At 54.0% G+C, this 115,343-nt stretch carries 104 protein-coding genes, 2 tRNA genes, 1 rRNA gene, 1 other RNA gene and 2 pseudogenes (1 of these 110 running past the window's edge); 57 read left to right on the top strand and 53 right to left on the bottom strand.

What is annotated here, in order from left to right:
* Nucleotides 1–62 carry the 3' portion of a GNAT family N-acetyltransferase gene (locus tag BM258_RS14145; protein WP_090073340.1) on the top strand. Its footprint begins 355 nt before the window's first position, so 62 of the gene's 417 nt are visible here — the last part of the coding sequence; the start codon falls outside the window, past its left edge; it ends in the stop codon at nucleotides 60–62.
* Between the two features lie 16 nt (nucleotides 63–78).
* Here BM258_RS14145 and ybaK read toward each other — a convergent pair whose 3' ends face one another.
* The 4 genes from ybaK to BM258_RS14125 all read right to left on the bottom strand — a co-directional run bounded on the left by ybaK (nucleotide 79) and on the right by BM258_RS14125 (nucleotide 1,972).
* Entirely contained in the window at nucleotides 79–552 is a 474-nt protein-coding gene (ybaK, locus tag BM258_RS14140) for a Cys-tRNA(Pro) deacylase (protein WP_090073338.1), read from the bottom strand.
* 145 nt (nucleotides 553–697) lie between these two features.
* Nucleotides 698–1,129 (bottom strand): deoxycytidylate deaminase, encoded by a 432-nt coding sequence (locus BM258_RS14135; protein ID WP_090073336.1) that lies wholly within the window; start codon nucleotides 1,127–1,129, stop codon nucleotides 698–700.
* Between the two features lie 173 nt (nucleotides 1,130–1,302).
* Nucleotides 1,303–1,378, bottom strand: a tRNA-Glu gene (locus BM258_RS14130).
* A gap of 294 nt (nucleotides 1,379–1,672) precedes the next feature.
* Nucleotides 1,673–1,972: a hypothetical protein gene (locus BM258_RS14125; protein WP_090073334.1), complete on the bottom strand. Its 300-nt coding sequence runs from the start codon at nucleotides 1,970–1,972 to the stop codon at nucleotides 1,673–1,675.
* A gap of 576 nt (nucleotides 1,973–2,548) precedes the next feature.
* Here BM258_RS14125 and BM258_RS14120 point away from each other — a divergent pair.
* From BM258_RS14120 to BM258_RS14055, 15 genes and pseudogenes are all read left to right on the top strand, one after another.
* Nucleotides 2,549–3,880, top strand: coding sequence for a cytochrome P450 (locus BM258_RS14120; RefSeq protein WP_210186753.1), 1,332 nt, complete (start codon nucleotides 2,549–2,551; stop codon nucleotides 3,878–3,880).
* A 13-nt stretch (nucleotides 3,881–3,893) separates the two neighbouring features.
* Complete coding sequence (locus BM258_RS14115) at nucleotides 3,894–4,892, top strand: lysophospholipid acyltransferase family protein (RefSeq protein ID WP_090073331.1); 999 nt, start codon at nucleotides 3,894–3,896, stop codon at nucleotides 4,890–4,892.
* Nucleotides 4,893–5,354: 462 nt separating this feature from the next.
* Nucleotides 5,355–6,425: a dipeptidase gene (locus tag BM258_RS14110; protein WP_090073329.1), complete on the top strand. Its 1,071-nt coding sequence runs from the start codon at nucleotides 5,355–5,357 to the stop codon at nucleotides 6,423–6,425.
* A 109-nt stretch (nucleotides 6,426–6,534) separates the two neighbouring features.
* The gene (locus BM258_RS14105) at nucleotides 6,535–8,133 is read left to right on the top strand and encodes an ABC transporter substrate-binding protein (protein ID WP_090073327.1); all 1,599 of its coding nucleotides are present in this window, start codon (nucleotides 6,535–6,537) and stop codon (nucleotides 8,131–8,133) included.
* Between the two features lie 21 nt (nucleotides 8,134–8,154).
* A complete protein-coding gene (locus BM258_RS14100; RefSeq protein ID WP_090073325.1) occupies nucleotides 8,155–9,207 on the top strand; it encodes an ABC transporter permease in 1,053 nt (350 codons plus the stop codon).
* Nucleotides 9,208–9,217: 10 nt separating this feature from the next.
* Nucleotides 9,218–10,147 carry a nickel transporter permease gene (nikC, locus tag BM258_RS14095; protein ID WP_090073323.1) on the top strand — a complete coding sequence of 310 codons (930 nt, stop codon included), beginning with the start codon at nucleotides 9,218–9,220 and terminating at the stop codon, nucleotides 10,145–10,147.
* 80 nt (nucleotides 10,148–10,227) lie between these two features.
* A pseudogene (locus BM258_RS14090) lies at nucleotides 10,228–11,001 on the top strand (ABC transporter ATP-binding protein); the annotation flags it as partial.
* On the top strand, nucleotides 10,998–11,753 hold the full coding sequence (locus BM258_RS14085) for an ABC transporter ATP-binding protein (RefSeq protein ID WP_090073319.1): 756 nt from the start codon (nucleotides 10,998–11,000) through the stop codon (nucleotides 11,751–11,753). The pseudogene BM258_RS14090 and the gene BM258_RS14085, both read left to right, overlap by 4 nt.
* Nucleotides 11,708–12,022: pseudogene (locus BM258_RS24785) on the top strand (helix-turn-helix transcriptional regulator); the annotation flags it as partial. The gene BM258_RS14085 and the pseudogene BM258_RS24785, both read left to right, overlap by 46 nt.
* A 23-nt stretch (nucleotides 12,023–12,045) precedes the next feature.
* Nucleotides 12,046–12,144, top strand: coding sequence for a hypothetical protein (locus BM258_RS25180; RefSeq protein ID WP_455423303.1), 99 nt, complete (start codon nucleotides 12,046–12,048; stop codon nucleotides 12,142–12,144).
* 192 nt (nucleotides 12,145–12,336) lie between these two features.
* Nucleotides 12,337–13,086, top strand: a complete 750-nt coding sequence (glnH, locus tag BM258_RS14075; protein WP_090073503.1) for a glutamine ABC transporter substrate-binding protein GlnH — start codon at nucleotides 12,337–12,339, stop codon at nucleotides 13,084–13,086.
* A 69-nt stretch (nucleotides 13,087–13,155) separates the two neighbouring features.
* Entirely contained in the window at nucleotides 13,156–13,812 is a 657-nt protein-coding gene (gene glnP / locus BM258_RS14070; RefSeq protein WP_090073315.1) for a glutamine ABC transporter permease GlnP, read from the top strand.
* On the top strand, nucleotides 13,809–14,537 hold the full coding sequence (glnQ, locus tag BM258_RS14065) for a glutamine ABC transporter ATP-binding protein GlnQ (protein WP_090073313.1): 729 nt from the start codon (nucleotides 13,809–13,811) through the stop codon (nucleotides 14,535–14,537). Before glnP ends, glnQ begins: the two co-directional genes overlap by 4 nt.
* Nucleotides 14,527–15,543, top strand: a complete 1,017-nt coding sequence (locus BM258_RS14060) for a C45 family autoproteolytic acyltransferase/hydrolase (RefSeq protein WP_090073311.1) — start codon at nucleotides 14,527–14,529, stop codon at nucleotides 15,541–15,543. The genes glnQ and BM258_RS14060 overlap by 11 nt, the downstream gene beginning before the upstream one ends.
* Complete coding sequence (locus BM258_RS14055) at nucleotides 15,503–16,438, top strand: MurR/RpiR family transcriptional regulator (RefSeq protein ID WP_090073309.1); 936 nt, start codon at nucleotides 15,503–15,505, stop codon at nucleotides 16,436–16,438. The genes BM258_RS14060 and BM258_RS14055 overlap by 41 nt, the downstream gene beginning before the upstream one ends.
* A 128-nt stretch (nucleotides 16,439–16,566) precedes the next feature.
* Here the strand turns inward: BM258_RS14055 and BM258_RS14050 are convergent.
* Both BM258_RS14050 and BM258_RS14045 read right to left on the bottom strand, forming a co-directional pair.
* Nucleotides 16,567–16,641, bottom strand: a tRNA-Glu gene (locus BM258_RS14050).
* Between the two features lie 76 nt (nucleotides 16,642–16,717).
* Entirely contained in the window at nucleotides 16,718–17,092 is a 375-nt protein-coding gene (locus tag BM258_RS14045) for a hypothetical protein (RefSeq protein ID WP_090073308.1), read from the bottom strand.
* Here BM258_RS14045 and BM258_RS14040 point away from each other — a divergent pair.
* Both BM258_RS14040 and rpoH read left to right on the top strand, forming a co-directional pair.
* On the top strand, nucleotides 17,091–18,125 hold the full coding sequence (locus BM258_RS14040) for an RluA family pseudouridine synthase (protein ID WP_090073306.1): 1,035 nt from the start codon (nucleotides 17,091–17,093) through the stop codon (nucleotides 18,123–18,125). The genes BM258_RS14045 and BM258_RS14040 overlap by 2 nt on opposite strands.
* 109 nt (nucleotides 18,126–18,234) lie before the next feature.
* Entirely contained in the window at nucleotides 18,235–19,131 is an 897-nt protein-coding gene (rpoH, locus tag BM258_RS14035) for an RNA polymerase sigma factor RpoH (protein WP_090073304.1), read from the top strand.
* Nucleotides 19,132–19,327: 196 nt separating this feature from the next.
* Here rpoH and BM258_RS14030 read toward each other — a convergent pair whose 3' ends face one another.
* From BM258_RS14030 to BM258_RS14010, 5 genes are all read right to left on the bottom strand, one after another.
* Nucleotides 19,328–20,965 (bottom strand): hypothetical protein, encoded by a 1,638-nt coding sequence (locus BM258_RS14030; protein ID WP_090073303.1) that lies wholly within the window; start codon nucleotides 20,963–20,965, stop codon nucleotides 19,328–19,330.
* A 79-nt stretch (nucleotides 20,966–21,044) separates the two neighbouring features.
* Nucleotides 21,045–22,340 (bottom strand): adenylosuccinate synthase, encoded by a 1,296-nt coding sequence (locus tag BM258_RS14025; protein WP_090073301.1) that lies wholly within the window; start codon nucleotides 22,338–22,340, stop codon nucleotides 21,045–21,047.
* Nucleotides 22,341–22,823: 483 nt separating this feature from the next.
* Nucleotides 22,824–24,413, bottom strand: a complete 1,590-nt coding sequence (gene serA, locus BM258_RS14020) for a phosphoglycerate dehydrogenase (RefSeq protein ID WP_090073299.1) — start codon at nucleotides 24,411–24,413, stop codon at nucleotides 22,824–22,826.
* 135 nt (nucleotides 24,414–24,548) lie between these two features.
* Nucleotides 24,549–25,712: a phosphoserine transaminase gene (locus tag BM258_RS14015; protein ID WP_090073298.1), complete on the bottom strand. Its 1,164-nt coding sequence runs from the start codon at nucleotides 25,710–25,712 to the stop codon at nucleotides 24,549–24,551.
* A 355-nt stretch (nucleotides 25,713–26,067) separates the two neighbouring features.
* The gene (locus BM258_RS14010; RefSeq protein WP_175528076.1) at nucleotides 26,068–26,763 is read right to left on the bottom strand and encodes an outer membrane protein; all 696 of its coding nucleotides are present in this window, start codon (nucleotides 26,761–26,763) and stop codon (nucleotides 26,068–26,070) included.
* A gap of 389 nt (nucleotides 26,764–27,152) precedes the next feature.
* On the opposite strand from BM258_RS14010, the gene BM258_RS14005 reads away from it, so the two are divergent.
* Nucleotides 27,153–28,055 (top strand): DMT family transporter, encoded by a 903-nt coding sequence (locus BM258_RS14005; RefSeq protein WP_090073294.1) that lies wholly within the window; start codon nucleotides 27,153–27,155, stop codon nucleotides 28,053–28,055.
* Nucleotides 28,056–28,124: 69 nt separating this feature from the next.
* Here BM258_RS14005 and glmM read toward each other — a convergent pair whose 3' ends face one another.
* From glmM to ruvC, 13 genes are all read right to left on the bottom strand, one after another.
* A complete protein-coding gene (gene glmM / locus BM258_RS14000; protein ID WP_090073501.1) occupies nucleotides 28,125–29,471 on the bottom strand; it encodes a phosphoglucosamine mutase in 1,347 nt (448 codons plus the stop codon).
* A 345-nt stretch (nucleotides 29,472–29,816) separates the two neighbouring features.
* Nucleotides 29,817–31,739, bottom strand: coding sequence for an ATP-dependent zinc metalloprotease FtsH (gene ftsH / locus BM258_RS13995; protein WP_090073292.1), 1,923 nt, complete (start codon nucleotides 31,737–31,739; stop codon nucleotides 29,817–29,819).
* Between the two features lie 252 nt (nucleotides 31,740–31,991).
* Nucleotides 31,992–33,446: a tRNA lysidine(34) synthetase TilS gene (gene tilS, locus BM258_RS13990; RefSeq protein WP_175528074.1), complete on the bottom strand. Its 1,455-nt coding sequence runs from the start codon at nucleotides 33,444–33,446 to the stop codon at nucleotides 31,992–31,994.
* Entirely contained in the window at nucleotides 33,433–34,446 is a 1,014-nt protein-coding gene (gene ybgF, locus BM258_RS13985) for a tol-pal system protein YbgF (protein WP_175528073.1), read from the bottom strand. The genes tilS and ybgF overlap by 14 nt, the downstream gene beginning before the upstream one ends.
* Nucleotides 34,447–34,776: 330 nt before the next feature.
* Complete coding sequence (gene pal / locus BM258_RS13980; RefSeq protein ID WP_090073286.1) at nucleotides 34,777–35,256, bottom strand: peptidoglycan-associated lipoprotein Pal; 480 nt, start codon at nucleotides 35,254–35,256, stop codon at nucleotides 34,777–34,779.
* 371 nt (nucleotides 35,257–35,627) lie between these two features.
* A complete protein-coding gene (gene tolB, locus BM258_RS13975) occupies nucleotides 35,628–36,884 on the bottom strand; it encodes a Tol-Pal system beta propeller repeat protein TolB (protein ID WP_244544708.1) in 1,257 nt (418 codons plus the stop codon).
* Between the two features lie 207 nt (nucleotides 36,885–37,091).
* The gene (locus BM258_RS24490) at nucleotides 37,092–37,958 is read right to left on the bottom strand and encodes a cell envelope biogenesis protein TolA (protein WP_175528072.1); all 867 of its coding nucleotides are present in this window, start codon (nucleotides 37,956–37,958) and stop codon (nucleotides 37,092–37,094) included.
* 95 nt (nucleotides 37,959–38,053) lie between these two features.
* Entirely contained in the window at nucleotides 38,054–38,506 is a 453-nt protein-coding gene (tolR, locus tag BM258_RS13960) for a protein TolR (RefSeq protein WP_090073282.1), read from the bottom strand.
* A gap of 3 nt (nucleotides 38,507–38,509) precedes the next feature.
* Complete coding sequence (tolQ, locus tag BM258_RS13955) at nucleotides 38,510–39,220, bottom strand: protein TolQ (protein ID WP_090073280.1); 711 nt, start codon at nucleotides 39,218–39,220, stop codon at nucleotides 38,510–38,512.
* Nucleotides 39,221–39,560: 340 nt separating this feature from the next.
* Nucleotides 39,561–40,022: a tol-pal system-associated acyl-CoA thioesterase gene (gene ybgC / locus BM258_RS13950; RefSeq protein ID WP_342029356.1), complete on the bottom strand. Its 462-nt coding sequence runs from the start codon at nucleotides 40,020–40,022 to the stop codon at nucleotides 39,561–39,563.
* Nucleotides 40,012–41,064: a Holliday junction branch migration DNA helicase RuvB gene (gene ruvB, locus BM258_RS13945; protein WP_090073278.1), complete on the bottom strand. Its 1,053-nt coding sequence runs from the start codon at nucleotides 41,062–41,064 to the stop codon at nucleotides 40,012–40,014. Before ruvB ends, ybgC begins: the two co-directional genes overlap by 11 nt.
* Nucleotides 41,061–41,678 carry a Holliday junction branch migration protein RuvA gene (ruvA, locus tag BM258_RS13940; RefSeq protein ID WP_090073276.1) on the bottom strand — a complete coding sequence of 206 codons (618 nt, stop codon included), beginning with the start codon at nucleotides 41,676–41,678 and terminating at the stop codon, nucleotides 41,061–41,063. The genes ruvB and ruvA overlap by 4 nt, the downstream gene beginning before the upstream one ends.
* Before the next feature lie 22 nt (nucleotides 41,679–41,700).
* On the bottom strand, nucleotides 41,701–42,204 hold the full coding sequence (gene ruvC, locus BM258_RS13935; protein WP_090073274.1) for a crossover junction endodeoxyribonuclease RuvC: 504 nt from the start codon (nucleotides 42,202–42,204) through the stop codon (nucleotides 41,701–41,703).
* Between the two features lie 145 nt (nucleotides 42,205–42,349).
* Between ruvC and BM258_RS13930 the strand changes: the two genes are divergently transcribed.
* The gene (locus BM258_RS13930) at nucleotides 42,350–42,982 is read left to right on the top strand and encodes a LysE family translocator (RefSeq protein ID WP_090073272.1); all 633 of its coding nucleotides are present in this window, start codon (nucleotides 42,350–42,352) and stop codon (nucleotides 42,980–42,982) included.
* 91 nt (nucleotides 42,983–43,073) lie between these two features.
* Here the strand turns inward: BM258_RS13930 and BM258_RS13925 are convergent, their stop codons facing one another.
* The 6 genes from BM258_RS13925 to BM258_RS13900 all read right to left on the bottom strand — a co-directional run bounded on the left by BM258_RS13925 (nucleotide 43,074) and on the right by BM258_RS13900 (nucleotide 46,360).
* Nucleotides 43,074–43,823 (bottom strand): YebC/PmpR family DNA-binding transcriptional regulator, encoded by a 750-nt coding sequence (locus BM258_RS13925; protein WP_090073270.1) that lies wholly within the window; start codon nucleotides 43,821–43,823, stop codon nucleotides 43,074–43,076.
* Between the two features lie 120 nt (nucleotides 43,824–43,943).
* Entirely contained in the window at nucleotides 43,944–44,777 is an 834-nt protein-coding gene (locus tag BM258_RS13920; RefSeq protein WP_090073268.1) for a TIGR00282 family metallophosphoesterase, read from the bottom strand.
* A gap of 36 nt (nucleotides 44,778–44,813) precedes the next feature.
* Complete coding sequence (locus tag BM258_RS13915) at nucleotides 44,814–45,407, bottom strand: 5-formyltetrahydrofolate cyclo-ligase (protein WP_090073266.1); 594 nt, start codon at nucleotides 45,405–45,407, stop codon at nucleotides 44,814–44,816.
* A 61-nt stretch (nucleotides 45,408–45,468) separates the two neighbouring features.
* Nucleotides 45,469–45,629, bottom strand: a non-coding RNA gene (gene ssrS / locus BM258_RS13910) — 6S RNA.
* A 51-nt stretch (nucleotides 45,630–45,680) separates the two neighbouring features.
* Nucleotides 45,681–46,040 carry a cell division protein ZapA gene (locus BM258_RS13905; RefSeq protein WP_090073264.1) on the bottom strand — a complete coding sequence of 120 codons (360 nt, stop codon included), beginning with the start codon at nucleotides 46,038–46,040 and terminating at the stop codon, nucleotides 45,681–45,683.
* A 38-nt stretch (nucleotides 46,041–46,078) separates the two neighbouring features.
* On the bottom strand, nucleotides 46,079–46,360 hold the full coding sequence (locus BM258_RS13900) for a DUF4164 family protein (RefSeq protein WP_090073262.1): 282 nt from the start codon (nucleotides 46,358–46,360) through the stop codon (nucleotides 46,079–46,081).
* A gap of 613 nt (nucleotides 46,361–46,973) precedes the next feature.
* Between BM258_RS13900 and tkt the strand changes: the two genes are divergently transcribed.
* The 11 genes from tkt to BM258_RS13845 all read left to right on the top strand — a co-directional run bounded on the left by tkt (nucleotide 46,974) and on the right by BM258_RS13845 (nucleotide 58,971).
* Nucleotides 46,974–48,959, top strand: coding sequence for a transketolase (gene tkt, locus BM258_RS13895; RefSeq protein ID WP_090073260.1), 1,986 nt, complete (start codon nucleotides 46,974–46,976; stop codon nucleotides 48,957–48,959).
* Between the two features lie 228 nt (nucleotides 48,960–49,187).
* The gene (gene gap, locus BM258_RS13890; RefSeq protein ID WP_090073258.1) at nucleotides 49,188–50,198 is read left to right on the top strand and encodes a type I glyceraldehyde-3-phosphate dehydrogenase; all 1,011 of its coding nucleotides are present in this window, start codon (nucleotides 49,188–49,190) and stop codon (nucleotides 50,196–50,198) included.
* Between the two features lie 259 nt (nucleotides 50,199–50,457).
* A complete protein-coding gene (locus BM258_RS13885) occupies nucleotides 50,458–51,651 on the top strand; it encodes a phosphoglycerate kinase (RefSeq protein ID WP_090073256.1) in 1,194 nt (397 codons plus the stop codon).
* Between the two features lie 163 nt (nucleotides 51,652–51,814).
* A complete protein-coding gene (locus BM258_RS13880) occupies nucleotides 51,815–52,453 on the top strand; it encodes a thiamine phosphate synthase (protein ID WP_090073255.1) in 639 nt (212 codons plus the stop codon).
* A 117-nt stretch (nucleotides 52,454–52,570) separates the two neighbouring features.
* A complete protein-coding gene (locus tag BM258_RS13875; RefSeq protein WP_175528071.1) occupies nucleotides 52,571–53,686 on the top strand; it encodes a tetratricopeptide repeat protein in 1,116 nt (371 codons plus the stop codon).
* Between the two features lie 243 nt (nucleotides 53,687–53,929).
* The gene (gene efp / locus BM258_RS13870) at nucleotides 53,930–54,493 is read left to right on the top strand and encodes an elongation factor P (RefSeq protein ID WP_090073251.1); all 564 of its coding nucleotides are present in this window, start codon (nucleotides 53,930–53,932) and stop codon (nucleotides 54,491–54,493) included.
* A gap of 166 nt (nucleotides 54,494–54,659) precedes the next feature.
* Complete coding sequence (locus tag BM258_RS13865; RefSeq protein ID WP_090073249.1) at nucleotides 54,660–55,445, top strand: inositol monophosphatase family protein; 786 nt, start codon at nucleotides 54,660–54,662, stop codon at nucleotides 55,443–55,445.
* 328 nt (nucleotides 55,446–55,773) lie between these two features.
* The gene (locus BM258_RS13860) at nucleotides 55,774–56,190 is read left to right on the top strand and encodes a YeeE/YedE family protein (protein ID WP_090073247.1); all 417 of its coding nucleotides are present in this window, start codon (nucleotides 55,774–55,776) and stop codon (nucleotides 56,188–56,190) included.
* Nucleotides 56,191–56,201: 11 nt separating this feature from the next.
* Entirely contained in the window at nucleotides 56,202–56,693 is a 492-nt protein-coding gene (locus BM258_RS13855; RefSeq protein WP_139229278.1) for a DUF6691 family protein, read from the top strand.
* Between the two features lie 151 nt (nucleotides 56,694–56,844).
* The gene (locus tag BM258_RS13850) at nucleotides 56,845–57,879 is read left to right on the top strand and encodes a flagellar motor protein MotA (RefSeq protein WP_090073496.1); all 1,035 of its coding nucleotides are present in this window, start codon (nucleotides 56,845–56,847) and stop codon (nucleotides 57,877–57,879) included.
* 63 nt (nucleotides 57,880–57,942) lie between these two features.
* Nucleotides 57,943–58,971: a peptidoglycan -binding protein gene (locus BM258_RS13845; RefSeq protein WP_090073246.1), complete on the top strand. Its 1,029-nt coding sequence runs from the start codon at nucleotides 57,943–57,945 to the stop codon at nucleotides 58,969–58,971.
* Between the two features lie 17 nt (nucleotides 58,972–58,988).
* Here BM258_RS13845 and BM258_RS13840 read toward each other — a convergent pair whose 3' ends face one another.
* On the bottom strand, nucleotides 58,989–60,782 hold the full coding sequence (locus BM258_RS13840) for an ABC transporter transmembrane domain-containing protein (protein ID WP_090073244.1): 1,794 nt from the start codon (nucleotides 60,780–60,782) through the stop codon (nucleotides 58,989–58,991).
* Between the two features lie 332 nt (nucleotides 60,783–61,114).
* Here BM258_RS13840 and rpmE point away from each other — a divergent pair, with 332 nt between their 5' ends.
* Nucleotides 61,115–61,339, top strand: coding sequence for a 50S ribosomal protein L31 (gene rpmE / locus BM258_RS13835; protein ID WP_090073243.1), 225 nt, complete (start codon nucleotides 61,115–61,117; stop codon nucleotides 61,337–61,339).
* A gap of 189 nt (nucleotides 61,340–61,528) precedes the next feature.
* On the opposite strand, the gene rcdA is transcribed toward rpmE, so the two are convergent.
* Nucleotides 61,529–62,077 (bottom strand): protease adaptor protein RcdA, encoded by a 549-nt coding sequence (rcdA, locus tag BM258_RS13830; protein WP_090073241.1) that lies wholly within the window; start codon nucleotides 62,075–62,077, stop codon nucleotides 61,529–61,531.
* A gap of 805 nt (nucleotides 62,078–62,882) precedes the next feature.
* On the opposite strand from rcdA, the gene BM258_RS13825 reads away from it, so the two are divergent.
* The 3 genes from BM258_RS13825 to BM258_RS13815 all read left to right on the top strand — a co-directional run bounded on the left by BM258_RS13825 (nucleotide 62,883) and on the right by BM258_RS13815 (nucleotide 66,650).
* Entirely contained in the window at nucleotides 62,883–63,911 is a 1,029-nt protein-coding gene (locus BM258_RS13825) for an NAD(P)H-quinone oxidoreductase (RefSeq protein WP_407062727.1), read from the top strand.
* A 219-nt stretch (nucleotides 63,912–64,130) separates the two neighbouring features.
* On the top strand, nucleotides 64,131–65,753 hold the full coding sequence (locus tag BM258_RS13820) for a TadE/TadG family type IV pilus assembly protein (protein WP_090073239.1): 1,623 nt from the start codon (nucleotides 64,131–64,133) through the stop codon (nucleotides 65,751–65,753).
* Nucleotides 65,754–65,933: 180 nt separating this feature from the next.
* On the top strand, nucleotides 65,934–66,650 hold the full coding sequence (locus BM258_RS13815) for a DUF1013 domain-containing protein (protein WP_090073237.1): 717 nt from the start codon (nucleotides 65,934–65,936) through the stop codon (nucleotides 66,648–66,650).
* Between the two features lie 114 nt (nucleotides 66,651–66,764).
* Here the strand turns inward: BM258_RS13815 and BM258_RS13810 are convergent, their stop codons facing one another.
* Nucleotides 66,765–68,663, bottom strand: coding sequence for a propionyl-CoA synthetase (locus BM258_RS13810; protein ID WP_090073236.1), 1,899 nt, complete (start codon nucleotides 68,661–68,663; stop codon nucleotides 66,765–66,767).
* Between the two features lie 161 nt (nucleotides 68,664–68,824).
* Between BM258_RS13810 and BM258_RS13805 the strand changes: the two genes are divergently transcribed.
* Entirely contained in the window at nucleotides 68,825–69,580 is a 756-nt protein-coding gene (locus tag BM258_RS13805) for a sulfite exporter TauE/SafE family protein (protein ID WP_090073492.1), read from the top strand.
* Between the two features lie 212 nt (nucleotides 69,581–69,792).
* On the top strand, nucleotides 69,793–71,421 hold the full coding sequence (locus BM258_RS13800) for an acyl-CoA synthetase (RefSeq protein ID WP_090073234.1): 1,629 nt from the start codon (nucleotides 69,793–69,795) through the stop codon (nucleotides 71,419–71,421).
* 190 nt (nucleotides 71,422–71,611) lie between these two features.
* On the opposite strand, the gene BM258_RS13795 is transcribed toward BM258_RS13800, so the two are convergent.
* On the bottom strand, nucleotides 71,612–71,782 hold the full coding sequence (locus tag BM258_RS13795) for a YdcH family protein (RefSeq protein WP_090073490.1): 171 nt from the start codon (nucleotides 71,780–71,782) through the stop codon (nucleotides 71,612–71,614).
* 202 nt (nucleotides 71,783–71,984) lie between these two features.
* Between BM258_RS13795 and BM258_RS13790 the strand changes: the two genes are divergently transcribed.
* The 5 genes from BM258_RS13790 to BM258_RS13765 all read left to right on the top strand — a co-directional run bounded on the left by BM258_RS13790 (nucleotide 71,985) and on the right by BM258_RS13765 (nucleotide 75,670).
* Entirely contained in the window at nucleotides 71,985–72,191 is a 207-nt protein-coding gene (locus BM258_RS13790; protein WP_090073232.1) for a YdcH family protein, read from the top strand.
* Nucleotides 72,192–72,458: 267 nt separating this feature from the next.
* Nucleotides 72,459–72,959 carry a 5-(carboxyamino)imidazole ribonucleotide mutase gene (gene purE / locus BM258_RS13785; RefSeq protein ID WP_090073230.1) on the top strand — a complete coding sequence of 167 codons (501 nt, stop codon included), beginning with the start codon at nucleotides 72,459–72,461 and terminating at the stop codon, nucleotides 72,957–72,959.
* A 27-nt stretch (nucleotides 72,960–72,986) separates the two neighbouring features.
* Nucleotides 72,987–74,069 carry a 5-(carboxyamino)imidazole ribonucleotide synthase gene (locus BM258_RS13780; RefSeq protein WP_090073228.1) on the top strand — a complete coding sequence of 361 codons (1,083 nt, stop codon included), beginning with the start codon at nucleotides 72,987–72,989 and terminating at the stop codon, nucleotides 74,067–74,069.
* A gap of 156 nt (nucleotides 74,070–74,225) precedes the next feature.
* The gene (rpsU, locus tag BM258_RS13775) at nucleotides 74,226–74,453 is read left to right on the top strand and encodes a 30S ribosomal protein S21 (protein ID WP_090073227.1); all 228 of its coding nucleotides are present in this window, start codon (nucleotides 74,226–74,228) and stop codon (nucleotides 74,451–74,453) included.
* 377 nt (nucleotides 74,454–74,830) lie between these two features.
* Complete coding sequence (locus BM258_RS13765) at nucleotides 74,831–75,670, top strand: tetratricopeptide repeat protein (RefSeq protein WP_090073223.1); 840 nt, start codon at nucleotides 74,831–74,833, stop codon at nucleotides 75,668–75,670.
* Nucleotides 75,671–75,809: 139 nt separating this feature from the next.
* Here BM258_RS13765 and BM258_RS13760 read toward each other — a convergent pair whose 3' ends face one another.
* From BM258_RS13760 to BM258_RS13750, 3 genes are all read right to left on the bottom strand, one after another.
* A complete protein-coding gene (locus BM258_RS13760) occupies nucleotides 75,810–75,944 on the bottom strand; it encodes an aa3-type cytochrome c oxidase subunit IV (protein WP_090073222.1) in 135 nt (44 codons plus the stop codon).
* A gap of 153 nt (nucleotides 75,945–76,097) precedes the next feature.
* Nucleotides 76,098–77,516, bottom strand: coding sequence for an ABC1 kinase family protein (locus BM258_RS13755; protein ID WP_090073220.1), 1,419 nt, complete (start codon nucleotides 77,514–77,516; stop codon nucleotides 76,098–76,100).
* Between the two features lie 36 nt (nucleotides 77,517–77,552).
* Entirely contained in the window at nucleotides 77,553–79,418 is a 1,866-nt protein-coding gene (locus tag BM258_RS13750) for a M3 family oligoendopeptidase (RefSeq protein ID WP_407062728.1), read from the bottom strand.
* A 414-nt stretch (nucleotides 79,419–79,832) separates the two neighbouring features.
* On the opposite strand from BM258_RS13750, the gene BM258_RS13745 reads away from it, so the two are divergent.
* The 3 genes from BM258_RS13745 (at nucleotide 79,833) to BM258_RS13735 (ending at nucleotide 85,693) form a co-directional block, all read left to right on the top strand.
* Nucleotides 79,833–81,452: a sigma-54-dependent transcriptional regulator gene (locus BM258_RS13745; protein WP_090073218.1), complete on the top strand. Its 1,620-nt coding sequence runs from the start codon at nucleotides 79,833–79,835 to the stop codon at nucleotides 81,450–81,452.
* A 148-nt stretch (nucleotides 81,453–81,600) separates the two neighbouring features.
* On the top strand, nucleotides 81,601–83,346 hold the full coding sequence (locus BM258_RS13740) for a L,D-transpeptidase family protein (protein WP_175528070.1): 1,746 nt from the start codon (nucleotides 81,601–81,603) through the stop codon (nucleotides 83,344–83,346).
* Between the two features lie 361 nt (nucleotides 83,347–83,707).
* Complete coding sequence (locus tag BM258_RS13735) at nucleotides 83,708–85,693, top strand: peptidoglycan L,D-endopeptidase MepK (protein ID WP_244544703.1); 1,986 nt, start codon at nucleotides 83,708–83,710, stop codon at nucleotides 85,691–85,693.
* A gap of 22 nt (nucleotides 85,694–85,715) precedes the next feature.
* On the opposite strand, the gene BM258_RS13730 is transcribed toward BM258_RS13735, so the two are convergent.
* Nucleotides 85,716–87,065, bottom strand: coding sequence for an outer membrane beta-barrel protein (locus BM258_RS13730; protein WP_090073214.1), 1,350 nt, complete (start codon nucleotides 87,063–87,065; stop codon nucleotides 85,716–85,718).
* 289 nt (nucleotides 87,066–87,354) lie between these two features.
* On the opposite strand from BM258_RS13730, the gene BM258_RS13725 reads away from it, so the two are divergent.
* From BM258_RS13725 to BM258_RS13710, 4 genes are all read left to right on the top strand, one after another.
* Nucleotides 87,355–88,344, top strand: a complete 990-nt coding sequence (locus tag BM258_RS13725; RefSeq protein ID WP_090073212.1) for a KpsF/GutQ family sugar-phosphate isomerase — start codon at nucleotides 87,355–87,357, stop codon at nucleotides 88,342–88,344.
* Between the two features lie 224 nt (nucleotides 88,345–88,568).
* Nucleotides 88,569–89,339 (top strand): MotA/TolQ/ExbB proton channel family protein, encoded by a 771-nt coding sequence (locus BM258_RS13720; RefSeq protein ID WP_090073210.1) that lies wholly within the window; start codon nucleotides 88,569–88,571, stop codon nucleotides 89,337–89,339.
* 60 nt (nucleotides 89,340–89,399) lie between these two features.
* Nucleotides 89,400–90,254, top strand: coding sequence for an OmpA/MotB family protein (locus BM258_RS13715; protein ID WP_090073209.1), 855 nt, complete (start codon nucleotides 89,400–89,402; stop codon nucleotides 90,252–90,254).
* An 87-nt stretch (nucleotides 90,255–90,341) separates the two neighbouring features.
* Nucleotides 90,342–91,424 (top strand): cation diffusion facilitator family transporter, encoded by a 1,083-nt coding sequence (locus BM258_RS13710; protein WP_090073208.1) that lies wholly within the window; start codon nucleotides 90,342–90,344, stop codon nucleotides 91,422–91,424.
* Nucleotides 91,425–91,529: 105 nt separating this feature from the next.
* On the opposite strand, the gene BM258_RS13705 is transcribed toward BM258_RS13710, so the two are convergent.
* Together BM258_RS13705 and BM258_RS13700 are read right to left on the bottom strand one after the other, a co-directional pair.
* Nucleotides 91,530–91,997, bottom strand: coding sequence for an NfeD family protein (locus BM258_RS13705; RefSeq protein ID WP_090073206.1), 468 nt, complete (start codon nucleotides 91,995–91,997; stop codon nucleotides 91,530–91,532).
* A 51-nt stretch (nucleotides 91,998–92,048) separates the two neighbouring features.
* Nucleotides 92,049–93,020, bottom strand: a complete 972-nt coding sequence (locus BM258_RS13700; protein ID WP_090073204.1) for an SPFH domain-containing protein — start codon at nucleotides 93,018–93,020, stop codon at nucleotides 92,049–92,051.
* A gap of 397 nt (nucleotides 93,021–93,417) precedes the next feature.
* Here BM258_RS13700 and BM258_RS13695 point away from each other — a divergent pair, with 397 nt between their 5' ends.
* The 4 genes from BM258_RS13695 (at nucleotide 93,418) to arsH (ending at nucleotide 95,729) form a co-directional block, all read left to right on the top strand.
* Complete coding sequence (locus BM258_RS13695) at nucleotides 93,418–94,062, top strand: PleD family two-component system response regulator (RefSeq protein ID WP_090073202.1); 645 nt, start codon at nucleotides 93,418–93,420, stop codon at nucleotides 94,060–94,062.
* Nucleotides 94,063–94,184: 122 nt separating this feature from the next.
* Nucleotides 94,185–94,562 carry an ArsR/SmtB family transcription factor gene (locus BM258_RS13690; protein ID WP_090073200.1) on the top strand — a complete coding sequence of 126 codons (378 nt, stop codon included), beginning with the start codon at nucleotides 94,185–94,187 and terminating at the stop codon, nucleotides 94,560–94,562.
* The gene (gene arsC, locus BM258_RS13685) at nucleotides 94,562–94,969 is read left to right on the top strand and encodes an arsenate reductase (glutaredoxin) (protein ID WP_090073199.1); all 408 of its coding nucleotides are present in this window, start codon (nucleotides 94,562–94,564) and stop codon (nucleotides 94,967–94,969) included. Before BM258_RS13690 ends, arsC begins: the two co-directional genes overlap by 1 nt.
* A 10-nt stretch (nucleotides 94,970–94,979) precedes the next feature.
* The gene (arsH, locus tag BM258_RS13680) at nucleotides 94,980–95,729 is read left to right on the top strand and encodes an arsenical resistance protein ArsH (protein WP_090073197.1); all 750 of its coding nucleotides are present in this window, start codon (nucleotides 94,980–94,982) and stop codon (nucleotides 95,727–95,729) included.
* A gap of 114 nt (nucleotides 95,730–95,843) precedes the next feature.
* Here the strand turns inward: arsH and BM258_RS13675 are convergent, their stop codons facing one another.
* The 3 genes from BM258_RS13675 to BM258_RS13665 form a co-directional block, all read right to left on the bottom strand.
* A complete protein-coding gene (locus BM258_RS13675; protein ID WP_090073195.1) occupies nucleotides 95,844–97,430 on the bottom strand; it encodes a TRAP transporter large permease in 1,587 nt (528 codons plus the stop codon).
* Nucleotides 97,430–97,966, bottom strand: a complete 537-nt coding sequence (locus BM258_RS13670; RefSeq protein WP_090073192.1) for a TRAP transporter small permease subunit — start codon at nucleotides 97,964–97,966, stop codon at nucleotides 97,430–97,432. The genes BM258_RS13675 and BM258_RS13670 overlap by 1 nt, the downstream gene beginning before the upstream one ends.
* Nucleotides 97,967–98,211: 245 nt before the next feature.
* Nucleotides 98,212–99,300 (bottom strand): TRAP transporter substrate-binding protein, encoded by a 1,089-nt coding sequence (locus tag BM258_RS13665; protein ID WP_090073191.1) that lies wholly within the window; start codon nucleotides 99,298–99,300, stop codon nucleotides 98,212–98,214.
* Between the two features lie 263 nt (nucleotides 99,301–99,563).
* Between BM258_RS13665 and BM258_RS13660 the strand changes: the two genes are divergently transcribed.
* Nucleotides 99,564–100,853, top strand: coding sequence for a cache domain-containing protein (locus BM258_RS13660; RefSeq protein WP_175528069.1), 1,290 nt, complete (start codon nucleotides 99,564–99,566; stop codon nucleotides 100,851–100,853).
* A 146-nt stretch (nucleotides 100,854–100,999) separates the two neighbouring features.
* Nucleotides 101,000–101,662, top strand: coding sequence for a response regulator transcription factor (locus tag BM258_RS13655; RefSeq protein WP_090073188.1), 663 nt, complete (start codon nucleotides 101,000–101,002; stop codon nucleotides 101,660–101,662).
* 50 nt (nucleotides 101,663–101,712) lie between these two features.
* On the opposite strand, the gene BM258_RS13650 is transcribed toward BM258_RS13655, so the two are convergent.
* From BM258_RS13650 to BM258_RS13635, 4 genes are all read right to left on the bottom strand, one after another.
* Nucleotides 101,713–102,786 carry a nickel/cobalt transporter gene (locus tag BM258_RS13650; RefSeq protein ID WP_090073186.1) on the bottom strand — a complete coding sequence of 358 codons (1,074 nt, stop codon included), beginning with the start codon at nucleotides 102,784–102,786 and terminating at the stop codon, nucleotides 101,713–101,715.
* Entirely contained in the window at nucleotides 102,777–103,442 is a 666-nt protein-coding gene (locus BM258_RS13645; protein ID WP_175528068.1) for a DUF1007 family protein, read from the bottom strand. Before BM258_RS13645 ends, BM258_RS13650 begins: the two co-directional genes overlap by 10 nt.
* A gap of 218 nt (nucleotides 103,443–103,660) precedes the next feature.
* Nucleotides 103,661–105,904, bottom strand: coding sequence for a heavy metal translocating P-type ATPase (locus BM258_RS13640; RefSeq protein WP_090073182.1), 2,244 nt, complete (start codon nucleotides 105,902–105,904; stop codon nucleotides 103,661–103,663).
* A 72-nt stretch (nucleotides 105,905–105,976) separates the two neighbouring features.
* Nucleotides 105,977–106,762, bottom strand: a complete 786-nt coding sequence (locus tag BM258_RS13635) for a creatininase family protein (protein WP_210186751.1) — start codon at nucleotides 106,760–106,762, stop codon at nucleotides 105,977–105,979.
* A 153-nt stretch (nucleotides 106,763–106,915) separates the two neighbouring features.
* Between BM258_RS13635 and BM258_RS13630 the strand changes: the two genes are divergently transcribed.
* Nucleotides 106,916–108,094, top strand: a complete 1,179-nt coding sequence (locus BM258_RS13630) for a pyridoxal phosphate-dependent aminotransferase (protein ID WP_090073178.1) — start codon at nucleotides 106,916–106,918, stop codon at nucleotides 108,092–108,094.
* 109 nt (nucleotides 108,095–108,203) lie between these two features.
* On the opposite strand, the gene BM258_RS24950 is transcribed toward BM258_RS13630, so the two are convergent.
* Nucleotides 108,204–108,338 carry a hypothetical protein gene (locus BM258_RS24950; RefSeq protein ID WP_280141771.1) on the bottom strand — a complete coding sequence of 45 codons (135 nt, stop codon included), beginning with the start codon at nucleotides 108,336–108,338 and terminating at the stop codon, nucleotides 108,204–108,206.
* A 112-nt stretch (nucleotides 108,339–108,450) separates the two neighbouring features.
* Between BM258_RS24950 and BM258_RS13620 the strand changes: the two genes are divergently transcribed.
* The gene (locus BM258_RS13620; protein WP_090073174.1) at nucleotides 108,451–109,386 is read left to right on the top strand and encodes a LysR family transcriptional regulator; all 936 of its coding nucleotides are present in this window, start codon (nucleotides 108,451–108,453) and stop codon (nucleotides 109,384–109,386) included.
* A gap of 70 nt (nucleotides 109,387–109,456) precedes the next feature.
* On the opposite strand, the gene BM258_RS13615 is transcribed toward BM258_RS13620, so the two are convergent.
* The 5 genes from BM258_RS13615 to rrf all read right to left on the bottom strand — a co-directional run bounded on the left by BM258_RS13615 (nucleotide 109,457) and on the right by rrf (nucleotide 115,165).
* Entirely contained in the window at nucleotides 109,457–110,737 is a 1,281-nt protein-coding gene (locus BM258_RS13615) for a uracil-xanthine permease family protein (RefSeq protein WP_090073172.1), read from the bottom strand.
* A gap of 342 nt (nucleotides 110,738–111,079) precedes the next feature.
* Nucleotides 111,080–111,913 (bottom strand): S-formylglutathione hydrolase, encoded by an 834-nt coding sequence (fghA, locus tag BM258_RS13610; protein ID WP_090073170.1) that lies wholly within the window; start codon nucleotides 111,911–111,913, stop codon nucleotides 111,080–111,082.
* Nucleotides 111,914–112,036: 123 nt separating this feature from the next.
* A complete protein-coding gene (locus BM258_RS13605) occupies nucleotides 112,037–112,819 on the bottom strand; it encodes a hypothetical protein (RefSeq protein WP_090073168.1) in 783 nt (260 codons plus the stop codon).
* Between the two features lie 320 nt (nucleotides 112,820–113,139).
* Nucleotides 113,140–114,498: a short-chain fatty acid transporter gene (locus BM258_RS13600; RefSeq protein ID WP_090073166.1), complete on the bottom strand. Its 1,359-nt coding sequence runs from the start codon at nucleotides 114,496–114,498 to the stop codon at nucleotides 113,140–113,142.
* A 552-nt stretch (nucleotides 114,499–115,050) separates the two neighbouring features.
* Nucleotides 115,051–115,165: ribosomal RNA gene (gene rrf / locus BM258_RS13595) — 5S ribosomal RNA — on the bottom strand.
* Between the last annotated feature and the right edge of the window lie 178 nt (nucleotides 115,166–115,343).

Here is a 115,343-nt window from a genome sequence, read left to right as displayed (position 1 = left end):
AACAATTCGGCTTTGAAGCAACAGCGCCCGACTCCATCGGCATGGCCTATAGAGTGCCTTGAAGCCCGTAATGATAAATCACCGCACCAGATCGGCAACCACGCAGCGCATGAAATCCACCAGCCCCTTGGGGGCAACCTTGATCTGCAATCCTCTTTGCCCGCCGTTGATGTGAATGAGCGCCTTGTCCATGGCGCTGATATCAAGGGCCGTCGGCACGCGCTTGCGCTGGCCAAGCGGGCTGATACCGCCAACCTTGTAGCCCGTCGTACGCTCTGCATCAGCTGGCTGCATCATGGCCGCACGCTTGCCACCAAGCGCTTTGGCAAGCTTCTTCATATTGACTTCGCAATCAGAAGGCACCACGGCACAAACCGGCTTGCCATCAAGCTCCACCATCAATGACTTGAAGACCTCTGCCGGATCTGCCCCGATGGCTTCCGCCGCTTGCAGCCCGACCCGATCCGCCTCATGATCATATTCATAATGCAACAGGGAAAAGTCGACCTTCCCCTTTTTGAGGGCCTGTGTTGCGGGCGTACTATCGGACATGGGAGTACCTTGGAAACGTCTTGTAAAGATGAAAAGGGCAAACCGAACGGCTCTCCCTTTTCTATGCCCCCAGATCAAGGGAGGCAAGAGGTGAAAGTCGAGCAAGCATCAGCTCAGGCAAAGTCACCGAGTAAGGCCCCGCCCCTCAGCCGATAACCTTATATTCGATACCGCAATCCTTGAAAATTTCTTCACTGCGCGTGGTATCAAACCGGCCTTGAATGCCCTCATTATGGCGCCAGACCACTTTGCCCACCTGATGAGCGGCCAGAAATTTCGTGCATTCCTTGCAAGGCGGATGGGTCACATAGACGATACAGCCCTTGGCAGGTTCTTTCATGGCAGCCAGAGCATTCATTTCCGCATGGATTACGCGATCATATTTCTCCTCGCGCGTCTCATACCATTCCGGCTTGTCTTCCATGGAGCGTGGGAAGCCATTATAGCCCACCGCAGCAAAGCTTTTGTCGGGCCGAACAATGACGCATCCCACCTTGGTGGACGGATCACGGCTCCGTTTGGCAACAGCATCGGCGCAATCAAGCACCCACTCATCAAATCCGGGCCTGCTGGTCATTTTCCCTCACCACAACACCTACAGAAAGCAACGAAACTGGCCAAAATTTGCGATGCTCATCTAAAAATTGCAAGAGAAATTAGAAGACTAAGGGCTAAACGCCAACAAATGCGCCCAAAAGAGTACCATGATTGGCCAGGCATGCAGATCAACAGCAGGTTTGATAAGAAGTTTGGCACGCCCTACGGGGTTCGAACCCGTGTTGCCGCCGTGAGAGGGCGGCGTCCTAGACCACTAGACGAAGGGCGCTTGGTATGAGCAAAGCGAGATCACAGAAAGTGACCGCCAACCTCACTTCGGTGCACACTAGACCTCTCCCCTCTTGGTTTCAAACAAAAAAAGCAAGAAGGTCCAGATAATTAAACGCAAAATAGCAAAGCGCGGCGTAAAAAAGCACTTGCACCGGCCGGGGTAAGACGCGCAGCGCAGCTCCAAACAAAAAACCGCCGCGGCAGCTGCAATCATGGATGCAGCGCCGCGACGGACATGAACTGACTTTATGAAGATCAAAAGCGCGAGAAAGCCAATTTGACTGGATTAGGCTTAGCTGTTGCTTTGAATTGCTTCGCAGGTATAGCCCACGAGGCTGGCATCAGAGTTGGCTGTCGGAATATATGCAGGCTGTGCATCGCTTCCAACGCCGCAATAAGAACCGTTGGCAACATAGCGGTCAAACTGGTTTGCACCGGTAGAAATCAGAACGCTGCCTTGTTCCTGAACAAGCTGCCTTGCCTGGCTGGCGGTCAGGTCACGGCTATCAACCTGAGCTGCAGCAAATACGGAAGACGTGGAAGCAATTGCCGCAATGGCAAGAACGGAAAGAGCAGTAGCTGGTTTTTTCATCGATTTATTCCTTTTCTTTGTTATCGATGCGACACCTTTTTTCCTGCGACACTCATGAGATAGAAATCGGAATGCCGTTGTTCAAGACACCGACAAAACTTTCATCAGTCAACAAAAAGTGACTGAAATAAACGATAAAAATCATAGAGTTATCCTTGAACACCCACGTCTGGTTACATACATAAAAGAAGGATTACATCCTTTAAAAACGGCCTTTATAAAGTACGCCATTATCGTTATCTGTTGCCTATGGCTTACCAATTTAGGCTCGACGCCTACCACCCCATGAGTACGCCAACGACAGAAGCTTAATGTTTGCCCCTTCAGCCCCCCAATAAGCCCTGAAGCGCAGATGCAGCCGAGGCAACAGGGGGCCTGTCGACGACTTAATACGAAAAACTGCGAATGAAGGCTGGTGACATTGCCGATATTCGGCAATAGTGTCCCTTTAAAGATTCACATAGCAGACATTTTTTCTAGCAGGGCGCCATAGTGTCAAACGAACCAAGCATTGCAAATTATTCTGGCGAAGATTTCCGCCCTCCCTTTCCCACCCGAGATCCGGGAAGAGTCAAAGTGCTTCGCCTTTTAAAGCAGGCGAGAAAGAATTATCTGGCGATTTGGTCCCTGAAAGATTTTGACACGCGGCTCATCGATTTCAAAATCCTGAACCGTCAATTGATGGTCTGCAACGCACCGGACGTGGTGAAAGAAGCCTTCCAGACCAACCATGAAGCCTTGCAGCGCAAAACGCCGCAAATGCGCAACGCCCTCAGTCCTCTCATCGGCGATGGCTTGTTCATCAGTGATGGCGATATCTGGGCGGCTCGGCGCAAAATGGTCGCACCCATCATTCACGGCTCCAGAGTGCCCGGTTTTGCGCCCATCATGATCGAGACCATCGAAGAGAAGAAAAAGGAATGGCTGGATCTTCCCGAGGGAGGTGAGATTGACGCCTTGGCGGAGATGGCCCACCTGACGGCAGAAATCATCTGCCGCACGATTTTCGGTCAAGATTTGGGGCGCCAGTTCGCCACAGAAGTGGTGGAAGCCTTTTCCGATTATCAACGCCAGATCGACCAGATCGACCTTGTGTCTCTTTTGGGGCTACCCGAATGGCTGCCACGCTTCGTCAAACCGTCTATCAGAAAGTCTGTTAAACGCATCCACACCGTTCTCGACCAGATCATCGATCAGTATGCGGTCTCCAAATCCAAGGGCAATGTCTCCGTGCTTGGCGGCCTGCTGGAAGCGTGTGATGAAGATGGCGTTCCGCTGAGCCGCGAGGCAATCCGCAATGAAGCGGCGGTGATTTTCATGGCCGGACATGAAACCACGGCTAATACGCTTGCATGGGCATGGTATCTTCTGTCCCAATCCCCTCAGGTATCCAGCCGATTGACCCAAGAGATCGATCACATTCTAGGAGATAGAAGTCCGACTTTCGCCGATGTCAGAAATCTGCCCTATACAAAGGCCGTGGTGGAAGAAACCCTGCGCTTGTACCCGCCAGTGCCCATTCTGGGCCGTGAAGCAATAGAGGCCACGAGCATTGATGGCCGTCCCGTCGGCAAGGGAACCCTGCTGCTGGTGGTGCCATGGCTCTTGCAGCGCAATTCCAAGCTATGGAATGATCCGCATATCTTCCGGCCTGAGCGCCATGTGGAAGCTGATGGCGACAAGCGCTCCAAATACAGCTATGTCCCCTTCAGCATTGGCCCGCGCATTTGCCCCGGTCTCGCCTTCGGCATGACGGAATCCGTATTGAGCCTTGCTATTTTGGCCCGCGATGTGGAGCTTCGCTTGAAACAGGGCGAAGATGTACAGCCGATCTGTCGCTTGACTGTCCGTCCAGGAGATCATCTGCCGATGACGGTCCATCGCCGTCAGAGAACAGCACAAGCTTAGGCGATTTGACCCGATGCGCCTGCACGACATCCCGTTTGAAGAAACGAAATCCCCTGAACCTGAAGGCCCACCCCTTTCTTGGGCCTTTTCAGCCGACAGCAAGAAGCGGTCTGACTGGCGCCTTTTCTGGCTGCTCGAACCGACCATGGGCGCGCTAAACTATTTCACTCACCATGCCCTGCGCCCCTTGCCGCTTTCAGCCTGTTCCCGCTTCGGTGCCCTGATTGCGCCTTTGGCGCAGGCGCGGTTCGCGAAAGCCAAGTTCGCGCAACGCCTGTTAAAAAACATCAAATTGCTACGCCCTGACAAAGCCGATTCCGAACAGGGAGCAAACGAACTGCTCTCTGGTTGGTGGACCAATACCGGTCGTGTCTTCGCAGAATTTTCCAAGACAAGCCGCCATCATCCGGATGGAAAAATCGAACTGGTCGGAGCGGAGCATTTCCATACAGTCCAAGCGCAAGGCAAACGGGTCATCTTCCTATCGGTTCATGTGGGACACTGGGAGGCTCAAGTATCCGCCTTGCACCAGACACTGGATATCGAGGTTACAGGCCCTTTCCAACCAGAACCGAGCCGCTTCACAAATCGCTTGATCCACAATCTGCGCAAACGGCGGGGGCAATATCTATTTCCACCCGGCAGGAAGTCCGGAATAAGGCTGCACCGGATTCTTGCGGCCAATGAGGCTTGCGGCTTGTTCTATGTCGATGATGTCAGGGAAAACCAGATCCACCTGCCTCTCTTCGGCCGCCCTACGCCAACCAAAGGCAATGCCGTTGCTGCCATCAAGCTGGCAAAGGCAACGGGCGCCACGCTCATCCCGGTTTTCATGATCCGGACACAGGGAGCCAACTATCAATTGACGTTTCTCCCCCCGATCGAGCAGGCCAATAGCGGCGATCGCGCGGCCGACATAGAGACAACCATCAAGAGGATCAACGGTGCGATAGAGCCCATTATACTGGAACATATCGATCAGTGGTACATGCTGGCAGAACTAAGATTATAATCTCGGGATTTCGAGAGACCCCTCTGGGTACCACACTCGCTTGCCACCCAATTGTGCACATATCCAAAGATTTCATCACCTGACCAAAAAACAGTCAAAAGAGCACAATTTGCCAAATTTTTCGCCACTCAACGCAACCACTGCTTTTCTAGTCAGAATGATTAATCGCTATTAGAAGGCCTTACCGGCGATCTTTCAATTCTATCAAATGAAAGATGATGCCAAAATAAACGGCACATTTAAGAACAGACAATCATCGTGCCTGTCGTTTTCGCATGAGTTCTTGACTTTGTATTTGCGAACATATTGAGTTCATTCATACTCATTTCCATAAGCAAGAAGAAAGAGCTTTTCTAACACCCCCCAAAAATCCAAGATATTTTTCTTTCTGATCAGGCACTTATGAAACATACCGCCTCAGAAACGAAGTAGCAACAAACACAATAAAAACGCAGATTTTTCATGACATATACTACCAGCCCAATCATTTTCGACGGTCACAACGACTTTTTGCTACGGTTTTATCGGAAAAGCTTGACAATCACTGACGCACTTAAAGGTACAGACACAGGTCAAATGGATCTTCCAAGGGCGAAAGCCGGTGGCTTTGGCGGAGGATTCTATGCGCTTTATGTTCCCAGCGACTTAGGGACCGCATCCCGCGCCAGCTACGAAGACAAGATGAATGAGCCCAGCTACGACCTACCGCTGCCCGAAGAGGTCAAGTGGAATGACGCCATCAAGGTGGTCCTGTCAGAGGTTGCCACCTTCAAAAAGCTGGAAAAGGCAGGATTCCTCAAAGGCTGTACCTCCACCCGAGACATCCTCACCGCCTTCGAAAATGACACAATCGCTGGCGTCCTTCATATGGAAGGAGCCGAAGCCATTGATGAAGAATTCGAAACTCTGGAAGTGCTGTATGCCGCCGGTCTACGATCCATCGGGCCGGTCTGGAGCCGCCCGACCAAATTCGGCCACGGCGTTCCCTTCCGTTATCCGTCAACGGGCGACACAGGACCGGGCTTGACCGATCTTGGCAAGAAACTTGTCACCGAGTGCAACCGCCTCGGCATCATGCTTGACGTATCGCACCTCAACGAGAAGGGATTTGACGATCTGGCGGCTATGACAGACGCCCCGATTGTCGCAACCCACTCCAATGCCTACGCCATCTGCCCCCATGCCCGCAACTTGACCGACCGTCAACTAGCGGTCATCGCTGAAAGCGACGGCATGGTTGGACTGAACTTCGCCGTGGCCTTCCTGCGTCCAGATGGTCAGCAGAATGTGGACACGGACATCGAGCTCATGCTGCGCCATCTCGACTATTTGATGGAGAAGCTCGGTGAAGACCGCGTCGGGCTCGGGTCCGACTTTGACGGTGCAGATATCCCCCAGAACATCAAAGATCTTTCCGGCTTGACCCGATTGCGCGAAGCCATGCGGGAGCATGGATATGGCGAGGAGTTGATGGCCAAACTATGCCACAGCAACTGGATGCGCGCACTCCAGAAAACCTGGAAAGAACAATAAAGAAATCAATCACCTAAGGAAGGTCTCAAGCAAGAGGCATAAGCCCGCGAGACCGGATAATTTGCATACCAAAACCATAAACACGAGATCAATCCAGAGGAACAGAGCTATGAAACATTTCAAGATTTCTCTTTTGGCTGCAGCAGCAGTCGTCACGGTCACGGCGATGCCGACGCTCGCCGAAACACCAAAGAGCATGCTTGTTGTCGCAGAACGCATCGACGATATCATTTCACTTGACCCGGCACAGTCTTTTGAATTCACCGGCAACGAAATCGACAGAAACCTCTATTCTTTCCTGATCAACACCAATCCATTGGATCTGGATGCAGGCTACGGTCCGGATCTCGCCTCCAGCTGGGAAGTGTCCGAAGATGGCAAGACCATCACCTTCAAAATCGCTGAAGGCCGCACATTCGCATCCGGCAACCCGATTACCGCTCAGGATGCCGCCTTTTCCCTGCAGCGCGTGATTCTGCTCAACAAGACACCAAGCTTCATTCTCAGCCAGTTTGGCTTCACCCCTGAGAATGTGAAGGAAAAGATTGTCGCAACGGATGACTATACCCTGTCCATCACGACCGACAAGCCATATGCCGTTTCCTTCGTGCTCAACTGCCTGACGGCAAACGTCGCCGCCATCGTTGACAGCAAATTGACCATGGAAAATGAAGTCGATGGCGATATGGGCAATGCATGGCTGCGCAACCATAGCGCTGGTTCTGGTGCCTACACGCTGAAGAGCCTGAAGCCGAACGAAAGCGTTGTTCTGGTCGCCAACCCGAAATGGTGGGGCGAAACGCCTGCCATGAAGCAGATCTTCATCCGTCAAGTTGCAGAAAGCGCCTCCCAGCGCCTGCTGCTAGAAAAGGGCGATGTTGACGTTGCACGCAACCTCTCCACTGAAGACGTGGCCGCGGTGAGCGAAAGCGACGACATCACTATCCACTCCGAGCTGCGTGGCCGTATCATGTATTGGGCGGCAAACCAGAAGAACGAGATCCTGACCAATCCGAAGGTCCTGGAAGCGCTAAAATATCTCACTGACTATAAGGGCATGGCAGACAGCTTCCTCAAGGGTCAGTATTCGGTGCACCAGTCCTTCCTGCCGCTGACCTATCTTGGCGCACTGGAAGATACCCCCTATTCCCTCGACGTTGAAAAGGGCAAGGCTCTGCTTGCAGAAGCCGGATATCCAGATGGCTTTGAAATCAATGCCATTGTGCGCGAAGCCCAAGAGCGCATCGACATCGCCCAGTCGCTTCAGAACACCTGGGGCCAGGCAGGCGTCAAGCTGAACATCACCGTCGGTACCGGCGCCCAGACACTGGACAAATACCGTGCCCGCGAACATGACATCTATGTTGGCGCATGGGGTCCGGATTATCCCGATCCGAACACCAACGCAGGCACCTTCGCCCTCAACCCGGGCAATGCCGATGATGCAGGCAACACCGGTTATCTCGCATGGCGTAACGCCTGGGATATTCCTGAATATTCCGAACGAACCCTTGCTGCAGTCGTTGAAAACGACGTTGAAAAGCGTAAGCAGATGTATATCGATCTGCAGAAGGAGTTCCAGAAGTCCAGTCCATTCGGCATCATGTTCCAGAAGACCGAACAGGCTGCTCTCCGCTCCAACGTAGCCAACTTCTCACTCGGCGGGGCCATAACAACCACGTCTTACTGGCAGGTCACCAAAGACTAAGTTCGAGTTGGAACAATTATCATGAAAAATCTGGATGGACAGCGTAAGTGGCTGTCCATTCCGCCCATCGTGCGCAAGCCGATCTCGACCCTGTCGACGATCGTCGTTACTATGGTCGGATTGCTGTTTATCACCTTTATCATCGGGCGCGTCATGCCGGTTGATCCGGTATTGGCCATTGTCGGGGAACGCGCCTCCCAGGAACAATATGATGCGACCTACATCGCGCTTGGACTGGATAGACCGCTGCTGGTGCAGTTCTTCTACTATCTCGTCGATGTATTCCACGGCAATCTTGGCGTTTCCATTCGCACGGGCCTGCCTGTGTTCGAGGACATCAAGCGCTTCTTTCCAGCAACCATGGAACTGGCAACCATTGGGACCATTATCGGCATCATTGTCGGCATTCCATTGGGGGTCTTGGCGGCCGTCAAGCGCGGCACATGGATCGATCAGATTGCCCGTTTCATTGCACTAATCGGCTATTCCATTCCCGTATTCTGGATCGGACTTGTTGGCCTTCTCATCTTCTATGGCATTCTGGGCTGGGTCGGCGGCCCGGGCCGTCTCGACATCTTTTATGAAGACCTCGTCCCGCAGGTAACAGGGATGATCCTGATCGACAGCCTGCTGGCCGGTGATCTTGATGTATTCTCGAACGCCTTCTCCCATATCGTGCTGCCTGCGAGCATTTTGGGTTATTATTCGTTGGCCTATATCAGCCGCATGACGCGTTCCTTCATGCTTGAGCAGCTGAATTCGGAATATATTACAGCCGCTCGCGTCAAGGGCCTCTCGGAAGCCCGCGTTATCTGGAAACACGCCTTCCGCAACATCGGTGTTCAGCTGATCACCGTGGTCGCTCTTTCCTATGCCGGGCTGCTGGAAGGGTCAGTGCTGACAGAAATCATTTTCTCGTGGCCAGGCATTGGCAGCTACATCACAACCTCGTTGCTTTCTGCCGATATGGCTGCCGTTCTTGGCGGCACCGTGGTTGTCGGGCTGGTCTTTGTCTGCCTGAACGTCCTGTCCGATATTCTTTATCGTTTACTCGACCCTCGCGCCAAACAGTAGAGACCATGTGATGAGCTTAGTAAAAGAAACAGAAAAGCAAAGCTTGCGTGCCTGGTTGCTGGCCGAGGTACCAACGTCACGCAACCATGCGCGCATGGCAGCCTGGTATCAGAACTGGCTGGCCCTCAAACGCAACACTCTCGCAATGGCGGGACTGGGTATTCTTGTTGCCGTCGTCTTCATCGCGGTCTTCGCCCCCCTGCTCGCACCACACGATCCGTTCAGTCAGGATCTAGCCAATCGCCTTCAGCCGCTCGGCTTTGAGGGGCACCCACTGGGAACGGATTCGCTGGGGCGCGATATTCTTAGCCGCCTGCTCTATGGCTCCCGCATCACGCTCTATATCGTGACGCTGGTGGCCATCATCGCCCCCATCATGGGCCTCATCGTCGGAACCATCTCCGGTTATGCCGGCGGCTGGGTGGACGTTGTGCTCATGCGGATCACCGACATCTTCCTTGCCTTTCCAAAGCTCGTGCTTGCTTTGGCCTTTGTGGCCGCATTGGGCGCCGGCATTGAAAATGCGGTTCTGGCCATCTCGCTAACAGCCTGGCCGCCTTATGCCCGCATCGCCCGGGCAGAGACGCTGACAATCCGCAAATCCGATTTCATTCAGGCGGTCAAACTGCAGGGTGCCGGTCCCATCAGGATCATCACCAAACATATCTGGCCGCTTTGCATCTCCTCGCTGGTTATCCGTGTCACGCTCGATATGGCAGGCGTCATTCTCACGGCAGCCGGGCTTGGCTTCCTTGGCCTCGGCGCTCAGCCTCCTTCACCCGAATGGGGCGCCATGATCTCTGAAGGGCGCAAGTTCATTCTGGACCACTGGTGGGTCGCCACAATGCCCGGCCTTGCCATCTTCATGGTAAGTCTTGCCTTCAACCTGTTGGGTGATGGCTTGCGCGATGTTCTGGACCCCAAGGAGAATGGCCGATGAGCAATCTGGTTGATGTAGAAAATCTCTGGGTCCGGTTCCCCACCCGCACGGGCCTGTTTGATGCGGTGCGCGGCGTCAGCTTTTCCTTGGGAAAGGAACGGCTCGGCATCGTTGGAGAGAGCGGGTCTGGCAAATCCATGACCGGACGGGCTCTTCTGCGCCTCATCCGAAAACCCGGTATCGTCGAAGCAGACCGTATGCAAATCCTCGGGCATGACGTGATGTCTCTGCCTGAAAAAGAGATGCGCAAATTGCGTGGCCGAGATATTTCCATGGTCATGCAGGACCCGAAATATTCGCTCAATCCGGTCATGCGCGTTGGTGAGCAGATCGTCGAAACCCTATCGATTCACGAGAAGGTCGACAAAAAGCTTGCGCGCCAAAAGGCGCTGGAAATGCTCGAGGCCGTGGTTATCCGTGATCCGGAAAGGGTCTATGACGCCTACCCACACGAACTTTCCGGCGGCATGGGACAGAGGGTCATGATCGCCATGATGCTGATCGCCAACCCGAAAATCCTGATCGCCGACGAGCCAACCTCTGCCCTTGACGTATCCGTTCAGATTCAGGTGTTGGAAATCATGGACAAACTTGTCCGCGAGCGTGGCATGGGGCTGATCTTCATCAGCCACGATTTGCGTCTGGTGTCCAATTTCTGCGACCGAATCCTGATCATGTATGGCGGGCGCATTGTCGAGATCTGCGAATCCGGCAAACTGGATCAAGCCACCCACCCCTATACCCGAGGCCTGCTGAATTCCATGCCTCAGCTTGATCATAAGAATGAAAGACTGGAAGTGCTGAACCGTGATCCGGCATGGCGTGACCAAGAAAGTGTAAGTGGGCTGCTATGAAAAAAGCGCTGGAAATTCTCAATCTCAATGTCTGGTTCGGTGAAGAGCCCAATCGTGTCGACGCCGTCAAATCCGTCTCCTTTGCCATCAAGCAGGGAGACAGTTTCGGCTTGGTGGGAGAAAGCGGATCAGGCAAGTCAACAGTGCTGCGCGCGATCACCGGTTTGGTGCCAAACTGGAGTGGTGACATTCTCGTCGACCAGAAACAGCTCGGCGCCAAACGGGATAGAGCCTTCTACAAGACGGTGCAGATGGTCTTTCAGGACCCCTATGCCTCTCTCCACCCGCGCCACACGGTCGATCGGGTTTTAAGCGAAACCCTGCAGCTTCACGGCTTTGGCGATATCGATACCAAAATTCCGAAGCTGCTGGATGACGTCGGGCTCAGTGCCGCCTTTCGCTTCCGTTACCCCCATCAGCTCTCGGGTGGCCAGCGCCAGAGGGTGGCCATTGCCCGCGCACTGGCGCCAGAACCGGAAATTCTTTTGCTGGACGAACCTACCTCGGCGCTGGATGTCTCGGTTCAGGCGGAAATTCTCAATCTGCTGTGTGATCTGCGCGCCGAGCATAATCTCACCTATGTCATGGTCTCCCATGATCTGGCCGTGGTGGGACATATGTGCGACGAGGTCGCCGTGATGCAGCATGGCGCTGTGGTTGAAATGATGACCGTCGACAAAATGCGCCAGCAGCAAGCCGACCACCCATATTCAAAGCATTTGCTGGAAAGCAGCGCCCGCTACAGAGCTTAGCTTGTTGGGAAGCCTCGTTGCGGCAGGGGCGGCTGAACAGCACCATCTATCGCGACATTGACGCGCTCTCTGCTGCCGGCATTCCGGTCTATAGCGAACGAGGCCCCGAGGGTGGGTACAAATTGCTGGAAGGATATCGCGTTCGCCTGAATGGCATGTCATCCAGAAAAGCCGAAGCGCTGGTCTTCTCCGGAATGTCTGGCCCTGCGGCCATCCTTGGGCTCGGGTCCCTGTTGGCCTCCGCGCAAAACAAGCTCATGGTGACCCTCCAGATCAGGCTGTTCACGAGTTCTTGCACCTTGGTCATGAAATCGAGGTATTGGAGCCCACCCGATTGCAGAAAGCGATGGCGGATCTCGCACAAATCATGGCGGCACTTTATGAAAAGTGACGACAGAGCGCTCTCATAACCACCGCAGATTTCTGCCATTTTGCCCAGCATTCGCCTTCAGTTTCTACTTTTTTATAACAATAGCCTTGCACTCAGGCTGAATATATGCAAATAAATTTGCATAATAAAATTGCACGCAAATTTCTGTGCCTAAAAATTCAGCATCACCAAATCAACCATGTGGGAACCAATATGAAATCTCTCCTCAATCTGGCTTGCGCTGCAGCCATTGCCCTCACGGGTGCCCTTTTCTCCGGCTCGGCCAATGCCCAAGACCTTATCATTGCGACCGACACCGCATTCGTGCCATTCGAATTTAAGGATGGCGACAAATATACAGGCTTTGATATCGACATGTGGGAAGCGATCGCCAAGGATCTAGACCTCTCCTACGAACTGCGCCCGATGGATTTCTCCGGCATCATTCCTGCCTTGCAGACCGGTCAGGTGGATGTTGCTCTGGCAGGCATCACCATCAAACCGTCCCGCGAAGAGGTTATCGATTTCTCGGATGGCTACTATGAGAGCGGCTTTCTGCTGATGGTATCCTCTGACAGCGACATCAAGGGCGCTGAAGACCTCAAGGGCAAGACCCTTGCGGTGAAGACCGGCACCTCCGCTTCTGACTATGCGACCGAGAATTTCGAAGGCACCGAGCTGCGCAAGTTCCCCAATATCGACAACGCCTATCTCGAGCTGCGTACCGGCCGTGTGGATGCCGCCATGCATGACACGCCAAACGTGCTTTACTACATCAAAAAGGCTGGCAACGGTCAGGTAAAAACCGTTGGCAAGCAGATGATGGCCCAGCAATATGGCATCGGCTTCCCCAAAGGCAGCGATCTGGTCAGCAAAGTCAACACGGTTTTGGCCGCGATGAAAGAAGACGGCCGCTATGACGCCATTTATAAAAAATGGTTCGGCACCGTTCCTGCCAAATAAGCGCCTTCATGCTTTCAGGCCGGGCCAAACGCGCTCGGCCTTTCTTTTTCTCAAAAATTGAGACTTCCCATGGAAATCGACTGGTCAGTCGTCATCACCTACATGCCGCAATTGCTGCAGGGTGCAAAAACGACAATATACATAACCATTCTAGGCCTCGTCGGGGGGCTGGTGCTGGGCTCTATAGCCGGTCTCATGCGCGCCTATGGTGGCCGTATCCTCAATGCTATTGCCTTCGTCTATATCGAGCTGATCCGTGGCACGCCAATCGTGGTTCAGGTCATGTTTCTCTATTTCGCGCTGCCGGTGCTCGCCGATATCCGGATTGATCCGATGGGGGCCGCCGTTCTGTCGATCGTGGTCAATGCCGGGGCCTATATCGCCGAGATCGTGCGCGGCGCTTTCCTTTCGATTGGCAAAGGGTTGAGCGAAGCCGGGCTGGCTCTGGGATTGCCGCGCTGGAAAGTGCTGGTCTATATCGTTGGCCCGCTCGCCTTCCGTCGCCTCATTCCGCCGCTTGGCAACCAGTTCATCGTTTCGCTTAAGGATACATCGCTGTTTATCGTCATTGGCGTGGCTGAGCTGACCCGGACAGGGCAAGAGATCATGGCCTCCAACTTCCGGGCCGTAGAAATCTGGACCGCTGTTGCCGTTCTCTATCTGATCATGACCGGGGCTCTGACCCTACTCCTGCGGGTCGTTGAAAAGAGGATGAAGATCCTATGAGCATCATCGAATTTCATAAAACGTCAAAGGCGTTCGGCCCTCTAACGGTGTTGGACGAAGTGGACCTCAGCATTGATGCTGGTGAAGTGGTCGTGCTTGTCGGGCCTTCCGGATCGGGCAAATCGACCCTACTGCGCTGCATCAATGCGTTGGAGACGATTACCGGCGGCGACCTGATCGTTGACGGATTGAGCGTCAAGGGCAATGCGCGGCAATTGCGCGAAATCCGGCAAGAGGCCGGCATGGTGTTCCAGCAGTTCAATCTGTTCCCACAATTGACAGCTCTCAAGAATGTTGCCTTCGGGCCAAGGCAAGTGCGCCATCTTTCCCAGTCAGAGGCGGAAAGCGTTGCCAGAGATCTGCTCAAGAAGGTCGGGCTGGAAGACAAGGCCGACCATTTGCCATCGGAGCTGTCTGGTGGCCAGCAGCAGCGCGTAGCCATTGCCCGCGCCCTGGCGGTCAAACCCAAGGTCATGCTGTTTGACGAGCCGACCTCTGCGCTTGATCCCGAACTCAAGCATGAAGTGCTCAGTGTAATGCAACAATTGGCTGAAGAAGGCATGACCATGGTTGTCGTAACCCATGAAATGGCCTTTGCGAAAAAGGTCGGGTCGCGCCTCATCTTCATGGAGCATGGCAAGATTGCCGTCGATGGTAATCCGCGCGACGTGATTGACAACCCGCCTAATGATCGCATGAAGGACTTCTTGCACCATGTCGAATAAGCCCCGCGATCTGGGCAGGATAGAAGCCGCAGGAACACCATTTCAGATTGGATATCGCCTTGGAAAAGAAGGGCGTAAGATTGTGCACGAACACCTGCTCCCAAGCGAGATCTGGCAACAGGTAACGGAAAAAGCCGAGGCTGGAAAAATTCAACAGATGAGCCGGATGGTTCAAGAGCAATTTCCTCGCATCTGGGAAGAACTGGAAGGCTTGGCCGAGGGGCTGGAATTGCCGCTTGATCAGGTTGTGGCGTGGAATTGTCGCGGCGACCTGCTTGCCTCAGCGCCCGATGGATGCACCACGGTCGCTTTGCCCGGAGATAATCCCGTCGTGGCACACAATGAAGACGGCTTGCCCTTCTTCCGCGGGGCCTGTTTTCTGGCTGATATCAGACCTGACGCAGGCCCGGCCTTTACTTCATTCTGCTATCCGGGCTCAATTCCCGGCCACACATTTGCGATCACCGAGACAGGGATGGTTCAGACCGTCAACAATTTGCGTCTGGAGGAAGCCCCGTGTGGCATGCCGCGTATGGTGATCGGGCGCGCCATGCTGGCCTGTTCTAGCTTGGAAGGGGTGTTAGAAATGCTGCATAGCATTCCGACCAGCGGAGGATTTCACGTTCTGCTGGGACAACGCAGCCAAGAGGCCAATATGCGCCTTGTTTCCATCGAATTTGGAGCTGGCACGCTGGCAACGAAGGAAATATCCACTCCCTTTGCTCATGCGAATCATGCTCTCCTCATTGCCAAACGACAGATCGTGACTGAGTCATCACGCGACAGACAAAAGCGAGCTCAGGACCTTCTGACAGAGAAAGATGCGTTGCCATTGGCTATATTGCGCGATATCGACGGGCAAGGCCTGCCCATAAGGCGGGACCAGCCAGACGACCCCGACAATGAGAATACGTTGGCGACCGGCCTATTTGAGTTTTGTGAAGACAAGGTGAAGTGGACAATTTATGACACCCTCTCAGACGACAGCTTCTACACCAACAGGTGAGAATGGCCTGCCGCCTTCGACCATCGAGGGGCTGCGGGACTTGATGATCAAGGTTGGCCGAGGCCAGAGTGATATTCACCTCGGCCCCAAGGCGCTGGCAGCCTTGGGCAAAATCCTCAATCTGCAGGGTGACCCTGCACTATTCTCCATCACCACCCTTGCAGATCGTCTCGAGGTCAATGCCTCAACCATAACCCGGCTGGCGCGCAATCTTGGCTATCCCGGCTTTGGCGCCTTTCAAGAGGTTTTGATCAAGGCCTCGATATCCTCACCGGGAGAGTTTTACTCCAAGAAGGCACAACAAACCCTGCAAAGCGGTGATAAGCCGAGCCTCTCCAAGGTTTCCCAGCTGTGCCATGAGAGCCAAGCCAACACCGATCGCCTGATTGAGAGCTTCGATACCGCTGCATTCGATCATGCTGTGTCCATGATCACCAACGCACCGCGCATTGGCCTCTACGGAATTCGGCAGTTTCATGCTTTTGCGAGTTTTCTCACCTATGGCTTGAGGATGATCCGCGCGGATGTGAATTTGTTGGACAGCAACGCCTTGGGACTGGCTGAAGGAATGGCCCAATATTCATCCGAAGACTTGTTGATAGCCGGCAGCTGCGCGCCCTACTCCGTTCAAACCGTCAAGGCGGTTGAAGCGGCCCATGAGTGTGGCATACAAACACTGGTCATCACGGATTCGCCTGCATCCCCCCTTGTAAAATTCTCTGACGAAGCACTCTTTTCACCTCATCAGACGAGCTTTATTTCCAACTCCATCTCAACCTTCATGCTTCTTGCCGAATGCATAATCAATGGCTGTGCCGCAGCCACTCCGGACGCAACTCAAAAAGCACTTGAGGACAGGGACCGACTGATAAAGCTGATGCAGATCGAAATGTAGGGGTTGGGCTACCTGCGGGGTAACATTTATAGTCCCGAGGCTCAGCTCTGCTAAGAGAATGGAAATTGTCCCCGAAATGACAAAAGCCCTCGCAATTAAGAAAATTGCGAGGGCTTTTAGCAAACGATTGGTACGCCCTACGGGACTCGAACCCGTGTTACCGCCGTGAAAGGGCGGCGTCCTAACCGCTAGACGAAGGGCGCTCATCAATCGGTGAGGCGGTTTATAGGGAGCTTTGTGTCAAAGCGCAAGAGACGATTTTGACGAATCTGTGAATATTCATTGCCCCTGTGGAATAAACTCGATCCGGCGGCTCACAGAGCCGGATTTCTTGTCGACCGTCATCAGGGATGTCCGATCTTCTCCATCCACCAGAAGATAGATCGTGCCATTCTCGACAATCATCGAGCGCACGCTCTCACCGGCCTTCAATTGATTACCCACAATGACCGGATCACCTTGACCATTCTCTGCACTTTCATTATTGGCTACGCTCTTGTAGATAATAACACCAAGAATGGAAAAGATACCAAGCCCCATGATCAGGATTGAAGAGACAACCATCATGCGGATCTTGCGTTGAACATCCAGCATTTCCGGGCTCTGAAAGGACTCATCGCCGGGCATTTGTTCGTCGGGAGTTTGTTGCACCATGTCTGACTCTTGTTTTGATAGTGAAAATGAAATCCTGTCTTTCCTCATCGAAGAGGACGAGGCCGGCAAGCGCCTTGATGCCGTCATCGCCACCAAGGATACGCGCCACTCCCGCTCCCGCTTCAAGAGCCTGATCAAGAAAGGCCATGTTGTCCTTGCTCGCCCCGATCAGGCAGAGCGGACGATACTGGAGCCCAACCAGCGGGTCAATGTGGGTGATCGTATAACGGTCACTCTGCCTGCCCCCGAAGATCCGACCCCACAGGGTGAAGATATTCCGCTCGACGTGGTCTTTGAGGATGATGACCTGATCGTCATCAATAAACCGGCCGGGCTGGTCGTGCATCCCGCAGCGGGCAACTGGACAGGGACACTGGTCAATGCGCTCATCCACCACTGCGGCGACAGTCTATCGGGCATTGGGGGCGTCAAGCGCCCTGGCATCGTGCACAGGCTAGATAAAGAGACCTCTGGCCTGTTGGTCGTCGCCAAAACAGATGCGGCCCACAAGGGGCTCAGTGAGCAATTTGCAGACCATGGACGGTCTGGCCCTCTTGTCAGGGCCTATCAGGCATTGGTATGGGGGCAGCTCAAAAACAAGAAGGGAACGATCGACACCCAGATCGGGCGCTCGCAGCATAACCGTCTCAAGCAGAAAGTGCTGAAGCAGGGTGGCAGGCAAGCCATCACTCATTACCGCCTTTTGGAAGAATTTGCCTCAGAAGGGGACATTCTGGCTTCATTGGTCGAATGTAAGCTCGAAACCGGCCGCACGCACCAGATCCGCGTGCATATGGCCCATATCGGCCACCCCCTTGTGGGTGACCCGGAATACGGGCAGGGCTTCAAATCCAAGCTCAATAAACTCCCCAGAGACTTGGCCGAGGATATAGAAAACCGCAAGCGACAAGCGCTTCACGCAGGATTGCTGGGCTTTGCGCATCCGATAAACGGCGAAGAAATGGTTTTTCAAAGCGAAATGCCGGAAGATTTACAAAATGTAATGAATGCATTGAAGAAAATGTCAATTTAATTGGGTCAAGGCCCTGTAATTGTCGCATTTCTGCCTATATTTGTTATGTCCGCAGGCTACGGCTGCGCAACTCGTCCTGCCATTTTGGGGGATAAGAGGAGTAATATGAATGGCAAAAAATTCTACTGGTAATATCCCAGCGCTCTCTTCCGAAGGAGGATTGAGCAGCTATCTCAACGAAATCCGACGCTTCCCAATGCTTGAGCCGCAAGAAGAATATATGCTGGCCAAGCGTTACGCCGACTATGGTGACAGCAAGGCGGCCCACAAATTGGTGACGAGCCATCTGCGCCTTGTTGCCAAAATTGCGATGGGCTATCGCGGCTATGGTTTGCCCGTGAGCGAAGTCGTCTCCGAAGGCAATGTCGGCCTCATGCAGGCCGTCAAGCGCTTTGATGCAGACAAGGGCTTCCGTCTGGCCACCTACGCAATGTGGTGGATTCGCGCCAGCATTCAGGAATATATCCTGCGTTCTTGGTCCCTAGTCAAAATGGGCACCACAGCAAACCAGAAGCGTCTCTTCTTCAACCTGCGCAAGGTGAAGGGTCAGATTCAGGCTCTGGAAGACGGCGATCTGAAGCCCGATCAGGTTGATTATATCGCCGAGAAACTTGGTGTCAGCAACGAAGAAGTCATTTCGATGAACCGCCGCCTTTCCGGCGACGCATCCCTCAATGCGCCTCTCAAATCAGATGGCGAGAGCGGACAGTGGCAGGATTGGCTGGTGGATGACAGCGAAAGTCAGGAAACCGTTCTGGCCGACAAAGAAGAGTTCAATCATCGCATGGACCTTCTGAGCAACGCCATGGGCATTCTGAATGATCGCGAGCGCCGTATTTTTGAAGCGCGTCGACTGGCCGAAAAACCGGCAACGCTGGAAGAGCTTTCCGAAGAATTCTCCGTCAGCCGCGAGCGCATTCGTCAGATCGAAGTGCGCGCCTTTGAAAAGGTGCAAAAAGAGGTTCAGACAGCTGCAGCCAAGGCACTGGAAACAGAATCTGCCTGAGCCGCCAGCCTCACCATAAAATCTGGCGCTTGGCGACACAGACAAGCGCATGCTGAGAAAACAAAAGACTGCTCGGACACCCGTCCGGCAGTCTTTTTTATGCCTATCGATTGAGACGCGCCTAAACGCAAACCGTGCGTCTCACGCGCTGGCTTCAGATCTTCAAAAGCCCGAGAACGTGCAGGAAGACTCCGCTCTAGCGACTGGACCAGGCTTGAATGGCCTTTGTAATCACCTGATCCCCAGCCTCGCCTTTTTCAAGCGTGAGGATCGCACGACGACCGGTCTCATACTGGATCGGAATATCAATCCAACCGCGCAAATGCAGCAGTTCCAGATTATAGCGTTCTTCCCGGTCTCCCGAGGTAAGCGCAACCCAGTGCAGGTCATCAGCGATGCGAATAGCAGCCCCGACAAGCCCTTCCCCTCGGCTCTGCTCGGTTGGTTTGAGAATAAGTCCAGGAATCTTGACAATCGCCTTGGCCGGATCTGCGTCAGCATGGGTGGCTGAAATCTCGATCAGATGAGAAGCAGGAAGTTCCGCATCCAGATTCTTCTTCATCGTGATGTTGAAGGACATCTTCTTGTCCGGAATGGTTGCGTCGATCACAACAACCGCATTGTCTCCTTCTCCATCAAGAGACCAGAGAACTTCGCCAGCACTTGCAGACCCCGGTTCGCCCTCGCCCCCCGGTTCCTCATAAAGGATCGAGCGCTGGGCAACAGACAGATCAGCCGGACCACTGCTTGCACCATTATTTGCATCTTCAACCGCCGGAGCGGTGGCATCAGCCGTCGTTGTACCGGCTTGAGCGGTTGCATCGTCGTCTTGCGCTGCGCCATCTTCTTCCGATGGAGGCGTAACGGTAATCGTGCGGACGGACTTGGCCGCCATATCGGATGAATTGCTGGAGGAGCCAGTATCGCCCGGTTGCGTTTTCCCAACAGACTGGGCGAAGCCATTGGCAGCCTGCTCGGTGTCAGTCGTATCGGAAAGAAGGAAGGCATCCCTGTTGGCATACAGCAGATAACCACTGCCAATCAGCACAACAACAATCAGCATGGCGATGGCAATCAACCCAAAGCGCGATTTGGAGCCATCATCATCTGCGGAATCATCAGAAGCATAGCTGGGGCGATCAGAGACGCCCTCTTCGATGCTAGGCCGTTTATAGGTCTTGGATTGAGAAACAACCGCGTCGCCAAGCGTTGGTTCGATGCGGGCCGCCTCCCCGCTGTCGCGTTCCTCGCCCACAGCATCGGCAGCATCCTGAGCATGCTTGACAGCCTTGTTGGTCGCCTGCCCGAGCGCATTGGCATCCCTGACTGCATTTTTCAGGACATCCTGTCCAGCGCGACGCACAACCTTATCAGAAGGAGACTTCTTTTCGAGAATCTCCTGCTTGGGTCTTTCCTTGGTATCAGGCCGCTCGCCCTGATGTGGTTTTTGAGGCTTAGCGCGCTCATCGCTAGCCTCGCCTGCGTCCCGCTCATCATCATTCGGCCGGTCGCTTTTGGGCTTGTGTGAAGCCCCAACCTTTGGCGCCTCATGAGGATGTTGATCGGCCCGAACATGTGCCTCATCATCAGTATCATGATGAGCGGGAGCAAGAGACATGCCGCTTCCACTCAAATCGCGCTCAACAGCCCTTACGGCTTCTTCGAGCGCCATGCGTTGCTTGGATATATCGGCAGGAGTTAATGGCGGATCCATATTCTGAAGCTTCGCCAAAAGCGCCTTGCGCGCCTTGTCGTAGATCGTCTGCCTCTGTTCCCTAGTCTGGGTAGGCACAGCCTCTACGGCCCGCTTCAAAATTGCGTAATAGTCCGCCATTTCCTATTCCATTCACTTGTCCGCCGGAGCCACCTGAGCACAAAAGATCGCACCAACCAAGACAATAGGCAACCCCAACCTAATCTTCGTAAGGGTCCTGCACGAGAATCGTGTCTTCCCTCTCAGGGCTGGTAGACAAAAGAGCAACCGGAGCGCCAATCAGCTCTTCCACATGGCGAACATATTTCACAGCCTGTGCTGGCAATTCTTTCCAGGTACGGGCTCCTGCAGTCGTTTCAGACCAGCCTTCCATAGTTTCATAAATCGGCTCCACACGAGCCTGTGCCCCTTGCGAAGCAGGAAGGTAATCGATTCGTTCGCCATCCAGCATATACCCGACGCATATCTTGATTTCTTCAAGGCCGTCAAGTACATCGAGTTTGGTCAGCGCAATGCCGGTGATGCCGGAGGTGCAAACAGTCTGGCGCACCAGAACCGCATCGAACCAGCCACAACGGCGCTTACGACCGGTGACAACGCCGAATTCATGGCCTTTTTCACCCAAAAACTGCCCTACTTCATCGAACAGCTCGGTCGGGAAAGGCCCCTCACCCACGCGGGTGGTGTAGGCTTTGGTAATCCCCAACACATAGTTGAGCGCTGATGGCCCGATGCCTGACCCGGCAGCAGCCTGACCGGCAGAGGTGTGGGAAGAGGTCACAAACGGATAAGTGCCGTGATCAACGTCGAGCAGGGCGCCCTGCGCACCTTCGAACAGGATGCGCTTGCCAGCCTTGCGGGCCTGATCCAGCAGACGCCAGCTCTGGTCCATGAAAGGCAGAACCTGATCAGCAACGCTCATCAGCTCTTCATAGATGTCATCCGCTTTGATTTCTTCAACACCCAAGCCGCGACGCAGCGGATTGTGGTGAGCCAACAGGCGATCAATCTTGGCAGGCAGGGTTTCCGGATTGGACAGATCCATCACGCGGATTGCGCGACGACCAACCTTATCTTCATAAGCTGGACCAATGCCGCGCTTGGTGGTGCCAATCTTGGTGCCGGCAGATGCGGCTTCCTCACGCATCGCATCAAGTTCACGATGCAGCGACAGGATCAGAGAGGCATTCTCGGCAATGCGCAGATTATCGCGAGACACAGCCACGCCCTGTTCGCCAAGACGGCCGATTTCAGCGACCAGCGCGTGCGGATCAACGACAACGCCGTTACCGATGACACCCATGGTGCCTGGACGCACAACACCAGATGGCAGCAGGCTGAGCTTGTAGCTTACACCATCGATGACCAGCGTATGGCCTGCATTATGGCCGCCCTGAAAGCGTACCACGATATCGGCTCGCTCCGACAGCCAGTCTACGATCTTGCCTTTTCCCTCGTCGCCCCATTGCGACCCGACGACCACAACATTTGCCATCGATGCGAGCTCCTTTAATAACGTTAAATCTGAAAGGGATCGGCCCGATTGCTTGTTAAAAGCAAATTAGGAAATGACGGGAAATTCAGCCGACGCGGTTACATCAACCAACCCAATCCCATGGAAACGCGCCTTGCACAGGCAAGACACACCCTTTGATGACAGACCTCGCCGTCCAACGGCAAAACCACCTCATCAAGCGAGCAGGACTATAGACAATTCTTTAGTGTGAAGCGAGTGCGAAACCGACTTTTCAAAGGCTAGACCACTGCTGATCATGCATATTTGCCCCGTGAATGCTGCATTTGCACAGTGATTGGCAGCCTTTGGCACAAGATATGCCCTCCCACCCTGCAAACCACACAGGAAACGGCAGCAAAAAGACTCAGAAGGCCACAACAAAAAGGCGTTTCGCAATCGTCACTGATCGCGAAACGCCCTCTCATTTTCATACGCCAGAACGATGACTCCAGCCCGGCCTAATCAGACGGAAAATTTCAGCGCCTTGGCCTGAACAACGCCCTCCAGCGCCTCGATCTCAGCAATCACCGCATCGCTGATCGAACCATCAATTTCGATGAGCGCAATGGCATCATCGCCAGCTTGCTTACGGCCAAGATTGAAGGTTGCGATGTTCAGTTCAGACGTTCCCAGCAAGGTGCCCAGACGACCGATGAAGCCAGGCTTATCCTTGTTGGTGATATAGAGCATGTTCTCACCCAGCTCGGCTTCCATATTAATGCCTTTGATCTGGATGATGCGTGGCTTGGCATCACCGAACACGGTACCGGCAACAGAGCGTTCCTGACGCTCGGTCACCAAAGTGAGGCGAATATAGTTTTCGTAGTTGCCCTGCTGTTCGCGCCGGGTTTCCTCAATAGTGATACCACGTTCTTTGGCCATAGCCGGAGCAGAGACCATATTCACGGTCTGCAACAGTGGCTTGAGCACACCGGCCAGAACAACGGACGTCAGAGCCCGCGTATTCATCTCGGCCACATCGCCTTCATATTCGATGCGAATGCCCTTGAGGCCACTTTCGGTCAACTGACCGGCAAACGAGCCGAGCTGATCGGACAGCTTGACAAATGGCGTCAGGCGCGGTGCTTCCTCTGCGGTAATCGAAGGCATGTTGAGTGCGTTGGAAACAGCCCCATTGACCAGATAGTCGGCCATCTGCTCGGCCACCTGAATGGCCACATTTTCCTGCGCTTCAGAGGTCGACGCACCAAGATGCGGCGTACAGACAACATTCGGCAAGCCGAACAGCACATTTTCCTTGGCCGGTTCGTTTGTAAACACGTCAAAGGCAGCGCCTGCGACCTTGCCGGATTTGATGGCCTCAGCCAGCGCATCTTCATCCACCAGACCGCCGCGGGCACAGTTGATGATGCGCACACCGTCTTTCATGGTCGCGATGGCATCAGCAGAAACAATATTGCGGGTCTTGTCAGTCAGCGGGGTATGCAGAGAAATGAAATCGGCCCGTTTGAACAGATCGGCCAGTTCGACCTTTTCAACGCCCAGCTCGACAGCACGCTCCGGCGACAGGAACGGGTCAAACGCGATGACCTTCATTTTGAGACCAACAGCACGGGTTGCGACGATACCACCGATATTGCCGCAGCCGATGATGCCGAGGGTCTTGGACGTGATCTCGACACCCATGAACTTGGATTTTTCCCACTTGCCAGCCTGCGTGGATGCATCAGCAGCCGGAATCTGGCGTGCAACGGCAAACATCATGGCGATGGCATGCTCAGCGGTGGTGATCGAGTTGCCGAACGGCGTGTTCATCACGATGATACCGCGCTGGGTGGCTTTCTCGATGTCCACATTGTCCACGCCGATACCAGCGCGGCCAATCACCTTGAGATTGTCAGCCGCAGCGATGACCTTTTCGGTTGCCTTGGTCGCAGAGCGAATGGCCAGACCATCATACTGGCCGATCACTTCGATCAGCTTGTCTTTGTCCTTGCCAAGGTCTGGCAGGTAATCGACTTCAACGCCCTTGTCCTTGAAGACCTGAACGGCGGTTGGCGACAGTTTGTCGGAAATCAGAACTTTAGCCATGGGAATATCCTCACTGGTTTGCAACGCGCGCCAACTCTCCCCGGCGCAGCAAGTCGCATGAAACGAAAATGGTGTCTTGAGGTCTTGCGACGGCCCTGCCCTGCAGAGCCGTCTGATTGGCAACATGCGCCAGAGCTAGAGCGCGGCCTTTTCCTGAGCAAAGGCCCAATCGAGCCACTTGGTCAGAGCTTCCAGATCGGACGCCTCAATGGTGGCACCGGCCCAGATGCGCAGCCCCGTCGGAGCATCACGATAGGCCCCGATGTCATAAGCAACGCCTTCTTTGTCCAACCGCGCAACCAGCGCCTTGGCAAATTTGGCCTGAGCAGCAGCATCAAGTGCGGCCACATCTTCGTCTACAATGGTAAAGCACACGGATGTGTTGGAGCGGATCGCCTTGTCCTTGGCCAGGAAATCAACCCAAGGCGTCTTGTCCGCCCAGGCTTCCAACGTGGCAAGGTTATCATTGGCCCGTTTCATCAGGGCATCAAGACCACCAATATCTTTGGACCATTTGAGTGCATCAAGATAGTCTTCAACGCAAAGCATGGATGGGGTGTTAATCGTAGCCCCTTCAAAGATGCCTTCGATCAGCTTGCCACCCTTGGTCATGCGGAAGATTTTCGGCATCGGCCATGCTGGTACATAGCTTTCCAGCCGTTCGACAGCACGTGGGCTGAGGATCAGCATGCCGTGAGCGGCTTCACCGCCCAGCACTTTCTGCCAGCTGTAGGTCACAACGTCGAGCTTGTCCCATGCAAGATCCTGCGCAAAAGCAGCAGAGGTGGCGTCACAAATGGTCAGACCTTCGCGGTCTGCCGGGATCCAGTCGCCATTGGGAACACGAACGCCAGAAGTGGTGCCGTTCCATGTAAAGACAACGTCGCGGGAGAAATCAACTGCGCCGAGATCCGGGATCTGGCCATAGTCGGCCTTCATCACACGGGTATCATCCAGCTTGAGCTGCTTGACAACATCGGTTGCCCAACCAGCACCAAAGCTTTCCCAAACGAGAATATCGGTTCCCCGCGCACCAAGCAGAGACCACAGAGCCATTTCCACGGCACCCGTATCGGATGCAGGCACAACCCCGATGCGATAGTCGGCAGGCACGCCGAGAATTTCGCGGGTCAGGTCAATCGCTTCTTTCAGCTTGGATTTGCCAAGTTTAGCGCGGTGAGAACGGCCCAGCGGCGCGTCTGCAAGGCTGTCGAAAGACCAGCCAGGACGCTTGGAGCAAGGACCAGAAGAGAAATGGGGATTGTTCGGCCGTACGGCCGGTAGTGTAATATCTGTCATAAAGCTACCCTCACAGATAGTTGCCTCTCGTTGGGGAGAGGTGTCCCACAAATCGGGTTACTCTTCTTTACGACATGCGTCAAACGGATTCTTGCAGTTGATCACCGTATAGCAACAACAGTTGCACGATTATCGCACAGCTATCGCCTCTCGGCAAATAGCACGGAACCGGAATAGCAACAAAGTCACCACGTCGAAGAAGGCGATCATCGCTCTTGGATAATCGCCTTCTTCGAGAGGAGCAATAAAGATCTGTCTCCGTCAGCCAATATTCATGACCACATCCGCCACACTTCCATGAAAGCAAAATAGCAGGATAGGTCCGCGCCGATAACGCAAGACAGCATCGCTCGATCTAGTTCAAGTCGTAGCGCAGGCCGAGACGGAACTCGTGCGCATACAGATCGCTGAATTTAACCGGATTTGGCTGGGCTGCATTGGAAGAATGTCCAGTGCGGGCCTTACCGAAATTCATCAGACGATAGTTGGCATCAAGCTTGAGACGATCGCTGATGTCGAATGCAGCACCGGCCATCACGTTCCAGGCAAAATTCACCCGGCTCTTGTTGCCAAATACCTGACCAGAGGTCGTGGTATAATCCGTTGCGCGCAGATAGGCCATACCGGCACCAGCACCAACGTAAGGCGTGATCGAATTCCAGGTACCAATATCGTAATAGCCGTTCAGCATCAGAGTCCAGGCGCTGAATTTCAGCGTTTCTTTCGTCGTGCATGGCGCAGCCGCGCATGGTGCATCTGCCTTGAACTTTGCTTTTCCATGATAGTCCAGCGTCACATCGCCGCGGAGCTTTTCATTGAAATAGTAACCGGCACCGATGCCAGCCAACCAGCCGTTCTCGATATCTTCGTTAGCAAAATGCCATTTGGTTCCAGTGGAATCCACCCACGTGGCGCCAGCACCGGTATAAGCGGCAACCCCGAGGTCTCCGCGCAAGTACCAGCCGGAGCCAATTTCTACAGGAACTTCAGGTTCGTATTCGATGATCGGCGGCGCAGGCAAATCCGCTGCAAAAGCAACAGAAGCTGTCATAGCGGCCCCGAACACACTCAAAAACAAATTTCTTTTGAGGCTGCTCATCTCTTTTCCTCTCGACATAAAGATTTGAACTTGAATTAGAGATATACACTCAAGAGAAAAGATCACAGAATTTTCTTAATACTGGATTAACTACGAATATTAAACATAAATACATCAAAGAATAGTCAAACAATCAATTATGCATAGATAAATTCGTGCAAATTGCAAATTTTATTCTTAACAAACCGTTACCAATCCTTAAGCGACGCCCCTCCCGCCTGGACAGGCCCCAGACAAATGGTGCATTACCCATTCTTTCGTTCGGAGGCTCTTGCGCTGGTGGGCCAATTACCGATATAGCCAGACCTACCCGCCACCCTCACCGGACTTTCTAGATAATCATGCAGACTCATGCCCTCCGTCATTGGCTCATTCTGGCTTTTCTCGTCCTGTGTTGGGCCTCGGCCATTATTCTTACGCGCGTGATTGCCGCAGAAATGACCCCCATCTGGCTTACAGCAGGCAGGGTCAGTTCCGGAGCGATCGCCTTGATCCTCTACAGGGTATTTATCGTGCGCAAACCATGGTCGCTCGGCAGGCACCATATTCCGTGGGTTATCTGGCTGGCCCTGATCAGCTCGGCTGTACCGTTCATTTTTCTGGCATGGGGGATGCAATATACCAGCTCTGCAATTGCAGGCATTCTGATTGGAACCGTGCCGCTTTCCGTTCTGGGGTTGGCTCACTTCCTGCTGCCCGATGAAAAGATGACCCGCAACAAGGCGATCGGCTTTCTCATCGGCTTTGCCGGACTTGTACTCATTATCAAGCCCGATTCAGGCCCCGCCTCACCCGAGCACAATCTTGAACTCTTGGGCGAATTGGCCATTTTCTTCTGCAGCCTGTGCTACGCGATGAACACGGTCTCTTCGCGCCTCATCCCGCCAGCCGACAATCTGGACAAGGCAACAGCGGTGGTAACCACAAGCGCATGCCTGTTGCTCTTGGCAGCATTCTTCTTCGAGCCTGCGGATGCCCTTCTCAATGCGGACATGAGGCAGTGGCTCATCCTCATTTATCTGGGCATTGTCCCGACGGCGCTCGCCACCCTAATGGTCTTCGTTCTCCTTTCCCAGACCACGGCGACCTTCCTGGCCATGAGCAACTATCTGATCCCCGTGGCCACGGCTCTTGGCGGAATTATCTTCCTCAACGAAAGCCTCACATGGGGCGTATGGTTCGGCTTTGCGATCATTCTTGCTGGGGTTGCCATCAGCAGCCGCCCCGGCCGTCTTCCGGTCTAGACAGATAACAAAAAAGCCGCCCCGGTCTGGAGCGACTTTTTCCATTCTCTGCAAAGGATTAATGAGCCTTTAGCCGCTGACTTTGCGCACCTCGTCGCAGATGTCGCCAACGACCTTATCCACCAGATCAGAATCATCCCCTTCCGCCATAACGCGAATAAGCGGTTCTGTACCGGATTTGCGGATGACCAGACGTCCATTGTCGCCAAGCGCGGCTTCACCCGCCGTAATGGCCTTTTTCACGGCATCCGCTTCCAGAGGGGCTCCGTCGGAATAGCGCACATTCATCAAGAGCTGCGGCACCGGCTCAAACCGGTTACACACTTCGCTAACCGGCTTGCCCATTTTCACCACAACGGCCAAAATCTGCAGCGCGGCGATCAAGCCGTCGCCCGTGGTGCAATAGTCGCTCAGCACGATATGACCAGACTGCTCTCCGCCCACATTATAATGATGTTTGCGCATATGCTCGACAACATGGCGGTCACCGACCTTCGTGCGCACCAGAGAGAGTTTGAGGCTGTTGAGATAGCGCTCCAGCCCCAGATTGGACATGACGGTGGCAACGATACCCGGCGCGGTCAGCAAGCCTTCACGGAACCAACTCTCTGCAACCACAGCCATCAACTGATCCCCGTCGACCACGCTGCCCGTTTCGTCAACGATGATCACCCGGTCGGCATCTCCATCAAGCGCAATGCCGATATCGGCCCGTACTTCGCGCACTTTGGAAACAAGCGCCCCGACAGACGTTGAGCCGCAATTGTCATTGATGTTGAAGCCGTTCGGATCAACACCAATCTTAACCACCTCAGCGCCCAATTCCCACAAGGCATCAGGAGCAACCCGGTAAGCTGCGCCATTGGCGCAGTCGATCACAACGCGCAGACCCTCTAGCGAGAGGTGCTTTGGCATGGTCCGTTTAGCAAATTCGATATAGCGGTCATAGACGCTGTCAATGCGCTTGGTCCGCCCCAGGCCATCCGGAGCCACCAGACTGTTGACCATGTCGGTTTCAATCAGCTCTTCGATCTCTGCCTCGATCTCGTCAGACAGCTTGTATCCATCCGGTCCGAAAAGCTTGATGCCATTGTCCTCATAAGGGTTGTGCGAGGCAGAAATCATCACACCGAGATCGGCGCGCAGAGACCGCGTCAGCATGGCAACCCCCGGTGTCGGCACCGGTCCGAGCAGAAACACATCCATCCCCATGGCCGTCAGCCCTGCGGTCAAGGCAGGCTCCAGCATATAGCCGGAAAGACGCGTATCCTTGCCAATAACCACCCGATGGCGAAAATCACCACGGCGGAAGATCTTGCCGGTCGCCATGCCAACCTTCATTGCAATTTCTGGCGTCATCGGAAAACGATTGGCGCACCCTCGAATACCGTCTGTTCCGAAATATTTAGCCATCAGTCTCAACCAACCTTTCAAGCGGAAAATTATCAAGTCCAACCGCGCCCATGTCAGCCAAAAAGCAAACCGGCGCAGCCAGCAAAAACACAAGTGCCAATAGATAAAGGACACTAGAGCGGGACTCGCTAAGGCCCCGTAAATGCATTGCCATTCCTACGCTTTTTATACGTTAAATTGAGAAAGAATTCAGGATCATCCAGTCAAACTTTGTTTCCTGTTGTTACAGGCTGTCGCCTGCCCTACCGTATACGATCCTATCGCCATCGGCCCAATGCACAAGCAGGCAACAAAAAAGCGCCCTCAGTGGGGCGCTTTCTTTATCTTGCTATCAACTTGGCTGGCCAATCAGGCTTCCGGCTGAGGCTCGGCCCCGCCGCCATCGGTCTCACCACCCTTTTTGATGGCGCCGGTCGAAGGCACTGCAGAGCCTTTGGGAGTGGTCGGCTCGTCATCCGTTTCGCGGATCGGCGGTGTACCACCCAGCAGATCACGAATTTCCTGACCAGAGAGGGTTTCATATTCCAGAAGCCCCTGAGCGATGGTTTCAAGCTCATCCTGATGCTCGGTCAGGATTTCCTTTGCCTTCTGGTAGCCTTCATCAACAAAGCGTTTGATTTCGGCATCCACCAGCTTCTGCGTGTCATCAGACACATTCTGCTGCTTGGCAACGGAATGACCAAGGAAGACTTCTTCCTCATTTTCAGCATAGAGCAAAGGCCCAAGGCTATCGGACATGCCGAACTGTGTCGCCATGGCCTTGGAAAGCCGCGTCGCCATCTGAATATCACCAGAAGCACCGGAAGTGACCTTGTCATAGCCGAAGATAAGCTCTTCAGCCACGCGACCACCCATGGCAACAGCAAGGTCGGCATAGCATTTGGCGCGGGTCAGAGACACCTGATCCTTCTCGGGCAAACGCATCACCATACCCAGCGCACGACCGCGAGGAATGATCGTTGCCTTATGGATCGGGTCAGACGCAGGCATATGCAGAGCAACCAGAGCATGACCAGCCTCGTGATAGGCGGTCAGCTTCTTCTCTTCCTCGCTCATCACCAGCGTGCGGCGCTCAGCCCCCATCATCACCTTGTCCTTGGCATCCTCGAACTCGGCCATGGAAACCAGACGGCGGTCACGACGCGCAGCCAGAAGGGCAGCCTCGTTTACAAGGTTCATCAGGTCAGCACCCGAGAAGCCCGGCGTACCGCGTGCCAGGGTCTTCAGATCCACATCCGGAGCCAGAGGCACGTTGCGCATATGCACCTTGAGGATCTTTTCGCGACCCGTGATATCCGGGTTCGGCACGACGATCTGACGGTCAAAACGGCCTGGGCGCATCAGCGCCGGGTCAAGCACGTCAGGACGGTTGGTCGCAGCCACAAGGATGACACCCTCATTGGCTTCAAAGCCGTCCATCTCGACCAGCAACTGGTTGAGCGTTTGTTCGCGTTCATCGTTACCACCGCCAAGACCGGCACCACGATGGCGTCCTACCGCGTCGATCTCGTCAATGAAGATGATGCAAGGCGCATTCTTTTTGGCCTGTTCGAACATGTCGCGCACACGAGAGGCACCGACACCAACAAACATTTCCACGAAGTCAGAACCGGAAATCGAGAAGAAAGGCACATTAGCCTCGCCAGCGATTGCCTTGCCCAACAGGGTTTTACCGGTGCCCGGAGGGCCAACCAGCAGCACGCCGCGTGGAATACGACCACCAAGACGCTGGAATTTCTGCGGATCACGCAAAAACTCGACAATCTCCTGAAGGTCTTCCTTGGCTTCATCAACACCCGCGACATCTTCAAACACCACGCGCCCTTGCGCTTCGGTGAGCAGCTTCGCCTTGGACTTTCCAAAGCCCATAGCCTTGCCGCCACCCTGCATCTGACGCATGAAGAAAATCCACACGGCGAGGATAAGAATCATCGGGAACCAGGAAATCAGCGCATTGAGCAGCGAGAAGCTCTCGGTCTGTGGCTTGGCTGTGATGGAAACGCCATTTTCTTGCAGCAGAGGGATAAGCGTCGTGTCATTCTGCGGTATATAGGTCTGGAAACCGCTACTGTCCGACATTTGTCCCGTGACCTGCTGACCTACGATCGTGACAGATTTGACACGACCCTGTTCCGCATCAGTCACAAACTGCGAAAATGGAATCTCCTGTGTATTGGCTTGTTGCGCCGGGCTTTGAAACAGCTGGAACAATGCTACCAGCAAAAGGCCGATAATGACCCACAAAGCCAGACTGCGGAAATTCGCGTTCATATGTTATCCCTTGGTTCCTCAGATATCGGGATCGTTCTGTTCCGAAAAACGACCCGTCTCTCTCTTCTGACTGACTTGTTGCAAGCGCAAGGGTGTGATCACACGCCCTTTACAGCAGGCCAGAATTTGCGGCGGCCATAAAAATCGTAAGATTTCTTCGGCGCCTATGTTCATTCTCGATGAATTTAGGGTCTCGATGGGTCCTTGCCAAGGCAAGTGCCCCCCTTTTCTGCATTATTATAGTAATAAGATTTACTCTAACGTTTCATTTGCGTCGAAATTCGAATGTTTTTCCTCAAATTCAACGTGAAAATCCTCAACCACCTCAACTTTTGGCCAATCAACCACAAACTGGGGGCGTCCATCACACCAGACAGAGGGAAGCGCCTCAAGGATCCCCTTGGGACCAGATTCGCCGCTCCATCCTTGCTCAGGGAAAGAAAGCCCTTCCTTACTCAACAATGTTCGACCGTCCTCGCCCAATGGCCGCAGCAGAATATCCGATCGCTCTCCGCCCATGACATCGCCCGCAAAAGCGCCTGAAATCTTTACGCTGTAAAGCCCCTGCCAGTTCACTTCACACGGGCCCTCAAGCGCGATTTCCTGCCGATTGCGACCCGGTTCGCGATAAACCCAGAGTCGCTTGGCCAAAACTTCAAAGCAACAGCCTGCCACAGTCCGCTTCATCCGCTTCTCAAGGAGCCCCTCCCCACCAAGAGCGGCATCAAGCGTCAACAGCTTTTCTTCCCTTGGCGGATAGGCCGAGGCGACCACATGAGCGATCATCATGCGCAGCAGACGAAGACGGATCTCCTCGCTCTGGTCTTGCAGCGAGATAAGGGAAACCGACAGAGACCGCCCTGGCTCCGAGGCGATATGTCGCAGATAAAATCCATAGGCAATTTCATCCAGAGCCTGATCTGCCCGCTGCAATCGCCGGGCCGTTGCGGCCAAGCGGGCAGAATCACATCCTTCTTGCGCAAAGACCGGAAGCAGGGAGCGCACACGCACGCGCATATAGTTCGGGCTCTGGTTGCTCGGATCCTCGAACCAGTCGATTGACCGCGCTTTAAGGCTTGCCTTCAACCGCGCCTTGGGAAACGCCATCAGGGGCCGCAGAAGAGTAACCGCTCCGCAGGCCTGTTGTGGCCGCATCGCCGCCAATCCCGTCACGCCACTGCCGCGAATGAGCCGCATTAACAGGGTTTCGGCTTGATCATCCTGATGATGTGCAATCACAATATGGGCGCATCCCAAACTATGGGCATGCTCTGACAAAAGCCGGTAGCGGGCTTCACGCGCCTCCCCCTGAAGATTGGAATGGGATTTCTCTTCATCCCAGACTAGTGTCGCATGGTCCATCCCACGCACCTGCGCAAGTTTGCCCACATAGGCGCATTCATCCGCAGCCTCTGGCCGCAAGCGATGATCCACACTGGCAATAAAAAGGGAAATAGGGAGCTTGTTGCGCTCGACCCACTCATGGCACAGCACCATCAGACTGACCGAATCCGCACCACCAGAAACCGCCAGCAAAAGCGGCAAGCGGGCCTGCGCCACGCCTTTGTTCGCAGCCTCGGATCGGGAGGAATGTGTCATCTTCAGAGCATCAAGCATAAAAGAAAAGGCCGCGTCCAATTCTGCATCGGACAGCGGCTGAGCTTTAGACGGATCGTCTTCAGCGGTCGTTACATTAGCATTTTGCACTTTGAATCTCTGCCCGCACGCGCTGACGGATGGCGGATGATGCATTGGGGAATTTCTGCAGCAATTCCTCATAGGTCGCGCAAGCCGCGTCACGTTCGTTGATCTGGCGCAGAGACATGCCCGTTCTCAGCAGCATGTCAGGGGCTTTCTGCGCGCTTGGATATTTGGAATAGGCATCCAGAAAGACCTGAATGGCGTCGCGATATTTGCCCTGCTGGAATTTGGCTTCGCCCAGCCAGTAATAGCCATCCGGAAGACGACGATCCTGACTATAGGCCCCGACAAATTGCTGAAAGGCCTGCTCCGCAGCTACATAATCGCTCTGGAGCATGTAACCATAAGCCACATCATAATCCGAATTCGGGTCTCCGGTGAGACCGCCTGCCGAACTGGCGCCAAAGGCCCCATTATTCGCTGGCTGGCTAACTCCGCCGCCACCCAGCATGGATGACAGATCAATCGGGGCAGACCCATTGCCGCTCGGTGCTTGCCCGATCAAATTAGAGCTGCCGAAATCATTATTCTGGGGTGCAGGATCTTGCGAAAGGCTGCCCAGGCTTTGTGGTGGACTGCCAAGCTGGTCAAATTGCTGCGGGGCCGGATTGCTCGGTTGTGGACGATTGTTTGAGGACCGGCGCGGACGCTTGCCGCCTTCCAGATCCTGAAAGCGGAATTCGGTATCTTCCTGAAAGCGCTGCAACTGCTCCTGCAACTGGCGCACACGGAAATTGAGTTCTTCGATCTGGCCGTTATACTGCCGCATCTGCTCTTCAAGACGATCCACCCGCACCGCAAGGCTGGCAGCCGACTGGGCAACCTGCATGCGCTTGGGCTGTGGTGCTATCGGCATGGGCGGCATCGGCACGCCATGTTCGACCACCTGAGTTTCAAGCGCCCCGATCCGGCTGGCCAATTCATCCTGAGAGGCTTGACTGGAGGCTAGAGCCGTTCCACTGCCACCAACGACCAACGCCACCATGGCTACCAAAAATCTATTCATGAAAATCCCCATTAAATCAATCGCGCAACCATGGCATGCCGTCAAGTATGGCCCAAGTCCAACAACAGGCCATAACATATGCCCGACATACTGACACGGCCCTGACGATACCCCTATCAAAGCCCCTGACAATTGCCCGACATTGAAACCAACGCTTACAGCAAATGGTATCGTACATAGTTTGAACGCAAATATAGGAAAATGTGTGGCGCCATGCAACGAAACAAAAAGGACCGGTATAAACCGGCCCTTTTCATAAACTCTTCGTCGCTTTTTGCTCCGGCATCCTCTAGGCGCGCCCTTCAGCATACCGAACGACGCCTTGTTGGATCAGTTTGCCAGCGCCGTAACGGCACGACGGTTCTGAGACCAGCAGGAAATGTCGTTGCAGACCGCAACAGGACGTTCCTTGCCATAGGATTTGGTCGTCAGGCGGCCAGACTGAATGCCTTTGGAGACGAGATAGTTGCGCACCGAGTTGGCACGGCGTGCGCCCAGAGCGATGTTATATTCGCGGGTGCCTCGTTCATCGGCATGCCCTTCAATCGCGATGCGATAGTTGGGATATTGCTGCAGCCATGTGGCCTGTTTGTCCAGAGTGGCCTGAGCCGAATAGTTCAGATCGGAACTATCGGTTTCAAAGAAAACGCGGTCGCCAACATTGACCACGAAATCCTGTGCCGTACCCGGAGTTGCCGAGTTCAGGCCAGCACCACTCAATTTATCAGGCGTCGAAGAACAGGCTGCCAACGCAGTCAGCAGAGCGACGCCGAATACAACACGAATGGAAGATTTTGCACGATTTGACATCTGATTGTCCTTCGAAAGTTTATTGAGATCAGGATTTGTCGATCGGAATAATAGAAAATTTAGGTTAACCGCCCGTTCGCAAACATGGTTACCAAACCATTAAAAACCGCTTTTCGGGTTTATCTTGTGAGGGCCATGCCTCTGTCCTTCTGTTTGAATCAAAAGATGGCCACACTGAGGCGCAGCCCCCTTTACGCCCCTAAAAGTGAGGCAAACCCGGCATCCACACCAATTCACCGCCAGATTCGACGGCCCCATCGTGCCATATTCTGACGTCCACTCAGAAGGGCACAAACAAAAATCCCCGGGCTGATAACACAATCAACCCGGAGACTAGAACAGGATAGCTTTTTAAATTGATCCCAACCGGATCAATCGATCAGAGGCGACCAAGCCGGGTCCGACGCAAAGGCCGGAGTCGGGACCATATATTTGTTGCGGCCGGTGAGATCGATGGAATAGAGCTTCGGCCCACCATTGGGTCCCTGACTTTCAGAGAAGAACATCAGCACACGCCCATTGGGAGCCCAAGTTGGCCCCTCATTGTGGAAACCGCTGACAAGAATGCGCTCACGAGATCCATCCGTCTTCATAACCCCAATCTGAAACTCGCCCTTATAGCGCTTGGTAAAGGCAATAAGATCGCCCCTTGGTGACCAGACCGGTGTTGAATAGCTGCCTTCGCCAAAGCTGATGCGCTGCACATTGGAGCCATCGACGCCCATGACATAAATCTGCTGCCTGCCGCCACGGTCACTTTCAAAAGTGATCTGGCGACCATCGGGCGAAAAGCTCGGGCTGGTATCAATGGAGGCCGAATTGGTCAGGCGGGTGATCTTGCCGTTGCGCAGATCCATACGGTAGATGTTGGCGTCGCCACCCTGCTGTAGGCTGAGCGCAATGCTCTGGCCATCAGGCGAGAAACGGGAAGAGAAGCTCATGCCCGGGAATTGCCCAACAACAGACCGGCGACCGGATTCAATGTTAAGCAGATAGGCGCGCGGCTCCCCATCTTCCAGAGCCATATAGGTGACTTCCTGCTTGGTCGGCGAGAAGCGTGGGGTCAACACCAGATTACGACCATCCGTCAGATAGCGCACATTGGCACCGTCCTGATCCATAATGGCCAACCGCTTGACGCGTCCATCCTTCGGCCCGCTTTCATCGACAAAGACGATACGGGTATCAAAATAGCCCTTTTCACCGGTCAGGCGCTCATAAATGGCATCCGAGATGATGTGCGCGACACGGCGCCAGTTTTCCGGCGTGGTGAAAAATTGCTGACCGGTCATCTGTTTGCCCGCATAAACGTCCCAGAGACGGAACTCGGCCTTGAGGCGTCCATCGGCTTCGCGGGTCACGGTACCCGTCACCAGAGCCTGGGCATTGATGACGGTCCAGTTTGGAAAAGACGGCACCGTGGAAGATGACAGGTCCTTCTGCAGGAAGGAGTTCCGATTGATCGGCGCAAAAAGGCCCGAGCGCTGCAAATCCGCCTCAATCACCTTGGAAATCTCCACGCCCTGTCCCACGCCGCTGAAATCGGTAATGGCAATCGGCATTGGCTGGATATTACCGCGCGTGATGTCAATTTCGATCAGGGCATAGCTGGGGCGAACCATGGCCATGCTGGACAGAATGGCAAAGGCCACAAGAGGCAGCAAGACGGCTTTCATGGTCACAAAGGCATTGAGGAGCCGGATGGGCATTGCATGTCGAAGCTGTTTCATCACAATTATTGTCCTGTCCTATCCAGACCGCGAGCGGCCCGCTTGATGAATGAACATCCTGATAATCTATACCGAAGAGCCCTGCGGGCTCCTCATACATTGGGTCTAGAACATGTCACTTGGATCAAAATTGATCCGGACACGGCGCCACGCTTCATATTTATCAGCTGGCAGCGAATATGGCGCACAGCGGCGAACCGCACGCATGGCGCTTTCAACGGCAGCAACACCGAACTGGTTGGCCGGATACTGGATCGGCTGAGGCCCAAAATTCACATTGCCCTGCCGGTCGAGTCCGAACTCGATCTTTACAGCCAATTGTGACGCATCCGCGGCACCAACCGGTGGCGACCAACAACGGGAGATCTGCGCCCGCAAGGCATCCAGCTCGCTCTGCGTCATCGCGGCCGCTTCGGTGCCGTTCCTGGAGCCGAAAGACGCGGATTGATCCTCGGCCCCACTCTGAGTGGGAGCGCCCGTCTCGGCCTCATTGGCAAGGGCCTTCAATGCATTGACATCAAACGAACGCTTGGGCTCTTCCTGACGGGCAGGTTGGCGCGGAATGCGAGGCTTGATCTTGGGCAAGGCTGCAATCGGTTTTGGCGCCACTTCCGCCGGCTTTTCAGGTTCCGGCTCGGGCGTAGGTTCTGGCTCAGGAGCCACCTCGGGTTCTGGCTGTGGTGTCGGCTCTGGCTCTGGCTCCGGTTCAGGGGCTGGCTCGGGTTCCGGCGTCGGAACCGGATCGGGCTCAACGACGGGAGGTTGCGGTTCGGCCTGCTCCTGCGGTGCAGCCTCTTTCGGTTTGGGTGCAACCTTGGGCGCGGGCTCTGGAATTTCCTCTATCGGTTCAGGCGTTTTCTTTGTGGCTTCCTTGACCTCTTCCTGCACCTCTGCTGTGGCCTCTCCCTTGACCACATCGGTCACATCGGAGACAGACACCAGCTCAATCGGCAGGATTTCAAGATCGCTCACGTCATTAGCGCTCGGTGACGGAAGACTAATCAAAGCCCAGCCCATCAGCGCTGCATGACCAACACTTGAAACAATAAGACCGACATTCTTCAAGGTTATTGAAGCTCCTCGGTGCTAACCAGCCCGATTTTCTTGAAACCGGCGCGGTTCATCGCGCCCATCACCTTCATGATGGAGCCATAGTCCACATCCTTGTCACCACGCACAAAGATCCGTTCTTCATAGCCATTCTCAGCAACGCCGAGCAGGGTATCGACCAGAGCATCAAACTCCACCTGCTGATCCTGCAGATAGATGCTGCCATCCTTGCGAATGGAGAGCGTCAGCGGTTCGGTCTGGCTGGAAAGCGGCTTGGCCGTGCTTTCTGGCAAATCGAGCGGAACACCCACCGTCATCATCGGTGCCGACACCATGAAGATGATGAGCAGCACAAGCATGACATCGACCATTGGCGTCACGTTGATTTCGGCAACAGGCCTGTGGCGCATTGCACGGCGCGCACCGCGCCTGCGTGACGTTCCCGGAGATCCCATCGAGCCCATACCCATAGATTAACCCCTTTCGTCCATCAGACGCGACAGAATCGCGGAGAACTCGTCGGCAAAACCTTCAAGGCGCATGGCATGCTGGGAGGCGATGGACGCCAGTTTGTTATAGGCTATAACCGCAGGAATAGCGGCAACCAGCCCGATTGCCGTCGCAAACAGGGCTTCTGCAATACCGGGCGCAACCACAGCAAGGGACGTATTCTTGGATGCAGCGATACCCTGAAACGCGCTCATGATGCCCCAAACCGTACCAAACAGGCCAACAAAGGGCGCAGCCGAGCCAACGGTTGCCAGAAACAGCAAGCGTTTTTCCAGTCGATCCACCTCGCGAGACAAGGTCACATCAAGCACCTTCTCAAGGCGCGCGGGCAAACCGGCAACAGAACGGGCCTGTCCCTCGAAACTGCGTTTCCATTCGCGCATCGCGGCAACGAACAGCGCCGCCATGGCGTGATTGGGACGCCCCGAGAGCGTCTGATAAAGATCTTCAAGAGATTGCCCGGACCAGAAGACCTTTTCAAACCGGTCCATCTGACGCTTGGTACGCGTGTAAAGCAAACTCTTGTCGATGATGATCGCCCAAGACCAGACCGACGCAGCCATCAAACCAATCATCACGAGCTTGACCACAATATGAGCCTGCATGAACAGGGTCATCAGCGATACATCGGCAGTGGCATTGGCAAGGGCTGTTTGCACAACCTCATTGGGCATGAAACTTAGTCCTTTCTAGCGCATGCCCTCATCTCGCCCCATCCGGCAAGAAAAGGGCCAGGAGTGAAACCATGCATAAAAACCGGGTTTGCGGAGAGATCCGGCAAATCAACTTGCCACGGTCCACGCCGCAACCATTCTCAAACAGGAACAACCGACCGGCCCCGGTTTGACCTTCCAGCGACAGCATTTGTCAGCAGAATTTGTCAAAACTAGGGTCGGTGCGTGCGCACAACCATAATGGGCGCACCCTTTGACAAGGCACGATTATGGTTAATGAAAGTTTAAGTAAAGTGAACAGAACCGAAAGGAAAGGCTCTGATGCGGAGAAATTCAACCCTCAGAGGATCAAAATTTTTCTCATCTTTTCAGGCAAACGACGGGGTTTTCCCTCACGAGTGATGGCAACAACGGTCACTTGTGCAGTAAACAACACCTCTTCGCCACGCAAGATCTGCTGATCAAGGATCATGCGCGCCCCCTTGATGGTGTTGATGCGCGTTTCGACCTTCAGAATATCATCGATATGGGCAGACCGCAGATAGTTGATATCCATATGACGCACGGCCAAAGCCAGCCTCTCACCATTCTCTCCACTATCAAGTGCGCTATGCTGCACCCCCAGCAGGCGGATATAGTCAGAGCGCCCGCGTTCAATGAAACGCAGGTAGGAAGCATGATAGACAATACCGGAAAAGTCTGTGTCTTCGTAATAAATCCGGATCATCTGCTGATGTCCGTAGTCAGTCAATCGACCGGCAAGATCTGGCCAGTCGCCTTCATTGCGATGCTCAGGCATCATCAATTCCTTCAGCAAACAGACCCATTTGTGGAGGAGTGTCTTTCTGAGGCACAGCCAACCCAAGATGGGCAAAAGCCTTGGGCGCCAACAGGCGTCCGCGCGGCGTGCGCTGGATGAATCCCTGCTGGATCAAATAAGGCTCTATTATCTCTTCAATAGCGTCCCGAGGTTCCGAGAGCGCCGCGGCTATGGTCTCTACACCAACCGGACCGCCGCCAAAGGAGGTGGCGATCAAGGTCAGGTACCGTCTGTCTAGGGCGTCGAGCCCCTCATTGTCAACTTCGAGCATCTGCAGGGCGCGGTCAGCCAATTCACGACTGATTTCGCCACCGGCCTGAACGATGGCGACATCTCGCACGCGCCGCAGAAGTCTGCCAGCAATACGGGGGGTGCCGCGCGAACGGCGGGCAATTTCAGTTGCTCCGTCGCGGGTGATGGATACCCCCATCAAACGGGCCCCACGTGTGACAATATACTCCAGTTCTTCCACAGTATAAAAATTGAGCCGCACCGGAATCCCGAAGCGATCCCGCAAAGGTGTGGTCAGAAGCCCCAGCCGCGTTGTCGCCGCAACAAGAGTGAATTTGGCAAGATCGATCTTCACCGAACGCGCCGCCGGCCCCTCTCCGATGATCAGATCGAGCTGAAAGTCTTCCATTGCCGGATAGAGAATTTCTTCCACCGCAGGATTGAGCCTGTGGATTTCATCGATAAAGAGAACATCATTCTCTTCCAAATTGGTCAGCAGAGCAGCCAGATCACCCGCCTTGGCGATAACCGGACCGGACGTGGATTTGAAATTCACGCCCAGCTCGTGGGAAACAATCTGCGCCAGCGTCGTCTTGCCCAGCCCCGGAGGGCCAACAAACAGAACATGGTCAAGCGCTTCCTTGCGCGTGCGGGCCGCCTCAATGAAAATGGAGAGATTGGCGCGGGCCTGTGCCTGCCCGACAAAATCATCCAGCATCTGCGGCCGCAAGGCCCGATCCGTTTCTTCCTCGCGTGTGCCCGCAGCAACGAGGCGCTCTTCCTCTTCGATCATTGGCTAAGCTCCTTGAGCGCATGACGAATGAGAGCGGCGGTCCCCAGCCCCTCCCCTTCCCGCTTGATGATGGTGGCGACCGCTGCACCTGCCTGAACCTGAGAATACCCCAGATTGGAGAGCGCCGAAACCGCCTCCGCCATGGCTTTGGGCGCGCCAACGGCATCGATCTCGGCCTGTAGATTGGCAACGGCCCCATCGGTTGCAGCAAGGCTTGGTGTCTTGTCCTTCAATTCCGAAACAATCCGCTGGGCCACCTTGGGGCCAACACCTGGAGAGCGGGCCACCATGGTTTTGTCCTGCAGCGCAATGGCCGAGGTCAGTTCGGAAATCTTGAGGGTCGAGAGAATAGCCAAAGCCACCTTCTGCCCCACCCCCTGCACAGTTGTTAAAAGCCGGAACCAGTCCCTCTCAAGCGCTGTTGCAAAGCCGAAAAGCTTGATCTGGTCTTCCCGCACATGGGTTTCGATCAGAACCGTCGCCGCCTCCCCGACCGATGGCAAGGATTGCAAGGTCTGGTTCGAGCAATAAACCTCATAGCCAACGCCACCGACATCAATGATGACATAGCTATCAGCATATTCATCGATCAATCCCTTGAGCTTGCCAATCATCGGGCACTGTCCTCATTCTCAACTAAGCAATCTTATAGGTCTTCTGCCCGCGCTGATGCGCATGGCAAATGGCGATGGCAAGCGCATCAGCCGCATCCTCGCTATCGAAATAGGCCTTTGGCAGCAGCATCTTGACCATGGTCTGCACTTGCTTCTTGTCAGCATGCCCCACCCCGACAACGGTTTTCTTGACCGCGTTGGGGGCATATTCAGACACAGGCAGCCCGAGCTGCGCCGGAGCCAGCAGCGAAATGGCCCTTGCATGCCCCAGCTTCAATGTTGCCGTGGCGTCCTTGTTCACAAAGGTTTGCTCAACGGCCACTTCCTGAGGCTCATATTTCTGCAACACGCTCATGACCCCGTTGTGCAATTGAAGCAGGCGGGTTGCAAGGTCGCTCTTGCCCTCGGACGTAATCAGCCCCGAGCCAACAAAGATCAGCCGGTTGTTGATCACGTCAATGGCGCCCCATCCGGTTTTACGCAATCCGGGGTCGAAGCCAACGATTCTGGTAGGATGCTCTCTCATGCTTCATGCATAGCCGAAGAATATGAACAATACCAGAACAAACTAAGGGTTCAAACAGGATTTGACATTTTCTCAAGCCATGAGACTATAGCTTTTTTTCTTACCCTTGATGCCATTTTAAGGCGATGCCGGAGAAGCTCTCAGAATGACCGATATAAACCTTCCTCTGATTTTAGGCGCAGCTCTGATCGCCATGGCCAGCCCCGGCCCGGCAACCCTCGCCATAGCGGGCAACTCCATGACAAATGGGCGCAAGCATGGGCTTGTTCTTGCGTCAGGCATTACGAGCGGCTCTCTGATCTGGTCAACGGCCGCAGCCCTTGGCATGGGAACCGTGATGCTTGCCAACAGCTGGCTTTTCGAAACTCTGAAATATGCCGGCGCTGCTTATCTTTTCTATCTGGCAGGCAAATCTGCACGCTCAGCCATACGCCCCTCTGCTGCAGAGCCGCTGTCAGCAGAAAAGCAACCGCTCGGCCTTGGCCGCACCTATCTCAAGGGTCTTGCAATACACCTGACCAACCCGAAGGCGATCTTCTTCTTGGGCTCAATATATGCACTGGGCCTTCCCAGTGACGCGCGTCCCATGGATCTGGCCACAGTTGTCCTGGCGCTCGGCTGCCAAAGTGCCCTAATCTGCCACCTTTATGCGCTGATCTTTGCCAGCAAGCCCATCGTTGCAGGCTACAGAAAATCACGGCGCGCTCTTGATGGACTATTTGCCATGCTGTTTGGCGCAGCCAGCATCAAGATTCTGACGACTTCCATCAGTCAATAACGCGTTTGCACCACCATTTGAGCGAACAAAAACCCCGCAGCGGCAATCCACTGCAGGGTCAAAATCTGTTTTGCATCCAGAATAGAAAACGTCAACCTTCCAGAGATGCAGCCACTTCATCGCTCATGGTGAAGTTTGAATAGACATTCTGTACGTCGTCATCATCTTCCAGAACGTTGATCAGCTTCATGATCTTTTCGGCTTTTTCAGCGTCAACATCGATCTCGTTCTGTGGTTTCCAGATCGCTTTTTGGGATTCAGCTTCCTTGCCGAAAGCCTCTTCCAAAGCCTTGCCCACATCATTCATATCTTCAAACGTGGTGTAGATCGTGTGGCCCTCTTCGTCGCTGACCACGTCATCAGCGCCAGCTTCGATGGCAGCTTCCAGTACGGTATCCGCATCGCCGACTTCTGCCGGATAATAAATTTCACCGACACGATCAAACATGAAGGCAACCGAGCCGGTTTCTCCCAAAGACCCGCCGCTCTTGGTAAAGGCTGCGCGCACGTTGGATGCGGTGCGGTTGCGGTTATCGGTCAGGGCCTCAACAACAACTGCAGTGCCTGCAGGGCCATAGCCTTCATACCGGACTTCATCGAAGTTGCCTTCATCACCGGCTTCGGCCTTCTTGATGGCGCGGTCGATATTGTCCTTGGGCATGGACTGGCCACGCGCGTTCTGAATAGCCAAACGCAAACGAGCGTTCGAATCCGGATCGCCGCCACCCATTTTCGCGGCAACGGTAATTTCCTTGGAAAGTTTGGAGAACAGCTTGGACCGCTTGGCATCCTGTGCGCCCTTGCGATACATGATGTTCTTGAATTTTGAATGGCCTGCCATATCCTACATTCCGTATAATCTTTGGTCGTCGCGCGTCCTACGCAGTATTTGCTGCCGGTCATGCCACACTATGGCGGCAAAGATCAAGTGACCTTGGCGCACGAGACTGGTTAGTTTGGTTCAATTCCCGCTCTTTTCCCAGAAACTCGGGATATGGCGGGACAATTGGCCACCGATCCGCACAGGTTCGGCTGCCAGCGCCAGTCCGGTGCGATCATCTGTATCAACTGCAAAACCACAAAGGGTTGCCGCCCCAAGAGCTGGCGTGTAGCGCGAAGAAGAAACCTTGCGCAGAAAACGCTGAATGGGCTCTTCCTTGTCCATGCCGAGCACGGAATCATAATCACCGCACATGCCAGCATCGGTCAGATAGGCCGTGCCAGTTGGCAAAATCCGATGATCAGAGGTTGGGGTATGGGTATGGGTGCCCACCACCATACTGACGCGGCCATCGCAAAAATAGCCCATAGCCTGTTTCTCGGACGTCGCTTCAGCATGAAAATCAAGGATGATCGCGTCAGCAAATTCGCCCATAGGGCAATCGGCAAGCGCCTTGTCCACTGCATGAAACGGGCAATCGAGCGCATCCATATAGACCCGGCCCATGGCATTCATGACCAGCACAGAAGCGCCATTGCGGGCATGGTAGAGATTGGCGCCCTTGCCCGGAACGCCTTTGGGAAAGTTGATCGGACGCAGAAAGGCCGGCTGGCGCTCGCAATAGACCATGGCATCGCGCTGGTCCCAGACATGGTTGCCTGTGGTGATGACATCAGCGCCCGCATCGACCAGATTTTGCACAATTGTTTCGGTGATGCCGAAGCCACCTGCTGCATTCTCGCCGTTGATCACGACGAAATCGAGACCATATTGCTCGATCAGCCCCGGAAGTTTTTCTTCAACAATAGCCCGCCCGGACCGTCCAACAATGTCTCCAATAAACAGCAGTCGCATGAATTCCCGCTCAATCTAACCGGCTCTGTCTCTCAATCAGGCCGGAACAACAATTTCTTTTTCAGTCAAAATAGCATCTAGCGGAAGGTCATACTCTCCAACGGGTATCTTGTCCAGTTGCTGCAAGGCAAAAGCCAGCCCCACCAGATAAGGTCGGGAATTCTGGATGATGCGTTCGGAAATATAGCGATCATAATGACCCGCACCATATCCCAAGCGGTTGCATTGGGCATCAAAGGCCAAGAGGGGCATCAGGAGACAGTCCGGAAAAACCTCCGGCGCATCAACCTTTGGCCCAACTGTGCCGTAGCCTGCATCAACCAGTTCCGCCCCATCATCCCAGCGCCGGAAGATCATGCCCGTCGCCCCGACAGTCACTGGTAGTGCAAGCTTTAATCCTTTGTCACGCAAGGGCTGCTGGAGCAAAGAGACATCGACCTCGGACTGAACCGGCCAGAACAGGCCGACACAGCCATTATCAGGCACCTTATCCCAATCCAGATAATTGATGAGATTGTTACAGATCTGCTTGCTTGCGACAGCATGCTGTTCGGCGGGAATAGCATTTCTGAATGCGCGCATCTGGCGCCTTGCTTCCCGCTTGCGGTCTCTTGTTGCTACGTCGTCCATCGGTCGATTACCAACTTATTGTAAAAGAGCGGCAAGTCCAAAAAAGGACCGCCGCTCCAAAACTGAAGCCGCAACGACCGTCGACGCTTTCATGATCCTGGGACACCTGAATTACAGGTGGGTGCCAGTTGAAACGGACCACGGTCCAGATCAGCGCCAGCTCCCGTTCGGATCTTTAAGGCCCCGAGGAAAAGTTGCATCTAACGCGAAGTGCAGCAAGCTTTCCATATATAGAGGAATTGCTATCGAATTTCCAGTGCGATTGTTATCTCATTAGCTTTCAAGCAGAACTTTCGACAATTTCTCCAACTGTTCGGACGCCTTGTCGATTCTTTCCGCCAGAGCTTCCTGATCCCCTTCGGATTTTTCCATCACCGCTGAGCGTGCATCCCGCAAGGCCGAAATCTCTTCATTGAGGGCCTTGACCTTGCCATCCGCTTCAGCCAGCAAGTCCATCGCCATAATTCCGGCCATAACAGTCAGGCGTTGATCACCAATTTCACCAAAGCTTTCCTTCAACTGCTCGATCATGGCGTCAAAACGCCGCGACAATGCCAGCAGGTGCTCTTCCTGCCCATCTTCACAGGCCATCCGGTAGGCACGCCCGTTAATGCTGACACTGACTTGAACCATCTTTTACTCCAGCCGACCTTTGTGGCTGACCACGCATGTCATCCACCATGCCGGTCCAAAACGGCCCGGACTGATTCCATTGCTGCACCGAGCCGACGGGACACTTCTTCACTAGCCCCTTCCAGCTTCTCGGTACGCTTCTTCTGCTTCTCCAGCGAGCCTGTCAGCTCCGATCGCTCTTGCGTCAAGCGTTGCAGATCATCCTGCAGGGCCTTGACCGACAGCTCTCTGGTCTGTCTCTTGTCAACCGATTGCGACAGTGTCTCAATCGCCCTGTCGAGTCTGCCCAAAGCCGCCTCTACGCGCGCATTCTCACTCATATAGCCCCCAAACTCACACGAAACGGCCCGTTTTCCTTGTCTTCCAGCCTTGCTACCGGCTGCGGCCAGAAGAGATATCAAAACCGGATAGTCTCTCCCCCAGCTGCGCCAGACGCTACAAAACCGGCTTACAGATAACCGGAAACTTTGTTTTTACCAAGTCGAAGATGCTTCCAGCGTCGTTTCCCCCAAGCGGAACCATCAAGCATTAAGCAACCGGGCATTGGATTTGCGAGGAGAAAACAGTCATAGATGAACAGAATCAGACTGGCAAACCACGCAAGAATCCTTATATGATTTAAATCTAGGAGACATAATCTAACTTCGTCAATGGCCCCAACTCTTCAACAGTCCAAGTCCACAGACGAATAAAACTAGCCCGTATATCATGCATATTCTGCTGTTTTGGCGGATTGCCCTTTCGGGCGCATTGACTCTCATCCCCTTGATGTTAAATGTCAGGGCGTTTGTAAAACGCCTCTGTCTGCCGGGCTTGCTAAGTGGCAAGGCAGTTCCTGTTTAACCAGATTGCGTTCGATTGTAGACACGACGATGGACAATTCTATTTTATTTCCAAGTCGTAGGCATTGAACAACATCCAGAAGCAGAGTTCATGAACAACATGGATAAACAGACTCGCATGGCGCATGCGATCCGCTTTCTTTCAATGGATGCCGTTGAGAAAGCAAACTCCGGACACCCTGGCCTTCCAATGGGTGCAGCGGACGTTGCTACCGTTCTTTTCACCAAATTCATGAGATTTGATCCTACCAGCCCCAAATGGGCTGACCGCGATCGTTTCGTGATGTCTGGCGGCCACGGTTCGATGCTGCTTTATTCCCTGCTGCATTTGCTGGGATATGAAGACATGTCCATTGAGGATTTGGCCAACTTCCGTCAGTTGGGTGCCAAAACGGCAGGCCATCCTGAATTTGGTCATGCTGCAGGCATCGAAACGACAACCGGCCCGCTGGGTCAGGGCATCGCCAATGCCGTCGGCATGGCGATCACGGAAAGACTTTTGTCAGCCAAATTCGGTGACGACCTTGTCAACCACCGGACCTATGTCATGGCTGGTGACGGGTGCCTTATGGAAGGCATCTCTCAGGAAGCCATCGCATTGGCAGGTCATCTCAAGCTCAACAAGCTTGTGCTGCTGTGGGACGACAACAACATCACCATCGATGGCAATGTCAGCGTCTCCGACTCGACCGACCAGCATGCACGCTTCAAGGCCAGCAACTGGAACACCATCAGCGTTGATGGTCATGACCAGGCGGCCATCGCCGAGGCCATTGAGGAAGCTCAGAAGAGCGACAAGCCGACCATGATCGACTGTAAGACAGTGATCGGATTTGGCTCTCCCAACAAGGCTGGCACCAACAAGGTGCACGGGGCTCCCTTGGGCGCAGATGAAATCGCGGCCACCCGCGAAGCGCTCGGCTGGGATTGTGCACCGTTTGAGCTGCCTGCTGACATTCGTGATGCATGGCGCATTGCCGGCCTCAATGCCGCGCAGGCCCACAAAGAATGGCAAAAGCGACTGGAAGCTGCAGATTCTGAAGTCCGAGCAGAGTTCGAACGCCGCATGCGTGGCGATCTGCCATCCGGCTTCGAAGATGCCATGGCAGCTTACAAGAAGTCTCTGGCTGAAGAACCAAAGAATGTGGCAACCCGCAAAGCTTCCGAAATGGCACTCAACGTCATCACCGAAGCCGTGCCGGAAACCATTGGCGGCTCTGCCGACCTCACCGGTTCCAACAACACCAAGACCCCGTCGACCGAATCGGTCACGCCTGACGATTTCTCCGGTCGCTACATGAACTGGGGTATTCGTGAGCATTGCATGGCCTCTGCCATGAACGGCATGGCTCTGCATGGCGGTGTCATTCCTTATAGCGGGACCTTCCTGGTCTTTGCCGACTATATGCGTGGTGCGATGCGTCTGTCAGCTCTGATGGAACAGCGGGTCATCTATGTGTTGACCCATGATTCCATCGGTCTTGGCGAAGATGGTCCAACCCATCAGCCGGTTGAAACCCTTGCTTCCCTGCGCGCCATCCCGAATATGCAGGTCTTCCGTCCTGCAGACGCGATGGAAACAGCAGAATGCTGGGAACTGGCGATCAAGTCAGACAAGAACCCAAGCTCTCTGGCACTGACCCGCCAGGGTCTGACACCATATCGCACCGAATATTCCGAAGAAAATCTCTGCGGACGCGGTGCCTATGTTCTGTCTGACTGCGATGGCGACGCTGACGTATCTATCTTTGCTTCCGGCTCTGAAGTTGAAATCGCCATGGCTGCACAAGCAGCATTGGCAGAGCAGGATATTCTGGCCCGCGTGGTCTCTGTACCATGCTTTGAGCTTTTCGAAGCGCAGTCAGAAGAGTATAAGAAAGATATTCTGGGCGAAGCCAAGGTCAAAGTTGGCATTGAAGCTGCCCTTCGCATGGGATGGGATCGCTTTATCGGCTCGGACGGCATCTTTGTTGGTATGGACAGCTTCGGCGCTTCCGGCCCTTATAAAGAGCTGTACGAAAAATTCGGCATCACCTCCGACAATGTTGTCGCAAAGGTTGTCGAACGCCTAAAATAAGCGTAAATACTCATAAAGTGCACCTGATTGGCAGGAAAAAAATGATTTTTTCTGCCAATTCGCTTAACAGCGATGTTGAATTGTCATACGACAAAAGTATATTGTCCACCTAATATGAGATCGATCAAGGCGCGGACATAAACCCTCTTATATCACGCGTTCATCAAGTTGATCTAAGTGCAAGACCGGCTCGATAAGAAAAAGTGCCGGCTAAATCAGGAGAAAGTCATGACTGTAAAAGTGGCGATCAATGGTTTCGGTCGTATTGGCCGTAACGTGCTTCGTGCTATCATCGAATCCGGCCGTACCGATATCGAAGTTGTTGCTATCAACGACCTTGGCCCGGTTGAAACCAACGCTCACCTCGTACGTTTCGACTCTGTACATGGCAAATTCCCTGGCACCGTTACCGTTGACGGCGACACCATTGACGTAGGCCGTGGCCCGATCAAGGTAACCGCCATCCGCAACCCTGAAGAACTGCCTTGGGGCGAACTGGGTGTTGACGTTGCAATGGAATGCACCGGTATCTTCACCGCCAAGGAAAAAGCTTCCATGCACCTGACCGCTGGTGCAAAACGCGTTCTGGTTTCTGCTCCTGCAGCAGGCGCTGACAAAACCATCGTTTTCGGCGTCAACCACGACTCCCTGACTGCAGATGACCTGGTTGTTTCCAACGCATCCTGCACCACCAACTGCCTGTCTCCAGTTGCTTACGCACTGAACGAAGCTGTTGGCATCGAAAAAGGCTTCATGACCACCATTCACTCCTACACTGGTGACCAGCCTACCCTCGACACCATGCACAAAGATCTGTATCGCGCACGCGCTGCTGCTCTGTCCATGATCCCAACCTCTACCGGTGCTGCTAAAGCTGTTGGTCTGGTTCTGCCAGAACTGGCTGGCAAACTGGACGGCGTTGCAATCCGCGTTCCTACCCCGAACGTATCTGTTGTCGACCTGGTATTCGAAGCCAAAAAAGACACCACTGTTGAAGAAGTCAACGCAGCAATCAAGGCTGCTGCCGACGGCAAACTGGCTGGCGTTCTGGGTTACACCGATCTGCCAAACGTTTCTTCCGACTTCAACCATGACAGCCACTCTTCCATCTTCCACATGGATCAGACCAAAGTCATGGATGGCCGCATGGTTCGTATCCTGAGCTGGTACGACAACGAATGGGGCTTCTCCAACCGCATGGGCGACACTGCAGTCGCAATGGCTAAACTCATCAAGTAATTGATGACAGCCTTTTCTGCCGGAGCAATCCGGCAGAATGTGAAATTTTCAAAGGCGCTGTTTTAGAGACAAAACCGGACTAGCGGTTTTTAGTCCGGGAACAGCGCCTTTTCTACTTCATGAGCGGCAGACATGCCGCGCCTGCAACAGGCACCATGGGTAGGGCACCGACCTGAAGCCTTTTCCGGCCTAAAAAGGACCGAGAGGCTTTTATCAGACACACAGCCGACATGGCTCGGCCAGACTGTAGGATCATCCAATGGCGAATTTCAAAACCCTTGATGATGTAGAACTGAGCGGCAAGCGCGTGCTCGTTCGCGTTGACCTGAACGTCCCGATGAAAGATGGCGAAGTCACCGATACCACCCGTATCGACCGCATCGTACCGACCCTTTCCGAAATTTCCGAAAAAGGCGGCAAGGTCATCATCCTTGCTCACTTTGGTCGTCCCAAGGGCGAAAAGGTTCCGGAAATGAGCCTCAAGCAGGTTGTTCCGGCGCTGTCCAAAGCCCTCAAGATGCCTGTTGGCTTTGCAGAAGACTGCATCGGCGATGTTGCCAAGGCTGCCATCGACAACATGGCCAACGGCGACGTTCTCGTTCTGGAAAACACCCGCTACTACAAAGGCGAAGAAAAGAACGATCCTGAATTTGCTGCACAGCTGGGTGCCAATGGCGACCTACTCGTAGCAGACGCATTCTCCGTTTCCCACCGTGCGCACGTTTCCACCGAAGGCCTGTGCCACCATATGCCAGCAGTTGCCGGTCGCACCATGCAGCAGGAACTCGAAGCTCTTGATGCCGCTCTGGGCACGCCAAACCGTCCGGTTCTGGCTGTAGTCGGCGGAGCAAAGGTTTCCACCAAGATCGACCTGCTCGAAAACCTCGTCAGCAAAGTTGACGGTCTGGTTATCGGCGGCGGCATGGCCAACACCTTCCTGGCAGCCCAGGGCAAAGACGTTGGCAAATCCCTTTGCGAACATGATCTGGCCGAAACCGCAAAACGCATTCTCGTCGCAGCTGAAAAAGCTGGCTGTGAAATCGTCCTGCCAACCGACGCTCTGGTCGCCAAGGAATTCGCTGCCAACGCTCCGCACGAAGTGCTCGACGTGGACAGCATCCCGGCTGACGGCATGATGCTCGACGTTGGTCCTAAGTCTGTTGAAGCCGTTGTTGCATGGATCAAGAAAGCCAACACCGTTGTCTGGAATGGCCCGCTCGGCGCGTTCGAAATCGAACCATTCGACACCGCAACCGTTGCTGCCGCACAGGCAGCCGCTGAAGAAACCAAAGCAGGCAAGCTGACCTCTGTTGCCGGCGGTGGTGACACGGTTTCCGCGCTCAACCATGCTGGCGTTTATGATGACTTCTCCTACATCTCCACCGCTGGTGGGGCATTCCTCGAATGGATGGAAGGTAAGGCTCTTCCGGGTGTTGAAGTTCTCAAAGCCTGATTAATGGGGTATTTGCCCCGTTCCCAATGATCAAAAAGGTGCGCCGATCTCGCGATTGGCGCATTTTTTATTTCTCAAAGCTTTCGCGCCCTTGCAACAGACCCACTTTTGCGAGATATGAAAGCGAAGCGCATAAACCGTCCAACCATCGATAGGTCACATCATGGAGCCCACCCAGATTTATCTCGTTACCCCAAGGCACATTGATCTGGAGACATTCCCGGCCCAATTGCAAGCCGCCATGGATGGGGGCGACATCGCAGCCTTGTTGATCGATTGCGAAACGAATAACGACAACGAACTGCAGAAAATCACCCAGACCATCGCACCGATGGCACAAAAGCATGACATCGCCGTGGTCTTGCGCGGCGATTCCCGCGTCGCTGGCCGCACCAAATGTGACGGCCTGCATATTGACGGTGATCTTACCGATATTCAGAATGGTGCGGAAGACTATGCCAATCGCTTCATGCTCGGTGCAGAAGGCGGCAACAAGCGCCACACCGCCATGGAAATTGGCGAAAGCGGTATCGACTATATCATGTTTGGCCGCCTGGACGCGCCAACCATGGAGACGATTCATGAAAAGTCGCTGGATATGGCCGACTGGTGGTCCACCCTGTTCGAGGTGCCCGCGGTGATTATCGGCGGCTCTGATCTTTCCGAATGCGCAAAGGTCTCGGCCATGGGCATTGAGTTCATCGCCCTGCGCGAAGCCATCTGGGACCATGAAGCCGGTCCGCAGGTTGCAGTAAACGAAGCATGTACCCTGCTTGCAGAAGGCGCCAAGGAACAATCCTGAGTCAACCTCTCATCCCGCAAAGATGAGAGCGACACAGAATGGCCGAATTTGGTTGCCAAACAAAAGCCTAACGGGCACACGGATAGCCCACAGCAAACGACGTCAGATTACATGGTCATGCTTTCCAAACTGAATGCTGCGCCAAGCGCAAGCCGATTGACTATCCGCGCTTTCTCGCGCAAATGTCTGAATGCATCGCTTGCATCAGCCCTGACGCTGTGTATGACCCCCGCATGGGCGTCAGACCCTTCCCCGGAGCTCTTCTCTCCAGCTGCAGCCGGCGAGCAACTGACAACGCCAATCGGGGCCGCACCGAAAGACGGCTCGAAAGTGCCTTATGTGTTTGATGGCTCTGCATCGATTACCGATCCGAGCAATCCGTTCGATGTGCCCCGCTTTGTGCTGAAGAAAACGTCGGCCTATTCGGCCTACCAGCGTGGTTTCTATCTCACAGCTTTTGCGCTTGCCACAAAGCTGGCCGGTATGGATGACATGCACGCCCAGACATTGCTCGGAGAGCTATATCTGAAAGGGACCGGCGTCGAGCAGGATCTGAAGGAAGCCGCAAACTGGTTTGAACTTGCCGCCGACCGAGGCGACAGGGAAGCCCAGTTCAACATCGGTCTGCTCTATGCGCAGGGACAGGGCGTTGAGAAAAATCTCGACAAGGCTCTCACCTACTTCCGGAAGGCAGCCGAGCAAAACCAGAAAAATGCCCAGTTCAATCTGGGGCTACTTTATCTGCGCGGCCAGCTGGTTGAGAGAGACATCACAAAGGCGATGGATCTGCTGACAAAGGCTGCCCAGCAAGGTGTCGCAGCTGCACAATATACATTGGCCAATCTTTATCAGTCCGATTTCTTCCCTGCACCCAACCTTGATCAGGCCGCCTATTGGATGCAGCGCGCCGCACAGGGCGGGTTTCTGGATGCACAACTGGAATTTGGCCTGATGCTGTTTCAGGGCAAGGGCGTTCGCCAAGATTTTTCCGCCGCCCGAGCATGGCTCAAACAGGCTGCCGATGCAGGCAGCATTCTTGCGCAGAACCGCCTTGCTCGCATTCTGGCGCGTGGCTATGGCCAGCCGGCAGATCCGATCGATGCGGCAAAATACTATCTTTTGTCCAAGCGAGCTGGCAAAAGCGATGATTGGCTCGAGAAGTTTTTCCAAGAGCTGCCCGATAAGGAAAAGCAATTGGCAATAAATGCCCTCAAGACGCATACCCTTTGGTAGCCATTCTCGCTTCCGGCATCAAATATGAGAGCAAATTTACCAAAATTGAAAGACTTAAGGTAGTTTTTAGCCGGAAACTCTGCCAAAAGCCTTGCAAATACCCCCTGAATATGGTCCTACAGGGCCACCTGCCCCGAAGATCATTCTCGATTTGATCCGTACGGGGCCTTTTCACCCTATGGCATTTTTACAGGATCGCTGCAGCCGTTCACGTCTCGCGTCCTGTCAGCAAGATGGTTTGTTATGAAGATCAATGGCAACGAAATCCGTCCTGGCAACGTAATCGAACATCAGAGCACGATCTGGGTCGCGGTGAAAGTGAATGCAGTCAAGCCAGGCAAAGGCGGTGCATTCGCTCAGGTTGAGCTGAAAAACCTTCTCGACGGCCGCAAACTCAACGAACGGTTCCGCGCCAGTGAAACCGTTGAACGCGTGCGTCTTGAGCAAAAGGATTTCACATTCCTCTATGAAGAAGGTGACAATCTGGTATTCATGGATACCGTTTCCTACGAACAGCTCGAATTGAACAAGGATTTTGTCGGCGAACGCGCCGCATTCCTGCAGGACGGCATGCCTGTTGTTGTGGAACTGTATGAAGAAAAACCGATCGGCATCGACCTGCCTGATCAGGTAACTCTGGAAGTGACCGAAACCGAGCCGACCATCAAGGGCCAGACACAGTCGTCTTCCTACAAGCCAGCAATGCTCGAAAATGGCGTTCGCTGCATGGTTCCTCCGTTCGTCACCACCGGTGAAAAGATCGTCGTGGATACCAACGAAATTGAATATGTGAAGCGCGCTGACTAAGCTCGCTTGTCAAGCTGGCCGATCATGATTGGCCTTTGCAATCCTTACGGCGCGTCGCTTGAGTAAAATCGTCGACGCGCCTTGTTTTACATGGTGCATACCCGCTTCGCTGCCAAACGGGCAGGAAGGATTATTCACCAGCCGCTTATCTGGGAACTTAAAGACAATGGCACGCTCTGCTCTTCTCAATGTTATGGTTCAAGCCGCCCTCAAGGCAGGCCGCCGACTGGCTCGAGATTTCGGCGAACTGGAAAATCTTCAGGTCTCCCGCAAGGGGCCGGGCGATTTCGTCTCGAATGCCGACCTTCAGTCGGAAAAAATTATTACCGATGAATTGAGAAAAGCCCGCCCGAATTTCGGCTTCCTCAGAGAGGAAAGCGGCGAGGAAGAAGGCATCGACAAGAGCCATCGCTGGATCATCGATCCGCTGGATGGCACCACGAACTTCCTGCACGGCATTCCCCTGTTCGCAATTTCCATTGCGTTGGAACATGAAGGCCGCATCATCGCCGGGGTGATCTACAATCCGGCAACCGATGATCTCTACACCGCAGAGCGCGGCCGTGGCGCCTTCTACAATGACCGTCGCATGCGCGTTGCGGCCCGTGACGACTTCCATGACTGCGTCATCGGCACCGGCGTTCCGCATCTGGGCCGTGGCAAGCACAAGCCTTATCTGGAACAGCTGGAAAAGGTTATGGCAGACGTCTCCGGCATCCGTCGTCTCGGCGCAGCATCCCTGGATCTGGCCTATGTGGCATCTGGCCGCTTTGATGGCTATTGGGAAGAGGCACTCAACGCCTGGGACATCGCAGCAGGCATCATCATGGTGCGCGAAGCCGGTGGCTTTGTAACGGACATTAACGGCGGCGACAAAATGCTGGAAAATGGCTCTGTCATTGCAGGCAATGAGCTCATCCGCACGCGCCTTGAAAAGACCCTGAAGAAATAGTCCAGCACGGACGCATTTCGAAGCTCACTTTTAAGAATTCAGAAGAGACCGCCTTATCGGCGGTCTTTTTTTGTGCCCACCCTCAGACAAAGAAGCGCTTTGCTCGACACCCAAGGGTGGTCAAGGATGGAAATCCATCCTCCTTCATAGCGTGACAAAGAGAAATGCATGCCACCAAACCGGTCCTTAATATACTAATATTCGAAATCCACGAAATAATCATGGAAACGCTCGATAATTTGACTTAAGTCGAATATAAGAAAGTATAAAAGAAGTATGGTAATGCCAATCTGCTTCGCTTCCCCCTTCCCCTCGTGGAGTAAATCAAGTGACTGAATTCACCCCTCTGGTTTCCTTTGCAGGCGGCACACTGATCGGGCTTGCCGCGGTTCTGCTCATGCTCTCATGGGGCCGCATCGCGGGCATGACGGGCATTTTGGCGGGTATCCTGCCTCCGTTTGGCAGCGACATGCGCTGGAAAGCAAGTTTTCTGACGGGTGCCGTTCTCGCTCCTCTCTTATATGAGGCAACCATCAGCGACATCGCCTATCAAATGCCTGTTTCCCTTGAGGCCCTGATCATTGGCGGGGTTATTACCGGCATCGGCGTAACTTTTGGCTCCGGCTGCACCTCCGGCCATGGCGTCTGCGGCCTTGCGCGCTTTTCGCGCCGCTCAGCCGTGGCTGTCATCATGTTCATGAGCTTTGCTTTCCTGACGGTCTTCCTCACACGTCATATCTTTTAAAGGACATCCCCATGCGATATCTGGTAGCCGGCTTGATCGGGGCCATCTTTGGTCTCGGCATCATCACCTCGGGCATGGCAAACCCTGCCAAAGTGCTTAACTTTTTTGATCTTGCAGGCAGTTTCGACCCGAGCCTTGCTTTTGTCATGGCGGGTGCCCTCACCATAGCGGTGCCCGGTTACGCGCTCATTTTTCGCAAACTGCGCAAGCCTGTCTTTACGCCGAATTTCAATGTCCCAAACAATCGCACAATCGACCGCAAACTGGTGATCGGCTCATCTATCTTCGGCATCGGCTGGGGGATCGGCGGATTTTGCCCGGGCGCATCCCTGCCAGCCCTTGGTTTGGGGCACCCGACCAGCTTCCTGTTCGTGCTCGCTCTGATCGCGGGAATCATGCTCGCGCAACTGATTCAGAAGGCCCGGATCTTCGAACATTCCGCCTCGGCGGCAACCCCGATTTCCCTTACCGACACCACCGAAGAGATTCAGGATCACGCATAAGCCCTTGTTTGCGTCATCTTTCTGCCTCTGATTGCGTGTATAGTCCACAAGACCCCTTTTACTATTGGACGAAATTGGGCAAAGTTCTTGAGCTTGGCGTTAACCCTTCGTCAAGCTCTTGACCAGCTTTTCGCGTAACCGGAATCGGATGATGTCTAGCGAACTCGATCCTTACAAGCTTTCAAGCCCACAACGCTACTTGTGGCGCATGCTCATCTTCATTGGCGCAGCCGCCTTTGTTCCCATCATCCTGTATCGCCAGATCCTTGAAGCTTTCTGGAGCAACCCGCTTCTGAATGCGATGATCTTTTTCGTTCTGATCGTCGGTATCTTCCTTGCACTGCGTCAGGTTGTGCGCCTGTTTCGCGAAGTCAAATGGGTCAACAATTTCCGTCTTGGCGATCCGGGGCTGGAAGTGGACAGACCACCGATCCTTCTGGCTCCCATGGCCACCCTGCTGGGGGACCGTGTAGGCCGCATGGCGATCAACACCTCGACCATGCGATCCATTCTGGAATCGGTTGGCATGCGCCTTGATGAAGCGCGCGACATGTCGCGTTACTTCACCGGTCTTCTGGTGTTTCTCGGCCTTCTGGGCACCTTCTGGGGCCTGTTGCAAACGGTGAGTTCCGTGGGCGACGTCATCAGCTCTCTGTCGGTCGCTTCCAGCGATGTGGGCGTTATCTTCGAAGATCTCAAACAGGGGCTTGAAGCGCCATTGCAAGGCATGGGCACCGCCTTTTCATCCTCGCTCTTTGGTCTTTCCGGCTCACTCGTGCTTGGTTTCCTTGATCTGCAGGCAAGTCAGGCACAGACCCGCTTCTTTACCAATCTGGAAGACTGGCTCTCAACCGTTACCGACATCAATTTCGAAGATCTCGACAACAGCTATGGCGAAGCACTGGGCAATGGCGACAATGAGCAGCTCGTTGCCGTGCTCGAACAACTCTCTCGCAAGATTGATCAGGCCGGTGAAGAGGCCAAAACCGGCGGCGGGCGCAATGCAACATCGGCCATGGCCAATCTTGCCGAAGGCATTCAGGGGCTTGTACAACATTTGCGCTCCGAACAGCAGTTGATGCGCGAATGGGCCGACCAACAGGCAAGCCAGCAGGAAGAAGTCAAGGATGTGCTGGTCAAGCTCAATGACGTTCTGTCAAAAGCCAGCTCCAACAGGCAAAACTAGGCAACAGGGGCTCCCTTCACACCGTGAAGCACCGAGCCCATGATTGATGTGTGAGGAAGTAAGATGGGCCTGTCCCGTAATCGTCGCAGTGAACAAAGAGCCGACTATTGGCCCGGCTTTGTCGATGCCATGGCGACCTTGTTGCTCGTGCTCATCTTTCTGCTCACCGTTTTCATGGTAGCCCAGTTCTTCCTAAGCCAGGAAATCTCCGGCAAGGACACGGCGCTCAATGAACTGAACAGCCAGATTGCCGAACTGACCGAATTGCTCGCGCTGGAACGCGCCAGCGGGCAGGATATGGAAAGCTCTATAGCGACCCTTCAGGCCAGCCTTTCCAGTGCCGAAGCCGTGCGTGATCGCTTTGCCATGCAGCTTGAAACCCAGAAGGGGGATCAGGATAGTGCAGGCGGGCAGATTGCGTCCCTGACCAATCAGCTGGAAAGTGAAAAAGCCATTTCCCAGCGCGCTCTGGCTCAGGTGGAGCTGCTCAACCAGCAGATCTCTGCCCTGCGACGCCAGATCGCCGCTCTGGAAGACGCTCTAGAAGCCTCTGAGACCCGCGACAGGGAAAGTCAGACCAAAATCGCCAGCCTTGGCAAACGCCTCAACATCGCGCTGGCCCAGCGCGTGCAAGAGCTGTCACGCTATCGCTCGGACTTCTTTGGTCGATTGCGGGAAATCCTTTCCCAGCGTTCAGACATCCGCGTCGTCGGCGACCGCTTTGTCTTCCAGTCCGAAGTGCTCTTCTCCTCTGGCGAAGATCGCATGAAAGCGGAAGGCGAGCAGGAACTCGACCATGTGGCAGAGGCCCTTCTAGAACTGATTCAGGATATTCCAGAAGAGATCGACTGGGTGTTGCGCGTCGACGGCCATACGGATAACCGCCCTATCAACAGCGCCCGCTTCCCTTCCAACTGGGAGCTGTCTTCTGCCCGCGCCATTTCGGTTGTCAAATATCTGATTTCCAAGGGCGTGCCGCCAGAGCGTCTCGTAGCCGCAGGCTTTGGCGAGTTCCAACCGCTTGAAGAAGGCGAATCGGACGAAGCCCTGCGCAAGAACCGCCGCATCGAATTCAAGCTAACCCAGCGATAACAGGCAAAGATGCCCCATTATGGGGCATCCAGATCATGTCCTAGATCATCCATGCCAAATTGCAACTGTGCCAGACGGGCATAAAGCCCGCCTGCGGTGACAAGACTGTCATGGGTGCCCTGCTCCACCAGCGCTCCGCCTTCAAGCACTAGAATACGATCAGCCTTCTTTACCGTTGCCAGACGGTGGGCAATGACAATCGTCGTGCGCCCTTTCATCAGGTCGGCAAGGGCCAACTGCACATAGCGCTCGCTTTCCGCATCCAGAGCGCTTGTGGCCTCATCCAGCAGCAAAATAGGCGCATCCTTGAGGATCGCCCGTGCGATGGCCAAACGCTGTCTCTGACCGCCCGAGAGCGTCACCCCGCGCTCCCCGACCATGGTGTCATAGCCCTCGGGCAATTGCGCAATGAAGTCATGGGCATGCGCTGCTCTGGCTGCCTCGATAATGGCTTCGCGCTCGGCCCCTTCCCGCCCCATGGCGATATTGTCGGCAATCGACATGGCGAAAATCACTGGCTCCTGCGGCACCAGCGCGATGGCGCTGCGCAGGGCATTGAGATCCAGCCCCCCTATGGGTTGTCCACCAAGCAAAATGCGCCCTCTCTCGGGATCATAAAAGCGCATCAGCAGCTGGAAGACCGTCGTCTTGCCAGCACCGGATGGCCCAACGATGGCCACCGTCTCTCCGCCAGCAATGGCAAAGGAGAGCGCCGAGAGAACTGTCCGCTCTTCTGATGAGGGATAGTGAAAATCCACCCCCTCGAATGCGACCGACAGGTTGGATGCCGTGACCAGAGGGCTCACCACTTGGGCATTTTTCACCAGCACCGGCTCGTCCAGCAACTCAAACAGCCGCTCGGCAGAACCGGACGCCTGCGATATCTCACCCCAGACCTCGCTCATGCCGCCAAGGCCAGCAGCAGCCATGGTGGAATAGATAACGAACTGGCTAAGCGCGCCAGCAGAAAGCCGCCCGGCTGTCACATCATGGGCCGCATACCAGAGCACCGCCACGATCGAGGTAAAGATGACAAAAAAGGCAAAAGCCGTCAGCACGGCCCTTGCTCGGACAGAAGCCCGCGCCGCGCCGAAGGCGGCTTCAATATTACTGCTGAAAACGGATTTGGCCCGTTCCTCCTGTGTGAATGACTGCAAGATACGCATGGACCCGATAGCCTCCGTGGCAAAGGCCGAGCTGTCAGCCAACCGATCCTGCGCAAAGCGCTGTCGCCTGCGCACCCAACGCCCCAACAGCACCAGCGGAATGACAATGAAGGGAATCGCCCCCAGCACCAGCAGAGACATGCGCGGACTTGTGACCACCATCATCACAGCCGCTCCGGCAAACAACAAGAAATTCCGCAGGGCCATGGAGGCAGATGCCCCGACGGCTGAGCGAATCTGGGTGGCGTCTGCCGTCAGGCGCGAGACAATCTCGCCGCTGCGCACCCGATCATAGAATGCCGGCGAGAGCAGCGTCAGCTTGGCGAAAACAGCCGTGCGCAGATCATTGACCACGCGCTCCCCCAGAATGATCACGAAATAATAGCGACTGGCGGACATGAGCGCGAGCACGACCACAGCCAGAACAAGCAACGCGGTGTAATGATTCACGTCGGCGATGTTATTCTCGGAGATGCCCCGATCAACAAATCCCCGCACGAGAATCGGCAGGGACAACGTCGCCAGAGAGGCAACAACAAGCGAAGCAAGAGCCGCCAAAACGAGCCCTTTATATTTCCAGGCAAATGGCGCCAGCCGCCGCAAAGGCTGGAATCGAACCCTGGATTGGGAATTGGACTCGGTCATAAAGGCGCTCCCATAAAAGAAATGCTCGCAACAAGCAGGAAATCGAAGAAGGAATAAGCTTTTTTCACCCTCAAAGTAGGGAACAGGCTTGTATAACTCAACGCACTGCGGTATACGAACGCAAATTATTTTGATGGCTGTGTGGCGAGCCCGCCCGCAGCCTAGCTTTTTGGTTCCGCTTGATCGCTTAGCCCACGTGGTCGCATCATACCGGAACCATAGAATATGGTGGCCGGTTTCAGCCAGGCATATTCCGAACCTCAATTCAGATTGGCCGCAGGCAAAAGGATGTATCCTGTTGCAGGCCGGTTGACCCTAAGGACGTCCTGACGATGAAAAAAGATATCCATCCTGAATACCACACGATCAAAGTTGTCATGACCGATGGCACCGAATTCATGACTCGCTCCACCTATGGTTCCGAAGGGGATACCCTGAACCTGGACATTGATCCAACCTCCCATCCTGCATGGACTGGTTCTACCAACCAGCTGCTCGACCGTGGTGGCCGCGTTTCCCGCTTCAAAGACAAATTCGCAGGCTTCCTGGGCGCCTAAGCCAGTCAGCCGCATTTGTTGTGCATTTGAAAACCCGATGTCATCCGGCATCGGGTTTTCTTTTTGTCTGAAAGACAGGATAAGGCTGGGCCCATCAGCAACAGGCAAAGAACAGTGTTTCAAGGCAAAACAAAAGGGGCGCCAATTTGACACCCCTTTTTGATTTACTATTGATTTTGTAACAGCGGCCTATTCGGCAGCTCTAGCAGCAAAGGCATTCGCGATCATACCGATCTGGTCGCCAACCGGATTGGCCTGTACAATGTCTTCTCTCGTCTCTTCCGCATCACGCTTGGAGTAGATAACCTCGTCAAGATGCCGGATGCGTTTCTGCATGTGCATGGACTGTTCGATCAGATCGCGCAGACGCGGCGGCAGTTCATCCCACCCCGGGCTGTCCTTGGAAGAAGAAAGCCCATGCAGGCGAACCTTGTTCTTTTCCTGCCCGGCCTGCTCCAGCGTCATTTCGCCTTCATTGACGGCGCGCTGCAGAAGCAACCAGGATGCCATCTGCATCAGGCGCGTTGTCAGCCGCATGGATTCGGTAGCATAGGCAAGAGAAGCGACCCTCGGCAGGCTCTTTGCCTCAGCGCGCCCTTCCCCGTCCAGATAATCGGCGGCTTCTTCTACCAGCGCCATACCATCGCGAAACAGGGTTTTAAAACTATCGGAATCTGCAAGCTTTGCTCCAAAGGAAACCGGAGCCGTTATATTCGTTTGCTTACGCTTGTCGTTCATGTGACCTCCAAATGCCTGGTCATGCCTACCATGTCCGATGTGTCAAATTCAAACAGACATTACACCAAATTGTCATTTCGCAGAATAACAAGCACAAACCATGCCATCGACATTTTGCAATCTTGACAGATGCCCAGACCGCTAAAAACAAGCCAATTTGGTCAGGTAACGTGCTGACTTTAGCAGAAACGATCTCACGGAGCCAATGATTCCCGCCGATCGCATAAAACCAAACGGCCTAACCGGTCACACCAAGCATCACCAAAACAAGACACAAACAGCTCCATAATGAGACAGTTGTGATTTTACACGATTCCAGCAAAAACAGGCGGTGAGAAAATAAAAGCTAATTCAATTGGTTAACAATTCACTAACGCATCAGTTGCGGGGCCTGAAAGAAAAAGAAAGGACACCCCATGCATTACCTGAATACCGGTTGATAAAATTCGACACACAAAAAAAGAGCCGCAAGAGCGGCTCTCAGGAGTTAACAGGGAGGCGTCAAACAGAGTGACAGGAGCCACTCGAAATCCATAAATCATGGATACTATACTTTACACATATAATGATTAATTTTTTGTTAATTTAAAATTTTTCCTTCCCACAACCAAATAGAGAACAAATTTAATCACAACCAAACAAAATTATTTTCAATAAAACCTTATAAATACATCGACATCAAAATTTTATACTTTAAAACTTCAACTTCCGATCCAGCCTACCCCTTAGGCCAACCCTGCAGCTTCAAGCCTTTAAGCCATTGAGCGCATTCCCTAGATAGAGAATATCCGCTAGAAATGACACAATGTCACAAAACTCCAGTCAGACAGGAATGATCATGCAGGACGCAACGGAAATGAAAGCCATCATAGCCTCTGAGCCGGGAGGACCGGAAAAGCTCCAAGTCATCACCCGCCCCGTTCCCACCCCCGCAGACGACCAGATACTGATCAAGGTCAAGGCAGCCGGAGTGAACCGTCCTGACTGCATCCAGAGGGCGGGCAACTATCCGCCCCCTCCGGGCGCATCCGACATTCTGGGACTGGAAGTCGCCGGAGAAATCGTAAAAGTGGGCGCCAATGTCACAGACTGGAAAGTGGGTGATAGCGCCGCGGCTCTGGTCTCAGGCGGAGGTTATGCAGAATATTGCCTCGCTCATGCAGGCAGTGCCCTGGAAATCCCCAAGGGCTGGAGCTTCACCGAAGCGGCCAGCATGCCAGAGAATATTTTCACCGTCTGGCACAATGTATTCCAGCGTGGCAAGCTGCACGCCGAAGAAACCCTGCTGGTCCATGGCGGCTCTTCAGGCATCGGCCTCACGGCCATTCAGCTAGGCAAGGCCTTTGGCGCCAAAGTCGCAGTTACGGCTGGCAGCGATGAGAAATGTCAGGCCTGTCTCGATGCGGGGGCAGATCTCGCAATCAACTACAAGACTCAGGATTTCGTCACCGAAATCAAGAATTGGACAAACCGCAAGGGCGTGAATGTCATTCTTGACATGGTTGGCGGCGATTACATCTCTAAAAACTACGTCGTCGCAGCGGAAGAAGGACGCATCGTCCAGATTGCCTTCCTCAATGGCGGGGTCGTGGAAGCAGATTTCCGCCGATTGATGATGAAGCGCCTCATCCACACAGGCTCCACGCTTCGAGCCCGGTCCGATGCGGTCAAGGCTGACATCGCCAAGGAACTCCGCATGGAGGTTTGGCAGCTGCTCCGGTGTGGTCTGGTCAAACCTCAGATCTACAAATGCTTCCCCTTCGAAGAAGCCGTAAAAGCGCATGAATTGATGGAAAGCTCCAGCCATATCGGCAAGATCATGCTGGAATTGTAACGGCTCAATTCCGCCCTTTGCCTGCACCAATCATGCCCTCATCGCTGCCATCTGGCGATGGGGGCAAGCTATTTTAAGCCTTTGTTAACGCCAATCGAAAGAAGACGCCGCCGCACCATCTATTGCGATCAATTTGCAATGAATTGGTAAGGCCTGTCCGGTTTAGTAGGAAGCGATTTTCCCCATAGGGCATCGGGGAGTGCCCAAACAGGATAGGCCATGCATACTTTTGCGCGCATCGTTTCTCGCTGCCATCTCGACACGCTGTTTTCTGCCACCTCTTCCTCCAGCCCGAGGCAAGAAGAACAGAAAGGCAAACGCTCTTTCAGTCGTGACCAGAGCGGCGCGATTGCTATCATCTTCGTCCTTTCGCTTCTCCCCATCATCATGATGCTGGGCGCCGCTATCGACTATGCACGTGCAGCCTTGGCTCGCTCAGAAGCCCAAGATGCCCTGGATGCGGCAACCCTCGCAGCGGTCAAGCAAATCGGTGCGCTGGATGAAAAAGACATCTCCGACCTGATCTCGGCCTATGTGTCTGCCAACGGCCCCAAAGACAGCAATATCAAAATCGACAAGATCGATATTCAGGATAACCCGACTTCCCTGCAAGTCTGGGCATCTGGCTCGACACAAATGACCCTGATGCAGTTCGCCAATATCGACAATATCGATTTCACGGTCACGTCGAAAACGGTCGCGGGCAACAAAACACTAGAAGTCGTCATGGTACTGGACAACTCGGGTTCCATGGCTAGCAGTGCGGGATCAAAGACCAGAATTGAGGCTCTGAAAGATGCTTCAAAAGAACTGATCGAAATTCTGGATGAGAAGAAACAGGATGAAGAATCCCTGAGCTTCGGATTGGTCCCCTTTACGCAGATGGTGCGCCTCACAGCTGGCCTTGACGGCAAGGACTGGAAGCAAGTCCAATGGATCGACCAGAATGGCGTCTCCTCCATCAACGGCAAAAACCATCCGCCCAACTCCAACCGCCTTTCTCTGTTCGCCACCCTCAAGGACCCCTACACGCACCAACAGATCAAATGGGCAGGCTGTGTGGAAGCGCGCCCGCATCCGCTGGATATCAGGGATTCAACACCGAACGCGAATGAGCCAGATAGTTATTTCGTGCCATTTTTCCACCCGGATCGTCGCGAAAAATATAACAGCAGGCGCTCCACTTGGAGCAACGATTATTACTTGCCGCGCGACGATTGGGCGAACGGACAGACCTATGCAGAAAAACTAGCCTACGGCTACTATTTCAATCAGACGATCAGAAAAAGTAACTACGGCCCCAACTACTGGTGCGACATGCCGCGCATCATGCCGCTAACCCATGACACGGCCGCTGTTGAGAGCCACATCTCCACCATGCGGGCCAACGGTGCAACCAACATCCATATGGGCACCATCTGGGGGCTGCGCCTACTCTCGCCTCAAGCTCCTTATACGCAAGGGCGCGCCTATGATGATGAAGAAAATATCAAGGCTCTCATCATCATGACGGATGGCAACAACACCTATTACAACAACTATTATCATGCCTATGGCTGGTATAGTGACGGTCGCATTTCCGGCTCATCCTCAATTGTCGCCGAAATGAACAAGCGCACCACCGAGGCTTGCCAAGCGGCCAAGGATGCCATTTCGGACAAGGCCAGAAAGATAAAGATCTTCACAATCTACTTCGGCTCCCCCTCCGTCTCGACAGCAAACATGCTCAAGGGCTGCGCCAGCAAGGCTGAATGGTACAAAAGCGTAAGCAATGCCTCGGACTTAACCAAGGTATTCCAGAATATCGCATCCGAGTTGAGCAATCTCAGACTCGTCGAATAACCGCGAGAATTGAGGGTAAAAAACAACCCAAAACGTCCCTAAACTACAATTAGGGACGTTTTCTTGTTTGCGCATTGACCCCAATGCAAGTATAGTCCCATCATTCCCTGTCAATTCTAACGAATCTTGAGAGGCTGATCTGGAAGGATATTCCCGGTCAAGCTACAATGAGGATGTACCATGTCGAATGCACCATTGATGCCGAAAGCAACCGCAGTTTGGCTGGTCGATAACACGGCGTTGTCTTTCGACCAGATTGCTGCTTTCTGCAAATTGCATCCACTGGAAGTCAAAGCGATCGCAGATGGAGAGGCCGCCCAGGGTATCAAGGGCATGGACCCCATCATGACCGGTCAGTTGACCCGTGAAGAAATTGAGAAAGCCCAGAATGAGCCAAGATATCGGTTGAAACTGGCACCACCGAAAGTTACCGTGCCCGAGCCCAAGCGTCGTGGCCCGCGCTATACGCCGGTATCCAAGCGTCAGGACCGCCCCAATGCGATTCTCTGGCTGGTGCGCAATCATCCGGAACTGAAAGATCAGCAGATCGTGCGTCTGGTCGGCACCACAAAGCCGACCATTGAAGCCATCCGCAACCGGACCCATTGGAACTCCGGCCAGCTGACACCGATGGACCCGGTTACTCTGGGCATCTGTAAACAGCTTGACCTCGATCTGGAAGTGAAGAAATCTGCAGCCGATGCCCCTGCCCAGCAGGAATATCAGCAGGATCCGACCCTGTTGTCGCCTGAAGAATCTCTGGCGCCTGCAGCTGATCCGTTCGGCAACTTCAAACCAACTCAGAAGCCTGCTGAAGACGAAGAAGCGATCCCGGATGCCGCTTCGGTCTTTGCCAACTTCCAGCCATCATCCAAAGATGAGGACGACGAAGAATAAGAGCGACAGCTCTGCTTCTCAGGCACATCGCTTCAATCCAGAAGCCATTATTCAAAAGGCCGGGTTTAATAACCCGGCCTTTTTCTTGGTCTTTAAAAGACGGAATGCGACACATCAGATCCCGTGCTCCCGCAACGCATCCTCAATTTCGGAGAGAATGGTCGGATCATCAATTGTTGCCGGCATCTTGTATTCCTCATGGTCGGCAATCGCACGCATCGTACCTCGCAGGATCTTGCCTGAACGGGTTTTCGGCAAGCGATCCACGGTCACGGCGATCTTGAAAGCAGCCACCGGCCCAATCTTCTCGCGCACCAGCTTGATGAGCTCTTTCTCGATATCCATCGGCGTGCGATCCACACCGGATTTCAGAACAACGAAACCAGCTGGCAACTGCCCCTTGAGCTTATCGGCAATCCCGATCACGGCGCATTCAGCAACATCGGGGTGAGCCGCCAGAACCTCTTCCATGGCTCCGGTCGAGAGGCGGTGGCCCGCAACATTGATGATGTCATCGGTACGCGACATGATATAGAGATAGCCATTCTCATCCATATAGCCCGCATCACCAGTCTGGTAATAGCCGGGGAATTCATCAAGATAGCTGGACTTGAAGCGTTCATCATTGTGCCACAAGCCCGGCAGGTTGCCCGGCGCCAATGGCAGCTTGATGACGATATTGCCCATCTCGTTGGCAGGCACCGGATGCCCATCGGCACCCACGATCTGAACATCATATCCCGGCATGGCAACCGTCGGCGAGCCATGCACAATCGGCATCAGCTCGATCCCGACCGGATTGGCAGCAATTGCCCAGCCGGTTTCTGTCTGCCACCAATGGTCGATCACCGGCACCTTGAGCATATCCTCGGCCCATTGCACCGTATCAGGGTCGGCCCGCTCACCCGCAAGAAACAGGGTGCGCAACATCGAGAGGTCATATTTCTTGATGAACTCCCCGTTCGGGTCTTCCTTCTTGATGGCACGAAAAGCCGTTGGTGCGGTGAACAGCGCAACTACGTTATGTTCGTTGATCACTCGCCAGAAGGTTCCCGCATCAGGCGTGCCCACCGGCTTGCCTTCGAACACCACCGTGGTCGCCCCATAGATCAGCGGCGCATAAACGATGTAGGAGTGACCAACCACCCAGCCCACATCAGACGCCGCCCAGAAGACCTCTCCGGGCTTGATGCCATAGAGATATTCCATGCTCCACTGCAAGGCGACCATATGCCCGCCATTATCGCGCACAACGCCTTTAGGCTGGCCAGTGGTGCCTGAGGTATAAAGAATATAGAGCGGGTCCGTAGCCATGACAGGCACACAGTCAACCACACGATGACGCTCGATTTCATCAACGATGGCAGCATGATAATTGATATCACGCCCCTCCTTGAGATCGCAGACCAGTTCCTTGCGCTGGAAGACGATGCATTTTTCAGGCTTGTGCGTGGCCAGCTCGATGGCTTCATCCAACAATGGTTTGTAGGCAACAATCCGGTTCGGCTCCACACCGCAGGATGCCGAGATAATCGCCTTGGGCTTGGCATCATTGAGGCGCGTGGCCAGCTCATTGGCAGCAAATCCGCCAAACACCACCGAATGCACAGCGCCAATGCGCGCACAGGCGAGCATGGCGATCACTGCCTGAGGGATCATCGGCATGTAGATGATCACCCGGTCGCCCTTCTCCACACCACTATCCAGCAACACCGCAGCCAGTGCCTGTGTCTGCATCTTCAGGTCATTATAGGTGTAGGTTTCCTTGTGACCGGTAATCGGACTGTCATAAATGATCGCATCCCTCTGGCCATGGCCCGCATTGACATGGCGATCCACCGCATTATAGCAGGTGTTGCATTCGGCCCCGGCAAACCAGCGACCATAGGTACCGGCATTCGCGTCGAATATTTTGTCAGCCGGTTTGTGCCAGCTGATCTTCTTGGCCGCATTCGCCCAGAATTCTTCCGGATTCTGCTTCCATCCCTCATAGACTTCCTTGTAAGCTGCCATTCACGCCTCCCAGCGGTTAATCCATTTCGCTTATGATTACCTGCGCCTTTAAAATTGGTCTATTCGGCGAAAGAAGGGTTTAGTCTTTAATTTCATTCGACTTTTTGATGTATCTGCATTACAACGGTACAGTTGCATCACATAGCAAACCAAGAATCGCCATGATTACCGATCTTTCATTCTACATCGCCGCAATTCCGGCCATCATTCTGGTGGGCGTTGCCAAGGGCGGTTTCTGCACTCCCGTAGCCATGCTCGGCGTGCCCATTTTATCCTTGATTATCTCTCCTGTTCAGGCTGCAGCCATTCTGCTTCCTATCTTGATCTGCATGGATTTTGTCGGTTTGATAGCCTATCGTGGCAACGCGAACTGGGCCGTCCTGAAAGCCATGCTCCCCTTTGCTTTGTTCGGCATAGCCCTTGGCTGGCTAATGGCGGGCTATCTGGATGAGCACATCATCAAATTCATGGTTGGCCTGACGGCCCTTGCCTTCGTTGCCGACTATGCCTGGCGTACGCTACGCAAGAAGACCATCGCCACGCGCGGCCCTGTTTCTGCGGCGGTCTGGGGCAGTGTCACGGGCCTTACAAGCTTCATCGCCCACGCCGGAGGCCCTCCCTACCAGATCCATACCCTACCTTTGGGCATGAAGCCTTTGGTGTTCGCGGCGACATCGGTCTATTTCTTCACCACGATGAACACGGTCAAGCTGATCCCCTATTTTGCCCTCGGACAGTTCTCGACGCAGAATCTCTGGACCACGCTGGTGCTTATCCCCTTTGCACCGATTGGCACCATGATTGGCATATTTCTTGTCAAGCGGATCAGCCAGGATGGTTTCTATCGCATCTCCTATGCAGCCATGTTCCTGATCGCCATTAAGCTGTGCTTTGACAGCGTCTCCCAACTTCTCTAGCCACGGACAGGATCAGTCACCAAAATCCTCCCCCACATTACAGCCCGCTCCAGCGGGCTTTTTTTTTGCAGGTAGTGGTAATCCGTTCCACGCGGGCAAGATCAAGAACCGGTCAAAAAGAGCCGAATGGCCAATTGAATCAAACCCGTTCCTCAGTTTTGATGGAGAGTAGGAAAAAAGCATAAGAAACCAGCAAGAGGAGGAATAAGGACATGACTGGCAAACGCTTTTCAACGCATCTTGATCAGAACCCAGCCAACTATGTACCCCTTTCTCCGGTTTCATTTCTGGAGAGAGCGGCAACGATCTACCCTGAGCATACAGCCTGGGTGCACGGAGCACAGCGCACAAGCTACAAGGATTTCTTCAGACGGTGCAGACAGTTGGCCGCAGCCCTTAGCGCAAGAGGTATAGCTCAGGGCGATGTTGTCTCTGTCATGCTGCCCAACGTCCCGCCCATGCTGGAAGCGCACTATGGTGTGCCCATGATCGGCGCTGTGCTGCATACCATCAACACGCGGCTCGATGCCGCCCTGATCGCCTTCCAGCTGGAGCATGCCGCCTCCAAGGTTATCATCGTCGACAGTGAATTTGCCGCAGTCATGCGTGCTGCCATAGATCTGGTCGACATAGACCCGATCATTATTCAATATCAGGATTCCGAGTTTCGGGAGGAGGCTCCCTTCATCGCTGAGCTGAGCTATGAGAATCTGGTTGCAGAGGGCAATCCCGATTTCATCTGGCCGGGTGTCGAGGATGAATGGGACGCCATTTCCCTCAACTACACCTCAGGCACAGCCGGAGACCCCAAAGGCGTGGTCTACCACCACCGGGGCGCTTATCTCATGGGCTATTCCAATCTGATCACGGCTGAGCTGGGCAAGCATCCGGTCTATTTGTGGACGCTCCCGATGTTCCACTGCAACGGCTGGTCTTTCCCATGGACGCTCTCACTGGTTGGCGGCACGCATATCTGCCTTAGGCAAGTGCGGGCAGCACAGATCTTCGAAGCCATAGAGACCGAACAGGTAACCCATCTTTGCGGTGCGCCAATTGTCATGTCCATTCTGCTTGCCGCCAAAGAAGTGGAAAAGCGCCCGCTAGAACGGGAAGTCCATTTCATCACCTCCGCTGCGCCTCCGCCTGAAGACGTCATGACAGGCATGCAGGCCCTCGGCTTCCGCCTCACTCATGTCTATGGCCTGACGGAAACTTACGGACCTTCCGTCATCAACGAATGGAACGAGAGCTGGGATAGCCTGACAAGCGAAGAACAGGCAGTCATGATGAAGCGACAGGGCATACGCTACCCTGCTCTTGAGGGCCTATCGGTCATGCTTCCCCACACAATGCAGCCCGTGCCAGCCGATGGCGAAACGCCCGGCGAAGTGATGTTCCGGGGCAACACACTCATGAAGGGCTATCTGAAAAACGAAGGCGCCACCCATCAGGCCTTCTATGACGGCTGGTTCCATTCAGGCGATCTGGCGGTTGTGCACCCTGATGGCTATCTGGAATTGCGTGATAGATCCAAGGAAATCATCATTTCCGGCGGCGAGAATATCTCTTCAACCGAGGTTGAGGATGCCCTCTACAAGCACCCTGCCGTAGAAGAAGCCGCGGTTGTTTCCATGCCCGATGCAAAATGGGGAGAACGCCCCTGCGCCTTTGTCGAATTGACCGAGGGACATGACGCGAGCGAAGACAATCTCATCACCTGGTGCCGCGATCATCTGGCCCATTACAAGGTACCAGAACGCATCATTTTCGGAGAATTACCCAAGACGCCGACCGGAAAAATCAAGAAATATGTCTTGCGCAAGAGAGCAAGAAGTCAATAGCGTGACAATAGGTCACGGTCAAGCAACGCGCCTTTGCGCGATGTATTCCCCCTTTTGGCAAGATGGCTATCTTTACCAGCACTTAACCTTTTCAAGTTCAACAAATTTATCGGTAAGTATCAGAAAAACTGGACAACAAAAAAGCCGCGGAAGAAAACCGCGGCTTGATCAATCAAGATGAATATCTGGATCAGCTGGCAGTCCTAAGCTGCGCGATCTCATCTTTCATACTTAATTTTCGTCGTTTCATCTCCGCTATCTCAAGGTCATCGACAGAAGGGTGGGCGATGGCTTCCTCAATTTCCTTATCCAATTCATCATGCTTACGCTGCAATTCTTGGATACGAGAATCTAACGACATGAACACCTCCATAGGTTCGGTTGAGACACTTTAATTGTGTCATACATATTACATACTGTCGACTCTCTATTTTTTAAACAGATAGGCCAAAATAAATTTTTACCTTTGATTTCATCTTTCGATGTAGCATATCGTCGCTCTTGCATTGTCATATCATATAATTTATTGAAATAATTGAAGATTATCAACTCGGCACAAAACGATGACACCAGAAAAAGAAGCTCAAATTCGCAACAAGCTCACGCATCTGAGAACAGAGCATGGCGACCTCGATCTGGCCATTCAGGCCCTTGAATCCCGCCCTGGTGGAAACGCTTTGCCGATACAGCGCATGAAGAAGAAAAAACTCCTTTTGAAGGACGAAATCGAGCGTCTGGAGAATGAACTTTTTCCAGATATCATCGCCTAAAATAGCGCACCCCATCTTCGTCAAATTGCTCCCCGATCAGCAGCATTTCGCACATCTTTGTACACATATTTCGCCTTGTGCCTGATATGAACTTGACTATACTGCGCGACTTCCGCACCACGGGGGCAAATCCGAGGGAAATGCTCCGGTTCCGGAATAGACAAACGTCCTAAATGACACCGACCATGACTTGGCACATTCTTGGGAACCCAGACTGCCCTTGAGGTGTTACAGTCTTAACAGCATATTTCCCGGGAGGCCCCATTCATGGCACATTCTGACTGTCCAGTAGCGATCATCATGGGGAGCCAATCCGATTGGCCAACGATGAAAAATGCCGCAGACATTCTCGACACTTTGGGTGTCGGCTATGAGGCGAAAATCATTTCCGCCCATCGTACGCCTGATCGCATGGCAGACTTTGCCAAGGCCGCCCGCGCGGATGGTTTCAAAGTCATTATTGCTGGCGCCGGTGGTGCTGCGCACCTGCCAGGCATGACAGCCGCCATGACCTCCCTACCGGTTTTGGGTGTTCCGGTCCAATCCCGCGCCCTTAGCGGACAGGATTCCCTTCTCTCCATCGTTCAGATGCCAGCGGGCATCCCGGTGGGCACGTTGGCCATCGGTCGCGCAGGCGCCGTCAATGCAGGCCTCATGGCCGCAGCCATTCTGGCTACCCATGACGACGATCTGGCGACCCGGCTGGACGCATGGCGCAAGGCACAGTCTGATTCCATCGCGCTGGCCCCGGTCGACGAAGAGGCTTAACCGTTCAACAAAAAAGGCACCTATGACATGCTTAATCCCGGCGATACAATCGGCATCCTTGGTGGCGGCCAGCTGGGCCGTATGATGGCTTTGGCAGCCAGCCAACTCGGGCTCAAGACCCATATCTATTGCCCGGACCCGGATAGCCCGGCCTTCGATGTCACTGCTTATCACACCTGTGCGGACTATGAAGACGAAGAGGCTCTGGAAGCCTTCGCCCAGTCCGTCCAGCGCGTTACCTACGAATTCGAGAATATCCCCGCCCCGACGGTGGAATTTCTCAAGAAACGTTTGCCCGTACTGCCTGACGACAATGTCCTCAAGACATCGCAGGACCGCCTGACAGAAAAGAAATTCTTCCAGTCCATCGATGTCAAGACAGCCAACTTCCGCGACATAGCATCTCAGGAGAGTTTGCAAGAAGCCGTGGAAGCCATGGGGCTCCCTGCCATGCTGAAAACCCGTCGCTTTGGCTATGACGGCAAGGGGCAGGTCTTTCTCAAGAAAATAGAAGATGTTGAAGGCGCCTTTGACGCCATCGGGGCGCAACCGGCGATTCTGGAATCCTTTGTGCCATTCGAACGCGAAATCTCGGTCATCGCCGCGCGCAATGAAAAGGGACAGGTTGTCTCTTATGATATTGCCGAGAATGTGCATAAGAACCAGATTCTCGACACCACAACCGTACCAGCGGATATTAGCGAAGGTGTCGCTGCAGAGGCCCGCAAGATCGGCGAGAAGGTGGCCGAGGCGCTTGATTATATCGGCGTATTGGCGGTGGAGCTTTTCCTCTTGCCAGAGACATTCGAACGGCGGCTGATCGCCAACGAAATGGCGCCAAGGGTGCATAATTCCGGCCACTGGACCGAAAGCGCCTGTCTGGTTTCCCAGTTCGAACAGCATATCCGCGCTGTCGCGGGCTGGCCACTGGGTGATACCACACGCCACAGCGATGTTGTCATGACGAATCTGATCGGCGATGACATCGAGCGGCGCGAGGAGCTACTGACCAATCCGGCAACCTCTTTCCATTCTTATGGCAAGGCAGAAACAAGAGACGGTCGAAAAATGGGACATAGCAACCATATCAAACCGATAAAGAGCAGCTAATCTCCGACTTTTCGGTGTTTTTTCCTCAAAACAGACCACTTACTATGGACAAGCATCCATCGGTCTGGTAGAACGCCGATCAAAGTTCGGGCGCTGCCGAGGCGGTGACCGATTTTTTTTAGAAAATCCACACATCACGAACTTAGGGATTGACGCGTGCAGGTACTCGTCCGCGATAACAATGTTGATCAAGCCTTGAAGGCGCTGAAGAAGAAACTCCAGCGTGAAGGCGTATTCCGCGAAATGAAAATGCGGAATTTCTATGAAAAACCTTCCGAGAAGAAGGCCCGCGAAAAAGCTGAAGCCGTGCGTCGTGCACGCAAGCTGGCTCGCAAGCGCCTTCAGCGCGAAGGTCTGCTTCCGTCCAAAGGCCGTGGTCATTAATATCCTTGCGCGGAGCCCTCTCTGCGCAATGCGATAGACACAGTCTTCATCGGATTTGGCGTCCCAAATCTTGGAACGCCTGCAGAGCTGTCTCAACCTGTCTTGTAATATATTACGAGCGCGCAGGTGCGATGAATCGAAATCAGGTCCCCGACGGGGCCTGATCTCGTTTTATTGGCTTGACTAGCCGACATAAGCAAGGCTTGATGAGAAAGCGATGCCATTCCGGCTCCACTCCCTTGCAAGCATTTTTATGCTGAATTTTGTAGAAGAAACATATTTCAGTGAAGTCTGCCCCAATTTGGACAGACTGGGCTGCAAGTTTCGGACCGGATATTAGAAGCTTCTGATTTGCGAAAACCGAACGAGGTCTCATAATGCTTTGCAAGCAACATATCAAATCGTTCCTTGCCGTTACGAGCCTATGTGTTGCGCTGGCCGCATGCCAAACCACCGGCATGGAAAACAGCGCAGATTTCGATCGCAATGCAGGCACGGCAGACAATATTGAATCACTCAACCGGGTGATCGCCGGCAGCCCCAACGACCCGAATGCCTATAACATTCGCGGTACAGCCTATGGGCGTTCCGGACAATATGATCTTGCCTTGCAAGACTATACCCGCGCCATTCAGCTGAACCCGAACTTCCATCAGGCCTATGCAAACCGGGCTCTGATTCACAAGAAGATGGGCAACATGCAGGCTGCCATGGCTGATTACAATCAGGCCATTGCGCTCGACTCGACTTATGACGTTGCCCTTATTGGTCGCGGCGATATTTTCCGGGTTGAAAATCAGCTGAGCCGCGCCGTATCTGACTATAATCAGGCCATCATTGCCAAGACGCGCGACCCGCGCGCCTATTACCACAGGGGCCTGATTTTCCAGCAGCAACGCAATCACGCACAGGCGATCGAAGATTTCACCTTTGCGCTCAGCTTGGACGCCTCCAATCCGGATGCCTTCAACTCGCGCGGCGTTAGCTACCTCGCACAAGGCGACATGCGCGGGGCTCTTGGCGATTTCTCCAACGCTGTCCGCATGGATCGGGACAATTATCGCGCTTGGACCAACCAGGGCATCGCGCTGGAAAAAGCGGGCAATTATGAGAAGGCGTATGATTCCTATTCACGCGCCAAAGTCATCAATCCGAACTATTCCCCCGCAGTGAACGGCATGAACCGGACTCGCAAGCTGCGTTTTGCCAAGAAATAGAGCTTTCAGCTCAACTATTTGAGAAGCAAGGCTAGTCACCCCTGTCAATGCAACGGGCCGACATGAAAAGCGCGCCAGCCATACAGCAGCCGCACCGCATCTTCCAGATCTGACTTTATCGCTATATCGCACTTCTGCCCTACAAAAGCGTAATCGCCATCAGCAAAACAACCCCAACGCTGAGTATGGTGCCATATTTGACTAATCCGATAAATCGATCATAGGTGCGATAATGCTCGGGATAGTCCATGATCTTGTTCGTCTGGTCGTTCATTTCAATTCCTCCTCAAGAAGCCTATTGCGACAAATTAGCACACCCAAAACCCCATGCAAAGCCAACCTATCGAAGGGGGCTGCAACAAAAAACGGGATCTCGTGAGACCCCGTTGCCATTCTTATTTCCTGTATTCCACAAGAGCGTTGTCTATCAGTTCTCTGGCCCGAAAGAAGGATCAAGATTGTTGGGAGATGCTGGCAAATGGCGCCGTGCATTGCTCACCCGCTCTTCGGTAAAATCCTCGATCTGCTCATTGAACAGCTTATAGAAATTAAGCTCCGCCCCCAGATGCAGGAACACGCCACCGAGCCCGATGGCAGCCCTATCCATGAACACGAACTCCCGCGGCACGGTAATCGGACCCAGCCGCCTGAATTCTTGATGCACCTTGAAAGCCTGCTTACGGCCATATTCAGCCGGACTGACACCATCGGCAATCGAGCGCACCCGGTCATCCAGCATCGGCCCATAAATAAAGCGAGCCCATAGATTGAGCGCATCAATCAATTCATCACTGAGATTGGAAAAGCCCCAGCATTCATAGGCATGCACGATCTGATCGCGATCATCCTTTTCTAGACCGTGATAAAGATCGACAACCCCTTTAACGAAGCGCGGGGTAAAGATGCGGATACAGCCATAATCGAACAGATTGAGCCCGCCAACCTCCCCTGCCTCTTCAAAGGCGGAATAGTTGCCCAAATGCGGATCACCATGGATCACCCCATAATGGGCAAAAGGATACCACCATGCATGAAACAGCCGTTCGGTGATGAAATTGCGCACTTCCTGACTATGCTGCTTGTAATCAAGCAGCTTGCGCCCGTTGAGCCAACTCATGCTCAGAAGACGCGGCGTTGATAGGTCAGAGTAGAGTTTGGGAACGCGGATACTATCTTCGTTTTTGAAGACCTCGGCATAAAGGCTCATGTGCCAGGCTTCACGCACATAATCGAGCTCTTCGCGCACGCGCTCAGCAATTTCTGCGCTCATCTCCCGCGTGTCCACTGCCGATTGCATGGAGCGATGCAGGGCAAAAACCATATTGAGCTGCTTGAGGTCGGCCTCAACCGCACTTTCCATATCCGGATATTGCAGTTTGCAGGCCAGCACCGTTCCATCTTCATGCAAGGCCTTATGTACCTGCCCCAGAGACGCAGCCGCGGAGGGTTCATGATCGAACTCGGCAAATTTTGAGCGCCAGCCAGCCCCGAGCTCCGAGCGCATCCTACGCTTGGTAAAGGCCCAGCCCATCGGCGGCGCATCGGACTGAAGCTGCGCCAGCTCGGCAGCATATTCAGGCGGCACCACATCGGGTACGGTGGCAATCATTTGTGCCACCTTCATCAGCGGTCCCTTGAGCGTACCCAGCACCCGCGCCAGATCAGCCGCCTCGCGCTCGATATCGCTGGAGCTGCCACCGAACAGGCGAGACCCTGCGGCCCGCGCCACAAAGCCTCCCATGCCTGCATTCACGCGCGCATAGCGCTTCAAACGGCGACCAAAACGATTTTGGTCATCGTAAGATGCATCATCATCATTCGGGTCAAGAAGGGTGTCATCAACCATTTGTCACAAGCACTCCAACTCCGGCCCCAACGTTCCTTATGCGTTTTCCAGCGCTTCCAGTTCGTCGATCAGGCCTTCAACTACAGCCAAGCCTTTGGACCAGAAATCCGGATTCCGCGCATCCAGCCCAAACGGCGCCAGCAATTCGGAATGATGCTTGGTGCCGCCCGCCTTGAGCATGTCGAAATATTTATCGACAAAGCCCTCATTGCTGTCCTGATAGACAGAATAAAGCGAGTTCACCAGACAATCACCGAATGCATAGGCATACACATAGAATGGGGAATGGATGAAATGCGGAATATAGGCCCAATAGGTCTCATAGCCCTCACCCAGCCGAATGGACGGCCCCAGACTGTCTGCTTGTACGCTCATCCAGATGTCGCAGATCTCATCGGAGGTCAATTCTCCTTCCTTGCGCGCAATATGCAGCTTGCGTTCATAGAGATAGAAGGCAATCTGGCGCACCACCGTGTTGAGCATATCCTCAACCTTGCTGGCGAGCATGGAACGGCGCTCTTCTGTCGTCTTGGTCTTGGCAAGCAATGAGCGGAAGGTCAGCATTTCACCAAACACACTGGCCGTTTCTGCCAATGTCAGCGGCGTTGGTGCCATCAGGGCGCCCTGCTTGCCAGCCAGAACCTGGTGCACACCGTGGCCCAGCTCATGGGCAAGGGTCATCACGTCGCGTGGCTTGCCCATATAGTTCAGCAGCACATAAGGGTGAGCGCTTGGAACGGTCGGATGCGCAAAAGCACCCGGCGACTTGCCATCACGAATGGCAGCATCAATCCAGCCCTTGTCAAAGAACTGCTCGGAAATCTCGGCCATCTCGGGCGCAAAACCTGCATAGGCTTCCTGAACAATGGTCTTGGCTTCAGGCCAATTGATCGTGCGCATTGGCACTTTTGGAAGAGGTGCGTTGCGATCCCAATGATCCAGCACATCCTTGCCGAACCACTTGGCTTTGAGCGCATAATAACGATGGGAAAGACGCGGATAGGCATCTTGCACAGCAGCCACCAGCGCATCCACCACTTCGCGCTCGACACGGTTTGCCAAATGGCGGCTGTCTGCCACATCTTCAAAGCCGCGCCAGCTGTCAGAAATGGCCTTGTCTTTGGAAAGAGTGTTGGTAATCAGTGCGAAGGTGGAAATATTTTTCTTGAAGGTCACGGCCAGCGCTTCAGCGGCAGCCTTGCGCTTGGCTTCATCACTGTCAGACATCAGGTTCAATGTCTGCTCAATGGCCAGCTCCTTGCTCTCACCGTCAGTCTCAACAGTGAAGCGCAAGCCGGCCATGGTTTCATTGAACAATCGGTTCCAGGCCATGCCGCCGGTCACGGACTTCTCATAGAAGAGTTTTTCCAGTTCGTCAGAGAGCTGATATGGCTTTTCCATGCGCAGATCATCAAGCCACGGCTTGTAATGGGCAAGCGCTGCGCTTGAGGCAATGGCTTTGTCCAGTACGGCATCCTCAACGCGGTTGAGCTCCAGCTCGAAGAAAAGCAGCAAGGTGGAAATCGTTGTCAGGCGCTCCTGCGCATCGCCGTAGAATTTGGCAATTTTCGGATCGGTGGTGTTGCCGTTATACATCAAGCCAGCATAGGAAATCAGCCTGCCCATGCGCTCTTGCATCGCTTCGTAGCGTTTGAGCGCTTCAGCAAGCTGCTCACCACCCTCGGCCAGTCCATCCGCCAGCTTGCCCTGATAATCGGCAGCAAACGCTTCGGCTTCGCTTTGCGCCAGCTTGTAGTCTTCCTCGATCGCCGGATCGTCGAGCCCCTTATAGAGATCATCCAGAGACCATTCCGGCAGGACTTCTCCTGTCTTGTCAGCAGCGGCTGCGTCGGAAGTGGCGAGATGGGCGTCAAGCGAAGATCGAAATAAGCGTTCAGAGATCATAAGGGCATCCAGCAATAAAGTGAAAGTGTCTGAAACCGGATCAAGCTCCGGCAGTCGAAGAACCGACTTCTCTAAGATAGGAATTCCTGCCTCAAGGTCAAACATCTAAATCGTAAGAAATCAGGATAAAGGCGTATAACCCGCATTCACTCCCAGATACAGGCCAGATATCGGTCCGAATGTCGGCGCAGAGGCCGCGCAATCAATCATTTAATCAAATATGAACATATCTCTCCCTCCGCCTTCGCATTAACGCGCAATTAACCGATTGCGCTCATCGTGGTTCAAAATGAAACAGATCGCATTCATGATGCGAGAATCGCCGCTGCCAGATAGCACAGTCGGGGCCCATGTATTATCGCCCCCCAAAAGAGCAAGGCGATCAGACAGAAATCAGCCATCGAGGGCAAGATGAACGAACGCATCCTGATTGTTGACGATGACCCGGTGCAAAGACGCCTGCTCGAAGCTGTGGTCGAGAAGAGCGGCTTTGAGACGGCCTGTGCTGAAAATGGCGAACAGGCACTTGCCATTCTGCAAGAAAATCCTTCCACCCATTTTGATCTGATCATTCTGGATCTGGTCATGCCCAATCTGGACGGCATGGGGGTGCTTCAGGCTCTGCAAAAGACAGACATCAAGGCACCGATCATCGTACAAACAGCCCATGCAGGAATCGACACTGCGGTGAATGCCATGCGCGCAGGGGCCTTTGACTTTGTCATCAAGCCGGTTGCCCCCGAGCGCCTGCAAGTTGCCATGCGCAATGCCCTCAAGGTCAATGCCCTTGAGGATGAAATCACCCGCATCCGCTCCAAGCGCGACGGCAATCTCAGCTTCAAGAGCATCATCTCTTCAAGCGATACGATGGGGCGCGTCATCAATCTTGGCCAGCGCGCGGCAAAATCCCATATCCCCATTCTCATCGAAGGGGAATCCGGCGTCGGCAAGGAACTGATAGCCAAGGCAATCCAGCATGCCTCTGATCGTTCCAGCAAACCTTTTGTCACGGTCAACTGCGGCGCCATTCCCGACAATCTGGTCGAAAGCATTCTTTTTGGCCATGAGAAGGGGGCCTTTACCGGCGCCAACGACAAGCATATCGGCAAGTTCGTCGAAGCCAATGGCGGCACGCTGTTTCTGGATGAAGTGGGGGAATTGCCACTCGACACGCAGGTCAAGCTTTTGCGGGCTTTGCAAGAAGGCGAGATCGACCCGGTCGGTGCCGCCAAGCCGGTGAAGGTCGATTTTCGCCTGATCTCGGCGACCAACAAAGATCTCATCCAGTTGGTCAAGGATGGCAAATTCCGCGAAGACCTGTATTACCGGCTCAATGTCTTCCCCATCCGGGTGCCGCCTCTGCGTGACCGTAAGGATGACATCCCCGCCCTCACCCGCAATTTCCTTGCGCGCTTTGCCGCCGAGGAAGGCCGCAAGAATCTGACGCATGTGACGCCCGAGGCCCTCTCCCTGCTGCAAAGCTATGACTGGCCCGGCAACATCCGCCAGTTGGAAAACACGGTCTTCCGTGCCGTCGTGTTGTGTGACAGCAATCAACTGACTGTGGATGAATTCCCGCAGATCGCCAGTCAGGTCAGCGCCTTCAGTGCGTCCATCGTCAAGGCCCGTTCGCCCAACCCTTCCGAACTGGCCTATGTGGAGCAGACAGAGCCTCAATCAGCCCCGTCAATGCCCGCATCACCGGCCTCCCAGCCGGAGGCGGGCGGCCATGAAACCATACTGACCAGACCTATCGACCCCACGGCACCAGATCCGCGCCACGCCGCGCCCTCTCCAGCACCATCAGCCCAGCAGCAAGACCCATGGGGCTTTCTCAGGCTGCTCGATGAACAGGGGAACATACGCCCTCTGGCCGAACTGGAAGCGGAGATCATCAAACGAGCGCTCGAACACCACGACTACCGCATGTCCGATGTTGCGCGCCGCCTGGCAATCGGCCGTTCTACGCTCTATCGCAAGCTCAAGGAATATGGGCTGGATCAGGCTGATGATAACGCTGCCGCGTCCTGACCGATCATCGGGATCGTTGCAGGAAGGCTACACACGTCAACGCGATCATGTTCATGTCGCAAATGTGATGAGAAAAAGATTGCATCAAACGTATATTGGACTCAATAACCTTGCTTAGCTTGATTCACTTACGTGCGGGATAATGATGATGAAACCGACTCTTGCAGCTCTTCTGGCATGTGCCATTTGCCCGACGAGCGCAGCTCTGGCAACGCCGACAGCCAATGAACCCACGGCCCAGCCGGTGGTTCTGTTTGGAGAAGAACCTGCCGATCCCGTTGCCACGCAGATCCAGGATCAGATCAGAATCCAAAGCGTCATTGATAATATGCACCGCGTCACACTGGGCGCGATTGATCAGCAGGCCGATCAGGATCTGGCCGATGCGATCTCCGCCGCCATCGACACCATGCCTCAGGCGCCGGACTTTCTGACAAAGAGAGACAATGCTGCCCTTGTCGCCTTCTATGAAGAGCGCGCCTTCGCGCCTGCGTGGTTCAACAATGGCGAATGGACAGCCAAAGCCCGCAAGCTGATTTTCAATCTCGCCCGCGCAGAACGCGATGGACTTGATCCATCCGATTATAAAACGCCTTCGTTAGCGACTTCCCGCAAAAAAGGCACGAGTGCGGGCGCCATAGCCAAAGCCGATCTTGCCCTTTCTCTGGCTCTGACGCGCTATACGCGCCACGCTTATGCGGGCCGGGTTGATCCGCGTATCTTCTCCAAAAAAGAAGTGACGATCAAACCGCATTATCCTGATTCCATTGATGCCCTGAACCAGATTGTCAAAGCCGACAATCCGGTGGCAAAAATGCGCAGCTATAACCCCCAGCACAAGGGCTTCCTTGCCCTACGCGCGGAATATAATCACCTCAGGGCACAGGGCAGCGAAGATGACACGCCGCCGATTGCCTCCGGCAAGAGCCTGCGGGTTGGCATGCGCGATGATCGCGTGCCCCTGTTGCGCCGCAAGCTGGGCCTTGCTGCCGCTAAAGATGAATCGTCAAACACGCTCTACAGCAAGGAGCTGGCCAAGGCCGTCGAAACCTATCAGTCCGACAACGGCCTCATTGCAGACGGCATCGTAGGCAACGCAACCCTTAGCGTGCTCAACAACAATCGCAGGGATCTGATTGCCGACATCATTGCGAACATGGAGCGCTGGCGCTGGCTGCCCCGCGATCTGGGCGACTTCCATGTCATGGTGAACATCCCCACCTACAACCTTGAAGTGGTCAAGAATGGCAAAACCATTCATGAAACCCGCGTTGTCGTTGGCAAGAAGGCGCATAAGACACCGGTTTTCTCCGATGAGATGGAATATGTGGTCGTCAATCCATACTGGAACGTGCCACGCTCTATCGCGTCCAAGGAACTGCTTCCCAAGATCAAGGCAAATCCGGCAGCCTTTTTCTCCAACCAGAATTATCAGGTTCTGGCCAGCGTCAAAGGCCGCACTCAGGTCATCGATCCTTCCAAACTGGACTGGGATCGCGTGGAAGCCGATATGGTGCGCCTGCGCCAGACTCCGGGAACACGCAACGCTCTGGGGAACATCAAGTTCATGTTCCCCAACCAGCATGCGGTCTATCTGCATGACACCCCATCCAAAAGCCTGTTCAATCGCGATTATCGTGCCTTCAGCCACGGCTGCGTCCGAGTGAACAAGCCATTTGAATTTGCCGATGTGATTCTGTCCCAGACTTCAAAATGGGATGCCTCCCGCATCAAGGCGATGCTGGGCTCCAATGAACGGCGGGTTAATCTGACTAAGAAGATACCGGTGCATCTGGCCTATTTCACCACATGGATGTCTCATGAAGGCACCCTGCAGCTGCGCTCGGATATCTATGGGCACAATGCAAAAGTCAAAGCAGCTCTGGGCCTGTAAGCCTTTAAACCTTTGTTAATCATGACCAGGAAGGCGCGCTTTTCAGTGCGCCTTTGCTTTGTTTTGCCGCATTTCAACAACATACTGGCGAAAACACCATCAAGACATCAGCATTTCACATCAATATTCGCTTCCATTTCGGTTTCATTTACCAATTGCTAAGCATAATATTGTCGAAGTAGAGCTGATTTTCTGCTAAACCTGTTTGGGTGTTGGCAGAAGCAAGACGCGTTCACGTTCCGGGGCAGCTGATGAAAAGCAGCTCTTGTGGGGTGAGCGCATTTTGACATGGAAAGGACCGCAAGGCCAGGTGATTGAGCCGGTTGATGCTCCTTCCTGTTGACCAGATATTGGATGTCCAGTGGCCAGACAAGCATCATTCCTAACAAGAAGCCAGCCTGCAACCGAGGCCAGCCATTCAGCCAAGAGCCCGTTCAGCCTCCTTTCAGGCCATGCCCTGACAGGCCTGTTTGTGCTGCTCAGTGTGCTTATGCTGATGATGGCGTCACAAGCCAACGCCTCATCGCGCAGTCTACGCCTGTCCAACGCCCACACCAAGGAAACAGCCACTATCACCTATAAGCGCAATGGCAAGTTTGATGCTGATGGCCTGCGCAAGCTCAACCAGTTTCTGCGCGACTGGCGCCGTAACGAGAAAACCGAAATGGATCCGGCCCTCTTTGATCTGATCTGGGAGGTCTACAAGAAAACCGGAGCCAAGCAGCCGATCACCGTTTTCTCAGGCTACCGTTCACCCGCGACAAACGGCATGTTGCGCTCGCGCAGCAAAGGCGTAGCCAAAAACAGCCGCCACACCATGGGGCAGGCAATGGACTTCTACCTGCCCGGCGTACCACTGGCGACCATCCGCCGCGTTGGCCTGCAAATGCAGGCTGGTGGCGTTGGGTATTACCCCGGCTCCCGCTTTATCCATATCGATACTGGCAATGTGCGCCACTGGCCCCGCATGACGCGCAAACAGTTGGCCAAGGTCTTCCCGGACGGGGTAACCGTGCATGTGCCTACCGATGGCAAGCCCTTCTCTGGCTATAAACAAGCTAAGATACAGGTGGATAAGCGCAAGGCGGAAATGGCCCGTTCGACGCGTTCGGTCCGGCGCTTTACGCAATATGCCTCGGCAGCCCCTGCGGCACCGAAAAAAAACCTGACCCGCACGCAAGTGGCCTCACTGGCGCGCAAGGAAGAGGAAAGCAAAGGCGGCCTCTTGCAAACGCTCCTTCGGCAAACACCCAAGGAGCCGCCAAAGCCACAATTCTCTAACGATGAACCTTTGAGCGATTCCGATCCGGAAGCCGTGGCTGACGAATTGCTTGAGGAATCCCCATCGGCGCAGGCCCTGCTCCTGCCGCAAAGCCTCTCCACCCTGCCAAGAGTGCGCCTTGTTGAAAGCACAACCATCAATCTGGCCCAAGCAGAACCAACAGCTGAAGCCAATGCAGACGCGGCGATTGATCAAACATCGGCCGAGAGTGACCAGACGCCAGACAGTGCGCCAATCCAGTTTGCGTCCCTGCCGCGCACCAGACCGGACACCCTTTTCGGCGTCCGCTATCAGCTTGCCAGCGCAGAAACAGCGCCGCTACCAGCTGAGCAACAGATGGATGCGCAGCAAACAGACAACACCGTCAGCACCAACGCGCCGAGTGGGATTGTGACCGAGGAGCCAGCACAGGAAAGCGGGTCCTCACCGGCTGAAGCGCCTGAACAGGTTCAGATGGCTTCGCTCCCGCGGGCACGCACCCAGCTCTCACCGCAGCCGCAAGCCGACGCAACACGCGTCGCAGCCCTGCCCCAACAACAGGCACAGACACAAAATTCAAAAGCAGTACTTGCCCAAATGGTTGGCAGCAAGGAAGAGCCTACGCCAAACCGCTTTGCATACGCTTCAGCTGGCAACACATTCCTCTCCACACTGCCATCGGACAGCCCAAGAGAAAATACTAACAAATCCGGTCCGGCCCAAGCAATCGAGCAGCAACAGGCAAGCCTTGCCAGCGCGCTTGATGCAGCGCCTCTGCCAGAGCCGCGCGCACAGGTTTCCCGCTCTGATGCCACCCCGTCAGACGATGAATCCGATCAGCTGGCACGCCTGACCTTTGCTTATGGCCCGTCGGGCATGGCTCACTTTGCCCATATCAAACAGCCAACCAGCACGGCAACATTTGCACGCCTGTCACGCCCGACGCCAAACAATCTGCGCGCGCTGGTCTACAAGCCGCATAGCATGATCAATCAGGGCTTTGGACATCAACTGGCCCACAGACTTGATGACATGCATTTTGAAGGCCCGGCCATCGCCCGGCTCGCTGTGCGTCGGTTCAATTGATCCGGAAAGAAAGAATGTCTTCTCAGCGCTGAAGCTTGAGACCAACGCGAACAGTGTTGGTCTCGGTGTCTTCGCCCACCCAGTTGCTTTCGCGTTGGGAGCGCTCAATACTGGCGATGAGCTGGAGATTGCGATTGAAGGAGTAGGTCGCATTGAGCGTAGCGTCAAACACCCAGTCACGCCGACTTAACCCGTTATAGCTCTCGCGGCTGATGTCACCGCTTGCGGTAAAGGTCAGGTTACGCAAAACAGCATATTCGGCAGAAGCGCTCACCCGATGTGTGGCAACGCTGCGGGCTGCTGTTGCCGTAGAGGTCAGCTCTGTCTCCAACCCACCACGAATGGTCCATAGCCCGTTGGGTGACCAGACCAGACTGGCGTCGGCAAACAGGGTTGTATCGCCGGACTGGCCAGCCTGTTCGGGATCCCAAGCGACAAGTCCGGCAGAAATCTCGCCCGAGAGCTTCTCGCGATTGACAACCTCGATACCGATGGCACCGCGTAGGCTATTCCCATTCTGACGATTATTTGTATCGCTATATTGGCGGTGAGAGATCTCTGCATCGATAAAGGGCTTTACCTGATCGGTAACGGGCACACCGATGCGCGCGCCCAGACGATAGGTGTCATAGTCACGGCTGGATTCCCCTTCATAGCGCAAGGCCCCCACAGATCCGCGCAATTGCAGATCCAGCTGCCCCAGCCGCTGATCAAGGGTCGCACCAGCGGAAAGACTGGTTTCATAGGTCGCCGCCTGTCCGGTGGCGTTCAACTCCACACTGCTGTCTTCCTGCAGACGGGAAAATGAACCATCCAGTGTCAGTTCGGTTTCAGAAGCCAGCTCAAGCCCCAGTGCGGCGCTCAACGACTGATCACTCTCCGGCTTCCTCTGAGGGGTGTCATAGGCGGTCATGCCAGCTCGGCCGGAAAGCGAGAGGGAATGCCGCATCCAGTCGGATTCAACCCGCAATTCGAATTCGGGATTGACCGTCCGTCCTTCCTGCCCGACAGCAGAAGCATCGACATTATCGGTCAGCTCCCCCCAAAGGGTGAGAGATGGATAAAACAGGAATTGCCCGACACGCACACCAAGAGGGTCATAAGGCCCCACAGTCTGACTGGTGGGGCCTGTGCGCCCCTGCTCTCTCTGAACCGGACGGTTGACACGTTGAGAGGGCTCAGGCACAGCCTCCTTGCCCGTGGCATCTTCACCTGACAGAAAACCGGCTCCTTCAGCGTCGACAGCCCCATTGTCCTTGTAGCCGGTGCGGAGCGCTGCATTGGACACAGAATCAGAGAGGCTCTGCCCCACAGCCGGAGACAAAGGCAAACAGGCCGAAACCAACAAGCCGGAGATGAGTATTTGCCGCATGCCTGAGCGCCCTGCTACCTGTGTGCCGAGTTACTGGACCTGCCACCGAAGCCGCAGTCACATGCTTTTCACGGTCCTTTTCAGGCAGGCACCAAACGCCTGAAAAGAGTTTTCAAACCTTTCCAGATCGTAAAGAAATTTGGTTAACAACTCCTTGCCAACAAGGTTGCCTTAAAAGCACCCAATTCTGGTAAAAAGGATACCGCGAACAAACCTTAGACTCCCTTTTCTTCAGCATCTCGATGGTATAGAACACGACCCATACTCAGCTGAACCATCAGGACAATCCATGTTTACCCAGTCGCAAGGCGAGACGATTTCGCCAATCAATTCGGCCCATAACACCATCAACAACGAAATCGAAGGATTGAGCGCCCTGCGCGATGCTCTGAATGGCCCTCTGAAGGCGCCCTTTCAGGAAGCGATCTCCATTATTCAGGCAGCCAGAGGACGCGTCATCGTCACCGGCATGGGAAAGAGCGGGCATATTGCACGCAAGATTTCCGCCACGATGGCCTCAACCGGCACCCCATCCTTTTTCGTTCATCCTGGAGAGGCCAGCCACGGTGATTTGGGCATGATCCGCGACATGGATGTTGTTCTGGCCATGTCCTGGTCCGGCGAAACAGCCGAATTGGCGAGCATCATTTCCTACACCCGCCGCTTCAAGGTTCCACTGATCGGCATGTCGGCCAATCCGAACAGCACGTTGGGCAAACAGTCAGATATCCACCTTTGCTTACCCAAAGTGGAAGAAGCCTGCCCCCATGGTCTGGCGCCAACCACATCCTGCATTCTGCAGCTCGCCTTGGGCGATACACTCTCCATTGCCCTTCTGGAAAGCCACGGCTTCACGGCCCATGATTTCAAAATCTTCCACCCCGGTGGTAGCCTGGGTGCGAGCCTGCAATATGTCCGCGACATCATGCATACCGGCGACGCACTGCCCCTCATCGCAGCAGACACCCGTATGAGCGAAGTCATTCTGATCATGTCGCAAAAAGGCTTTGGCTGTGTGGGTGTGCTGGACGACAACGGGCATTTGCAAGGCATGGTCACAGATGGTGACTTGCGTCGTAATCTTAGAGACGATCTGTTGACGCGCCCGGTTTGCGACGTCATGACCAAAGATCCCAAAACCCTGACGCCAGACATTCTGGTGCCCACCGCAATCGAAATGCTGCACAGCGCGGCCATCATGTCTATCTTCGTGGTTGAAGACAAACGACCTGTCGGTCTTGTGCATATGCACGATTTCTTGCGTGCAGGCGTCGCCTGACCTGTGGATTTCTCGCAGCGACGCTACGGCCAAACCATTGCATAAATGGATGAATCCGGAGCGTCTGCAACCGTGTTATCTCTTTGGTAACCCTAATAGAAATTAATCATTAAACTCGCGTTTTTCAGCAATCCATTAGCAATCCATTAGAGCTGTTTCCATAGACTGCCAGATAAGAAAAATGGCAGTGGACCCAAGGTCCTCAAATTAGTCAGGAAACAGCAATGGATATTGCAACGCTTATCGGTATGGTTGCGGCATGTGGCGTCGTTGTAACCGCTATCCTTCTGGGCGGCACACTCGGGCAGTTCATTGATATTCCATCCGTCCTCATCGTGGTTGGGGGCGGATTGGCTGCGACTCTCATCCGTTTTACACTCGGCGGCATCGGCGGAGCGATCATGACCGGCGGCAAGGTTGCCTTCAGCGGCAAATCTGCCAATCCCCGTGAGATGATTGAAAAAATCACCGAGCTCGCTGACGTTGCCCGCAAAAGCGGCCCTCTTGGCTTGGAAGGTGTCGACGTTGACGACCCCGTGCTGGCCAAGGGAGTGCAGTTCATCGCCGACGGATACGAACCGAACTTCATCCGTGAAAGCATGGAACGGGAGCGCGATCTCTACATCGAACGCCTGCAGGAAGGCAAACGCTTCTACAAACAGTTGGGCGACGCCGCACCAGCCTTTGGCATGATCGGCACCCTCGTCGGTCTGGTGCAGATGCTCGCCGCCATGGATGACCCGTCGGCCATTGGCCCGGCCATGGCGATTGCCTTGTTGACGACCCTGTATGGCTCCCTGATTTCCAACATCATCTGCATTCCCATTACCGACAAGCTCGACGCCAAGCTGGACGGGGAAGACCTCAATCAGACGCTGATCATTGATGGCGTCATGCAGATCCGAGAAAACAAGAGCCCGAACCTCATCCGCGAAATGCTACTGGCCTATCTGCCAGAAAAAGCACGCAACGAACTTCTGGACGAGGCCGCTTAAGGCAGCCCGTCCCTAAAGACCGCATAACGAAGCGAACCGAGACGAGAAAAGAGCAAGGCGATGGCAAAGAAAAAACCACAAGGCGGAGGCGGTGCTCCCGATTGGTTGGTGACTTTCTCCGACCTCATGTCTCTGCTCGTCTGCTTTTTCGTGCTCATCATTTCCTTTTCCATTCAGGACAATGAAAAGCTGCAGGTCGTTGCCGGCTCCATGAAAGACGCGTTCGGCGTAAAGCCTGTCATGCGGAAAGCCGGCATGATCGAGATCGAAGGCATGCCGGTGCGCCAATATATCAAGGAAGTGGCCGCCGTCCCGCAGGAGAATGACTCCGACTATTCCCAGGAACGCCATGATCAGCGCACCAAGCAGGGACCGGAAGCCAACACCCACGATATCGAAAAGACCGAAATTGAAAAGCCTCGCATGTTTGCCACGGCCGCAGCCTCCTTGCGGCAGGCATGGCAGGAGCTGCCGGAAATCTCCGAGCTTTCCAAGCATATCATCATCGAAGAGCAGGAAGATGGCCTGAACATCCAGCTGGTGGATCAGGATGGCCGTTCCATGTTCGCCGAAGGGTCTAAGTTCCCGTATGACTTCACCCGTCGACTGATCGTAGCCATGGCGCCCGTTTTGGCCAACATGCCAAACCGGATCAAGATCACCGGCCACACGACCGCCTCCAACGTACCGGTTAACACCGGCTATACCGGTTGGGAGCTTTCCGCGGATCGGGCCAATGCTGTGCGCTCCATTCTGATGGAACACGGGCTTCCGGCAGATCAGATCTTCGGCGTGGTCGGCAAGGCCGACTCCGAGCCTCTCTTCCCCAATGATCCCTATCTGGCAGCCAACCGTCGCATCTCCATTCTGTTGATGAGCGAGGCCCCTCCTCTGCCGCCAACGCACCAGCCCTAAGCGTTAGACCAGATTTGCAATTATTCTGAGTATTAGATACAGATATAAACTGACACTGATACTGACACCTACTTGCACTCTGGTCCCATGCATATTCATCATCTGAACCAATGGAAGCATGATCACGTCTTTCTGGACGCCAAAGCCAGCGCGGCCAACGAAAAACGCGTATTCTATGTTGTCCTTCTGACGTTCGTCATGATGCTGATCGAGATATCGGCGGGCATCATCTTCAATTCCATGGCTCTTCTGGCAGATGGCTGGCATATGGCCACCCACGCGGGAGCGCTTGGCCTTACGGTGTTTGCCTATCGCTATGCCAGAAATCACGCGAAAGATCGGAAATTCACCTTCGGGGTAGGAAAGGTGGAAGTTCTGGGCGGCTACACGAACGCCATTCTGCTCGGCATCGTAGCTTTGTTTGTGGCCTATGAATCCATCGATCACATGATCAACCCACGCGCTATTGCCTTCAACGAAGCCATGCTGGTGGCCTTCGTCGGCTTGCTGGTTAACGTTGCGAGCGTCTGGTTATTGGGTGACAATCATCATCACGGGCATAGTCATGGTCATTCGCATGATCATAGCCATGATCATCACCACCACCATCATGATACGCATGATGATCACGATGATCACCACCATAGCCACGACAGCCATGCGGCTGCCCATCACAGCCACGATGAACACGCCCACGGTAAAAACCATGATCGCAATCTCAAGGGCGCCTATCTTCATGTGCTGGCCGACGCGCTGACCTCTGTTCTGGCGATTGCGGCGCTGCTCATGGGCAAGCTTTTCGGCTGGACATGGACCGACGCTCTCATGGGATTGGTTGGCGCGGCTCTCATCGGCCGCTGGTCCTTCCTGCTGATAAAGGAAACCGGCGGCATCCTGCTGGATCGCGTCAGCAAAATGGATCTTGCCGACAGGATCAAAGCAGAGATTGAAAACAGAGCCGACAACCGTGTTGTTGACCTCCATGTCTGGTATGTCGGCGCCAACAAATATGCCGCGATCGTGGCACTGGTCACCCACTATCCAAGAGCGGTGGAGCATTATAAAGAAATGCTGGCCACCATTCCCGAACTCGCCCACACCACAGTGGAAATACACAAATGCGAAGGGGAATCTTGCATTGAGGTGAGCCCGCAAGATCGCAGAGCCTGACCCTGCGAACACAGCCAAAGAAAGAAAGCCCCCGAAAAGACCATGCTCTTCGGGGGCTTTCTTTATTCAACGACCTTGTCTGACTTAACGAGCTTCTCTGACTTATCAGCTTTGACTGTCAGGACCGACAAGGACGACCTCGAGTTCCGTCCCCTCTCCGCCGATCACCTTGATGCGGCTCCCGGCGGGGCAATCAGGGCCGGAGATACGCCAGTAGCTGTCGCGTACCTTGACCCGGCCATGGCCATTCACAATCGGTTCGTCCAGTTGATAGACATCACCAACCAGCGCTTGGGCCCGATCATTGAGCAGTGGCTTGTCCGTGCCACTCTTGGCCGTCTTGCTCAGAATGAAACGCCCCACGATGACAGAAAGCAGCGACAGGACTGCAAACAGAATGAGCGCGCTTTGCCACCCGAAATCGATCACGAATGACAAGCCGCCCACGATCAGTGCCGCCACGCCAAACCAGAGGAACATGGTCCCCGGCGCCAATATTTCCAGCACCAGCAATATCACGCCCACAACAACCCAGAACCATGGCCCCAGCACCACCATCCAATGTGCAATCATTGATCCATCCTTCAATTGCCGAGCCCGTAAAGCCCCGATGCAGCCATCCGATCAGTCTTCCTTGACCGTGGGCACGCGTCCAGAACGCGCAGGTGGCGTGCCATCCTTGCCAAACACCTGTTTGCTCAATTCACCTATGCCACCAAGAGCGCCCAGAATGGATGTCGCCTCAAGCGGCAGCATGACGACCTTTTGGTTCGGAGCCTTGACCACTTCGCCCAAAGTATCGACATATTTGCTGGCAACAAAATAGTTGATGGCCTGAATGTCCCCCTCGGCAATAGCCTTGCTGACCACTTCAGTCGCCTTGGCATCCGCCTCGGCAACACGTTCTCTGGCTTCAGCAGCCAGAAACTGTGCTTGTCGCTCGCCTTCAGCCTGCAGGATCTTGCCCTGTTTTTCCCCTTCAGCTCTCAGAATGGCAGACTGTCTATCCCCTTCAGCTTCAAGAATGGATGCGCGCTTTTCGCGCTCTGCCTTCATCTGACGTCCCATGGCTTCCACAAGGTCTGTAGGCGGGTTGATGTCCTTGATCTCGATGCGGGAAATCTTGACGCCCCATGGAGCTGCCGCTTCATCAACGACATGCAACAGACGGGAATTGATCTCATCGCGATTGGAGAGCAATTCATCCAGATCCATCGAGCCCATCACGGTTCTGATGTTGGTCATGGTCAGGTTGAGCAGAGCCTGTTCGAGATTATTAACCTCGTAGGCGGCATCAGCGGCATTCATCACCTGATAAAAGGCCACGCCATCCGAGGTGATGCTGGCATTATCGCGCGTGATAACCTCTTGGCTGGGCACATCAAGCACCTGCTCCATCATATTCATCCGGGCACCAATCCGGTCGATAAACGGCACGATCAGCGACAGCCCAGGTTTCAACGTCCGCTTATAGGCGCCAAACCGCTCGATGGTAAAATTATATCCCTGAGGTACGGTCTTCACCCCTGCAAGCAGGATGAGAATGAACAACACCACTAGGACGATAACAAAAATATCAAATCCCGTAATATCCACTGAACGATCTCCGATGTGAGAGGAAGACAAAAGATGCGACCATTATGAAGATTGTATCTTACGCCTGAATTACAAACGACGCACTTGCCAATTCCGAGTGTTGTAGCAGGTTGACAAAGCAATGGCTTTGAAAAAATGCCCTTCCCTGTTTAACGAGCTCCAATGCCTGAACAAGCCCCATTGGTTCCAATTGTTTGGCAGAACCATACCAACAAAAGCAAAAGCCTCGGCTCTCTGACCTTCAGGTTTACTGAAACCAACAAATCATTCAAAAATTCCGATATTAGAAACAATCTTGATGACACATCAAATAATTTACCGATTTTTAGTTGTCATTGTAAATTATGACAAGAGAGCAGATGGGGGTCTGCTCACAAACAGAAAGTGGGGACGACTGATGCCGACTGCTGTTCAACATGGCTCTGCCGTGATTGTCGATGGCAACACGTTTCAGCGCAAGCTGCTGCGCTCGGTCTTGCGCACGTCGGGGTTCATTCGCGTTGCGGAATTCGACAAACTCGAATTCGGCCTTGATGAAGCCAAACGTACGTTTCCGAATTTTCTCTTTCTTGACTACAACACAGCTTCCAGTTCCGAATTACTCAGAGGGCGGCCGGATATCAGCAAAACCTATTTAGGAGAAGCGACCTACCTGATTTTTATCATGGAGAATCCAACCCGCTATCGTGTCACCAGCGCTATCGCCCATGGCGCGCACTGGATCATTTCTCGCCCCTTCTCGACGAATGCCCTCAATGCCAGAATCAGAGCTGTGATGAATCCGGACCATCTGGATACCAACGCCCCAGTGGCCAGATCGCTCAAAGACAATCAGGCACAACAGGCAGCCCGCATTGCCAATCGCGATCTTGATCCTGTTTCTCTCACCAGCATAACCTCATCATCGCGCCCTATCCAGCAGGATGACTTTTTCGAAAATGACATGTTCGATGATTATGACGAAATCTTTCAAAGACGAACCGCTAGTGGCCAGTCTGAGAAAGAAAAAACCAAAGCCGAAGCAGATGCATTCCTGATCTAGCTCCCCTCGTTTCATCAGTTTTCCCGCCACCAAGCGGATGCAAGCAACAAATCATTATGTCGCCCACACCGATAGACCCGGTCATTCTTGACAGATTAAATTATATCAAATATTCATGAAATATGGATACTAATGAAGCAACGGTTGCATTTTCGGCTCTAAGCCAGCCCACAAGGCTCGACGTTTTCCGCCTGCTCATCAAGGCGGGTGCTGACGGCCTTTTGTCCGGAGAGATGGGACAGATGCTTGACGTCAAGCAGAACACCATGTCGACAAATCTCAACATTCTGCTCAGGGCGGGCCTGATCCGCAACGAGCGGGAGGGACGATCCGTGCGCTATTTTGCTGACATGGAAGGCATTGGCGCGCTCGTCAGCTTCTTGCTTGAAGACTGCTGCGGAGGCAATGCCGAACAATGCGCACCGATTATCGAAGCAACCTGTAGCCTCGGCTGCACCCCAATTCCATCTAGAACCAGTGAATTGAGCGAACCATTTTGATGAGCATCACCATTTATCACAATCCTGCCTGCGGCACATCACGCAACACCCTTGAGATGATCCGCAAAGCCGGTATCGAGCCGACCATCATTGAATATCTCAAAACGCCACCGACACGCGACGAATTGGTTGCGCTGCTCGATGCCATGCCCATCACGGCCAGAGACCTTTTGCGCCAGAAGGGTACACCCTATGATGAACTGGGGCTGGCTGATCCAGAGCTCACTGACGATGATCTGATTGATGCCATGATGGACCATCCGATCCTCATCAACAGACCAATCGTCATCAGCGATAAGGGAGTCAATCTGTGCCGCCCGTCAGAAAAGGTCATGGAGCTTCTTCCCACTGATATCGGCAGCTTCACCAAGGAAGATGGTGAAGTGGTAACGTCCGATAAGAGCTAGACGAACCGTCATGGATATCACGACAGACAAGCCCTTCGGCATCGCACTTGATGCACAGGATCACCTTGCCGATCCTGCGCTTTTGCATGCCATAGACCACAGCTATCTGGCCAGCCCGAGTGACGATGGCCACCCGCCTCGCATTCTGCTACTCTATGGCTCCCTGCGCAAACGCTCCTTCTCGCGTCTCGTTGCCTATGAGGCAGCCCGACTGCTCACGGCACTTGGCGCGGAATGCCGCCTGTTTGACCCCTCAGGGCTCCCCCTGCCCGATGATGCCGATGCAAGCCACCCCAAGGTGCAGGAATTGCGAGACCTCTCATCCTGGGCCGAAGGTATGGTCTGGGTTTCACCAGAGCGCCACGGTGCCATGACAGGCATCATGAAGGCGCAGATCGACTGGATTCCCCTATCGCTGGGTGCAGTGCGCCCGACACAGGGCAAGACCCTTGCACTGATGCAGGTGGAAGGCGGCTCCCAAAGCTTCAATGCCGTCAACCAGATGCGGCTTCTAGGGCGCTGGATGCGAATGATCACCATCCCGAACCAATCCTCCATAGCCAAGGCCTTTACCGAATTTGGCGAGGATGATCGCATCAAGCCATCGCCCTACTACAACCGCATCATCGATGTCTGCGAAGAGCTGATGAAATTCACATGGATGACCCGCAGTCGTTCCGACTATCTGGTTGACCGATATTCAGAACGGGTCGAAACCGGCCAACAGCTGATCGACCGGGTCAATATGAAGAAGATTTGATCTGACGAACGCATAAACAGCCCAATGCGCAGCAACATATAGTCATGTCCATGAAAAAGGCCCGCCGGATTCATCCAGCGGGCCTTTTTATGCATTCTCGTCAGTGACGTCCGATCATCGATAGATCAGATGCGGCAACCATGTAGTCAATTCCGGGAAGTACCACAGGATCAACAGGGCGAACGCCTGAATGAAGACGAACGGAATGATACCGCGATAAATCTGGCCCGTGCGCACGGAGGCAGGCGCCACACCGCGCAAATAGAACAGCGCAAAGCCGAATGGTGGCGTCAGGAAGGAGGTCTGCAAGTTGACCGCCATCATGATACCCAACCAGATCGGGCTCATGGTATCGCCATTTGGCATTTCCATCTGCAGCAACACAGGCGCAACCATCGGCACAACCACAAACACGATTTCAAGAAAATCGAGGAAGAAGCCGAGGAAGAACATCAGCAGCATAACCGCAATCATAGCCCCCACAGCGCCTCCCGGCATGCTGGCCAGGGCTTCCTGAATCATCTCTTCGCCGCCAAGTCCTCGGAACACCAGCGAGAAGAGCGAAGCACCGATCAGAATGAGAAACACCATGGTTGTCACCTCAGTGGTGCCTTCCATGACGGTTCTCAGAACACCGTTCTTATAGGTCCGGATCAGCGCGGTCAGCATACCCCAGCCCAAAAGCAATACGCAGATCGCGGCCACGATAATGGCCGCCAGATCCATTGGCTCGATATGATCCCGTGCAATGCGCAGATCCATGAATTCTGACAGGAACAGAGCAACAACAAGGCCAACTGCGGCAGCAATGATGCTCTTGCCGCGTTTTTCATCCAAACGGTAGCCAGCGAGCAAAATGGCACCCACGGCACCAACAGCGGCCGCTTCGGTTGGCGTGGCAACACCACCCAAAATGGAGCCGAGAACAGCAAGAATCAGGATGAGTGGTGGCAGCAGCGCGTGGAAAACTTCCGTTACAGTCACTTTCTCACGTTCTTCTTTCGGGATAGAAGGCGCAACACTCGGCTTCACCGTCGCAATGACGATCTGATAGATGATATAGAAACCAACCAGCATCAAGCCCGGTATCAATGCACCAGCAAAAAGGTCGCCCACCGAAATCGGATCCGGCGAGAAAATACCCATATCCAGCTGCGCTTTCTGATAGGCGTTGGAGAGCTGGTCGCCCAGAATGACGAGCACGATAGATGGCGGAATGATCTGCCCCAAGGTACCGGCAGCGGCGATCGAGCCACAGGCCAGTTCAGCAGAATAACCACGCTTGAGCATGCTCGGCAGAGACAAGAGCCCCATGGTGACAACCGTCGCACCGACAATACCGGTAGACGCTGCCAGCAGGGCCCCCACGATGGACACGGCAATACCGAGACCACCATTGACCGACCCGAGCATGCGCCCCATCGTATCGAGCAATTCTTCAGCAACCTTCGAGCGCTCCAGAACAACGCCCATAAAGACGAACAGAGGAACAGCCACGAGGGTCTCGTTGGTCATGGTGCCGAAAATACGCTGCGGCAGGGCCGACAGGAACGACATTTCAAAGGCACCAAAGCCCCAACCGATCAGAGCAAAGATAAGAGCAACGCCAGCAAGGCTGAAAGCCACCGGAAAGCCGAGCATGAGCACGACACAAGCCGCAGCGAACATCATCAGGTCAAGAGAATGCGCAATCGCTTCCATCAGCCTTCTCCCATCTGCTGCAAGCGCTGCAATTCAATCTCATCACCCTGAAGGGCACACCATGATCTCATGAACATCACAAAGCCCTGCAGGGCCATCTGTATAGCGAACACGATGATGGCACTCTTAAGCAGGAAGCGCGCCTGAATACCGGATGTTTCGGCACTGCCTTCCAGAATCGCCCAACTATTATAGACATAATCCCAGGAGACAAAGACGAGCAGAACACAGACAGGAACAAGCAGAACAACTGCGCCAAACATATTGATCTTGGCCTTCGTGCGCGGATGCGCTTCACGATAGAAGATATCCACGCGCACATGGCCGTCTCTGGAAAGAGTGAAGGCCGAAGCCTGCATGAAAAGAAAAGCGTGTACGTATACAATCAGTTCCTGGGCCCAGATGGAGCCAACACCAAAGATGTAGCGCATCAACACGACAACAAACTGTATTAGAACAACGATAAGAGCGAACCAGGCAAGTCCTTTGCCCGTCGCTACATTGACCCGATCAATCAGGTCTGCCAGAGCGCGCATCGTTTAACTCCTGTCCACGACCGAAAACAAACAATAAGACAAAAGCAAACAAACCCATTTTGTTCGCTCAAAGGGAGGTCGGAACTTTTGTTGTTTGGCATACACAACCCGGTCGAGCGCTTCAACCCGGATGTGAAGGTCTTATGTGTGAGAACCTGAAAATGTTGAAATAAACCAGAACAAATTTCAGGCATAAAGATGCTCCCCCCAAATCTGGGGAGAGCGGAGCAAGCATTTCAGAAGCTTTAGCCAAGAACGCGGTCACGACCATCCAGGAACGGACGCTCGGTAATACGCATCCAGTCGCCAACATTCTTGCGGGCAGCCAGATAGCTTTCATAAATACGACCGGACAATTCGTCCTGAGCGCCGAATTCAGCAACCACTTCTTCGCAAACCTTACCGATGGCGTCAAAAACGTCATCCGGGAACTTCTTGAGTACGACGCCATGCTTGTTGACCAACTGCTCCAGAGCAGCACCGTTATGAGCGTTGTATTCAGAAGACAGCAGGTTGTTTTCTGCGATGCAGGCAGTTCTCAACATGGCCTGATCAGCTTTCGAGAAGTCGTTGAAGACATCCAGGTTCACACCAACGGAGATACCGCCACTTGGCTCATGGAAGCCAGGATAGTAGTAGAATTTGGTGGTCTTGTAGAAGCCCAGAGCCAGATCGTTCCAAGGGCCAACAAATTCGGTCGCATCGATTGCGCCGGACTGCAGAGCCTGGAAGATTTCGCCACCCGGCAGGGAAACAGCGGATGCACCCAGACGGCGAAGCACTTCACCCCCCATGCCCGGCATACGCATTTTCAGGCCCTTGATATCGTCAAGAGACTTGATTTCCTTGTTGAACCAGCCACCCATCTGAGCGCCGGTGTTGCCAGCAGGGAAGGATTTGACATTGAATGATGCTGCCAGTTCGTCCCAGAGTTCCTGACCGCCCTGATGATGAATCCAGGCGTCAAACTCGGTTGCCGTCATGCCCATTGGCACGGTGGTAAAGAAAGCCAGAGACTTGCTTTTGCCCACGAAGTTATATTCGGATGCGTGATACATGTCGGCGGTGCCGGTCATCACGGCATCATAGGCTTCAAAAGCAGGAACCAATTCGCCAGCACTATAGACTTTCACGGTCAGGCGGCCATCGGTCATGGCGGTGATGTTATCAGCCAAACGCTGAGCACCGGTGCCAAGGCCGGGGAAGTTTTTCGGCCAGCTCGTGACCATTTTCAAAGTGCGCTTACCCTGAGCGTAAGCTGGAGCTGCGAGCGTGCTTGCAGCGGCGCCGCCAGACACGAGGCTGGCTTTTTTCAAGAAATCGCGACGATCCATTTAGGATTCCTCCTTGAGCTGTTTTCTAATTTTCAGACTGCCTTAGCCAATTTTGTTCGAATATGTAAAAAACGAAAAGCTGCGATGATAGCATCAGAAAGCCAGATACTGTATCACTATGCAAGACAACAGTCCGGGGTCGGAACATGAGCAAGAAACAACCACAAAACTGCCCGAATGCCAACGGAAAATTAGCATTTAAGCTCAAAATTTTGCTGATTGCTATCTTGCCTATCATTTTGGTGTCAGGACTGACAGGATGGATGATCCACACTGAGGCAAATCGCCTCATCTCAAAAGAAGTCGAGTTGGTTGAGAACCGAATCCTTGAGGTTCGTCGCCAGGAGCTGAAAAACTATACCTCACTCGCCCTGACCGCCATTCGCCATGAATATGCAAACAACGGCGAGGAGACGCCACAAGCCCGAGAGGCCGTACGCCAGATATTGCACAATCTCAATTACGGACAAGACGGCTACTTTTTCGCCTATGACCGTGCCGGCACCAATCTGGTCAATGCCCCCAACCCGGATCTTCTGGGTCAAAATCTCTGGTACAAGCGCGACGATCAAGGACGTTTTTTTCTTCAGGAACTGATGAAAAGAGCCGTCGATGGTGGCGGCTACTACACTTTCAAATGGCCCAAACCATCAACGGGAATGGACACCCTCAAGCTGGGCTACGCAACTTTTCTGCCGGACTGGGGCTGGATGATCGGAACCGGGTCCTACCTTGACGACATCAAGCAGGAAATTTCGGTTTTGAACAAAGATATGCGCGCGACGGCACGCCATACGGAAATCACATTCCTGATCATGTCCTTGCTGATTATAGGCATCACAGCCCTTTCCATCGCCGCACTGCATTTCAACGAACACAAACTAGCAGATGAAAAGCTCAAGGCTTTAACGCAACGCATCATCGATGTGCAGGAAGAGGAACGCAAGCGCGTATCAAATGACCTGCATGATGGTCTCAACCAGCTCTTGGTCAGCATCCGACACAGGCTTGAGCTGGCCGTGGAGCAGATATCAAAACCTGCAGTGGCTCAACCACTCATGGAAAAGAGTCTGGCAATTCTGGATACGTCGATTGCCGATGTGCGCCGCATCTCAAAAGCACTGCACCCTTCGGCTCTGGCCAATATCGGCCTAAGCGAAGCAATCAGGGAATTGGGACAGGATTTTGAAGACAGCACGCTGATCAAGACAAATGTCATAGCAACCCGCGTTGATTATCTGCTGCCTGAAGCGGCCAAGATAGCCTTGTTCAGAATAACCCAGGAAGCTCTCACCAATGTTGTCCGTCACACGGATGCCAAGCGGTTACAAATCTTCCTCTGCATTGAAGAAAGAACAAAAGGAAAAAAGACCATCACACTGTCGATTGAAGACGATGGTACGAGCTTCACGGACCCCAGTTCACTGACCACAGATTCCGGCCTTGGCCTGCGCAACATGGTCGAGAGGGTTGAAAGTCATGGTGGTGCCCTTACATTTGCAAAAGGAGAGTTGGGTGGATTAAAAATCACAATCAAGATACCACAAGCTTAAGAACCATACCTTAAATGACTCATTAAGTACAAATCAGAACATTGTGTGCTTTCAATTGCCACAATGTGACTATATCCTAACGGAGAAACAAACCAAGGCTGGAATCACTCCCGTTTTACAAAGCATCTCCCAACAGCGTTCGAAAAATGAAAGAAAAAATTCGTATAGTCATCGCCGATGACCATGCTCTGGTTAGAGACGGCATTCGCGCACGTCTAGAGCTTGAAGAGACTATCGAAATCGTCGCTGAGGCCGAAGATGGTTTTCAGGCGATCGAGAAAGCACGGGATTTTCAACCAGACATCCTGATGCTCGACATCTCCATGCCCAACTGCAACGGCTTGGAAGCGGCGGAGCAGATCCATATCGTATCGCCAGACAGTCGCATTCTGTTCCTGTCGATGCATGACAATCCCGAATACGTGCGTGCCGCTGTCAAATCAGGCGCCTCGGGTTTCCTGCTCAAGGATATTGGCGCCAGCGACATGGTGAAAGCGATCGAGACCATTTCGCAAGGGGGCTATTATTTTTCCAAGAATATCTCCGTTGACGCCCTCAAGCCTGCGAAAGAAAAGCCCGAGAACCCCTTCAACCTGACAGAGAGAGAAATTGAGGTACTCAGGGGCATCGCCTTGGGCAAGGCCAACAAGGAGATCGCCGGTGACCTTGGCATCGGCGTCAGAACCGTCGAAAGCCACAGACAGCGCATGCGTGAAAAGCTCGGCGGAGGCAATGCGGCTCAATTGACGCACATGGCCATGGAACTTGGCTTGGTCGACAAATCAACATCAAGCACACTTGCACCCTGACTGTTCGCCCCCCCCCACACCGGGGCGATAGGTTTGACGCCTCTATGTCGCTAAAGCAGATTGGCAAGCAGCAGAATGCCACCAAACATCAACACGATGACACCGGCGAGAAACAGAATGATCACGCCGAACCAGTCCAGAGCTTTGCTGGGAAGCCCCCTGTTGGCGAGCACCTGCGAAAATGATCTCGCATAAACCGCGATCAGAGCCAGTGCAGCCACCGTCAATCCCGTGCCAAGCCCCATCGCGTAAGCAGAGAGCACCCCGGCCCAGAAAACTTTCTGCGACAAGGCAAAGACCAGAACGATCAACGCGCCTGAGCAAGGGCGCAGCCCCATGGAAATGACTGCCAGCGCCATGCCGCGCACACCTTTGGCCTGCTCTATCACCTCCAGCGGAGCCGCATGACTGTGGCCACAGCCACATGCCTCATCATGATGATGGTCATGGTGGTGGTGGTGATGGTGGTCATGGTCATGATGATCAACATGATGCGCAACGGCAGGCTCATTACCTTTCAAACGCCCCCATTCATGACTCGCCGAACGCATCGCCCGCAGGATAAGCCAGCCTCCCAATATGACGAACATGGCGTAAGAGGCCAATTCAAGCAATTGGGCTGTCTGGGTGATCACGATGGAGGTGAGATTGAGCAGAACCGCAGCGATGCCGATCAACAGAACAGCGACGCTGGCCTGCACCATTGCCGCCACCAAAGCCAGAATTGCCCCCTTGCGCGCCGAGGCTCCGCTGGCAAACAAATAGGTTGTCAGAACCACCTTGCCATGTCCCGGACCAGCAGCATGAAAAAGCCCATAGGCCATGGAAAGCCCGAGCAGCAAAAACAAGGCGGGCCAACTCGTGCGCACCAGCTTCACCGCATCCTTGAGTGCCATATAGAAATCAGACTGCCGCGCCAAAATCCAGCGCTGGATATCGGCCCATAAGCCAGAGGTTGCCATAGGACCAGTCGTATCCGGCAAGGCCACTCCGAATGGCGACGGCGTTGCATGAGCAGCGAGGGGCATTGCCACCCACAGAAAGGCCGCGCTCAGCATAACAAGGGCAAAGCCAGCAAACAGCGTGCCGACAGAAGGCCTGAACGGCCCGAGACTTAATCGCATTTCAAATATACCTGATTGGCCATGGCGACCGTAAACTGCATCAGATCGGAAGGAATAGCGCGCTGATCAGCCGGGATCGCCGCCAGCTGGCTGGCCACATCATCATCCAGCCCCTTGGGGCGCTCGACACGGGCATGACAATTGGCGGGAGCATTCAAAAGTTTGGCAGGGCTTTTGTCGGCAAAGGTAAAGTCGACGAAGAAACTGGGATCATAGACGTCGAGAACGGCTTCCTGATGGGTGTCGACATCTGCAACCACCGGCAATGTGAAGTGCAACACAAGCTGATCACCGGAAACAGACAACCAATAATCATAAGGGTCACCGAAGGCCGTCTCGCCGGTATCAGGAGCCCCCTTTTGGTACAGCTCTGAGAAATAGCCATACTCGGACAAGGATTCCACATTCACTTGTGCCAACGGCTGCAGCTCTTCACGCGAAAGCACACCATCATCATTTTCATCCAGCCCCTGGCTCGCAAAGGCGCTGAAGGCTTCATCAAAGGTCCAGCGGTGATTGATCGCCGTGATCTTTTGCCCGTCCATAACCAGCTCACTCTGAACAGAGACCCAAACATGGGGATGCGCCTGAGCAGTAGTATAAAGGCCACATGACACCACAAGAGCGGCTGGGAGAAACCAAAGGCGGAAAGGCATGAAAGACATCCTCAGTGATCACGGGTTGGGTGGTCCAGAGCAGGTATCTGTACCGCAGAAATGATTCAGCATTGAGGGTATTAAATCGCGACTAAGACAGGAAGATGGCAAATTGACCATAGCCAGTCAGATCTACTCGATCACAAAGGCAACAAAATACCAAAAAAGCAGTCCTTTTCAGAACTGCTTTTTTGTTTCCAGAATCCCTACCCTTCAGATCACGCTTTCCAGCGCCTTAGCAACAGGGCGTTGGAGACCACCGACACCGAGCTGAAGGCCATGGCAGCACCCGCAATCGCCGGATTGAGCAACCCCAAGGCGGCCAGCGGAATACCGATGACGTTATAGACAAAGGCCCAGAACAGATTCTGCCAGATCTTGCGATAGGTATGGCGCGCGATTTCAAAGGCAGCGCCAACCAATCCGACATCCTCGCGCATTAGCGTAATGGCCGCCGCGCCGATGGCCACATCTGTGCCCGACCCCATAGCGATGCCAACATCGGCCTGAGCCAGTGCCGGAGCATCGTTAAGACCATCCCCGACCATGGCAACCACATGCCCCTCTTGTTGCAGGTCAGTCAGATAATCAAGCTTCTGCTTGGGCGTTACGCCGCCTTTGACATCATCAAGGCCAAGCGCCTCACCTACCCGACGCACCGTTTCGGGTGCATCGCCAGAGAGCAAAACCGTTTTCAAGCCACGCGCCTTCAGCGCCTTTATCGCCCCTCTTGATTCAGCGCGCACTTCATCGCGGAACCCGAGCAGAGCAACCAGTGCTCCATCCATGGCGACCGCCGAGACCGATAGCCCCTCCTGTTCCATCCCGGCAAAAGCATCTTCGGAGGCGGCAAGATCAACGCCATTCCGGTCCAGAAAGGCGCGCGTTCCGATCAGAACGGTTTTCCCGTCAATTGTTCCTTCAACGCCTTCGCCCACATGGGCCGTCACACCTCTTGCCTGCGGCATACGGGCGCCTCTTTCCTTGGCGGCATCAACGCAGGCCTTGGCCAACGGATGCTCACTGCCCGATTGCACGGCGGCAACTGCCCCCACAAGCTCGGCTTCATCATTGGATGCACCAAGCATATTGATGCCCACCAGACTTGGCTTGCCCTCAGTCAGCGTTCCGGTTTTGTCAAACACCACATGAGTCACCTTGCCGGCCACTTCGAGCACATCGATATCGCGGATCAACACACCATTTTTGGCAGCCGCTCCCGTTCCGGCGACCAGCGCCGTCGGCGTCGCCAGACCAAGCGCACAGGGGCAGGCGATCACGAGAACAGATACGGCAGCCACAACCGCCGCCTCAAAGCCACCGCCCATGGCGAGCCAGACGATGAAGGTGAGCAGCGCCAGCCCGATCACGATCGGGACGAACACGGCCGAAATCCGGTCCGCCAGATTCTGCATCTTGGCCTTGCCGGTCTGAGCCTGATCGACCAGACGAATGATGCGCGCCAGCACCGTATCATCGCCAAGCGCGACCACATCCAGCACCACGGCCCCCTCACCATTCACCGCGCCGGAGATGACCTTCTCGCCTTCTTCGTGCAACACCGGCTCGCTTTCGCCAGAAAGCAGGGCTTCGTCAAATTCGCTACGGCCTTCAAGGATCAGTCCATCAACGGGAACCACCTCACCGGGCAACACACGCACGTGATCTCCTGTTTTGACCTGTTCAATCGGCACCATCTGATCACCGGCTCCGTCACCAGACACCAGACGTGCCTCACGCGGACGCAACCCCATGAGCGCCCGCAAAGCATCGGCAGCGCTGCGCCGGGCTCGCCCTTCAAGCCATTTGCCAAAAACGATCAGCGTCAGGATAGCCGCCGAGGCTTCAAAATAGAGATGCCCGACCGCGTTTTCACCAAGCGCAAAAATCTGATAAAGCGAGAAGAGAAAGGCCGAACTGGTGCCCATGGCGACCAGCACATCCATATTGGCAGCACCGCTGGAAAGCGCGCTGGCCGCACCACGATAAAAGCGCGCCCCGACAACCACCTGCACGACAGCCGCCAACACAAACTGCACAAATGGCGGCATGTGCCAGGCTGCGCCAAACCAGTGAGCAACCATGGGTGCGACGAGCGGCAACGTGAGAAGGGCGGAGAAAAGGAAAAGATAGAAAGAGTGCCGTTCTTCCCGTTCGCGCCCTTCATCCACCTGTTCGGCCTGAGCCTGCCGTTCAGACAGGCTGCCTTGGCGGAGGCTGGCCCCGAAGCCGGTTTTCTCGATCATCGCCTTGATGTCATCGGCGCTCTGGCCTCCACTCACAGAGACATCGGCGCGTTCCAGCGCCAGATTCACATGCGCCTCAATGCCGGGCTTGGCGTTCAACACCCGCTCGACACGGGCCGAACAGGCAGCACAATGCATGCCGCTAACATCAAAAACAAGCGTATCGGACGCCGCTTGCGCAGCATCCCTTGGGGAAGAAAGAACCGTTTCAGACATGAGTATCAAGACCAGCTTTTAACAGGAATTTTAAAGTCAAGAATACATATAGGGGTTCCAGTAACAGGAAGGTCAAGAGCTGAAAGGCGCCACTTTCACAACCTCTCTGGCATAGGAAACAAACTGCCCTGCAATATACTCTATGAGTTTTCTGCCCTTCTCAGCGTTTGCCCGAGCAGCATCACCCACAACGCCGGCTTCGTTCAGATCCGTCACCATCCAGCCCAACTGCTTGCGCCCATAAAAACGCAGATGCTCGTTGCCTTCTGCCATCTCTTGCTGGCGCGATGGAAACACCCCGGCCTCATCAAGGCAAACCAGATCAGGCCGCAAGGCCAGCATCATGGAGGTTTCCACATCGCCACCATGAATGCCATAGGCGATCTCGTCCGGCTCGAACAGCCCTTCCGGATAGCCCAGCCGCAGCCAGTTGGTAGCCGAAGCCACCATGCCATGATGCACGCGCAGATCCTGAATGAGAATATCCATCAAAGGCACATTGCCGCCGTGGCTGTTGATGATGATGAGCCGCTTGACACCGGCCCTTTTCACGGAAAGGCAAATGTCCGTCCAGAGCGGGAGCAGATGCTTCCAGTTCGACGTCAGGGTACCAGCCCCATCCAGATGCTCCTCGGACCAGCCTACCTGTTGCACGGGCAGGAATATGATCGGCAGATCATCAGGCTTTTCCGCTAGAACCGCTTCGATATAGCCCTCAGCCAAAATAGCATCCGTACCGGTAGGCAAATGCGGACCATGCTGTTCAATCGCCGCAATGGGAAGCACGGCCACCGCATCAGCCAGCGCAGGATCGGCGAAATCATCGCGCCCCATCTCACTCCACATAGCTTTGATCATGGTTGGCTCCCTTAATCGTCAAACTGATTTGGTCCTGCCCAAGTTAGCGGCTTGCTTGCGCAAAGACCAGTATCTCAACAGACTTTACGCGCCTTTGCCCAGCCCCTATCCTGTTGCCAACCATAAAGCAATTCAGCCTCGGAGAGAGACCCAATGCTCCACCCCGTCGACAATTTCCTCAATCTCGGTGACGAAAATGCCTTTGCCGTGCTCGCTCGCGCCAATCAGTTGGCAGCCGAGGGCAAAGACATCATCAATCTCGGCATCGGGCAACCGGATTTCAAAACCCCCGACCATATTGTCGAAGCCGCCATTGAGGCGTTGAGGGCCGGAGAGCACGGCTATACCCCCGCCGTTGGCATTCCACGCCTCAGAGAGGTGGTGGCAGGAGATCTCAAGGCCCACCATGGCGCTAATATTTCGCCAGACCGCATCATGATCATGCCCGGCGGCAAGGTCACCATGTATATGGCCATCACGCTATTCGGAAAACCCGGCGTTGATATTCTCTATCCCGATCCGGGCTTTCCCATCTATCGCTCGATGATCGAATTCACCGGCGCCCGGCCCATTCCAGTACCGTTGCGCGAGGAAAACGGCTTTGCTTTCTCGGCCGATGAGTTGCTGTCTCTGATCACCAAGGATACCCGCCTCATCATCGTCAACAGCCCGTCCAACCCGACGGGCGGCGTTACGCCAAAAGGCGAGATCGACAAACTGGTCAAGGGCCTCGCCGATTGGCCGGAGGTGGCCATCATGTCCGATGAAATCTATTCACGCATGACCTTTGACGGCCTCGAACACCAGAGCCTCTCCTCCTATCCTGAACTGGAAGACAGGCTGATCCTGCTCAATGGCTGGTCCAAGACCTATGCCATGACAGGGTGGCGGTTGGGCTTCTCGGTCTGGCCTGAAAGCCTTTATGATCATGTCCGCAAGCTGGCAGTGAATTCCTATTCCTGCGTCAACTCCGCCGCCCAGTTCGCAGGCATCGCCGCCATAACCGGCCCTCAGGACGCAGCCGACGCGATGATGGTTGAGTTCGACACGCGCCGCAAAGCCGTGGTCGCAGCGCTCAATGAGCTGCCCAATGTCTCCTGCGTCATGCCCAAAGGAGCCTTTTATGCCTTCCCGAATGTGACGCAAACAGGCTTCAAGGCAAAGGAGCTGTCTTCGCGTCTACTCGAAGAAGCAGGTGTCGCCACCATTGGCGGGCCGGACTTTGGCGTTTATGGCGAAGGCTATATCCGGCTTTCCTATGCCAACAGCCTTGAAAATATTCTCAAGGCCGTGGAGCGCATGGGCGCCTTTCTGGAAAAGAACCGCCCCTGAATTGCTGTGAGAAAACAAAAATCTGGCCAAACCGACGCTCCGTGAGCAGGCGGTTTGGCCAGATTTTTTTCAACGTCAGCAATCAACGCAGGAGCGACAAAACCCGCGTTTAAAAATAGAGCCCCTTGATCAAATCGCGCATAGCTTCGCAATCGGGAAGCTGATCCGCCTTTGGTCGCCGCTTCGCCGCGCGGGCCTTGCCAAACCAATTAATGCCGAATTTCGTGCCAATCCAGACAAGCATGAAGACCTCCTGTATCTGTTGGACCCTCTTCCTTTTACGCCCTTGCCAATCAAAAATAATCCAATAATATCCTATCTTGTTATTCATTTTTGAATAGCGAGGAGCAAGCAATATGGATTTTGACTGGAACGCCATCCGAAGCTTTTTGCGTGTTGCGAAAACGGGAACCCTCAGCGCAGCCGCCGCCGATCTGGGGCTCTCGCAGCCAACGGTGGGGAGGCATATCTCTCGCCTTGAGGACAATTTGGGCCTCCGCCTGTTCGACCATAATCAGCAGGGTTTTGAATTGACCCAGGCCGGCGAGCAATTGCTCGAAGCTGCCAACAATATGGCCCTGTCTGCGGCAGACCTGCAGCGCCGCGCCAGTGCAGCCAATCCGGCCCGGGAATCCGTTCGCCTGACGATCGAGGTGCGGCCATGGTCCCTGCGGCTAGCATCAAGACATATCGAGCGCCTGACACCGTCCATGCCTCATACGGAAGACACGCCGCCCGTCAATTTCACCTTTCTGTCTCAGGATGAATATCTCAGCATATCGCGCCTTGAAGCAGACCTTGCCATTCGAAACAAGGTGCCCAAACAGGGCAATCTCATCTCGGTCAAGCTGGGCTATCTCACCTATCGTATTTTCGGCTCGCAGGACTATTGCAAGACCCATCCCGACGCCTTCGATCCCGCCAGTTGGCAACAACAGAATTGGGTCGGCTTTGGCCACACCCGCCCCCATTCCAGTTCAAACAAGGCAATTGCCTCAATCCTTGAAGGGAAATCTCCGCGCTTTATCGCCAACCAGCAGGAAGGCCTCATCGACATGATCAAGAAGGGCAATGCCATGGGTATCCTTCCAGCCTGGATTGGCCATGAGGAAGGCTTTGTTCAAGTGAGCGATACGATTTATCACCCGCAGGAAGCCTGGCTTGTCTACCATCCGGACCTTAAGGCCCACCCGGTCAAGCGCCATGTAAAAGACCGGCTTCAGGCCTTGGTTTCAGAAACCTTGGCCCGCTTTTATAACGAAACCGACAAGGCAAACCATGTGGGATGCTGACAAGCAAAAAGGCCGCATCGTCCGACGCGGCCTTTTGTGTTCGTTTTAGAGCAAGGGGAGCGGGCCCCTTTTATTCAGCCGCTTCAACCTTGGCTTCTTCAGATCTCTGCTTTGGCAGAATCAGGTTGAGTAGAATGGCCACGATTGCGCAGAGGCCAATGCCCTTGATCGCAAAATCGCCGATACCGACTTCCAATCCGCCAATGCCGATCACCAGAACAACAGAAGCAATGATCAGGTTGCGGGCTTCGGTTAGCTCATCCCCGACCTTGAGAAGCGTCGAAACGCCAACCACGGCGATGGCACCAAACAGGATCACCTCAATGCCGCCCATGACAGGCACCGGAATGGTCGCCAGAACAGCGCCAAGCGTCCCGGAGAAAGACAGCACAACAGCCCAGATTGCAGCGAATGTCATGATGGCTGGATTGAAAGCCTTGGTCAGGGCAACAGCGCCGGTCACTTCCGAATAGGTGGTGTTCGGCGGTCCACCAAACAAGGCAGCCAGACTGGTGGCCAGACCATCACCAAGTAACGTGTTCTTGAGGCCAGGTTTGGTGAAGAAGTCTTTCTTGGCGACACCGGAAATTGCCGCAATATCGCCGATATGCTCAATCGCCGGAGCGATGGCAACAGGCAGAATGAACAGAATGGCTTCCAGATTGAACTCCGGGAAGACGAACGGCGGAACGGCCACGACAGGAGCGGCAGAAATGGCAGAAAAGTCCACCACGCCGAACATTACGCTAACCGCATAGCCAGACAGGATACCAGACAGGATCGGCACCAGCTTGAACATGCCTTTGCCCAGCAGAGTGATAAGCACCGTTACACTTACCGATACCAGCGCGATGATGACAGACTGATCAAAGGGCACCAACTGTACCGCCCCATCGCTTGTCTTGCCCTGCGCCATATTAAGCGCAATAGGAGCAAGCGAAAGCCCGATGACCATAATGACCGGACCAATCACGATGGGCGGCAACACCCTGTCAATGATCTTTTGTCCCTTCCAGCGCACGAGGAAAGACAGCGCCACATACACCAAGCCGGCTGCAAACAGGCCCGACATCGTGGCTGGAACGCCCCATTGCTCGGTGCCGTAAATAATCGGCGCGATGAAGGCAAAGGACGAAGCCAGAAAGACCGGTACAGAACGCTTTGTGACAAGTTGGAAAACCAGCGTGCCAGCCCCTGCAGTAAACAGTGCAACCGACGAACTCAGACCGGTTAGGAGTGGAACCAGAACCAACGACCCAAATGCCACGAACAGCATTTGCGCACCCAACAGCACTTGGCGACCAAGACCCTCTTGGGCCTGATTGCCAACCGAAGTAGACTCTTCGGACATTATTATCTCCCTCGGAGCCTTTTCAAATAGCCTTGCGACAAATGAACGGCTCGTTCTACCCATATGCCCCAAAAGCAAAGGCCTCACACCTCGCAGCATACGGTCGACCAGCCGCAGATGATCCAGCCCATGATGACAGCTGGTCCATGTTGAAATCAGGATATATGGATCGAGAATCACATGTGCCTGATTCTGATCGTCAAAGGGGAGAAAAAAATTAGCAATTCGTTAGGAATCTGCTCCCGCTTGAGGATAACCCGCAAAATGTGCGTAGTTCCCCTCAGGCAGGCAGTCTCAGCATCGCGTCAGGATTGCAACAACGACGAGCGCACTCGGCCCGGATCACTCGAGGCGCTTCGCGTGCCATTCGATATGATCGGCCATGAAACTGGCGATGAAATGATAATAATGATCATAGCCACCATGAAGCCGCATGGTCAGATCGACATTTGCCAGGCGGCAGGCTTTTTCAAAAGCCCATGGCTTCAGTTGGTCTTCCAGATATTCATCGGCCAGCCCTTGATCGATGAGGATCTGCCCTTCCCAGCCTAGTTTGGCGATCAGCGCGCAGGCATCGTGATCGTCCCAATGGGCTTCTTCTTCGCCCAAATAAGCCTCAAAGGCTTTGCGTCCCCAAAGGCCAGAAACCGGATTGGAGATCGGTGCCAGCGCAGAAACCGAGTGAAACAGTGTCGGATGACGCAAGGCCAGCGTCAAGGCGCCGTGTCCGCCCATGGAATGGCCGGTTATGCCCATTGCATCTTCATCCACCGGCAAGGCCCCCATTAGAAGCTTGGGCAATTCAGATGTCAGATAGGTCTCCATCTTGAAATGGTCCGACCAAGGCTCTTCTGTTGCATCAAGATAGAAGCTGGCAGATTGTCCCAGATCATAGGCATCATCATCAGCAACATTATCGCCCCGCGGACTGGTGTCCGGCGCAACAAAGATAAGCCCATGCTTGGCCGCATGCATTTGTGGCAAGCCTTGGGTTACCACTTCTTCCCAGCTACAGGTCAGCCCCGACAGATAGAAGAGAGTTGGACACACGAAACCCTCCAACGCTTCACGCGGCAGGAACACCGAGAATTCCATCTCGGTTCCAGTGACCTTGGACTGGTGCCGATAGAGCCGCTGCTCTCCACCAAATGCTTTGGCCTTTGAAATCAGTTTCATAACGGACCTTCCTTTGCACAGCAGATGAAAGAGGACATGCTAAATACTGCGGCTGTCGGTTTCATGACAGGCCAAGGCCCAGCAACCACTGACAGCGCAGAATTAGCAAAGGCGAGATTTCACTTATTTATGCGGCTTGCCAAGCAGCTTGAGACGTCCTGCTATCGCAGCATCACACCGACCATTGGTCCGACGCAAAACAACCTCTTGAGCGAAATTCACATGCTGCCCGATCGGGCCGCCTGCAAAGGATGCAGTACCGGTTGGCAAAACTTGCAAGACCGCATAATCGCCGCCTGCATCAGTAAAGAGCGCATAAGGCGCGCCATTCACAACCAGGCCAACCTGTCCTGTGCGGATGGGGCGCAGTTCAACAGCCTGCTTTTGACCATCAAAATTCAGCTCCGCTTCACTCAATTTAACCCGTTTCTTCTTATCTGTCGCCACAACCCAGTTGCCAAGCAGATCTTGCAGCTCGGTATCAACGGCCAGACAGGAGTCATTGGCATTGGGTACACTTAGACGCGTGGCTTCGCCCTGCTCGATGATCGCCCCCTTGGCACTCACCCGATAGGTCATATGTGTATCATCGACACGGGCTACATCGACCAAGGCAGCCGAAACGCCATTGACGCCAACATTGCGCGCCAGAAAGCGATATTGCTGCCCAGGAACAGAACCCTTTGCCATATAGAGCCACGTGTTGGGCAATTTGCCGTCAAAGATAAGCCAGTCGCTCATGACCAAAGGCCGAACGGTCTTGCCGTCATTCAGCTCCCACACGCCGGTGAAAAAAGGCGTATCACTTGCCGCCAGAACGGGACCGGAGAAAACCGCAGGAACCAACAATGCAGCAGCACCAACCTGAGCCAGTTTGGCAGCCTTTTTTACGAAAAACAAACTCATAGCTTCTCCCTCTTCCCATCGAAGCGTTCAACAAACACGCAATGTAACAACTTAACCAAAAGTGTCTTCTGCTTTTGCTATTTTCGCAATGCTCCGTTTGGGTCCCGTTAAAAAATCATCTGCTTTATGGCAATACTACGCCAAAATCCACGAAAAATTGAGTCAGTTCTTCACCGCTCGCATAGATATCGGCCAGGATACGAGCAAAAGACACCTTATGGGAAAGCCTCTTCAGAATCAGCCAAAACTATAAAACAACCTAAAAGGGCTCCCGAAAACCAATTCGAGAGCCCTATCGATCGTATGTTGAGGGTGCTCTTCTATAAAATCATCGGAAACAAAATCAGTCCGATTGTGGATGTTATGAACCAGATAAACCAAATAAAGGCCATAAAGCCCCAAACCTTCTTCAGCTCGATATCAACCAGCGCCAATGCCGGAATGATGTAGAGCGGCTGAATGAGGTTGGTTGCTTCATCCCCCATCATGAAAGCCGTTACGATAGATGGCATATGTGCATCAAACGCCTGGGCAGCTTCAACCAGAATTGGCCCCTGCACAATCCACTGACCGCCCTGAGACGGTACGAACAGGTTCACAATCGAAGCGGAAACATAGGAGAACCAATAAATGGTGTGTTCACTGGCAAGAAAAATGAGGCCATTGGCGAGAACCCCCGTCAGGCCGGTCTTTGCCATGACCCCCATGATGCCACCATAAAAGGGGAACTGGATCATAACGTTAGCTGCCAGCACCATATTATGTTTGACGGCATCAACAAACTTTTTCGGTGTCTTATAGAGAATAAGATCGGCAATCAGGAAGATAAAGATGATGAAGTTAAGCGTCAGGCCATTGCCTGTCATGAAATGGTAGATGAAATAGACGATTCCTATGAGCGAAAAGACACCCAGCACCAACCGGCTGTTATTCATTTTATCCGCGAAAGTTTCATTCGCTTCATCTTTTCCCTCTACCTGCAGGTTGATTTCACCATCAAAAGAAACAACCTCATCCTCCGGTGGAGTTGTCTTGATAGTAACCATCAAAGTCACAACAAACAGGATAGCAACCATGATCAAGCCAAGCGGGTTGAACGCGGTTTCACTCACAGGCATCACGCCCACCTGATCGACCATAAAGTGGTCAGGAGAAGCTAGCAGAGCTACAGCCGAAATGCTTGGACAAATCGGTTGAACCATGATCATGCAGGCATATCCAGCCGCGATCATCAGAGGGAAATGCACCTTCTTGATATTCTTGGACAGATACATCGCCAATACAGGCGATAGAATGGTTCCGAACGCCCAGTTGATCCAACTGGCGACCGTTGCAAATATAATCAAGATGACATAAGCGCTGGCAGCCGATTTCGGGGTACTGGCGATAGAAGAAAGAATCTTTTCCAACTGCGGCGATTTAGCCGCCATGCTGGTCAAAACGACCATGATCGTCATTTGAAAAGCAAACGAGATCATAGACCAGAGACCACCGTACCAGGCGTTTACGATCTTCATCGGACCAGAGTCAGTCAGGAAAAAGGCAAGTACGAAAACAATAGCAGTCAGGATAAGAGCGAAAACAAAGGATTCCGGGATCAACTTATCTGCTGCAAAATTGAATTTTTTCGAAAAGCGCCACAAAAAGGATCCGTGATCCGTACTTTTGGCGTGCTCCATAAAGTTCCTCCCTTTATGATTAACCACAATGCGATGCACTTTGTAGATTTCAGTCCACAAGCGCGGCAAGATACTGATAATCTTACTCTTTATAGTCGCCCGATCTAAGAGGAGGTCATTAGAATGCCCACATTATAATGCAATTTAATCGCATTACGATACAAATAAATACTAGATAATATATTTCAGAACACAATCAGGTTCTTATGTAAATTTAATTTCACCAATTAAATCAATAATTTAACTATTCAAAACGATGTTCCAATGTCCTTAGACACGCCATTTTACAAAGCACAACGCTGCCCACTTTCAGGCCCTAATTTGTCTAATATTGTCTTAATATATAAATTAAGAAATATATTCTGTTTCAAAAACCGCTAGTTTCTTAATTCATTGAAATCAATTAGAACGATTTTTTGAAATTTAGGAAAATCGGAGAATTACGGACGTCGCACCACTTTAGTGCTAGCATATATATATATATTGTCCATATACGCAAAAACCCCCCGGCTTATGGAGCACGGGGGGTTTTTGAATGTTTGTTATTAGCAGGCCCGGCAGCGACCTACTCTCCCACGTCTTAAGACGGAGTACCATTGGCGCAGAGGATATTAACGGCCGAGTTCGGGATGGGATCGGGTTTGGTGTCCTCGCCATAACCACCGGGCCGGCGAATAACAAACAGAGAAGCTGGTTGAGCTACCGGCGTTTTGCTAGAGCAAAAAGCGCCTATCGCTTAGTTTTAGCACTTTTGCGGAGCAAAAGTAGCCTTGAATGAATATAGACAAATGAGAGTAATCAAGCCTATCGAGCTATTAGTATCAGTAAGCTTCGCACGTTACCGC

Source organism: Cohaesibacter marisflavi (assembly GCF_900115225.1).
GTDB lineage: Bacteria > Pseudomonadota > Alphaproteobacteria > Rhizobiales > Cohaesibacteraceae > Cohaesibacter > Cohaesibacter marisflavi.
Note: the sequence above shows the minus strand (reverse complement) of the source record. Positions and strands in the feature narration are given on the sequence as shown.

Excerpts from the sequence above, each read along its gene's own strand:
- BM258_RS13715 (WP_090073209.1), top strand. The coding sequence starts at position 89,400 with ATGGCAAAGAAAAAACCACAAGGCGGAGGCGGTGCTCCCGATTGGTTG.
- BM258_RS13840 (WP_090073244.1), bottom strand. The coding sequence starts at position 60,782 with ATGACCGAGTCCAATTCCCAATCCAGGGTTCGATTCCAGCCTTTGCGG.
- BM258_RS14045 (WP_090073308.1), bottom strand. The coding sequence starts at position 17,092 with ATGGTGCAACAAACTCCCGACGAACAAATGCCCGGCGATGAGTCCTTT.
- BM258_RS13620 (WP_090073174.1), top strand. The coding sequence starts at position 108,451 with ATGGATTTTGACTGGAACGCCATCCGAAGCTTTTTGCGTGTTGCGAAA.
- BM258_RS14105 (WP_090073327.1), top strand. The coding sequence starts at position 6,535 with ATGAAACATTTCAAGATTTCTCTTTTGGCTGCAGCAGCAGTCGTCACG.
- BM258_RS13725 (WP_090073212.1), top strand. The coding sequence starts at position 87,355 with ATGTTTACCCAGTCGCAAGGCGAGACGATTTCGCCAATCAATTCGGCC.
- BM258_RS14100 (WP_090073325.1), top strand. The coding sequence starts at position 8,155 with ATGAAAAATCTGGATGGACAGCGTAAGTGGCTGTCCATTCCGCCCATC.
- glnP (WP_090073315.1), top strand. The coding sequence starts at position 13,156 with ATGGAAATCGACTGGTCAGTCGTCATCACCTACATGCCGCAATTGCTG.
- gap (WP_090073258.1), top strand. The coding sequence starts at position 49,188 with ATGACTGTAAAAGTGGCGATCAATGGTTTCGGTCGTATTGGCCGTAAC.
- BM258_RS13710 (WP_090073208.1), top strand. The coding sequence starts at position 90,342 with ATGCATATTCATCATCTGAACCAATGGAAGCATGATCACGTCTTTCTG.
- arsH (WP_090073197.1), top strand. The coding sequence starts at position 94,980 with ATGGATATCACGACAGACAAGCCCTTCGGCATCGCACTTGATGCACAG.
- pal (WP_090073286.1), bottom strand. The coding sequence starts at position 35,256 with ATGTCAAATCGTGCAAAATCTTCCATTCGTGTTGTATTCGGCGTCGCT.
- tolQ (WP_090073280.1), bottom strand. The coding sequence starts at position 39,220 with ATGCCCAATGAGGTTGTGCAAACAGCCCTTGCCAATGCCACTGCCGAT.
- BM258_RS13805 (WP_090073492.1), top strand. The coding sequence starts at position 68,825 with ATGATTACCGATCTTTCATTCTACATCGCCGCAATTCCGGCCATCATT.
- BM258_RS13845 (WP_090073246.1), top strand. The coding sequence starts at position 57,943 with ATGGGCCTGTCCCGTAATCGTCGCAGTGAACAAAGAGCCGACTATTGG.
- BM258_RS13640 (WP_090073182.1), bottom strand. The coding sequence starts at position 105,904 with ATGTCTGAAACGGTTCTTTCTTCCCCAAGGGATGCTGCGCAAGCGGCG.
- ftsH (WP_090073292.1), bottom strand. The coding sequence starts at position 31,739 with ATGAACGCGAATTTCCGCAGTCTGGCTTTGTGGGTCATTATCGGCCTT.
- BM258_RS14005 (WP_090073294.1), top strand. The coding sequence starts at position 27,153 with ATGCAGACTCATGCCCTCCGTCATTGGCTCATTCTGGCTTTTCTCGTC.
- glnQ (WP_090073313.1), top strand. The coding sequence starts at position 13,809 with ATGAGCATCATCGAATTTCATAAAACGTCAAAGGCGTTCGGCCCTCTA.
- ybgF (WP_175528073.1), bottom strand. The coding sequence starts at position 34,446 with ATGAATAGATTTTTGGTAGCCATGGTGGCGTTGGTCGTTGGTGGCAGT.
- BM258_RS13930 (WP_090073272.1), top strand. The coding sequence starts at position 42,350 with ATGACCGATATAAACCTTCCTCTGATTTTAGGCGCAGCTCTGATCGCC.
- BM258_RS13865 (WP_090073249.1), top strand. The coding sequence starts at position 54,660 with ATGGCACGCTCTGCTCTTCTCAATGTTATGGTTCAAGCCGCCCTCAAG.
- glnH (WP_090073503.1), top strand. The coding sequence starts at position 12,337 with ATGAAATCTCTCCTCAATCTGGCTTGCGCTGCAGCCATTGCCCTCACG.
- BM258_RS14010 (WP_175528076.1), bottom strand. The coding sequence starts at position 26,763 with ATGACAGCTTCTGTTGCTTTTGCAGCGGATTTGCCTGCGCCGCCGATC.
- BM258_RS13795 (WP_090073490.1), bottom strand. The coding sequence starts at position 71,782 with ATGTCGTTAGATTCTCGTATCCAAGAATTGCAGCGTAAGCATGATGAA.
- BM258_RS13905 (WP_090073264.1), bottom strand. The coding sequence starts at position 46,040 with ATGGTTCAAGTCAGTGTCAGCATTAACGGGCGTGCCTACCGGATGGCC.
- BM258_RS14085 (WP_090073319.1), top strand. The coding sequence starts at position 10,998 with ATGAAAAAAGCGCTGGAAATTCTCAATCTCAATGTCTGGTTCGGTGAA.
- efp (WP_090073251.1), top strand. The coding sequence starts at position 53,930 with ATGAAGATCAATGGCAACGAAATCCGTCCTGGCAACGTAATCGAACAT.
- BM258_RS13880 (WP_090073255.1), top strand. The coding sequence starts at position 51,815 with ATGGAGCCCACCCAGATTTATCTCGTTACCCCAAGGCACATTGATCTG.
- BM258_RS13810 (WP_090073236.1), bottom strand. The coding sequence starts at position 68,663 with ATGGCAGCTTACAAGGAAGTCTATGAGGGATGGAAGCAGAATCCGGAA.
- BM258_RS13690 (WP_090073200.1), top strand. The coding sequence starts at position 94,185 with ATGGATACTAATGAAGCAACGGTTGCATTTTCGGCTCTAAGCCAGCCC.
- BM258_RS13855 (WP_139229278.1), top strand. The coding sequence starts at position 56,202 with ATGCGATATCTGGTAGCCGGCTTGATCGGGGCCATCTTTGGTCTCGGC.
- BM258_RS13765 (WP_090073223.1), top strand. The coding sequence starts at position 74,831 with ATGCTTTGCAAGCAACATATCAAATCGTTCCTTGCCGTTACGAGCCTA.
- BM258_RS13780 (WP_090073228.1), top strand. The coding sequence starts at position 72,987 with ATGCTTAATCCCGGCGATACAATCGGCATCCTTGGTGGCGGCCAGCTG.
- BM258_RS13655 (WP_090073188.1), top strand. The coding sequence starts at position 101,000 with ATGAAAGAAAAAATTCGTATAGTCATCGCCGATGACCATGCTCTGGTT.
- BM258_RS14060 (WP_090073311.1), top strand. The coding sequence starts at position 14,527 with ATGTCGAATAAGCCCCGCGATCTGGGCAGGATAGAAGCCGCAGGAACA.
- BM258_RS13605 (WP_090073168.1), bottom strand. The coding sequence starts at position 112,819 with ATGAGTTTGTTTTTCGTAAAAAAGGCTGCCAAACTGGCTCAGGTTGGT.
- rpmE (WP_090073243.1), top strand. The coding sequence starts at position 61,115 with ATGAAAAAAGATATCCATCCTGAATACCACACGATCAAAGTTGTCATG.
- serA (WP_090073299.1), bottom strand. The coding sequence starts at position 24,413 with ATGGCTAAAGTTCTGATTTCCGACAAACTGTCGCCAACCGCCGTTCAG.
- BM258_RS13800 (WP_090073234.1), top strand. The coding sequence starts at position 69,793 with ATGACTGGCAAACGCTTTTCAACGCATCTTGATCAGAACCCAGCCAAC.
- BM258_RS13600 (WP_090073166.1), bottom strand. The coding sequence starts at position 114,498 with ATGGAGCACGCCAAAAGTACGGATCACGGATCCTTTTTGTGGCGCTTT.
- BM258_RS13695 (WP_090073202.1), top strand. The coding sequence starts at position 93,418 with ATGCCGACTGCTGTTCAACATGGCTCTGCCGTGATTGTCGATGGCAAC.
- BM258_RS14030 (WP_090073303.1), bottom strand. The coding sequence starts at position 20,965 with ATGGCGGACTATTACGCAATTTTGAAGCGGGCCGTAGAGGCTGTGCCT.
- nikC (WP_090073323.1), top strand. The coding sequence starts at position 9,218 with ATGAGCTTAGTAAAAGAAACAGAAAAGCAAAGCTTGCGTGCCTGGTTG.
- rcdA (WP_090073241.1), bottom strand. The coding sequence starts at position 62,077 with ATGAACGACAAGCGTAAGCAAACGAATATAACGGCTCCGGTTTCCTTT.
- BM258_RS13645 (WP_175528068.1), bottom strand. The coding sequence starts at position 103,442 with ATGCCTTTCCGCCTTTGGTTTCTCCCAGCCGCTCTTGTGGTGTCATGT.
- BM258_RS13825 (WP_407062727.1), top strand. The coding sequence starts at position 62,883 with ATGTCACAAAACTCCAGTCAGACAGGAATGATCATGCAGGACGCAACG.
- ruvB (WP_090073278.1), bottom strand. The coding sequence starts at position 41,064 with ATGATCGAAGAGGAAGAGCGCCTCGTTGCTGCGGGCACACGCGAGGAA.
- ruvC (WP_090073274.1), bottom strand. The coding sequence starts at position 42,204 with ATGAGAGAGCATCCTACCAGAATCGTTGGCTTCGACCCCGGATTGCGT.
- BM258_RS13705 (WP_090073206.1), bottom strand. The coding sequence starts at position 91,997 with ATGATTGCACATTGGATGGTGGTGCTGGGGCCATGGTTCTGGGTTGTT.
- BM258_RS13790 (WP_090073232.1), top strand. The coding sequence starts at position 71,985 with ATGACACCAGAAAAAGAAGCTCAAATTCGCAACAAGCTCACGCATCTG.
- BM258_RS14040 (WP_090073306.1), top strand. The coding sequence starts at position 17,091 with ATGTCTGACTCTTGTTTTGATAGTGAAAATGAAATCCTGTCTTTCCTC.
- tolR (WP_090073282.1), bottom strand. The coding sequence starts at position 38,506 with ATGGGTATGGGCTCGATGGGATCTCCGGGAACGTCACGCAGGCGCGGT.
- BM258_RS13720 (WP_090073210.1), top strand. The coding sequence starts at position 88,569 with ATGGATATTGCAACGCTTATCGGTATGGTTGCGGCATGTGGCGTCGTT.
- BM258_RS13760 (WP_090073222.1), bottom strand. The coding sequence starts at position 75,944 with ATGAACGACCAGACGAACAAGATCATGGACTATCCCGAGCATTATCGC.
- BM258_RS13850 (WP_090073496.1), top strand. The coding sequence starts at position 56,845 with ATGTCTAGCGAACTCGATCCTTACAAGCTTTCAAGCCCACAACGCTAC.
- BM258_RS13900 (WP_090073262.1), bottom strand. The coding sequence starts at position 46,360 with ATGAGTGAGAATGCGCGCGTAGAGGCGGCTTTGGGCAGACTCGACAGG.
- rpoH (WP_090073304.1), top strand. The coding sequence starts at position 18,235 with ATGGCAAAAAATTCTACTGGTAATATCCCAGCGCTCTCTTCCGAAGGA.
- BM258_RS14110 (WP_090073329.1), top strand. The coding sequence starts at position 5,355 with ATGACATATACTACCAGCCCAATCATTTTCGACGGTCACAACGACTTT.
- BM258_RS13650 (WP_090073186.1), bottom strand. The coding sequence starts at position 102,786 with ATGCGATTAAGTCTCGGGCCGTTCAGGCCTTCTGTCGGCACGCTGTTT.
- BM258_RS13815 (WP_090073237.1), top strand. The coding sequence starts at position 65,934 with ATGTCGAATGCACCATTGATGCCGAAAGCAACCGCAGTTTGGCTGGTC.
- BM258_RS14015 (WP_090073298.1), bottom strand. The coding sequence starts at position 25,712 with ATGACAGATATTACACTACCGGCCGTACGGCCGAACAATCCCCATTTC.
- BM258_RS14125 (WP_090073334.1), bottom strand. The coding sequence starts at position 1,972 with ATGAAAAAACCAGCTACTGCTCTTTCCGTTCTTGCCATTGCGGCAATT.
- BM258_RS24950 (WP_280141771.1), bottom strand. The coding sequence starts at position 108,338 with ATGCTTGTCTGGATTGGCACGAAATTCGGCATTAATTGGTTTGGCAAG.
- ybaK (WP_090073338.1), bottom strand. The coding sequence starts at position 552 with ATGTCCGATAGTACGCCCGCAACACAGGCCCTCAAAAAGGGGAAGGTC.
- BM258_RS13730 (WP_090073214.1), bottom strand. The coding sequence starts at position 87,065 with ATGCGGCAAATACTCATCTCCGGCTTGTTGGTTTCGGCCTGTTTGCCT.
- BM258_RS13875 (WP_175528071.1), top strand. The coding sequence starts at position 52,571 with ATGCTTTCCAAACTGAATGCTGCGCCAAGCGCAAGCCGATTGACTATC.
- BM258_RS13745 (WP_090073218.1), top strand. The coding sequence starts at position 79,833 with ATGAACGAACGCATCCTGATTGTTGACGATGACCCGGTGCAAAGACGC.
- BM258_RS13915 (WP_090073266.1), bottom strand. The coding sequence starts at position 45,407 with ATGGACGACGTAGCAACAAGAGACCGCAAGCGGGAAGCAAGGCGCCAG.
- BM258_RS13630 (WP_090073178.1), top strand. The coding sequence starts at position 106,916 with ATGCTCCACCCCGTCGACAATTTCCTCAATCTCGGTGACGAAAATGCC.
- ruvA (WP_090073276.1), bottom strand. The coding sequence starts at position 41,678 with ATGATTGGCAAGCTCAAGGGATTGATCGATGAATATGCTGATAGCTAT.
- BM258_RS13920 (WP_090073268.1), bottom strand. The coding sequence starts at position 44,777 with ATGCGACTGCTGTTTATTGGAGACATTGTTGGACGGTCCGGGCGGGCT.
- BM258_RS13925 (WP_090073270.1), bottom strand. The coding sequence starts at position 43,823 with ATGGCAGGCCATTCAAAATTCAAGAACATCATGTATCGCAAGGGCGCA.
- BM258_RS13820 (WP_090073239.1), top strand. The coding sequence starts at position 64,131 with ATGCATACTTTTGCGCGCATCGTTTCTCGCTGCCATCTCGACACGCTG.
- BM258_RS13665 (WP_090073191.1), bottom strand. The coding sequence starts at position 99,300 with ATGGATCGTCGCGATTTCTTGAAAAAAGCCAGCCTCGTGTCTGGCGGC.
- tolB (WP_244544708.1), bottom strand. The coding sequence starts at position 36,884 with ATGGCCATGGTTCGCCCCAGCTATGCCCTGATCGAAATTGACATCACG.
- BM258_RS13885 (WP_090073256.1), top strand. The coding sequence starts at position 50,458 with ATGGCGAATTTCAAAACCCTTGATGATGTAGAACTGAGCGGCAAGCGC.
- BM258_RS13670 (WP_090073192.1), bottom strand. The coding sequence starts at position 97,966 with ATGCGCGCTCTGGCAGACCTGATTGATCGGGTCAATGTAGCGACGGGC.
- BM258_RS14115 (WP_090073331.1), top strand. The coding sequence starts at position 3,894 with ATGCGCCTGCACGACATCCCGTTTGAAGAAACGAAATCCCCTGAACCT.
- BM258_RS14135 (WP_090073336.1), bottom strand. The coding sequence starts at position 1,129 with ATGACCAGCAGGCCCGGATTTGATGAGTGGGTGCTTGATTGCGCCGAT.
- BM258_RS14055 (WP_090073309.1), top strand. The coding sequence starts at position 15,503 with ATGACACCCTCTCAGACGACAGCTTCTACACCAACAGGTGAGAATGGC.
- arsC (WP_090073199.1), top strand. The coding sequence starts at position 94,562 with ATGAGCATCACCATTTATCACAATCCTGCCTGCGGCACATCACGCAAC.
- purE (WP_090073230.1), top strand. The coding sequence starts at position 72,459 with ATGGCACATTCTGACTGTCCAGTAGCGATCATCATGGGGAGCCAATCC.
- BM258_RS13615 (WP_090073172.1), bottom strand. The coding sequence starts at position 110,737 with ATGTCCGAAGAGTCTACTTCGGTTGGCAATCAGGCCCAAGAGGGTCTT.
- BM258_RS13740 (WP_175528070.1), top strand. The coding sequence starts at position 81,601 with ATGAAACCGACTCTTGCAGCTCTTCTGGCATGTGCCATTTGCCCGACG.
- BM258_RS13755 (WP_090073220.1), bottom strand. The coding sequence starts at position 77,516 with ATGGTTGATGACACCCTTCTTGACCCGAATGATGATGATGCATCTTAC.
- tkt (WP_090073260.1), top strand. The coding sequence starts at position 46,974 with ATGAACAACATGGATAAACAGACTCGCATGGCGCATGCGATCCGCTTT.
- BM258_RS13675 (WP_090073195.1), bottom strand. The coding sequence starts at position 97,430 with ATGGAAGCGATTGCGCATTCTCTTGACCTGATGATGTTCGCTGCGGCT.
- BM258_RS14025 (WP_090073301.1), bottom strand. The coding sequence starts at position 22,340 with ATGGCAAATGTTGTGGTCGTCGGGTCGCAATGGGGCGACGAGGGAAAA.
- BM258_RS13635 (WP_210186751.1), bottom strand. The coding sequence starts at position 106,762 with ATGATCAAAGCTATGTGGAGTGAGATGGGGCGCGATGATTTCGCCGAT.
- ybgC (WP_342029356.1), bottom strand. The coding sequence starts at position 40,022 with ATGATGCCTGAGCATCGCAATGAAGGCGACTGGCCAGATCTTGCCGGT.
- fghA (WP_090073170.1), bottom strand. The coding sequence starts at position 111,913 with ATGAAACTGATTTCAAAGGCCAAAGCATTTGGTGGAGAGCAGCGGCTC.
- BM258_RS13660 (WP_175528069.1), top strand. The coding sequence starts at position 99,564 with ATGATCCACACTGAGGCAAATCGCCTCATCTCAAAAGAAGTCGAGTTG.